Here is a 115,343-nt window from a genome sequence, read left to right as displayed (position 1 = left end):
CACATTTGTACCCAGGAGGACAACGGCCTCGGTTGACGAACGAATGTGGTAACGCAAGCAAATGAACTTTAAAGATCCATACCCCGTGCAGACGCCCGCCCGCCTGGCGGTTTTGCTCCTCTTTATGCCCTCGGAGCGAACCGACCGCGTGCAGCAGGCGTGGCTACGAACCCTGGCCGATTCACTACAACACCAATTGTCCAGCCAGGTGCAGGTTCTGAGAATGGATGAACTCGCCCACCAGGATGTTTTTCGAAGTTTCGATATCACCCAGACGCCCTCTTTCGTGCTGGTGCAACGGGGCGTTGAACTCTGGCGGCAGGTGGGAATGCCGCAGGAAGATTTGTCGGCGTTGCTGTCGGAACGCCTGGTTGCGGCAAGCGCCCAGATCTTCAAGGCCTAACAGCAACCGCTCATGTTGGCAGGAGCGCGGAATGCAGCGTCAGAAACCCGGCATACCGCAGCTTTTTTTGATTGTCTGCATGGCCGTAACACGTTGATGCAGTAGAAGAAAGGTGTAGTTTCTAGTCACCCGGCAGAGTTGTGTAGTCGATTTCCGAAATCGCCAGGGTGTACCAGGTAAAATCGCCGGTTTTTAGTTTCCAGGTTACGTCCGACTGCACAGGAATCCGGATCCCGCCCGCCCGTTCCTGATGATCCCGCAGGGCAATCGACCAGGTTTCGAGCCGGTAGGTGCCATCAAATTCCCCATAGCGCCGGGCTTCGAACTGGATGACATCGCCCGCCGGGTTGAAGGTAAACACCCCGGATGCAGTCATTCCGCCCTGGTGCATCGTCGCCCGGGCCGATGTGTCGCTCAGCCCCTCCCACTGGATATAGTTGCTCAAGGCAGCCGTTGGGAACCAGACGGTTTCGGCCAGATACCGCAGCATCGTTCCCTGATCGATTTCGGCTCCCTCCGCATCCGCAACCGGAACCAGAGCCAGTGCCTTGATCCGCATGTTTCCCCGCCCGTGCCGGTACTGATCCCGGCCCACCAGAAAGAACAAAGGTGCAGCCTCGATGCGGGCCAGCCAGACAAAACCGGGTTGAGAAACCGTAAAAACCTGCTCGGCCTCGACGGGCATCCAGCTCCCACCCGGCTTGGTCCGCATCCGCCCGATCTGCTTCAGCTGAACGGTTTGAATCCGGTTTTTTCCAACGACACCAGCCCGTTTTAACCACTTCTGAACAACAGGTGGCAGCGGAGTCAATGACTCGGCAGTGATCACCGGCGTCTTCGCGGCCCCGGATTCGGCAATCAAACCCCGGACCTCCGCCTTTCCATTCGCATTGAAATCCCAATCCGCATAGGCCACCAGACTAACGGCCAGAATAAGCACATTGAGCCCGGTTCCGGCTTTGGCATCCGGCCAGTAGAGAACAATGAGGAGTTGAGACAGCCCAATCCCCAGCAACGCAACCAGCCACCAACGGCTCTGGCTGGTTAACAAACTGATGGCTGCCGTGAGCAACACCAGACCCGTCAAAAGCCAGAGCGCACCCGCTACTTTGGCGGCTTTTTCAGACAACGGCAGGACGGTTGTCGCACGAAAGGCGTTGACGGTCATGAGGTGCCATTCTTTCACGAATCCAATCCCGTGAATCAGACCATGAAGACCCAGAATACCCGCAAAAACGAACCTGAATAGTGGACTCATGGGATTTGGAACTGTTTAGTTTTTGATCAGGTAGTTGACAGGGGCTGGCAGAGAGGGGTCAGAATGGCCGACCCGAGACGTCGGGGATTCGGAAGATCCGGTGCGCCTTTTGCCGCCACCCGGCCTTGGGGACTCGAAGTGTTCAAATCCGGTACATCTCCACAAAATAGCACTATAACGACCTGTCTTCCGATGACTTAGCTCATCCCACAGGATGATGACAGTTACTGTGGATCCTGTCAGCAGTCAATTCCTGTTAAAACCGTTTGCCCTAGTTTTGGGCTTTCTGTATCCCGGAATACCTCCTGATTGATTCCATGAAACGACTACTGGCTTATTTTCTCACCACCTGCGCGATCTCATGGCTGTGCTGGTCACCCTACTGGTTGCCTTTTTTTCCGGAAGCCTGGAAAACATCCGCGTTCCTCCATTATCTGGGTTTGCTGGGGCCCTTGCTTTCCGCCGTGATCTGGACAAAAACGGAAAATTCCAGCCGGGGTCTCCGCGCCCTTTTCACGAGCCTGCTTGTTCCGCGCAAACCGGCTTTTTATGGCTTACTCGGCGCCCTGCTGCCGTTTTTGATTCTTTTCACTGCCGTGGGTATCAGTACCCACGGAGCAATTCAAACCGTCGACTGGCGGGGGCTCTGGCATTCGCACGAACTGGCCACCATTTCACCCATTCCGTTTGTAGCATTAAACCTCTTCGTCGTGGGTTTTGGCGAAGAAACCGGGTGGCGCGGCTATGCCCTGCCGCGCCTGCAACAACGGTTTTCTGCCCTAACGTCGTCACTTCTCATCACGGCAGGATGGGCACTGTGGCACTGGCCGCTGTTTTTTTATGTCCGCTCCGGCTATCATTCGATGGATGGGGCCGGCATTGTCGGCTGGCTGATCAGCCTGTTGACGGGCTCCATTCTTTTTACCTGGCTTTTCAACAGCAGTCGGGGAAGCCTATTGGCCTGTGCCTTATTTCACGCGACGATGGACATCGCTTTCATGGCCGATTTAGGCCGCCCCGACGTGATGACTTATGTCGGAATGGCCGTAACGCTCTGGGGCGTTGGTATTCTCCTGGTATGGAAACCCACCAATTTATCCCGTCAGCCCCGCGTAAAAACCCTTGAACAGTAATTAGCGGCTGATCCATCTCAGCAGCCGTTCCACATCGTCTTTGTGGAACAACTCCGTGCCAGGGTTCATCGTGGCTGCCGTTCCGCAGGCTACCCCCAGCCGCAGCATCTCTTCGTAGGAGTAGCCTTGTGACAATGCGAAAACCATTCCGCCCACCATGCTATCCCCTGCGCCGACGGTGGTTTGCTTTTTAACTGTGGGGGCCGGAACCCGGAAGCTCCCGCGCCGGTGTTCCCGGCGGTTTTCTTTCGTCACCAGCAAAGCCCCCGCTGGTCCCAGTGAAACGGCCATAAGCTCGCACCCACCCTGTTCTATCACCGAACGGGCGGCTTCTTCCACTTCCTCCAGTTCCAGTTTGTCAACGCCGACGAGGGAGGCCAGTTCGCCCAGATTGGGTTTCAGCAAAAAAGTCCCTTCCTGAATTGCCCGTTTTAAGGGTTCGCCGGACGTATCGAGAACCAGCCGGATGTTGCGTTCCTTCGCCAGTTGGGCAATGGCGGCACAGTAGTCTGGTGGCAAACCCGGCGGCAAACTGCCACTGACCACCAGGTAGTCGATCGGTTCGGAAAAATCGCGCAAGCTGTTCAGCATCTGTTCGCCCTCGGCTGCCGACCAGGTGGGTCCCGGTAAGCTAAACCGGAACTGTTGTCCGGTCGACGTCTCCAGAACGACGAAGCTCTGCCGGGTCCAGCCCGCCATCGGCATCACCCGGTAATCGATCCCTTGTTCGGCTACCAGTTGTTCCAGCCATTGACCGGTGGCGCCACCCGCCGGAAAAACCGCCAGGGATTTTGTGCCCAGACGAAGCAGGGCTTTGGAGACGTTGATGCCACCCCCACCGGGATCGTAGCGGGCGGTTTCACAGCGCAGCTTGTGTTCGGGCACCAGACGGTCGATGGTGGTGCTGGCATCTACGGCGGGATTCAGCGTCAGTGTGAGAATCATCCTCTTATATGGAAAAGCAACCCGTTTCGGGGACTACCGGACTATCCGGTGCGCTCCGAAACGGGTTGCGTAAGGTACGATGTATGGGTGAATTACCGCGCCAGATAACCGCCGTCGACCGGATAATACGACCCCGTTACGAACGAGGCTTTGTCTGACGACAGCCAGATCACCAGTTCCGCCACTTCTTCCGACCGACCCAACCGACCGATGGGGTGCAGGTCGACCAACATCGTTTTGACTTCCGGCGGCAACACGCCCAGCAAAGGCGTATCGATGTAGGCCGGGCCAACCGAATTGATCCGGATTCCACGGGCGGCATACTCGATGGCAGCCGTTTGGGTCAGCCCCAGTACCCCGTGTTTGGCGGCTACGTAGCCCGGCGACTGCGCCGTTCCGACCTGCCCCAGAATGGACGCCATGTTGACGATGGACCCGGTTTTATTCTGCTTCAGCATCGCTTCCAGTTCGTATTTCAAACAATAGAAAACGCTGTTGAGGTTAACGTTGATGATTTTCTGCCAGCCTTCCAGCGAGTAATCCGCCGTCAGGTTCAGTTCTCCGCCGATGCCCGCATTGTTGCAGGCCATATCCAGCCCGCCAAACGCGGAGACGGTTTCCGAGACGAGTGCTTCACACTGCGCCGGATCGCCGACATCGGCCTTGAAAAACCGGGCAACGCCCCCGTCGGCGGTAATCTGGTCAACCACTTGCTGCCCCCGTGTTTCGTTGACATCCGACACCATCACACTGGCACCGTGCTGGCTATACAAAACCGCGATTGCCTGGCCAATGCCCGAAGCCGCCCCGGTTACCAGAGCCACTTTTCCATTTAAGTCTTTATCCATGTTCCCATTCAATTAAAAAAATGCCCTTAAGCGCGCATGATCAAGACCGGTATGTCGGCATGATTCAGCACATCTTCGGCCACGCTGCCCTGAATCCAGTGGCGAATGCCGGTATAGCCGTGGGTGTAGAGCACGATCAGATCGGCTTTTACGTCCGCGGCATAATCCAGAATGCCCTCCGGAATGGACCGGTACGGCCATATCTGAAATTTAAAATGATCGATGCCTTTGCTCAGCGCGTATTCGTCCATCCATTCCCGGATGCCTTCGGGTTGCCGGCCGTCGGTGGGCGTCAGCACATACACAAACTGACGAAGGCCCTGATCCGTTAGCTGAAACGGATACGGATGGCGCTCCTTCAGCTTGTCATCCACATCGATGGCACAGACAATGTTCCGGGGCTGAAAGTGTTCGATGGGATGTTTGATCACCAAAACCGGGCAGTTGGCGTGCCGGACAATCAACTCGGCGTTCGACCCTTCCAGCCACTCCGTCAAACCCGTGGCCCCTTTGGAAGCTAAAACGATCAGATCGGCCGGTTGTTCAGTAATGTTCCGAATCAGGCCATCGAGGCTGCTGCCCAGTTTTGTTTTGATGGTAACGTCCGCGTATTTCGGATTGGCCGCCAGCTTTTCCAGGGCTTCCTCGGCTTCTTTCCGGGCTTCGCCGTAGTTCTCCGTGACCATCAGCGACAGTTCCTGGGTGTAGTCCATGGCGGGCTGCGGAATCAGTTGGTAAAGAACAGTATGAAGGAGGATAATTTCGGCCCGGTAGGTTCGGGCCAGCCCCACGGCTACATCCAGTGCATAGTCGGTCATGGGGCTTAAATCCGTGGGAACCAGTATCGTTTTCATCGTGAACATCAATTAGTTTGATGGCTCAAAGCACATTGAAAACAAGCAATCTTCCCATGACGGAGCGCAGCCGGTTTGTTGAGAAAAGTCACCCGTTCAGGCCGGATTCACAGGTTGGCCGGGCAGCCACACCATCGCCTTTGTCCAGCCATCGGGGTAACAGCCGATCGACAGCGAACCGTGGTTCAGATCAACCAGTTTTTTTACAATCGCCAGCCCCAACCCGAAGCCCTGTTGCTCAAACTCCTCCCGGTCAAACTGCGTATACGGGGCAATTTGAGTCACGTGCTCCGGTTTAAACATCCGGCCTTTATTACCTACGGCGAGCCGGTATTCGTCACCTTCCAGATACCCCGTGATGGTAATACCGGCCTGATCCGAAAACTTGATGGCGTTATCGATCAGTTCGTCCAGAATAAGGGTCAGATTTTCCTCCGAAATTTGCAGTGTCGCTTCCTCCACATCGACCCGCCAAGTGACTTGTTGCTCCTGCCGGTTTTCCACCAGCCGGATTTGCTCTTTCACCCGGTCGGGCTGCAAGGTGGTCGTTCCCGTCGTAAAATACGTATAGGCGCTGTGTGACGGGTCGACGTGCTGGAGGATTCCAATCCGTTGAACATTGTCCAGCGACCTTTTCAGCCGCAGTCCGCACACGCGGATCGTCTCCAGCATCGACACCGCATCGACATCGTCGAACTCGTCCAGGTGATTTGCCAGCAGGGTCGACATGCCAATAATGCCGTTGAGGGTAGTGTTGTATTCATGTCCGGCGGCCCGCGCCATCTTGAGGTGCTGTTCGGCCAGTTGGGCCTGCAGGCTGGCTTTTCGCAGGGCCTCGCGTTGCAGGCGGTTTTCGACAGCCAGCAGCAGGCTTTCGCCCGTAAACGGTTTGGTCAGGTAATCATCTGCGCCCAGGGCCATCCCCCGGCGCACGTCTTTCAGATCGGTCTTCGCCGTCAAGAACATAAATGGAACACTGGTTAAAGATCGGTTGCTGCGGATGGTTTCCAGCACCTGATACCCGTCCATGCGTGGCATCAGAACATCGCAGAGGATCAGATCCGGTCGTTCCAGAATGGCCAGGGTTACGCCCTGTTTTATGTCGGGAGCGGTTTCCACTTCAAAGCCGTTCAGCCGCAACCATTCGGCTACATTTTCACGAATTTGCTCTTCGTCTTCAATAATCAGTATTTGTGTCGGCATAAAAATTGGTAAAATAGAGAAAGGTTTTTTACGGACAAAGGGAAATCCTTGTCTGATTTTGAGAGCAAAAAGAAGATATAAATCAACAATTTAACGACGTATAAAGGTGTATTTATTAAACAAAACTACGTCTTGCTCCGGCCTTTTTACATGACCTGATCTATGTAACGATATGACAAAAATCAGTAACATACCTTTCGTAAATCATAAAAATCCAGCCTTTTTTCAGGCAGAAAGCCCGTCGGTTTTTCACCCGGGTGTCGGGCCCGACCTTCCGCAGCATACCGGTAAGCAGCATCAGTGTACTGCCTGAGTAACGTCATAGCGGACAGGAGGCCCATCCACTAGTTTGCATCCGCATTTTATAACCCCTTAACGGATATGAACACGTGGGTACTTCCTTTTAGCCAGATCAACAACGGAATGATTGCCAAAGTGGGCGGTAAAAATGCCTCGCTCGGCGAAATGTTTAACGGACTGCGGTTTTACGGCGTCCGGATTCCCGACGGCTTTGCCCTCACCACCGATGCCTACTACGAATTTCTGCATCACAATGAATTGCGGATGCCCATTCAGGCGTTGGTCAACGAACTGGACACCCGGACGTTTTCCAACCTTCACTACATCGGCCACCAGATCCGGTGCCTGATCCGGAAAGCCGATTTTCCGCCGGTTCTTGCCGAAGCCATCAAAAAAGCGTTCATCGACCTGAAGCACCATTTTCCGAACCCGATTCAGGTGGCGGTTCGCAGCAGCGCCACCGCCGAAGATCTGGTTACGGCCAGTTTTGCCGGTCAGCACGAATCGTTCCTCAACATCCAGACCGAAGAGCAGTTGCTGCACGCCTGCCAGGCCTGTTACGCGTCCCTGTTTACGGATCGGGCCATCAAATACCGGCATGACAACGGTTTTGACCACCTGAAAGTGGCCCTTTCCGTGGGCGTTCAGAAAATGGTGCGCTCCGATCAGGCGTCGGCCGGCGTCTGTTTTACAGTAGACCCCGACACCAGCCACGAAAACCTGATGCTGATCACGGGAAGTTGGGGATTGGGCGAGAATGTGGTGCTGGGCAATGTCAACCCCGATGAATTCTATGTCTTCAAACCCTCGATTGCCAAAAGGCCCAACGCCATCGTCAGCCGGAAAGTGGGCGAAAAATCGGTCACGATGGTGTATGCCGATACGCCCGAAGCCAGTCAGCCGACGATCAACACCGATACCCCCCCGGAGCGCCGGGCTGCCTTCGTCCTGACGGATACCGAGGTGAACCAGCTCGCCAGTTGGTCGCGGATCATTGAAGAACATTACCGCAAACCGATGGACATCGAGTGGGCCAAAGACGGCATCGACCAGCAACTATACATTGTGCAGGCCCGGCCCATTACCGCCTTCGGATCATCGACGCTGCAACTCACTGAATACCGCCTGCAGGCACCGGGCAAAACCCTCACGCAGGGCAAAGGCATCGGCCACCGGATCGTTACGGGAACTGCCCGGGTGGTGGCGTCGCCCAAAGACGTGCCAGCCACCATCGGCGCGTCGGACATTCTGGTCACCGACATCACCACACCCGACTGGGACCCAATTCTCAAAAAAGTCTCCGCCATCATTACCAACCGGGGTGGCCGGACGAGCCACGCGGCCATTGTGGCCCGCGAAGTGGGCGCGCTGGCGGTGGTCGGCACCAACAACGGCACGCAGGTCATTGCGGACGGGGCTACCATCACGGTTTCCTGCGTCGACGCCCAGGACGGTTTTGTGTATGAAGGCGCGCTGCCCTTTACGCAGGAAACCATCGATCTGACGGAACTGCCCAAACCCCGCACCCAGTGTAACCTGATTTTGGGCGACCCTTCGCAGGCGCTGCGGCTGTCGCAACTCCCCAGCCAGGGCGTGGGACTCATGCGGCTGGAATTCATCATCACCAACGCGATTGGCATTCACCCGATGGCGCTGGCCCGCTTCGACCAACTGACGGACGAAACCGTGAAGCAGGAAATTACGCAGCTCACCCACCACTATACCGACAAAAAAGAATTTTTTGTGGACAAACTGGCCCAGGCCGTGGCACTGGTGGCGGCCAGTTTTTACCCCCGGCCGGTGATCGTTCGCATGAGTGATTTCAAAACCAACGAGTATGCTAACCTGCTGGGTGGTTGTGATTTCGAGCCTAAAGAAGAAAATCCGATGCTGGGCTGGCGCGGGGCGAGTCGCTACTACGATCCGCGATACCGCGACGGGTTTCGGCTGGAATGTGACGCCATGCGCCGGGTGCGCAACCAGATGGGGTTCACCAATGTGAAACTGATGATTCCGTTCTGCCGAACGGTGGAAGAAGGCAAACGGGTGCTTCAGGTAATGGATGAGTACGGTTTGGCCCGGCACGAAAATGGGCTGGAAGTGTATGTGATGGCCGAAATTCCCAGCAACATCATCCAGGCCGAAGCCTTTGCCGAACTCTTCGACGGCTTTTCGATTGGTTCCAACGACCTGACCCAACTGGCGCTGGGTGTCGACCGCGATTCGTCGACGGTGCAGGGGCTTTTTGACGAAAACAACCCCACGGTACGGACACTGATTGCCATGCTCATCCGGAAGGCCCACCATGCCGCCTGCCCCGTGGGCATCTGCGGACAAGGCCCCAGCGACAACCCTGCCTTTGCCCGTTTCCTGACCGAAGAAGGCATCGATAGCATTTCGCTCACGCCCGACGCTTTTCTGCGCGGACTCACGACCATTCACGAAGCCGAAATCCTGCTGGCGCTGGATGCATTGTAACGGGAGGAGGACTTAAAAAACGTGAATATAAAATTCCAACTGGTGCCCAACCCGTTCCTCCAAAAAAAGATTGCATCCCGGTGATTGCCTGCCATTTGAGGCTGCATGGAATGCTCTCTCCTGGCGAACCAGGTCAGGCTACGGATTAAAAAGATGAGCCCGATCCGCGTCTGGATCGGGCTCATCTTTTTAATAGGGTTTGTTTGTGCCTTGTATGAGCCACATTTTGGCATAGTGGTGATCCTTACTTTGGCCGGCAGGAATAAAGTTGGTACTGCCCAACCGGCTTACGGCTTCCGTGTAATTTGCGATGTATTTGGGATCCAGGTTGGGCGTAGGGTACATGTAACGGATCGGCAGTGCCGGGCCGAACTGTGCCACCGGCCCCGTCTTTAGTGTGGGATAGCCCGTTCGTCGCCAGTCGAACCAGGATTGGATGCTGAACCAGGACGAGATCCATTTTTGCTCCAGAATCCGTTCCTGCTTGTTGCCAGCGCTGGCGTAGCTCACTCCTGGTTGCGCATAATACGTTTCAAAGTTGAATGAGGTGGCCGCCAGCGCCCCTTCTTTGTCCATCGACGCCTGAACGGCTTTTTTATAGTGACCTTCCGCGTCAGTGACCCCAAATCCGCCCAATAAGGCTGCTTCAGCCAGAATAAACTCAACCTCGGGGTAATTCATAAAATTCATCGCCACGTAGGGGTCGGTATTTTTACGGTATCGGTCATGGATGAACGAAATGTAGGGATTCTGTTCGTTGGGATAAACCGACACGTCATTCCCCTTGTTGTAGACGATCCCCTGCGTAATGGGAAGACCAACTGGCAAACCTACGTACAGGTTGGTATCTGCACTGGAGGCCACACTCGGCACATAGACGACGGAATACGTTTCGCCAAAGAGGTTCGTGACCGTCCTGGTGGTTACCTGGGTCACATTTGCATCCCATTTTCTCCGCACCGGATTGGCCCAGCGCTGCAACCTCGGATCTTTCAGTTGAAGCAACTTGTCGACGAGTGGTTTTGCCGGTTTTGTCAGCCAGTTGAAGGTAGCCGATGCCAGCGGGCCACCGGGTTGGGCGTTGTCTGAATTGGTACCCAGAAAAGCGAGGGTTGCATCATCGGACTTACTGGTAAATGCTCCGGCGGCTGCTTCCTTAAACTCGGTTTCAAGGTTGATACCCAATGCCGCTATTTCCGCCTTTTTATCCGCCAGGCGAAGGGCGTAACGCAGACGCAACGAATTGGCAAACTTTCTCCACTTCGCGGCATCGCCCTTGTACATCACATCAGAAGTTGCGCTCACCACATCCTTGGGCGTCAGGTTTTGAAGCAGCTCGTTCGCTTGTTTCAGGTCGGTGAGAATGCCCTTGTAGACATCGGCCTGTTTGTCATATTTTGGAAAAAACGCTCCGGTGCTGGCCTTCAGTGCCTCGCTGTACGGGATGTCGCCATAGAGGTCGGTCAGCAACCCGAAGAGCATGGCTTTCATGGTCAGTCCGATGCCCTGGAACAGTTTGTTGTCATCCCGCACGCCATTGTCATAAATGATCTGCACATTTCGCAGGATATCGTAGTAGCTGCCCCAGCCTTCCTGACCCCACGCATACTGGTTCGTTTCTGCGGCTCCTTCGTTTGTTCCCGCCTGCATATACTGCATGGCAGCTGCAATTTTGGAACTGTTCTTCCCCAGACCAAAGACGAGCTTTCCGCTATTGACCAGTGAATAGGTGAGGACGTAGTTCGACGACACATTTTCAGGACTGTTGGGATTTTTGTTAACCTCGGTAAGATCCTCACAGGCGGATAGCCATAGACCCATCATCGCCAGCAGGAGAATTCTCAATGTTTTTATCGTTTTCATGTTCACTTCCAATTAAAAGTCCACGTTCAATTTAGCCCCGAACGAACCCGTGAAAGGCAATACGTTGTAGTACTCCACCCCCTGCGTCCAGCCCACACCGTTGGGTCTGAAAGCCCGTTCGGGATCAAGTCCCTTAATGCCCGCTGCCGTCCACATGAAGAGGTTGTTGGCGACGAACCCCACCGATGCATTCTGCAAATGCAGACGGTTTACAAAGCTTTTGGGAAGGCGGTAGGTTATGGAAATTTCCCGCACTTTCACGTAGGTGGCACTGTACATGTTCTTTTCGGCAAACGGACGGTTGGCGTAGCGGTAGGCACTGAAAGGATCGAGCCATTTACTACCCGGGCCTCCCAGGTTTTCGGTATAAACCGTATTCCCGTTTGCATCTTTGGTGGCCAGTACGCCGGGATTAAGGCTGGCATCCTGCACCCTTCGGCTTGCTTCCACACTTCCTTCCGGCCAGGCAAACCCGTGGTATTCGGCATTGCGGCCACCCACCCAGCTACCCAGGTATTTATCGGGATTTTCCTTGATCTGTTCGGCCAGGCTGCGGTTCGGATCGTAGCTTTCACCCGTCAGGGTTTCTTCCAACTGTCCATTGTTGCCCAGGAACATCATCGTATTGGAGTAGAATGACCCGCCCAGGCGCCAGTCGACATTGGCGAACAGCGTTATATTTTTGTACGTGATCGACGGCTGAACGCCCATCAGGAACTTGTGGTTAAAGTTTCCGATCTTTTTCAGGTTGTTCACATCGTTGTCAGTCTGGTAAAGTCCTCCATTGGTCACGATCGGGTAGCCGTAGTACGGAGAATTGGTATCTTTCACCCGCAGGATCGGTGCGGCATAGATATCACCCACCTGGCCTCCTTCATAAGTCCGCACTTCGGCACCCGAGTAGGACACAAACGAGAAGTACTTGATCCCGTCCGCCAGTCTGGTGATATAGGTGCGGTTCCGGGTCAATGTAAAATTCATATCCCAGGTAAAGTTCTCGGTTTTGACCGGCGTCGTGTACAGGGCCAGTTCGAAGCCTTTGCTTTCCACCAGTCCGGCATTGATCTGCTTGGTGTTCGCACCGGATTCGATCGGTGTCACGATCGACAGTACCTGGTTTTTATTCCCTCGCTGATAGAAGGTTGCATCCAGTCCCAGGCGGTTGTTCAGGAACTTCAGGTCTACACCGATTTCGCCGGAAGTCGCGATCTCAGGTTTCAGATCCGGGTTGGTGAGCGTTCCACCCATGTACATACTCTTGGCAGCGCCCCAGTCGAGGGCGGTCTGGTAGATACGGCTGTAAGCGTAAGGGGCCACATCGTTACCCACCTGCGCGTAGCCCGCCCGGACTTTGGCAAAGCTGACCCAACGAGGCATGGTGAACATTTCCGAAGCAATAACGCTCAGCGAAGCGGATGGATAAAAATAGGAATTGTTCCCTTTCGGCAGGGTACTGGTCCAGTCGTTACGCGCGGTCAGATCGAGGTAGACCATATCTTTGAACCCAATGGAGGCTGATCCATACACGCCGTAAAGTTTCTTCCGGTTCAGCAGGCTGTTATAGGAAACCGCTCCCGGAGCGCCATTGGAGATGTTGTAAACCCCGGGCACCACCAGGGCGGTTGCCGAGGTCGCCAGGCTCCGTCCATATTGCTCCAGCCGGTTCAATCCGGCCAGTGCGTTCAGGCTCCAGGCTTCGCCAATGTTTTTCTTGTAGCTCAGGATCAGGTCAAGGTTGGTTTCCTTGTTGTAGTTGTTTGAAACCTGGTAGGCGCCATTCACAGCCTCGAAGTTGTTGTAGGCCTTTTTCGCTTCCAGAATCTCGGTGTACGAGTCACGCGAGTACCGGCCGATGATCGAGAACTCCTTCGTGATGTCGTAGTCGAGTTGGATTTTGCTCACAACCCGGTCACGTTTAAAGCCGGTGGGATTTTCGTACACCAGGTAGAAAGGGTTATTTTGCTTGTCTTTGTACTTTCGCTGCGCAATGCCTTCCTGGCCGGGAAGCCAATAGTCGCGCAGGTCATTGATGTTTACCTGAGAACCAGTCTCGTAGACGCTCCGTACGACGTCATTGCGGCTTTGATCGATGATCGGCCGGTTGTCGGAACCCGATTCGGTGAGGTTCACATTCACCGAAGCCCGCAGCTTGTCGGTCAGGTTATAGGTGGTATTCAGGGCGATCGTCAGGCGGGACAGATCCGTGTTCGGGATGATGCCGGTATTCTTCATATTCCCGAGCGACAGCCTGAAGTTTCCTTTGTCGTAGTTACCATTGACCGAAACGTTGTTCGTGTTGGTGATGCCGGTTTGGAAAAAATCCCGGAAACGGTTGGGATAAGAAACCAGGGGTACTTTTTGTCCGTTGCTGTTCCACAACGCCCATTGCTCCCCTTTGTCAAGTGCAGCCCCCCAGCTTTCATTTTCCGGCTCTTCCAGAATGTGCGCCCCCGTCTTGCCCGATCCAAATTTGTTTTGAACCGCCACATACTGCAAAGGCACATCCGCCACCACCGAGGTGTTCAGAGACACACCAATCCCCCTTTTACCACCCGTGCCGGATTTTGTCGTGATCAGAACCACTCCGTTGCCGGCTCGTGAACCATACAGGGCAGCGGCACTGGGTCCTTTCAGGATGGACACATTGGCAATGTCATTCGGGTTGATGTCGGAAATGGGGTTACCCATGTCAGCGCCTGCAAAACCGTTGGAAAGCTTGTTGGCCACAGGAACTCCGTCGATGACAAACAGCGGCTGGTTGTCGCCATTCAGCGAGTTGGCACCGCGGATGATCATGCTCACCGAAGATCCAACGCCCCCGCCCATCTGCGAAATCTGGACACCGGCGATCTTGCCGGCCATGGCGTTCAACACGTTATTTTGAGGGGTTTGCGTAATGGACGTTCCTTCAATTGTGCCCACGGAGTAGCCAAGAGACCTTTTATCGCGCTTGATACCGAGGGCCGTCACAACAGCTTCCTGCAGGGTGTTGACACTTTCGACCATTACCACGTCAATCACGCTGCGATTACTGACCGCAACCTCCTGTGTCTGGTACCCAATATAGGAAAAGGTCAACACGGCGGCCTCGCCGGTGACGTCCAGGGAAAACCTCCCCGTAGCATCGGTGGTTGTTCCAGACTGTGACCCTTTCAGGATGACGTTCACGCCCGGTATTCCCGCCTTGTCTCCACTGGAAGTAACAACGCCTGTCACCGTTTTTGTCGGTGCCGTACGCGCTTCGAACACCGGAATGGTCACTGCCCCTGATTCATGGGGCGCGTTGCTGATCTTTTTGAAAAGCAGGATTTGTTTTCCTTTCACCTCATACCCGGTCTGCAAAGGGCTAAGCAGTTTGGTCAGCACATCACTCAACCGCTCGTGACGGGCAGAAATGTTCACTTCCAGAGACGACGGAATTTCGCCGGGGTTGTACACAAAACGGGCGTCCGACCGGGTTTCGAGCGCAGAAAGCACCTTTTTTAAGGTCATGCCCTCCATTTGAAGGCTTATTCTTTTCTCAAGGATTTCTTGTCCACGCGCATCGGCGCCTGCAAAAGAGAGGCTGGAAAAGACCAGGGCGATACAAAGCTGGAGTACCGATAGTTTCATAATAGTGCGCCATAGGGTTTTGAAACGCTGGGTTTGGTTCATATTTTTAACTGTTTTACAACACTTGCTAATGGGGCAAAGACCGCTGTTTACCCGGATCAAGGCTTGTCAACGGAAGAGGTTAAAGGGGTTTAGGAGCGAATGATGGTTGCGACATCGTTTGTTTTTTGTAGATCAGGTTTTATTCATAAGGGTAAGGCAGGGTTTCGTGAATGGATTAGGGCTTCTGAGGCAGTTATTGATCGGTTTCTATGATCACCCTGCCTTCTTCAATGTGATAGGTGCCTTTGATAATGCGGCAGATGAGATGCAATTCGTCATGCAGGCTCATTTCTGAAAATGTGGCAGTCAGCCGATATCCGTACAGCTTTTCAGGCTCGTATTCTATATCGATCCCATAAGCCTTTTCAAGGGCATTAAAAACGTCTGTTACGGGTGTTTCGTCGAACGAAAACCGGGGCGGGTGATACAGGTTAGCCAGCCCTTGAATCCTTGATTTTGTAAACCTGTCCTTATTCTGACTAAAGGTAACCTGCTCATTGGGCGATAGAACCAGTCCCCCCGGGCGGGTTGCCATCTTGTTCATTTTTTCCAGGTCTTTTTTAATAAATACGGTAACCTTGCCCGTGAGCACGCTTACCGAAGCCTGTTTTTCCCGCTCATAGGCCACTACGCGAAAAGAAGTACCTAAGACTCTGGTACTTAGATGGTTTGAATAAACAAAAAAAGGATGAGCCGGATCTTTCACGACATCAAAGAAGGCCTCGCCATCGAGATAAACGACGCGTCTGGGCTCTTTTTCCAAAGCCGAACTGAACGAGAGCCGACTGCCTGGCTGCAAAATCACGGTACTCTTGTCGCCCAGCAACACCGTCATCGGCCGGTCCGTGTGATTGGTCCGTTCCACACGAATTTCCGACGGTGATGACGTTGTGGAGATGGTTTTAAAAGAAGCACCCAACGGAAACTTGTGCAACCCCCAGCCAAGTCCGGCTACCACCAGAACGGCAGCCGCCACCCTCGCCCACACCAGATACATCCGCCTGCCAGTCGGCTGGCCCGTTTCCAGGTTACTGCTGAGCTTTCCAAGCGTGCCTTCCACGATTGTGTCGAGTTCATCGTCGGAAAGCGTTGGTCGTTTTTCATCCATCGCCAGCAAAAGCGCCCTGGCCGCCTGCACCATTTCCGACCGGTCCGGATTGCCAGCCAGCCAGTGGTGCCAGAAAGCGGTCGCCTGGGCGTCACCGTTCAGAACCCATGCCCTGAACAGAGGGTCAGTCATAAAATCTTCGACGATAAACTTGCGGTAATCGGTCATAGAAATAGGCTTCAATGAGGAGATGCAGGAGATGCGTCTCCCATACCAGATTATTGTATTATTTTTTTATTATTTATGAAGAAGAGCCTTTCCTAGCGTATAAACAGGGCTAGAAAGGCGAAGAGGCTGATAGAAACCGTCTTGATACGGTCCCGCAGATTCATGAAAGCCAATTGAATCAGGTTCGATACCGTTTGGGGAGAAATGGCCATAACCTGCGCTATTTCATCCCGGCTGAGTTCCTGATAGTATTTTAAATAGATCACCTCGCGTTGACGCTTGGGGAGGAGGTTGAGCAGGTATCCCATTTTTCGGGTACGTTCCGCCAGACTTTCTTCTTCAATGAGCCACCATTCCGGGGAAAATTCAACGTGTAACCCGCCATCTTCGGCATCCGCGCTTTCATGATGGAAAAGTGGGAGCTTGTGAGCCTCCCGGTATATTTTGCGACGAAGTGACGAAAAAAGATAGGCTTTGACGTTGTCGGGGCTCGACAGCGTTAGTTTCCGGTTCCAGATTTCGATGAACAATTCCTGGATGCAATCCTTGAGGAATTCTTCATCCCGGTTAAATTTTTGCCCGTAATTCAGCAAAGACCGATAGTGGATCCGCATGAGAGATCCCAACGCCTGCTCACTGCCCAGCACAAGATCTTTCCAGAGCTGGGAATCTCTCGATCGGTTGGTTTCAGGCAGATTGGACATGGTTTCGGGTTTAGCTGATTTTAGCGGGTCAGAAGGGAGTGGTTCCCCCGGGAAAGCATGTGGTTATTTATCGTTTCAATATTAGGAAAAGTACTAAAGAAATGGCGCTGCATCAACATCTTTGTATTAAGAAAAAGTGAACCCCTGCGATCAGAGTAGAGGCCCACTTTTTATCTTCTGGTTAGCAACCTGACAAAAAAAGGATCAAATCAATTCAAAACCCGCTTACATTCAGCGTTCATTATTTAAAAATTTACATTCACGTCCCTTTTCTTCACCAAAAAAGCAGGAGTCATCGACCCCTGCTTTTCCATCAATCCATCCTAGCTTACTTTTCTTACGCTTCGTCAAAGAAGGGTTTCTCCGCTGATTCCCGGCCAACCGGCTCCGGATCATACAGAGCCAGCAGCGGAACGGGCGGGCGGAAGGCCAGCCGACGCGTCAGGCTGCGGTTCCAGACCGCGTCCATCAGCGTTTTCCGGTGCGGAACGGTTACTAATAAATCGACGGAATGGGTGGTCAGGTAGGTGTTGATGCCGTGTTCCACTTCATCGTCCAGAATAAAATACGGTCCGGTTTCCACCGAATCGAATACCTGCGCGAGCCGCTGGTTATAGTCATCAAACGCTTCGCCGGCCAGCTTCGGCGTCTGGCTGTTCACGATGGACAAGGCCGTCAAACGCGCGCTTTTCCGCGTCACCAGTTCGTTGAGCGGTTCTAAACAGGGCACATGCTGCAGGGTGCTGGAGTCGGTAGCCAGCACCACCTCCCGAACGGGTCGGATGGCGGTCGTGTGGGGCACCACCAGCACATTGGTTTTGGCGTGCCGGACCAGCCCGGTGGCCACACTTCCCAAAACCGTCATGAATCCGGAACCACTGGCCCCCACCACCACATAGTCGAACGTTTCCTGCTCCAGAGCCGCTTCCACCGCCCCGATGGGACTTCCGGGGGCGGTTCGAATCTGGTAGGAATGAAACGGCGGGTGATAGTTGGCCATCAGTTCCGACAGCATTTCCTGCAGGCTGCGGTAGGCATTTTGTTCGGCCTCTTCCATCAGAAACGTTGTTCCGTACATGGTATCGGATTCGAGCGGATACGCGTGCAGCAGACAGAATTCGGCGGCTGTGTCGTCAAACAGGGCCTGGGCGAAGTGAATCGCCTTTTTTGATGCTTCCGAGAAGTCGGTTAGCAACAGTATCTTTTTCATAACCAGGGAATAAGGGTTTTCTTTTTTCCTGCAATTTCAATGCCGCTAACCCCCCCCTTGGTGGATTTTCGGCACAGCAGGGCCTTAAAACTACCAATTTTATACAATCGCCAAAACCGGCACGTCGGATTGCCGCGCCATCTGCTGGGTGTTGCTTTCCAGAATGGAAAACAGAAACCGGTTGTGGGATTTAGGCAACATCATGACCAGATCCGCGCGGTTCGCCTGCGTAAATTCCAGAATGGTTTGGGTCAAATCGTCTCCGCCAACAACCGTTACCGTGTGCGGACGATGCCGGAGCAGATCCCGAACGGCTTCCGCAGCCTCCTGAATGGCGGGATCGGCGGGTTTGTCGCTGACACCGAGGATGTTCAGAAACGCATCGAACCGGGTGGCAAACCGCAGAACACCATCCAGCGCCAGGGCATCGACCGGTTTTCCGAAATCAATCGCCACGACAATGTTTTTAAACGGCACAAAATGGGCCGCTGGCGGAACCAGCAGCAAAGGCACCAGCGTGTGCAGAATCATTTCCGTCGCCTGACTCCCGAAATACCGCGCACCGGGCGAGTTGGCACCGGCGGTTCCCATTACCAGCAAATCTGCTTTTTGCTCTTTTACCACTGCGTTGATGGTTTCCAGCGTCGAGCCTTCCCGGGCCGTGACCGAGATCGTCAGCCGTCCGCCCGCAGCGGCTTGCATCTTGTCCCGCAACCGGTAGAGTTTCCGCCGGGCGCTCACTTTATTTTTTTCCTCCATCGGCGTAAACACGGCCTGTAAAGCCGGAATGCGTAGCGGATGGTGGTAGACGTTCAGCAGAACCAGCCGGGCCTTGAGAAGCGTGGCAAGCTGGAGGGCAAAGTCCGACGCGGGCTTGGCACTTTTGGAAAAATCAGTCGCTAAAACAATGGTTTTCATCGGTAAAAGTAGGGTTGTAGTGGGAACACGCAGAAACTGCCTTTGCCCCGTTTAGTGGATGACAATATCTTTTTCGGCCCAGTAATGCCGTTTTCCATCCCACCAGTCCAGAATAACGTGCCAGAGTCCGCTGCTCAGTTGCTGCGTTGAAACCACCTGCCGGGGCCGTTGATTCGGCTGAACCACCAGATGAACTTCTTCGCTGTGATCAAATCGTTTCTGAAAAATCACTTCCGCTTTCCGGAAGGAGACGGGCAACACAAAGGCCAGTTGATTTTGGGCGGGTTCAAAAGTCATGGCGGTATGGGACGGTTTAGGGCTGGATAAGAACTTTCGTTCAATCTGTCGCAAAGCTAAAAGCCCCGTTTCGGTAACGCCCTGATATTCATTCGACCGAATGCTGATATAAATCACCTCGCCCGCCTATAATTATTAGGACTTCCCAGGCTGCTACGCCCTTCCTTTGGTACCGGTTACCGCAGCGATCCCGTCTCTTGATACCGCAACCGATGAATCTAAAAACACTTTGGGTTATCCTGGTTCTCCTGACCGCCCGGTTTCCGACCGTGGTGGGTCAAACCCTTCCCGAATGGCAAAATCTGCTGTATCGGTCGGGGCTGGACACCACCGGGGTTCGGATGGATAGCACCACCCTGAGTCGGCTGGCGTATGAACTGGCCTACGGAAACCGCCCCAACCGGCTGAGTTACTGGAACCTGCCGGAACAGATCGATTCGGCCCGCGTCAATCAGGTGGTTGAGCAGATTCGGCAGAAAACACCGGACTGGGTGGCCCAATGGCACTCACTGGAGCCGGTTTTCGAGCCCTACCGCCGACTGCGGGCGGGGTTAGACTCCCTGATGTTTTTCGGTGGCGATTCGATTCCGCGCTGGCACGAGATCAAAACCGCCCTGAACAATTACCGCTGGCTGAATCGGGTGGCTTCCGACCTCGTGGTGGTGGTCAACATTCCTTCCGCAACGCTCCGGGTTTTGAATCGTCAGGGAAACGAAGTGCTCCAGTCGCGGGTGATTGTCGGTGCCCCCCGCACCCCGACACCCCTTTTCGGCGCGCAACTCACCCGAATCATTACGTACCCGTACTGGAATGTGCCCCGGTCGATTGCCGTCAAGGAATTTTTACCGAAAATCAAACGCAATCCGGCGGGGTTTCTGGATGCGATGAAACTACAGGTGCTCGATGCAAAGGGCCGGATCGTTGCGCCCGAATCCGTGAACTGGACGGCGCTTTCGGCCCAAAATTTTCCGTATCGTCTGCGCCAGTCTACCGGTTGCGATAACGCGCTGGGTGTGATGAAATTCGATGTGAACAGTCCGTTTGATATTTACCTGCACGACACCAACCACCGGGAGTTGTTCAGCAACAGTCGGCGGTTTTTGAGCCACGGCTGCATCCGGGTGGCCAAACCGGTCGAACTCGCGAATCTGCTTCTGGGGTCGCCGTATTTCAAACCGGCTTTTCTGGAAAGCCCTCAGGTCAATCTTCCCTCCCGAACCGTTTCCTTACCCGGCCCGGTTCCGGTCCTTATTCAGTACCAAACCGTCGATGTAAACTCGGCCAGCACGCTGGTTTTTTATCCGGATGTGTACGGCTGGCAAACCGTAAAACGCTAAATCCGATGTTAACCGAACTTACCAACGAAGTAATCGACTCCATGCTGGTCAATCAGTACATTGGCCGCATTGGTTGTGCCGCCGACGATCGAATTCTGATCGAACCCATCATGTATTATTACGATGGCCACGCCATCCTGGGTCTCACCCGCGAAGGCACCAAAACCCAGTTGCTGCGCAAAAATCCGCACGTCGCTTTCGAAATCGACGAAATGATCAGCCCGGGTATTTGGAACAGCGTGGTAATCGAAGGCTTATTCGAAGAATTGCAGGGTGATGACCGCGATTATGCGCTGTATCTGCTCGAACACCGAAAAATTCCGGTTTTTGCCGGTGAAAAAATGGGGTATCCCGGCGAAAAAGAACCCGTTGATCAAAACGTCGTCTACCCGGTGGTCTACCGGATTCAGATCCAGAGCAAAACCGGCCGGTGTTATACCCACTCGCTAACCTGACGACGATCAGCCGGTTACCTCTCATCCGTCATTCTCTTTTTTCCGATTCCGAAAGAGTTTTATACCGGTTTACACGCTCCTTCACCTATCAAGACGATGAGACGGATTATTGCAGTAGGGATTATGCTCGGCCTGTTGCTGGTCGGCTGCGCGGGGGCCTCGGCCCAGACCGTCCGGGGTAGTATCGGCTTTTTTCAAATGGGCTACCTCAATGCCCCGCGTTCCGGTGCCGTCGCCCAAACCTTCGCTCCCGACTGGTTTCCCACGCTCCATAACCATTTTATCTACAGCGGAGGGGAAGGGTGGTTACGCCGAAACCGGTTGATGGCCGGGTTCAGTGCGTCGGCTCTGACGGCCCGCAGCGTTTCTGTTCAGCAAACCCGCGTCGAACGCGTGGCCGGTCTGGGGCAACTCAAGCTGGGCTACGTGCTGTTCGACAACCGGCGGTGTCTGCTTTATTCGTCTTTTAGCCAGGGGCTTTCGTCATCCGTCATCAGCGTCAACCAAACGGGTTCTGAGCCGGTGGTGTGGATGCTACCCAGCCATTCCACCGATCTGGCGGTTCATTTCAACCAATTGATCGCACGCAATCCGTCCGACAATCCGGATGAAGTCCGGGGCCTTTGGCTGGGGTTACGCGTCGGGTACCTGGTCAGTACCAAGTCGGCCCACTGGGTGCAGATTCCGGAAGGTGTGCAGCACCAGTTCAAGCCGGCGTATGCCCTCAACGGCCTGTATGTAACCCTGTCCATCGGCGGGGGCCGATTCCGTTATCCTCACGCTTTGTAACCGATCTCCCAAACCGCTATGTTTTTCTCCCTCACCTTTTTCTGGACGGCCTATACCGTCGCCAACCTCCTGTTCCTCTTCGCCATCTGGGGGAGTAAACACTGGCCCCGGACCACCCGGCTGTTTTTCCTGCTCCTGTTTGGCTGGGCAGCCTGGTTCAATGCGTCGATGGCCTTGATTTCCCCTTCGGTGTATCAGGATTATGCCGACACGGCCATTCCGCTGTATCGCTGGTTTATCATGGGACCGTTTGTAACCATCATCAGACCCATGATCCTGGTGATTGCCGCCGGTCAGGCCCTGATTGCCGGGTCGATGCTTCTGAAAGGAAAGCTTTTTAAACTGGGTTGCTGGGATGGGCTGGTTTTCGGGCTGGCCATTGCGCCACTGGGGCTGTATGCGGCTTTTCCGGCTACGGTTTTGATGGCCATTGCCTTTTACCGGCTGCAAAAAAACCACGACGATACGTATTTGTGGGAGACCAGAAACGAAAAACCGGGGAGCAGGACGAACAGAAAATCCTTTTCAACCCGGCATGCGGCCTCCTGATTCCGCCAGCGCTGTCAGCGGCTCCACTCTTCAAACGCCTAAACCGTCTGCGAAAACAGCCGCGTCTGGGGCTGGGCCTGGTTGAGCCGTGCATCGAACGCCATGCAGATATTCCGCAGGAACGGGCGACCTTCGGACAGCACCCGCAAGCCTTCCGCGTTGAAATCGATCAACCCGTCGAACCGGAACGACTCCAGCCGGTCGCACAACACCGCCCACTCGTCCTCCGTCCAGCTATCCCAGGTCCACCGGGTTTCGCCCTGACACATGATGTTCAGAATCTGTCGGCGCAAAAACTGGTCCTGCTGACTGAGCACATGGCCGCGCAGCAGCGGCAGTTCGCCCGCCCGGACCCGGCTGAGATACGCATCCAGATCTTTTTCATTCTGGGCAAACGCCGACCACACATCGCCGATGGAGGAGGTTCCGAGGCCGATCAGGGCGCGGGTCCGGGTGGTCGTATAGCCCATGAAATTCCGGTGCAGCGTCCCGGTTTGCAGGGCTTTGAACAAGGCATCGTGCGGCAGGGCAAAATGGTCGATGCCGATTTCGACGTACCCCGCCTGTTCCAGCAACGCCCGCCCGGTTTCGTAAAGAATCCGTTTCTGCGCACCCGACGGCAGGTCTTCGTCCCGAAAACCACGTTGCCCGTTGCCTTTGATCCAGGGAACGTGCGCGTAGGAATAAAACGCAATGCGGTCGGGCCGCAGCATCAGGGTTTTGTAGAAGGTATCGGTAATGGAATCCGGTGTCTGAAACGGCAGTCCAAACACGATGTCGTGGCTAATCGATTGGTAGCCCATCTGTCTGGCCCAGGTCGTCACCTGCTGCACATTTTCGAACGGCTGAAGCCGGTGAATGGCCTTTTGCACCACCGGGTCGTAATCCTGAACGCCAAAGCTGACCCGTCGGAAACCGAACTGATAGAGTACCCGAAGATGTTGGCAGGTCGTATTGTTCGGATGGCCTTCCCAGCCGTAATCCGGTGATTCGGTGGGTGTTGCCCGTTCGAAAATACCCGTCAGCAACCGTTCCAGTTGGTCGGGGGCAAAAAAGCTGGGCGTTCCTCCCCCCAGGTGCAGTTCGGCCAGGCGCGGACGTTCCGGCAGCAAATCGCAATAGAGATTCCATTCGGATAAAACCGCATCGATGTACGGTTCTTCGACGCCGTGGTTGCGGGTGATGCGCTTGTTGCAGCCGCAAAACGTACACAGGCTTTCACAATACGGCAGGTGAATATACAGACTCAAACCGGTCGTTTTGTTGCTGATCGAAACCGCTTGTCTGAGATTTTGCACCCAGGCGGTTTCGCTGAACGTGGTTTCGTCCCAGAACGGCACGGTCGGATAACTCGTGTAGCGCGGGCCGGGAACGTCGTATTTCTGAATAAGAGACTGCATACGATCTGGAGATTGGAGCACCAAAATTGGTGGAGATTCGCACGCCATACCCTGACCGGTATCACTCGGTTTGCTGACGCTCGTCAGGGTTTAACGACCTGTTCCGACCCAATTTGCCAAGAAAAATATGGTATGCGTACAGCAACGATTTCAGCGACTACCTGTTACCACTGCGGCAACGACTGTGCAGAGCACAACCTTGAATACGATGAAAAACCGTTCTGCTGCGAAGGCTGCCAAACGGTCTACAGCATTCTGAATCAAAACCAGTTATGTCAATACTATTCGATTGAACAGGAAGGAACCGGTGTTCGGCCCGGCAATCCCCTTAAAACGGAAAATACCCCTAAAAACCGGCTCGAATTTCTGGACCATCCCGCCATTGTTGCCCAACTGCTGGAATTTTCCAGTGCGTCGGTCGCCCGGGTTACTTTTTACGTTCCGACCATCCATTGCAGTTCCTGTCTATGGCTGCTCGAACACCTCTACCGCATCCATCCGGGCATTCAGCAGTCGCGGGTGGATTTTCTCAAAAAGCAGGTTCACCTGACCTACCGGCCCGATCAGCTCACGCTCCGGCAGGTGGTCGAGCTGCTCGCGTCGATTGGCTACGAGCCGCTGATCAGCCTGAACGATGTCGTTAAAGAACAGCAAAAACCGTCGTACCGCCCGCTGCTCTACCGGCTGGCCCTGGCGGGTTTCTGTTCGGGCAACATCATGCTGTTCAGCTTCCCCGAATACCTCGGTCTCGACGATCCATCGTTCAAACACCTCTTCGGTCTGCTCAATATTGTGCTGGCCATTCCGGTCGTCTTTTACTCGGCATCGGGCTATTTCGAATCGGTCTGGACGAGTCTGAGAAAAGGCATTATCAACATCGACTTTCCCATTTTGCTCGGGATTCTGGTCGCGTTTTTCCGGGGCACCTACGAGGTTCTGTTTCTCAACGGTGCCGGTTATTTCGATTCGCTGACGGGCCTGATTTTCTTTCTGTTGTGCGGCAAATGGTTCCAGCAGCGCACCCACGAATTTCTGTCGTTCGAACGGGATTACAAATCGTATTTTCCGCTGGCGGTAACGGTTTTAAAACCGGACGGCGAAACCGCCATTCCCGTAGCCGAACTCCGCAAAGGCGACCGCATCCGGGTGCGTAACCACGAACTGATTCCCGCCGACGGGCTGCTCTACAAAGGAGAAGCCCGGGTCGATTACAGCTTCGTGACGGGTGAATCGGAGCCGGAAGCCCAGAAACCGGGGGCGTTGCTGTATGCCGGTGGCAAGCAGATTGGCGAAGCCATTGAACTGGAAGTGGTGCGGGAGGTATCGCAAAGTTACCTGACCCAACTCTGGAACAACGACGCATTCCGCAAGGGCGACACCTCCCGAATGCGCACCTTTGCTGATGCCATCGGGAAATATTTTACCCTGACCGTCATTGCGTTAGCCACAATCGTGGGCTTATACTGGTACACGCACGACCCCGCGCGGGCCATCAATGCCTTTACGGCGGTTCTGATCATTGCCTGTCCGTGTGCGCTGTCGCTGTCGTATCCGTTCGCGCTGGGGAATGGAATCCGGAAGCTGAGCCAGCAGAAATTGTACCTCAAAAACGCGGACGTCATCGAGCACATGGCCGATTGTGACACCGTGGTTTTCGATAAAACCGGTACGCTGACGGAGACAGTGAGTGAAAGTGTGATTGAGCGAATGCGTGAAGACAAACACAGGAGCGTGGCGGAGGAGTTTTCGGTTGCTTTGACGGATTTCGAACGGGCGCTGGTGGTCTCGCTGGTGCGGCAGTCGGCTCACCCGCTCAGTCGGAAACTGGCCGCTCATCTGGCCGACGTTCAACCGCTGGTGGTGGAGGATTTTACGGAAATACCGGGTCGCGGATTACACGGGTTCGTGGATGGCTGGGAAGTCAAAATCGGCTCCGCTTCGTTTGTAAATCCGCAGTCGGTGTCGTCAATAACCGCGAAAGAAACCCCAGCCGATTCAGCCGGAGCGCGTGTCCATATGGCCATCGAGCAGCAATACCGGGGCTGTTTCCGGTTTCCGAACCAATACCGTCCCGGCCTTGATGCGATGCTCGATTCGCTGAAATCCACGCACCAACTGTATCTGCTTTCGGGCGATACGGACACGGCCCGGCCCGAACTGGCGCGCTGGTTTGCCCCGGATCACATGACGTTCAACTGCCAGCCGCAGCAAAAGCTCGACATGGTCCGGCACCTGCAAAACCAGGGCCACCGCGTGCTGATGGTGGGTGACGGCCTGAACGATGCCGGGGCGCTGAAACAGGCCGACGTCGGCATTGCCGTCACGGAAGACACCGTTCAGTTTACACCCGCCAGCGACGCCATTCTGGAAGCCACTTCCTTGCGAAAACTGCCCGAACTGCTGACGTACAGCCGCTTCGGCATGCGCCTGATCCGGTTTAGTTTTGTGGTTTCGCTGCTGTATAATTTCATTGGCCTCTCCTACGCGCTGACGGGCAATCTGTCGCCGGTTGTGGCCGCCATTCTGATGCCCGTTAGTTCCGCGACGATGTTGTTGATTGGGACGTTGGGAATGCGGTGGAAAGAGCTGTAAGGGCCATTCGGTTAATCCTATCTGAAGAGGGAAAGATGAAAATATACATTCTGCTCGCTCACCCGGACAGCGATACCTTTAACGGAAGAATTGCTGATGCCTACGAAAACGAGGCACGACGCAAAGGACACGAGGTTAGAAGGCAAAATCTGGGCGAGATGCACTTTGACCCCATTCTCTGGAAAGGCTATAAAACGATTCAGGAACTGGAACCCGATTTGAAACAGGCTCAGGAAAATATTATATGGTGTGCGAAGTGGGTTATTATTTATCCCATCTGGTGGGGTTCTGTTCCGGCTCTTTTCAAAGGATTTCTGGACCGAACCTTGTATTCTGGTTTTGCTTATAAGTATCACACGGATGATCCATTCTGGGATAAACTTTTGAAGGGCCGGTCGGCCCACGTCATCACCACCTGCGATGCTCCCTGGTGGTGGATTTGGTGGCAATACAGAAACAGCGATATCAATACGGTCCGGAGAGCAACCTTAGAATTCTGCGGCATTTCTCCGGTTAGACTCACCCGGATTGGCCGGATGAAGTATCTGAACGATCAGGACCGATTAGACTGGCTTGCCAGGATTGTAAAGGCCGTAAACTAAAAGCCTCCGCCAATTTCTGTAGAGCTTTCTAAAATAGATTCACCCCAACTCAACCCTGGTATCGGCTGAATTGGGGTGAATGTGTTAGGAGAAATTCTGTCACATATACGCTTCGTCGCGCCCGCGCCGGAGCTTCACGATGCCCAGTTTATTCATCAATAAAATCAGCGGATAAGCCGGGTCGAATTCGTGCCAGCGGAAACCGCCGAAGTTAGCCCGCCCGCCGTACCGGTGGTGGTTGTTGTGGTAGGATTCGCCCATCATCAGAAAGTCGAACGGCAACAGGTTTTTGGCCGTATCGTCCACTTTGAAGTTGATGTAGCCGTAGCGGTGGGCGCACCAGTTGATGATGGCGCCATGCACCGGTCCCATGAAAAAATGGAACGGCAGCAGCAGAAATAGCCAGGGTGAGGTCGCAAACTGGATGTAAAACAGGACGTAGAACGTTCCCCAGGCCACCCGCACCGGCCAGCGATCCCCGAACCATTCCATCCACGGCCAGTTGGGCACACCCTTTTTGAACTTCGCCGGAATGGTGTCGCGGTTGTTGAGGATGTCGTTGTAAAACTGCCGGGTTTTCCACATCATATCCATCATGTTCTTGGAATACTTCGGCGAATGCGGGTCTTCTTCCGTATCGGCGTAGGCGTGGTGAAGCCGGTGCATAATACCGTACGCGCGTGGACTCAAAAACGACGATCCCTGGCTAATGAACGTCACCACGTAAAAAAACTTCTCCCAGCCCTTGCTCATCGTAAACATCTGGTGGGCGGCATAGCGGTGGAGAAAGAGGGTCTGCATCAGGACCGACAGGTACCAATGCGCGAGAAAAAAAGCGAGAATGATCATTCGAAACAAGATTCTGGTGTAATGCGCCAAAAGTAGTTCCTGCCACGTAGCGCGGGCCTAACACGGGTCAGCCGACCGGATGAGTTTTGTCAGCCCGCCCGGTTTACCTGAATTCTATCACCCCCCTGCCTGACGAACCTCATACATTGCCCACCGGATAAGCCGCACTTTTGACCCGGCAAACGCTCACGAATATGGACATTATCTTCTTCATGATTGGCATTAGTCTGCTGCTGGCACTGGGATTTTTCGGGGCTTTTCTCTGGTCAATGAAAACCGGCCAGCAGGACGACCTGTACACCCCCTCGATGCGGATGCTGCTCGACGACAACGAACCAACTACTACCTCCTCCATAGATACCCCCGCATAACTGCTCGTTACCACTATGAATGTCTCGCAAAAACCGCCTGTTACGATTTCGCCTGAACACCCCCGACCGGGGAACGGAGCTACTCCCGCCGTGGAGCACTTCGAGTATGACAACCGCATTGTCCGGGATTTCGCCGTTGCCACCATCATCTGGGGCGTCGTCGGCATGCTGGTCGGCGTCCTGGTTGCCAGCCAGTTGTTCGCTCCGGCGGCCAACCTCGGCAACCAGTATACGACCTTCGGACGGATTCGGCCGCTGCACACCAACGCGGTTATTTTCGCCTTCGTCGGCAATGCCATCTTTATGGGTGTTTATTACTCGCTGCAACGGCTTTGCAAAGCCCGGATGTTCAGCGATTTGCTCAGTAAAATCCACTTCTGGGGCTGGCAGGCCATCATCGTAGCCGCAGCCATTACGCTGCCGCTGGGTCTGACCACGTCGCACGAATACGCCGAACTCGAATGGCCGATCGACATTGCCATTACGCTGATCTGGGTGGTTTTCGGGATCAACATGTTTGGCACGATCATCAAACGCCGGGAGCGCCACCTATACGTCGCCATCTGGTTTTACATTGCCACGTTCGTGACCGTCGCCGTTCTGCACATCGTCAACTCGTACCAGATGCCGGTCAGTCTGTTCAAAAGTTATTACGTCTACGCCGGGGTGCAGGATGCGCTCGTGCAGTGGTGGTATGGTCACAATGCGGTGGCATTTTTCCTGACCACGCCGTTTCTGGGGCTGATGTATTACTTCCTGCCCAAGATGGCAAACCGCCCGGTATATTCCTACAAGCTGTCGATTCTGCACTTCTGGGCACTGATTTTCATCTACATCTGGGCCGGTCCTCACCACTTGCTCTATTCATCGCTGCCCGACTGGGCGCAATCGCTGGGGGTGGTTTTCTCCATCATGCTCATTGCCCCGTCCTGGGGTGGGATGATCAACGGGTTGCTGACGCTGCGCGGAGCCTGGGACAAGGTTCGGGAAGATACCATCCTGAAATTCATGGTCGTCGGAATTACCGCTTACGGAATGGCCACCTTCGAAGGGCCCATGCTGTCGCTCAAGAACGTCAACGCCATTGCGCACTTTACCGACTGGATCGTAGCCCACGTACACGTCGGGGCCCTGGGCTGGAACGGTTTTCTGACCTTCGCGATCCTGTACTGGCTGATTCCGCGCATGTATAAAACGCCCCTGTATTCCAAAAAACTGCTGAGCATCCACTTCTGGATCGGTACACTGGGAATCCTGTTCTACGCCATTCCAATGTACATTTCGGGGTTCACACAGGGCATGATGTGGAAGGAGTTTACACCGGAAGGCACCCTGCGCTACCCGAACTTCCTGGAAACCACCATTCAACTGCTGCCCATGCACCAGATGCGGGCGTTGGGTGGCACCCTCTACCTGCTGGGTGCGATTCTGATGGCCTATAACCTGTTCAAAACGATGGCGGCCGGGAAACTGGTGGTCAACGAAGCCGCCGAAGCGCCTGCCCTGGAGCAAGCCTATGTGCCGACGGGAAACGATACCTACTGGCACCGCTGGCTGGAGCGCAAGCCCATACCGCTGCTGGTTGCTTCGCTGGTGGTGATTCTGATCGGTTCGATGGTAGAATTGATTCCGACGTTCATGGTGGAGTCCAATGTGCCGACGATTTCGGCCGTGCAACCGTATAGCGCCCTCGAAGTGCAGGGCCGCGACCTCTACATCCGCGAGGGCTGCGTCAACTGCCACAGCCAGATGGTTCGGCCTTTCCGCAGCGAAACCGAACGCTACGGGGAGTATTCCAAAGCGGGCGAATTTGTGTATGACCACCCGTTCCTGTGGGGTAGCAAACGCACCGGGCCAGATCTGCACCGCGAAGGCGGCAAATACCCCGATTCCTGGCATTACCACCACATGCGCGACCCAACGTCGATGTCGCCGGGGTCGATCATGCCCGCCTATCCCTGGCTGCTGGATCAGAAACTCGACATTTCGAATACGTCAGATAAGCTGAGAACGCTGGAGAAGGTGGGAGTTCCCTACGACGATGCCACGATCAGCTACGCCAATGAAGATTTGCAAAAACAGGCGCAGCAAGTCAGTGACCGCCTGGCGAAAGATGGCATCAAAGTCGACGCCGACCGCGAAATCGTCGCCCTGATTGCCTACCTACAGCGGCTCGGCACGGACATCAAGAAAATGGAAAACGCAAGCAAATGAATTAAGAGTGAAGAGTTAAGAATTATGAGTTGGCTGACGCATATGAACTCTTCACTCTTAATTCTTAACTCATAACTCTTCACTCCCAAGATCATGTTCAAGCAATTCATCTCCAAAATTCCCGGCGCGGACATCTATATGGTCGGCTCGTTTATCACCTTCCTCGCTTTTTTCATTCTCGTCGGTTTATACCTGGTTTTGGTGGATAAAACGTACATCCGCCAGATGAGCCAGATGCCCCTCGATGAATCGTCAACCGATTAACCACCTTCCTCTTTCCATGAATTCATTCATTTTACTCAATGGTGGGCTGCTGGGCCAGGAACCGGCAAAATCCATCTGGGACATTTCATCCGGTCAGGATCTGTTGCTGGTTACCGTCGCTCTTTTTCTGCTGGTGGGCATGGTAGCCGTCGGAGCCGTAGCCCTGAACCTGGTGTTCCTCCTCAAAAAAATAATAGAGCCAGACGCCCAAACCGTTGCCAAACCGGTCGACACACGCTCCTGGTGGCAACGGATGGCGGGGCTGCACGAACTGAATCAGGAAAAAAACCTGACCATGGAACACGCGTACGACGGCATTGCCGAACTCGACAATCCGACGCCCCCCTGGTTTATGGGGTTGTTCTACGGAACCATTGTGGCGGGTGTCATCTACCTGCTCGTCTACCACGTCTTTAACCCAGGCGACATCATGGTGCAGGAATATACCCAGGAAATGGCCGTTGCCGATAAACAGCGGGAGGATTACATCAAAAAAGTAGCCGGTTCCATCAACGAAAATACCGTTACGGTCTTGAAAGATGCGAAGGGAATCGACGCCGGGAAAGCACTGTTCACCCAAAACTGCGTGGCCTGCCATGGCACCAATGCCGAAGGCAAAGTGGGCCCCAATCTGACCGATGCCTACTGGCTGCACGGCGGTGACGTCAAGGCGGTTTTTCACATCATTACCGAAGGCGTTCCCGAAAAAGGGATGATGTCCTGGAAAAAACAATTGAATCCGCTCCAGGTGCAGCAAGTCGCCAGTTATATCCTGTCGCTGCAAGGCACAAACCCCGCCGGAGCGAAAGAACCGCAGGGCCAAAAAGTAGCCACCGGCGACCCCGTTGCAACCCGCTAACTCAACACACCCATGAAATCCAACGTAGCACTTCCCCCCTCCGACTTCCGCGATACGCTGCCGACCGCCGATGCCTCTGGCGGTCGGCGGTGGTTGTATCCGCGTGAAACCACGGGGCGTTTTACCCGCTGGCGGACGGCGGTGGCGGTGGTGCTGCTGATCGTGCTGTTTGCCGGGCCGTTTGTGTGGATCGACGGACATCCGCTGTTCCTGTTCAACGTCCTCGAACGCCGGTTTATCTTTTTCGGGGTGCCGTTCTGGCCGCAGGATTTTTACCTGGTTGCGTTTGGGCTGATTGCCTTCATCGTGTTTGTGGCGCTGTTTACGGTCGTTTATGGCCGGGTGTGGTGCGGCTGGGCGTGTCCGCAGACAATTTTTATGGAGATGGTTTTCCGGAAAATCGAAGGCTGGATCGAGGGTGATTTTAACGCCCGGAAACGGCTGGATGCCAGCCCCTGGACGACCGAAAAAGTAGTCAAAAAAGGACTGAAACACGGCGTTTTCTTTCTCATTTCGTTCGCCATCAGCAACACCTTTCTGGCCTACCTCATTGGCCGCGACCAGTGGCTGACCCTCATCACCGACGACCCGGCGCAGCACCTCGCCGGCCTGTCGGCCATCGTAATCTTTACGGGCGTATTTTACCTCGTTTTTGCCTGGCTGCGCGAAATCGTCTGCACAACCATCTGCCCGTACGGACGGCTGCAAGGTGTTTTACTGGACAAAAACTCCCTGATCGTTGCCTACGACTACATCCGGGGAGAACCGCGCGGGAAACGAGTGAAGAGTGAAGAAGTAAGAGTTAAGAATGATGAGTTAAGAGTTAAGAGTTTTCCTGATGGAGCCAGTTCGTCACCGACCGGCGACCCGGCCTTCACTCTTAACTCTTCACTCTTAACTCATCACTCCCAAAAGGGCGATTGCATCGACTGCAAGCTTTGTGTGCAGGTGTGTCCGATGGGTATCGACATTCGGAACGGGACGCAACTGGAATGCATCAACTGCACGCTCTGCATCGACGTCTGTGATAGCGTCATGGACAAAATCGAACTGCCCCAGGGGCTGATCCGCATGGATTCGCAGGCCAATATTGAACAGGGAAAACCGTTTCGGTTTACCGCCCGGATTAAGGCCTACAGTGGCGTATTGCTCGTTTTGTTGGGAATCATCGGTTTTCTGCTCGTCAGCCGACCGGTGATGGACGTGACGGTTTTGCGGGCACCGGGGCAGTTGTATCAGCGCGAAACGGGTGGCAAGGTATCGAATCTGTATCTGGTGGAAGTGATCAACAAGACCTACCGGACGTTGCCGGTTCAATTCCGCCTGAGCCGAACGGACGCCAAACTGCGCTTCGTACAGCCGCTGTCGTCGGTGCCGGCCGGGGAACAGACCAAAGGGATGTTCTTCATCGATTTACCGGAAAAAACCATCCGGCAAAACAGTACGCCACTTCACATCGACGTGTTGGCCGGTAACGAAGTCGTCGACCAGATCGAAACTACGTTTCTGGGACCGGTCAAGTAATTGAGTGATTGAACGAAGTAGATTCCTTGTTCACTCTGGACCGGTTTTGCTTCTCACTCAATCACTACTTCACTCAATCACTCCATAAAACCATGAACTGGGGAAAAGCCATCATACTCGTTTACATCCTGTTTGCCGGATTTATTGGCACCCTGGTGTATCTCATGTGCCGCCAACGGGTCGATCTGGTGCGCGATGATTATTACCAGACCGAAATCGCCTTTCAACAACAGATTGACCGGGTAGCCCGAACCGCCAAACTGGCGGAATCGCCGACCATTCGCTTCGATGCCACCCGGCAGGTGATCGAACTGATGCGATCTGAAGCGGGTTCAACCGGCGGTAAACTGACCTTTTACCGCCCTTCGGATCGCCGACAGGATCGGAGTGTTGCCTTGCAGCCCGGCCAAACGACGATTTCGACCGCCAAACTGGCCTCCGGTTTCTGGCGCGTGCAACTGAACTGGCTGGAAAACGGGCAGGAATATTACAGCGAACAAACCGTAACCATTCCCTAACGTGCCGAACGTCTGGATCATCGCAGCCCTGACCACGGGCTTAGTCGGAAGCCTGCACTGCGTCGGCATGTGCGGGCCGCTGGCGATGGCGTTGCCGGTCGGACGATTGCCCCGTTCACAACGCGGGCTGGCAATGGGACTGTATCATGTGGGAAGAATTACGGCGTATGCCGGACTGGGGTTGCTGGTCGGCACCATCGGCCAGGGGCTGTTGCTGGCGGGTTTGCAGCGATCGGTATCAATTGCGGCCGGTCTGTTCCTGCTGCTCTGGGTTTTGTTCCAGCACGGAAAACTGCCCGGTTTGTCACTGAATGGGGGACGAAGCTGGGTTACGAGACCGATGTCTCGGTTTTTACAAAGTCCAACTTTACAAGCGTTTACCGGACTGGGTTTTCTGAACGGCTTGTTGCCCTGCGGTTTTTTGTATGTGGCCCTGACCGGCGCCATCACAACCGGGAGCGCGGTAACCGGCGCATTCTACATGGCGTTGTTCGGCCTGGGAACGGTTCCGGCTTTGTTGCTGGTCCGGTTTGTCCCGACGTTTTTCCCGGCAAACCTGCGACGCCGGTTTTCAGTCTTGATGCCGGTCATCACGATTGCCCTGGCCTTTCTCTTATTGGTCCGGGGCTTCTATCCTTCTACCGTCATCGACCAGACGGGCCACGAAGTTCCAATTTGCCACGGGAAGGAAGCTAAAAGTGCAGAGTGAAGAGTTAAAAATTAAAAGTTGGCTGACGCATTTACTTTTAATTTTTAACTCTTCACTCTGCACTTTTAATTCTTAACTCATTAATACCGGTACAGGTCCGATTTGTAAGGGCCTTCGGTGGTGACACCGATGTATTCCGCCTGCTCCTGATCCAGTTTTTCCAGTTTTGCGCCTACGTGATCGAGGTGCAAAGCCGCTACTTTCTCATCGAGGTGTTTCGGCAGGATGTAGACCTTGTTTTCGTATTTATCCGAATTGGCCCACAGTTCAAGCTGCGCCAGCGTCTGGTTCGAGAACGAGCACGACATCACGAACGACGGGTGACCCATGGCAACGCCCAGATTCACCAGACGGCCTTCAGCCAGAACAATGATTTCTTTGCCATCGATTTCGTACAGATCGACCTGCGGTTTGATCTGGCTCTTCGAATGACCGTAGTTGGTATTCAACCACGCCATATCGATTTCGTTGTCGAAGTGGCCGATGTTACAAACCACCGCCTTGTCGCGCATCGTCTTGAAGTGGCGGTCTTTCACAATGTTGATGTTACCCGTTGCGGTTACGAAGATGTTGGCGCGGGTCGCAGCCTCATCCATCGTGACCACTTCATAACCGTCCATCGCGGCTTGCAGTGCACAGATCGGGTCGATTTCTGTCACCAGCACGCGGCAACCCGCACCCCGGAGTGATTCGGCAGAACCTTTTCCTACGTCACCATAACCGGCGACAACCGCTACTTTACCGGCCAGCATCAAATCGGTTCCCCGACGGATGGCATCGACCAGCGACTCGCGGCAGCCGTATTTGTTATCGAATTTCGATTTGGTAACCGAGTCATTCACGTTGATGGCGGGCAAATGCAGCGTCCCGTTTTTCATCCGCTCATACAACCGGTGAACGCCCGTCGTCGTTTCTTCCGACAAGCCTTTGATGTTGGTAATCAGTTCCGGATAGAGGTCGAAAACCATGTTGGTCAGGTCACCACCATCGTCCAGAATCATGTTCAGCGGTTTCCGTTCTTCGCCAAAGAACAACGTCTGCTCGATACACCAGTTAAATTCTTCTTCGTTCATACCCTTCCACGCATACACCGAAATACCGGCGGCCGCAATGGCGGCTGCGGCATGGTCCTGCGTCGAGAAGATATTACACGATGACCAGGTCACTTCGGCACCCAGTTCAACCAGTGTTTCGATCAGAACGGCGGTCTGAATCGTCATGTGCAGACAACCGGCAATGTAGGCACCAGCGAGGGGTTTCGACGGTCCGAACTCTTTGCGGAGGGACATCAAACCCGGCATTTCGGCTTCGGCCAACCGGATTTCCTTGCGGCCCCATTCGGCCAGTGCGATGTCTTTAACTTTGTACGGAACGTACGTGGATGTTTCTGTAGACATAAAAAGGGAGTAATTAATGCTTGATGATTTTTAAGAAAAAAGAAGTAAGACAAGAGAATAGAGACAAAGTGTCAATCGGTGAAGTCTGTCTTTATTCTCTTGTCTCACTTCTATCGTCTCTATTTATTTTAACGTAGCAACCGCGTCTTTAATGCGTTGCACGGCTTCGGTCAGGGCTTCGTCGGAAGCGGCCGTTGAAATCCGCAGACCATAAGGAGCACCAAAGCCTGAACCGGCCACGGTTGCCACATAAGCCGTATTGAGCAACCAGGCGGCAAAATCGTCCGAATCGTTGATGGTCGTTGTCCCGTCCGATTTGCCGTAATAATAGCTGATGTCGGGGAACGCGTAGAAAGCGCCTTCCGGCACGTTCACTTTAAAACCGGGAATTTCTTTCAGCAGTTTTACCACCAGGTCCCGGCGACGTTCGTAGGCTTTCGACATTTCACGCGTCGGTTCCATCGGGCCGTTCAGGGCGGCCAGTGTAGCCCGCTGCGAAATCGAACCGGTTCCGGAGGTGACCTGTCCCTGCAATTTTTCCACCCCGTCGGCGATCCATTTGGCGGCACCGATGTAACCAATCCGCCAGCCTGTCATCGCAAAACCTTTCGCTACGCCGTTAACGGTAACAACGCGGTCTTTGATTTCGGGAATGGAACCGATGCTGAAATGGCCTTTATCCGTAAAATTGATGTGTTCGTAGATTTCGTCGGCCAGCACAATCACGTTTTCGTGCCGGGCCACCACCTCGGCAATGGCGCGCAGTTCGTCCTCGCTATACACCGAACCGGTCGGGTTGTTGGGCGATGCGTACATCACGATTTTGGTGCGATCCGTAATGGCCGCTTCCAGTTGATCCGCCGTTACTTTGAAGTCATTATCAAAAGCTCCTTCGAGGATAATCGACTTTCCTTCAGCGAGTTTCACCATTTCGGAATAGCTTACCCAGTAGGGAGCCAGAATGATCACCTCGTCGCCGGGGTTCACCAGCACCTGAATCACGTTCGCCAGCGAGTGTTTGGCACCCGTCGAAACCACGATATTTTCCGGTTTCCAGTCAATGTTATTTTCCCGTTTAAACTTATCTGCAATGGCTTTCCGCAGATCGGCATAACCCGCTACGGGCGAATAACCGTGGTAGCCTTCGTCGATGGCTTGCTTGGCGGCTTCGCAAATGTGTTTCGGCGTCTTGAAATCAGGTTCTCCAACGCTGAGACTGATTACTTTGTGGCCCTGAGCGGCCAGTTCGCGGGCTTTTTTGGTCATCGCCAATGTTGACGATTCTTCCAGCGCGATGATGCGGTCTGCCAATAAACTGACAGTTTCTACCGATGCAGACATGAGATATGAGGTGATTGATTCAATAAACGGGCCTATTCAACCTGACTTTGCGTCCCGGACTGCGTATCCCGGGCACAAAATTACTAACTATCTAACGATAAGTGCGTAAAATTTGAATTTTTATAGTTATCGGGCTGAAAAATGGAACCCCTGCGTTTCCGGTTTTTATCCAATTATCCGAAAATCATCCGCGTCGCGGTTGGCCGGAAACCGCTCGCGATAGGCACTCAATTCGTCCAGGGAAAGGGTGGTTTGGAACACCGTTTCGGTCTGGTTTTGCCGGAAAAGCACCTCACCTTTCGGGTCGATCAGGCTCGAATCGCCCGCGTAGATGTGGCCGTTTCCGTCTTCGCCCACGCGGTTGACACCGGCCACATAGGCCAGATTTTCGATGGCGCGGGCTTGCAGCAGGGCGTTCCAGGCGGTGCTGCGGGCGGCAGGCCAGTTGGCCACATACAGTAAGAGGTCATACGCTAAACCGGCATTCCGGCTCCAGACCGGGAACCGGAGGTCATAGCAAATCAGCGGGCAGATGTTCCAGCCGCGCCAGGATTTCACCAGCCGCTTTGTGCCACCGGCGTAGATAAGCTCCTCCCCCGCCATCCGGAACAAATGCCTTTTGTCATAGACATCGAACGAACCGTCGGGCTCCATCCAGATCAGGCGGTTGTAGAATTGCCCCTGTTCCTGCACAATGTAGCTTCCGGTCACCACGGCGTCGGTCTGGGCCGCCATCTGTTTCAACCAGCGGAATGTCGTCAGGTTCATCGGTTCGGCCAGGGCTTTGGCGTTCATCGAAAAACCGGTTGTAAACATTTCCGGCAACACAATGAGGTCGGTTTTTTCGGGCAGCGCGAAGATTTTCTCTTCGAGCATCGCCCGATTGGCCGTCGGATTTTCCCAGTGGAGGCTGGTTTGCAGCAGGGTCAGGTGGAGCATTCCTGTTTATTTCGGAAACTTCATTTTATAATCCGCTTTCACGTTGCCGCGCGTAATGTCGGCCAGTTTTTTCTTCATCAACTGGCGTTTCAACGGCGGCAGGTAATCGGTAAACAGCTTGCCTTCGAGGTGGTCGTATTCGTGCTGGATGATGCGGGCGGCCATGCCGTCGTATTCTTCGATGTGCTCGTTCCAGTCGGTATCGAAATACTGAATTTTGACGAATTCGGGCCGAAAAACCTCGCCCCGGATTTGCGGAATGCTCAGACAGCCTTCTTCAAAGCCCCATTCGTCGCCGTCTTCTTCCAGAATCTGCGGATTAATAAAAACCTTCTTGAAACCCATCAGGCTGGGGTCCTTGTCTTCCTCTGGTTCGTCTTCGTTCAGGGCCGTTCCATCGACCACAAACATGCGGATGCTTTTGCCGACCTGCGGAGCGGCCAACCCGATGCCCGAAGCATTGTACATCGTCTCGAACAGGTCTTCACTGAATTTTTTAACATCGGTACTCCCTTTCTCGATGTTCTGCGCCCGTTTCCGCAAAACGGAATCACCGTAAGCTATTATTGGGTAAATCATCACCTTTTGGATTCCATGAAGGATTGTAAAATAATTACTGCACTCACTTTGTCGATGTTGCCTTTGACGCGCCGGTCTTTCTTACTGACGCCACTGGCAATCATGGATTGTAAGGCCATCGCCGACGTAAACCGCTCGTCGTGCCAATGCACCGGAATATCCGGAAAAGCGGCTTTGAGTCTACCAACGAAGCCTTTCACCCGGGGCGTATTGTCCGTATCCGATCCGTCCAGGCGTGTGGGCATTCCCACCACAAACGCTTCGACCGGCTCAGTGGTAACATACCGTTTCAGGTAGTCCAGCAACTGATGTGTCGGTACGGTTTCCAGGGCCGTTGCGATGATCTGCAACGGGTCGGTAACCGACAAACCGGTGCGCTTCGTTCCGTAATCAATAGCCAGTAATCGGGGCAAAGTAACTTTTGTTAAATGAATTGCAAATATACGGAAATCCGAACGGGGGTGTTTATATTGACCGCAAATCCTTCGTTGAACCGATGCCAAAGATGAATTTTTGTCCCCAATGCGGTAGTTCGCTTACGCCCGGTTTTGCCGGAGGACGTGAACGGCTCTTGTGTTCAGCCGCCTGTGGTTACATTTTCTGGAACAATCCGCTGCCGGTCGTGGGTGCCATTGTCGAATACGACAACGATACTGTTATCCTGATTCAAAACCGGGGTTGGCCGGCCGAATGGTTTGGTTTGGTAACGGGTTTTCTGGAACCGGGCGAAGAACCGGATCAGGCGGTTTTGCGGGAAATCAAGGAGGAAATCGGCCTGGATGCCGAAATTGTGGAGCGGCTGGGTGTCTACACGTTTTACCAGCGCAATGAAGTCATCATCACGTACCACGTCCGGGCGTGGGGCACAATTCAAATTGACGAAGAAGAACTTCAGGCCTATAAACTGGTTCCGATTAATGGGCTGAAACCCTGGCCATTCGGAACCGGCCCGGCGGTGAAAGACTGGTTGGCGAAACGAAATAAAGAGGCTCAATCCACAGATTAAGGTCTATTTACCCCACAGATTCGTCCCATACAGCACGGCAATCTCTTCCCGATCTTTTTTGAACTGCGTAAAGGTTTCAGGGTGATCGAGGTTAAGCTTCTCCCCGTCACAATAATATTGATGCTGATTTGTAGAGCTGGCGTAGCCATTCTGCACTTCAATTACCTTTCTGCCTTTGTAGCGATACAACACAATTCCGTTGATCAATGGGCCTCCCTGAAATAACTTAAACTGGTCATTCAGCCATTTCAAATTGTTGATCGGGTCACTGACGCCACATACCACCAACTGCCTACTGGCGTCTTTTTCTGGCTCAGCATCTTTATCACAGGCCGTCAGGAAGACAAGCAAGAACAGATAACCGGTATATTTTTTCATCAGTACATCAAGGGTTTGTTGTTTTGTGAGACCCTGAAAAGCATCCGTGAGTTGGAACCGTCAAACGCAAAGAAACAACAGTAGCACGAATCGACCCTCTCTTGCCCCTTTGGGGCACAACAGCGAAGCGTCGGTAGCCCAACGTAATGATTTTTTCCAGCGTACCTTACGGTACGCGGGCGGGGGTAAATCGTATTATTTCTACCGACGCTTCGCTGTTGTGCCCCGAAGGGGCAAAAGATTCGCTTAGTTAAAAAAACTATTCAGGCGGAACCGCTTGGCAGGGTTTTCAGCCGCTGTCAGGGTTCAGGGGCCGCATAGGTCACGATGTCAATTCCAATCCCATTCGGGTCGACGATGGCGAAATGGCGGTCGCCCCAGGGTTCGTCGCGGAGTTCGATTTCAATCGGCACATTCAACGATTGGATGTGTTCGTATTCGGCATCGACATCGTCCACTTCAATCGTCAGATAGACGCCTTCGCCGGTAAACGGTTTCTGGAAAACCGGTCGTTGCGAAGGGTGATTTGGCCGCAGAAAACTCAGTTCGGCCTGCTGATTGGGCGTGTGCAGCAACAGATAAAAATCATTTTCAAACGTGATGCCGAAGTTCAGAACGGTTTGGTAAAACGCCTTCGTTTCGGCCAGTTTGTCGGTAATTAGGCCTGCGTTCAGTTTCATAACGGTGTGGTTTTAATGGATTCCCAGATAGATTTGCGTCACATTGTTGGCCGGATTTTCGAAATCCATGTGGACATACACTTCCCGGTTGACGGCACTCAGTTGGTGTCCGCCCTGCAACAAACCACCGACCAAGGGTCCGTAGGTGGCGGCCAGATTGTCCCAACTGCCAAGGTGTTCGGCAAAACCGCCGTTGAAGGGTTCAAGACTTTTAAATTCCAGACTATCAGTCGGTTCACCCTCAGTAGACTGAACCGGCAGCGCAATATCCAGGCCGAAAACCGTGTCCGGTTTGCCGTCTGCGCCGGTGTATTGCCAGCAAATCGGCCCGGTGATTTCAAGATCGAGCCGGACGGCTTCGCGGTACAGTTGCCGGGCCACGGTCCGGACGAAGGGGGTCAGACCCGCCAGCGTGGTTCGGGTTGAAAAAGCCAGGGTGGTGAGCGGTTTCGCTTCTTTGAGTTGCATCGGAGTGGTGTTTGATCGAGGATGCAACAAAGTAAACGCCCGGTTGTGACAGCCGTATGTCAGCAGGCTTGCGGTACTTTCAGGAATTGACGCGTTCCGACAAATAATGCGCCTGCAACTCCTGCGCCAGTTCTTTCATGGTTTCGTGCAACGCATCGGGCGATTCTACCACCACCCACTGGCCGAACATCAGCAGCCAGCGACCCACTTCCCGCACACACTGGGTCATGAACTTCATCCGCACCCAACGCCCGCTTTCTTCCTCTTCCGAAACGTAGCCGTAGTGATACTTCATTTCCTGAATATGCCGCACCACCTTTTTGTCAAACCGCACCACTACCTCCTCCAGATGCTGCGTTTGCTGGATTTTTTCGAGGTACGCCGTCAGCGTAAGCCGGTTTTGGCTCGAATAGGTATGGCCCGTATGGTTCAGTTGCCGGATTCGGTCGACCCGAAAATCGCGGTAATCCTGCCGAAGACGGCAGAATGCAATGAGGTGCCAGCCCGCCCCGTAGTGGTACAAGCCCACAGGTTCTACCTCCCGGTCCGTCGTTTCGTCCTTATAAGCCGACCGATAATCCAGTTGCAAAACCTGCTGCTGCCCGATGGCCCGCTGAATATCAACCAGCAGGGCATCCGAAAACGGGGGCGTCGTGGGGCGTTTGGCCACCTGAACGCGCGGTTCCAGGTCTTCCAGGTGTTCCTGATCCTTGCGTTTCAGCACCGATTTGATTTTGTACAAAGCCGATTCAAACTCCGCCCGAATCGATTCGTCCGCAAATTTTTCAATCACTTTCGCCCCGAATAGCAGCGCGCTGGCTTCTTCGCGGGTGAGCATCACCGGCGGCAGGTGGTAATCCTCCAGAAAATAGCCAATTCCGGCTTCGGCACCAATCGGAACGCCTGCTTCCTCCAGCGAGCGGATGTCCCGGTAAATCGTCCGCAAACTGGTGCCGAAGCGTTTGGCCAGTTCCTGCGCTTTGACGACGCGTTTGGTCTGGAGGTGGATCAAAATGGCGGTCAGGCGGTCGATTCGGTTCATCTCAGGGGTCGGATTTTCTGCAAAGGTAACCAGCCTGCGGTTTCAGGGGCCATCCGATCGGATTGTTTCCGGTAAACATTTTTTTGAAAACCGCGTGGGGGTAGGACGCGGGATGGCGGTCATAGGAGCAGATTCGGGATAAGAGAACCTGGTTTTGTCAACTTCATATTGCACAACAGTAAACACACATAAAAAGGAACGATTGCCATGAAAAAATTACTCGTACTAGCCACTTCCCTGTTTTATTTTGCCGCACCGGCCTATTCGCAGGAGCCGGATTCCCTCCAAACGGAATTAAAAGAAGCCCGGAAGGGCCGTTATCCAATCCGCCCCGCCCAGATCGGTTTTGTGCCACCCCTGAGCACCAATGGACTCGACAACGCCCTGTTCAGCAACCGGTTTTCATTGAATTTGCTCGGCGGTTATGCTGCGGCTCTGGACGGCGTCGAATTCAGCGGTTTGTTCAGCCTGGAGAAAGATTATGCCAAGGGAGCGCAGTTTTCGGGCATCCTGAACGGAGTCAGGCATGAAGTCGATGGCGCGCAATTTGCCGGAATCGTCAACGCCGTGGGCGGCCCACTCTACGGAGCCCAGTTCGGTGGAATTGTCAACGTCGTCGGAAAAAGCGTGAAAGGGGCGCAGTTTGCCGGGATTGCCAACCTCTCCGGGGCGCAACTGACCGGCGCGCAAGTGGGCGGCATTGCCAACGTGACGAAGGGGGCCGTTAAAGGCGCGCAGATTGCCGGGATTGCCAATCTGGCTGAATCGGTCGAAGGCTTGCAGATCGCGGGCATTGCCAACGTGGCGAAACGCGTGAAAGGCACCCAGATCGGGCTGATCAACGTGGCCGAAAACGTCGACGGCGCGCAGATCGGTTTGCTGAATCTTTCCAAAAACGGCTACCACCGCTTCGAAATCTGGGCGGGCGACGCCCTGCACGCCAACATTGGCTTCAAAATGGGCGGAAACCGCAAGTTTTACAACATCTTCGCCCTCGGAGCGGCCTGGCCCGAAAACGACAACGTTCGTTGGAACACCCTCCGTTGGGGCTACGGCTACGGGATTGGCACCAACCAGTTTATCGGCAAACGCAACCAGATCAGCATCGAAGCCCTGACCTACCAGATTCAGGAAGAAGGCAACCACTGGGAAGATCTCAATTTGCTGAATCAGGCCCGGGTAAGTTTCATTTTACCGATTCATAACCGCATTGCCGTCACCGTTACGCCCACCTTCAATGTGCAGGTAACGAAATTTGAAACCGGCGAAGGAACCGGAACAGAATGGGTCAAATGGGAAGTATACGACAAGACGTTCAGCCGCCGGTGGTCGGACGAAGAAGTTCGGGTTCGGATGTGGCCGGGGCTCAATGTCGGGATTCAATTTTAACGCACACTGTTGTAGCAAACCACCCACCAGTAGGGATCAATCGAATCGGTTGGAAGCCAGGTTGCTTTCAACCGATTTTAATACAGGCCAGTCGGCACAGCAGGGTTCATCTGTCCCTTAATTCAATGCATCCAAGTCATTCATGGTCAACACCCGGGCGCCAGTCCGTTGCTGGGCGTCATTCCCTCCGTACACCAGTATCGACGTAGTTTGAGGAGCCAGTTTTTGGAAGTAGTCCAGGCCTTTAAAAAAGTCCGGCTGAATGGTTCGCCCTGATTTAATTTCAACCGCCGTCAGGCTTTTGCCCCGGTCAATGAGTAGATCAATTTCGTGATTCGATTGATCCGACCAGAAATAAAACGGCGGTCGCTGACCCCGGTTCAGCCAGTTTTTGGTCAGTTCGTTGATGATTAAATTTTCAAAAAGGGCACCGCGGGCAAAATGAACCCCCAGATCATCGACCGACCTGATGCCCAACAAATAGGCAGCCAATCCCGTATCGTAGAAATAAACCTTCGGTGTTTTCACAATACGCTTGCTGAAATTTTGATAATAAGGTGGCAAGCGATACGCAATAAACGAGGTTTCAAGCACCGTCAGCCACGCATTGACAGTTTTGTTATCAATGCCCAACTCCACCGCCAAACTCTGCTGGTTGAACAACTGCCCGATGCGTCCTGCCAGCAACTGAATGAATTTCTGAAATAGATTTAAATTCAGAATATTCTTGACCTGCCGCACGTCGCGCTCTACGTACGTTTGCAGGTAGTTATCGTAGAAGCCATCGGCGTCGATATCCTGTACGAGTTTTCGCGGATAGGACCCACTGACGACATAAGTGTCCCATGATGCGGGCTGATACATCGTACTCCGAAGTTCCTGCCACGACAAAGGCAGGAGGTTGAATACCGCCACCCGCCCCGCCAGAGATTGGGTGATCTGCTCCATCAACAGGAAATTTTGTGATCCGGTCAGAATGTATTCGCCCGTGCGTTGCCGCTCGTCGGTTGCCACTTGCAGATAAGAAAACAGGTCCGGCACATATTGTACTTCATCCAGAATCACCCCGTTTTGATAGGTTTCCAGAAACCCTTTCGGGTCTTGCCGGGCAAATTCCCGTTCGGCCAAACTTTCCAGACTCACATACCGATAATCGGGTTTTAGAAACTTTGCCATTGTGGTTTTCCCCGATTGGCGCGGCCCGGTAATGGTGATAATTGGATATTTCCGAAGCATTTCGGAAGCCCGATGGGTGAGTTGACGATCTATCATGGTATTTTTCTGACAATTTAGGAATTAAATTCCTAAATTGTCAGAAAAATACCATGAAATACAACTTTGTGGGGATAGAGTAGAATATTTGAAGAAACTTCATCAATTTTACAACATCGTGAACGGTGACGTTCAGCACTTTGTAGTATTCTCAACGACCGTATTCTGTTTAAACCGGACCTGCCATCCGGCTCAGCCAATGGATAACAAGTTTATTGAAAAAGCGTCTGGTGCCATCGCCGATAAATACCGGTTGCAAATTTTGCTGGCCCTTTCCGAAAAAGGAAGTTTGAACAATTCGGATATTCAGGAAATGACCGGACTGTCGCAACCGTGCGTTTCACACCACGTTAAAACGCTCATCGACAGCGGTTTGGTCAACTCCCACAAAGAAGGCCGCAACCAGAACCTGAGTTTAAATAAAGAGGGATTGAAAGACTTGTCGGGCTTTCTGACGAAGCTGACTTAAAAAATTTTCTCTAATACATTCAAACTTTTAAATGTATGGATGCGTTATCCCCCCGAACCAAGACATCCCTTGCTATGCGTAATTTACTTTTTTCCCCCATTCAACTCGGTATGCTGACCCTCACCAACCGAATCGCCATGGCTCCGATGACCCGCAGCCGGGCTTATAACAACATCCCCAACGAACTGATTGCCAAGTATTATGGCCAGCGGGCTTCAGCGGGTCTAATCATTTCCGAAGGCGTCTCTCCTTCCCCCAACGGTTTGGGTTACGCCCGGATTCCAGGTATTTTCAGTGCCGAACAAGTAGCGGGCTGGAAACTGACGACGCAGGCTGTTCACGAAAAAGGCGGGCATATTTTTGTGCAATTGATGCATACCGGCCGCATTGGCCACCCTCTTAATTTGCCAGCCGGAGCCGAGGTGGTTGCGCCGTCGGCGATTGCAGCCGACGGCCCGATGTGGACGGATCAGGGTGGTATGCAGACCAACGCCCAGCCCCGCGCGTTGACGACTGACGAGGTGAAGCAGACGATTCAGGAATTTGTTCAGGCGGCTAAAAACGCCGTGGAAGCCGGTTTCGACGGTATCGAGTTACACGGTGCCAATGGCTATCTGATCGAGCAGTTTTTAAATCCGAACAGCAACCAGCGCACCGATGAATACGGCGGCAGCGTCGAAAACCGCGCCCGTTTTGCCCTGGAAATTGCCGAACAATCGGCACAGGCCATCGGCAAAGATCGCGTTGGCATCCGGTTTTCGCCCTACAACGTATACAACGATATGTCGGTTTATCCGGAAATTGACGAAACGTACACTTACCTGGCCGAAAAACTGAACGATCTGGGCATCGTTTACCTCCACGTTATCAATACCGCAGCCCCGGAAGGAGCCGAAACCACCGTCCCGCTGCTCAAAACCATCCGGGAAAAATTCAGCAATACGCTGATTCTGAACAGCAAATACACCGCTGAACGCGCCGAAGAAGACTTGCAAAACGGCGTGGGCGACCTGGTTGCGTTTGGGTATCCGTTCATTGCGAACCCGGATCTGGTCGAACGGCTGAGCACCGGCGCTGAACTGGCCCAGGCCGACCCCGCAACGTTTTATGCTGGTGGCGAAAAAGGGTTTATCGATTATCCCGCGCTGGTTGAAGCGCAGGTGTGATCTAGAATAGAGAGGGTAGACAAGAGACGTGAGACTCTTTACTCTCTTGTCTACCCTCTCTTGTCTATTTTTTCACCTGCTGATCAGCGAAGTTCAGAAATTGTTCCCAGTCATATCGCTTGACGTCATGCTCGCCCGTGCGGATGTGGTAGCGAACCGTTTCCCCGACGGGGGTGTGAACGGGAGGCCAATCGTCGGTACCAATGCCTTTTTTACCGTATAGTTTGTAAACCGGATCGGTTTGGCGAGCGCTCATGAATTCACCTTTCGGATCGGCCCACTGGTCGCCCTGCGCACTCGCAACGTAAAGTGGGCGGGGCGCGATCAAGGCCAGGAGTTGGTGCTGATCGAATGGCAGGGCTTCGGGCCGGTTGTTATAAGTCCGGTATTGCGGACAAAACCAGTGCGGAAAACTCGTGTTAAGCCGCAGAATGGTTTCTCCAAAAACGCGCTTCGATAAAGCCGCTCCGCCTTCGCCGGATTCGTTGGCAATAACGGCCGCAAACCGTGTATCCTGCGCACCCGCCCACAAAGCGGCTTTTCCCTGGCGCGAATGCCCCAGCGCAATCGCCCGTCTGGCATCCACCAGTCCGTCGGTTTCCAGGTAATCGAGCATCCGGCTCATGCCCCACGCCCAGACCCCAATCGCCTGCCAGCCGTCGCTTTTCGGCTCCGTCGGTGGCCCCAATACGGAACGAATACCGGTTTTCCAGCCCTCCGGATGATCGGGTTCCAGATCGCCGTAATAGGCCGTTGCCACGCTATACCCCTTTGAAATGATGAGTTCCAGGGGCCAACGGGAAAGTTGTACACCCCGCGCGGCTTCCGTCGCCCGGTTGTTGACAACTTTTCCGTCGGGCCGGTTGGGTAACCAGCGCGTGGAGAGGGCAATACCGGGTTCGGTGCTGATGCTGTGGTTTCCCATGTAATTGAACCCGACAAAAACCGGCGGGCGTTTCACACTTTTGGGGATATACAGCAGAATATCCAGCGACGGCAGATTGGGATATTCCGTCCAGATGATAGAAATCTGTTTGCGAATCGCCGTTCCGCCGAGCGCGGAGGAGTCCACCGATTTTACCTCATACCGGGTTGCCAGCCGTCGTTCGGGCGTTACGCCGTAGACCTGCGTGGCAAATTGTTTCAACAAGACCGGTCGTTGCTGGCTTTCCCACTGGCGAATGGTCGTGATGCGCTTCCCGGTCGGTGTGACGAGGGGATCGGGCAAGGTGTAAGGCGGTATTTTGGTTTCGTCGTAGTTGGGTTCAGGTGCCTGCGCATACAGAGTGACCTGAAGGAATAGAAGTCCTGAAAGCAGGAGGAATCTGACAAACAAAGTCTGCATCGTGTTCGATACCGTTGAAACCGGTCATTTCCTAAAGGCTTTTCCGTCTCTGTTTTACTTTGCTGATCATGACCAACTGCGGGCACTTTCCCGCTCGTTATTTACCCCAATCTACTTGTTGCCGACTCCGGCTAGCTGACCAAACACCGGCGATCTACCTTTGTTGCACCAACATAGCCAAACAACAAAGAACTAATGAACCTCACCAAAATCAGCGCTTTGGCGCTCTGTAGTCTCCTGATTAGTTTGTCATCGTGCGAAAACCAGCAGCTTGAACCTTCGGCACCCCGCCAGTCGAACACGGGCCAGCCAGTTGAATCCAACGCCTTGGGAATGGATGACATCATCGTGTCGGTAGCGAAAAAACACACCCTTGTAAAACAAGGCAACGCTACCTTGTCGTATGATGCAAACGGAAAGCTGGTGAAAGTTACTGAAGGCAACCGTACGACCACCTATGCCTACAGCCCTGGGAAGGTTACGACGCTAACGCTGGTAGGCGGTACGAAAACGCAGGATGGCACCTATTTTCTGGATGCGAACGGCCGCTGCACGCACTCTGAAGTGCCGGATTATTCTGTCGTGGATGGCATCCCACACATTACCATGAACTCGTTTAAGTACGATTACGACGCCAAGGGCCGATTGATCAACCGCTACCATTCCATTTACCCCAACATGCGGGTGGAATTTGCCTACAACGCCGACGGCGATCTGGTTGAAGTAAAGCGGTTTAATAACCCCAATGATGTAATTCAGAAAAACATTTATGAATACCAGTTTGCAGGCTCAGCCATCCTGAACGATAATAACCGTCTCAATGCGGTCGGTGTGTTCAATCTAGATCCGTACCTGCGCATTTTCGGCAAAACCAGCAAACACCTGATGCAGCGGCTAAAAACGATTCAAACCGTGTATGGTGGCACAACGACCGATTACCGATTCGCTTACACCCTCAATGCCGACGGGTATGTAACGATCAGCAAAAAATACAACGTATCGAACGGGGCCCTGCTCCAGATTTCGCCCTACGAATACGTGGTGTCAGACCTGACCGTATCGCTATAATTCAATCACCGCCCAAAGCCATTACTAACCCATCCTCTTGAACGAAAAAACCTCCCGGACCGGGAGGTTTTTCATTTTAATACCGAACGGTATCCACTTTCATGGCGCCACCCCGCCGAAGCGAATCGGTGCGGAGTTGCTTCGGATTCGGATCGCCCGTTGGCCGCCGGTCCTCAATTTGTCCCCGGCGCATCCGGTCGCCCTGCCGAAGCCGGTTTGTGTCTTTTTTGATCGTATCCTGCGTGGCGGTTTGCCCGGCAATAGGATCCCAGAGACGGACCATCCCCGTAGTTTGGGCAGAAACCCCAAAAAGGGAGACGCCGATCAGACTGGCAATCAGTAGCTTTTTCATGGTTGTAAGGAAAAAAAGCAGACACCGAGTGATGACTGCTTTTCTTGGATTACCTAACTGATTCTCTACTATTTATTTTGTAGCGTATCACGCTTCATCGTCGAATCATTCCGGTTTCTATTTCTCCGGTTTTTGCGGTCGTTCGAATTGTTGGTCGTCCCCTTGGTGTTCAATTCTGAGTTCGTCGGGCTGGTCGTCGTCGAAGGATTGGTCGTCGTTGAACCCTGAACCGGATCGGTCTGGGTAGACGTTGGATCGGTCGTACGACGCTCGCGGTTCATCTGACCCTGTTGGTTCATTTGTCCCTGCTGGCCTTGTTGCGTTTGCGGAAATGTAGTGGTTCCGGTCGTTGGTGGCTGCGTTTGCATTTGCGGATTAGCCGTTGAACCGGTAGGCGATTGCGACCCTAAAGTCGTCTGGCCCTGCGGATACGTTGTCGTATTCGTATTTCCCGTTGTACCCGTCGACTGGCCGTTCATCCCCTGGGTTTGCGGATTGGTCGTCTGCGTTTGCGGGTTTACGGTCGTACCGGTCGTCGTGCCGGTGCCTGTCGACCCGGTCGTGTTCTGCGCTTTGGCGTTGAGGGCAACCGCCATGAACATAGCCCCCATCATCACTAGCTTTTTCATCGTTGAGTTTTGTTTTATGATGGTTGTTTGAACCAAATCAATTATAAAACAAACTCTGATCATACTAAAGTTGTTCGGAAAAATTTCAAATTCCTGAGCCAACGGGACGACGGTTCGTTCATGTTTAAGGCTGCCAGTGTAGTCCGACTACCAGACCATAGCTATAGGGACGGACGCTGAAACACCGCGAATTATCGCTGATGGCGTTGAGGTTATAGACGATTCCGGGTTCAACCTGCAACCGCAATTTCTCCGTCAATTGGCGCTCAATTCCGTAGGAAGCCTGCAAAAAGGGCTGCCAGCGTTGGCTGGAGCGGCCACTGACCAGATAACCCAGACTCCCTCCGATCGCCATCGAATGCCGCAGCCCCGTCATCTGACCCGGATTCAATTGCCACCGGCCTTCTGCACTCAGCGCAACATACTGCCAGGTGGTTTTCACCCGATGTTCCACCGATTTATACAAGGGCGTTAATTTGATGGTTTGCTGATCGACCCACTCCACTTTGGTCGAATCTGAGCGGAGTGCCCGGGCGGAGTAGGTCATTTCCTGCTGCAATTTCTGATAAACCGCCCCAACCCGTAAACTGAGCCTCCGGCTCAGCGGCCATTCGGCCCCGGCCTGCACCCGCAAACCCGTTCGGGCGGACAAGGAGGTGGACGGGCGAATTTTTTCCATTACGATCTCATCCTGCCGCACCGGCGTTACCTCCCGGAACGTGTACAGGGGCATGACACTGGCAAAAAAGGAAGGACGGGCGGCCATTTTACCCGGTTCGATGTCGGGAGCCTGCTGCCGGGCCGGTGGATGAACGGCGGGTAAGGTGGCAACGGGAAACACAAGCCGGGTCGCTTTTCCGGTTACAAATGCGTAGCGCAGAGCCGATTCGGTTTCCGTCTCCATGCTCGTTTGGGGACTGGATGAGGGGATCGTAGAGTTTACATCATAAGCTTCGTCTGGTACTTCTTTCGGTATACTGCTCAGTTGACTGACTAACTTTTCGCTCGTATTCTGTTCATTCCTTCGCAATGGCTCCAAACCTGAGCCAACCGGTTTTCGCCGTTTTTTTTCAGCCGCCCGGGCAAAAACCGATGATTCACCAATCCGCCCCCCGTCTCTGACGGAGCGGGATTCTACCGCTTTGGCTGGTCTTCCGTTTTGGGATACATGACTGACTTCCCCGGTCGTTGGATGGTTTTCAGCAAACGTCCCGGCCTGCTCCGTTTCCAGTTTCGGGTCAGCCTTCACCACCGCCGGTGCTTGCGCAACGGTGCCTGTCGACGAGGCTGTATACTCCCGGATGCCAACGGTTAGCAGGACCAGAATACCCAGAAAGGCCAGACTCAAACCGATTCGCCGACCCACATGACGCCCCGGTTTTTCGACCGATGGCGGTTTTGATCCCCTTAAAATACGTTCCAGAGCGTCTTCCGCCGGTTCAGACTCGTAGTTTTCAAGTCTTTGCCGGAAAATCCGTTCCCACTCATCTTCAGTAGCTGCCATAGCTGACAATGCCTATTTTCTTCAATTTTTGTTTTAAAACTTCTTTCGCCCGCGCCAGTTGCGACTTTGACGTTCCCTCCGAAATCCCCAGCATCCGGGCAATTTCCTGGTGGCTGTAACCATCCACTACATACAGGTTGAACACCATGCGGTAGCCATCGGCCAGGTCCTGCACCAATGTGAGCAGTTCCTCCGTTGAGATGCGGGCCAGAATATCGTTGTGTTCGGTGTTGCTGGTTTCCCAGGCTTCTTCGTAATCGGTTTCGGATTGCTCGTGGTGGTGCTTGTGATACCAGTTAATGGCCGTGTTGACCATCACCCGTTTCATCCAGTTCAGCAACCGCTCGGGTTGTTCGATGGTATGAATTTGCTGGAAGATGCGGATAAACCCTTCCTGAAACATGTCTTCTGCTTCCGGACGCGAATGGGCATAGCGACGGCAAAGACCCATCATCCGGCCTTTGTGACGTTCGTACAAAGCCGTTTGCGCCCGCGCATCGTGACGCTGGCATGCCCGCAACAATTCTATTTCAGACAAAGAGTTTCTTCAGGACGACGGTGTACGTTCGAATTACAACTTTTCCTTAAACCGACCCAATTTACCATTCCTAATTTATTGAATGGCAAGATTTACCGTCGCCGACGACTTGTTGTTTTTCACGTCTGTTAATTCATAGGTAAACTGAAAACTTCCTCTGAAATCCAGGGAAGGCCGGTACACAATAGCCCCGTTTGGCAGGACTTCTAATGCGGCACCCGATGGATTATCCGTAATGGTCATGCTTCGCAAGGGTGAACAAACGCGGTCATTTCCCAGCGCGTAAATGTAAACAACCCGCTTTTTGGGATCAGTAGGCAAAATAGCGGCCGAGATCTGCCCGTTGTCATTGCGGGCCGTCAACGCACAGTCGACGTCTGGGCCGGTGACCGAAATGCGGGCCGTGGCTTCCTGACAGTCGCCGGCATCGCAACGCCGGTATGTCAATTCATCCTCTCCCGTGTAGCCGTTTGTCGGAAAATACAAAACCGTATTGTTCTTCAACACCCGTGCCGTACCCTTGCCGGGGGCCTTGACGATCGTAACCGGCAGATCATACCGGGATTTACAAAGCTGATCGTTGGCCAGAACCGGAATGCGCAACGAATCGGTAATGAACCATTGTTTCCAGTAGACCTGCTCATCTTTCAGCAGAATTTTACAATCTTTATACGGATCGCCGACGCTAATCCGAACCGGACATAAAAACGTGCGGTTTTTTTGCGGAAAAACCGCCTTCACTTTGTAAAAGAAAAAATCAAAGCCGTTGAAACCGACCGTGGGCGTGTACCGAATTTCCCCATTTTCGACGGTTACTTTGCCGTGCTCCGGTTGCTGCTGCACGGCCAGACTGGACAGATCGACCGTAGCATCGCAAAACCGGTCATTTTTCAAAACATCTACCGTAATGGGCTGGCTTTCGGCCGTCCGGTACCCATCCGGAATCGGGCCGGCATTACACGGAATTCGGCTGCTGTCGGCCGCCATGCTGATCCGGAACGACCGGGCAAGCCGGGTTTCTTTGCCTGTGCTGACCGAAAACTGGTCTTCACCCACCACAAAGGTGGAATAAGGCGTATAAACCAGCAAACCGCTGCCGCTGAATCGGGCATTACCGAGTCGCGGTGTTTGGGTAATGTATAGGGTTGTGACCGAATTGAGGCCGGAAATGGACGTCAAATCAATCGCCACCTGCTGGTCGGGCAGGGTATAGTATTCAATTTCTTCCGTATCCACGCCATTCGGGCCAGGTGCAGCGTCCTGCGCGATTCGATCGCAAGCCACTGTGCCCAGCAATAACACCGTCAATACCGTACTATAAAATCTGGATGTAAACATATCACCGTCGAGACAACGCTCTGAACGATATGACAAGGCTGATACCGAAAGGGTTGCAAAAAATAGTGAAGAGTGAAGAGTTAAAAAATAAGAGTTGAAAGTGAATCCCGTCGGCCAAACAGGCCGTGGCGTATTTCAACTCTTAATTTTTAACTCTTCACTCTTCACTCCCTAAAGGTTTTGCCGCTTCAGCTCCTGCACGGCGTAGTTGGCCGCGCGGGCGGTCATGGCCATGTAGGTGAGCGACGGGTTGACACACGAAGCCGAAACCATGAACGCGCCGTCCGTGCAAAAGACGTTTTTCACGGAATGCACCTGGTTGAATTTGTTCAGCACCGATTGCTTCGGATCATTCCCCATCCGGGCGGTTCCCATTTCGTGAATGCCCAGACCCGGCCACGAACCGTTGTCGTTGATGGTCACGTTTTTCAAACCCGCCGTTTCGAGCATTTCGGCGGCATCGTTGCCCATGTCCTTGCGCATCTTCATTTCGTTTTCCTTGAACTCGGCATCGAAGCGCAGTACCGGCAGACCATACTTATCGGTTTTCGACTTGTCAATCACGACTTTGTTTTCGAAATACGGCAGACATTCGCCAAAACCGCCGAGGTTCATCGCCCAGGGTCCCGGTTTGGTCATTTCGTCTTTGAAGGCTGCTCCGAAACCTTCCGAAGCTGTACCCCGGCCCCAGTTCATGCGGGATGCACCACCCTGGTAGCCGAATCCGCGCAGGTAATCGCGTTTTGCCTGGCCGGGCAGGTTGCGGAAACGGGGCACATAAATGCCGTTCGCCCGACGACCGTAGTAGTATTTATCGCCAAACCCTTCGTAGACACCGCTGGCACCCACCCGGAAATGGTGGTCCATCACGTAGTGACCCAGCACCCCGCTTTCGTTGCCCAAACCATTTGGAAACCGGTTGGAAACCGAAGCCATCAGGATTTGCGTCGACGCCATGGACGAGGCACAGAGGAAAATAATTTTGGCGTTGAACGTCAGTTCTTCTTTCGTCAACTGATCGACCACCCGAACGCCCGTTGCTTTTTTCTTCGCTTCGTCGTAGATCACCGACGTTACGATGGAATGCGGCCGGAGCGTCAGGTTTTTGGTTTTCATGGCCGCCGGCAGCGTGGCCGACTGCGTGCTGAAATAGGCACCGAACGGACACCCCCGGCTACACAGGTTCCGGTATTGGCACTGCGCCCGGCCCAAAGCACTTTGTTGTGCCGTAGGCTTGGTGATGTGTGCCACCCGGCCGATGGTGATTGTCCGCTCCTTGAATTTTTTCTCTACCTCGCCTTTGACGTGTTTTTCAAGGCAATACATGTCCATCGGCGGCTGAAACTGCCCGTCGGGCAACTGCGGCAAGCCATCGCGTGAACCACTGACGCCGATGAATTTTTCGACGTAATCGTACCAGGGCGAAATGTCTTTGTAGCGAATCGGCCAGTCGGCACCGACGCCTTCCTTGATGTTGGCTTCAAAATCGAGATCGCCCAGGCGGTAGCTCTGACGGCCCCACATCAGCGAACGGCCGCCCGTGTGGTAGCCGCGCATCCAGTCGAACCGCTTGTCTTCCAGATACGGATTTTCTTTATCGTTGACAAACAGGTAGGCGGTAGCTTCCGAAACCGTATAGCCTGTCCGGGCCTGAACGGCCTGTTCCTCGGCGATCTCCGACGTCACCCGCCCCCGGTGCGGAAACTGCCAGGGGTCGGTCATGGCGGTTTTATACCCTTCGATGTGTTTGATGTCTTCGCCCCGTTCGAGCATCAGCACTTTCAAGCCCTTCTCTGTCAGCTCTTTCGCTGCCCATCCCCCGCTGATCCCCGACCCAACTACAATGGCGTCGTAGGTAGTGGCTTTGATACTATCTATGTTAAGGTTCATGTTTTTTAATGACGAATAAAATGGATAATGAACAATTTCCGGAACCGCTCAGGCAGTTCCAAATGACGAACGAACCGGAAATCCTTTCATTCGTCCTTGTTCATCGACACTAGGTAGCCCAGGCTTTCTGGCCGGGTTTCAGATCAACACACCCCTGGAAACGGCCCGGAACGGCAATGTAGGCCAGGGCCTGGGTGGCCCCAATTTCCGACGTAAAATACCCGTTCAGCGTCAAGGATTTCAGGGTATTGAAGAAGGGCGTATACCGTTTTTCGGCGGGCATGGAAGCCATGGCCTTGCGTTGTTCGGCGGCTTCGGCCTGCAGTTTCGTCATGATCTCCGTTCGTTGCGTGGCATCGAGCGCCACGAAATTCTTGCTGTAGGCAGCCTGACTCAGCTCATTCGTATGGGCCAGTCCGTCTAAAAACTGCTTCTGGTCTTTTTGCGGATAACAGTCTTTCAAGATAATGTCAATGATTTCATTGACTTTGGCGGCTTTCGCACCGGGGGTGCTGGTCGTGGGGATAATGACTTCAGTCATTTCAGCGACCATCGTGTCCTGGTCGGCCGTAAACAACAGAGGCTTTCCGCTCAGGGCCCGTCTGGTAGCCGACGCTTCGAGCGTATCCGCGAGTGCAGGCAGCGTCAGGGTGGTTCCCATCAAAGCCGCAACCCGCATCAAGGCATCTCTTCTGTTCATAATATATTGAGTAAAAGATTAGTGAGATTCAAAAAACTAACGGAATAATCCATGACAAATATAGGCAATCGATCGGCTATTTGTACGGCGTTAGGCAGGTTTCATCCGAAAAAGGAAGGCCAACAGGGCGTATATTCTTACCGGTTATGTCCCGATACGTCATCCCTAATTCGGGTCATGAATCTGCCAAAAAACCGGTAGAAATGAAATGGATGGGGCATTTTTCTTTTTTTCGTTCGCGACCAAAGTGCTGAGACAGGTGACAGGAGACTCAAAAAAACGTCCTTTCAGCCTCTTGTTACTCGTCTAACTTCTTTACGCCCAATCCTTAAACGACCTTTCGTCGGGTCAATTGCGCCACTTATCCATTTTTAGGGACTTCAGGCACTGGTGATACAATATCCGCTGTTTTCATCCGACTTCCCTGGTGTATGAGAAACGTAGCGCTGTCTGTCCCCATCAACCCGAAAGGATCGGATCATCATTCCGGTTCCGATTCCCGGCCACCCGACGGGGCGGCCCGGGCGGTTCAGCGCGAACGCCCCCGCCTGCTGGATTTTATCCGTCGACGGCTCCCGACGCGCGAGGATGCCGAAGATCTGTTGCAGGATGTGTTGATGGACTGGGCCGAAATCGACCGGCGAACGCAACTGCCCTCGCCCACGGAACCGCTGACGCAGCCCATTGAGCATCTGGCCGGGTGGTTGTTTGCGGTAGCCCGGCGGAAAATCATCGACTGGTACCGGAAAAAGCGGACGGTTTCGCTGGAAGAGCAATCCAGGGGCTATGCCGACGACGATGGCGAACCGCTGCTGATGGCCAGTTTGCTGCCCGCCAACGACTTGACCGCCGACGAGATGCTGATGCGGGAAGCGATGATGGAAGCGGTCATGGAAGCGGTTTCGGAGCTCCCCGCCGAACAACGTGAGGTATTTATCCGGCACGAGATCGACGGACAGAGTTTTCGGGACATGGCCGACGAGATCGGTATTCCGATCAACACGCTCCTGTCGCGCAAACGCTACGCGATTCTGTACCTGCGGGAGCGCCTGCGGGGCTTATACGAAGAATGGATCACAAACTAAACACAACGACAATGGAACCTCTGTTGATTTTAAAAGGACTCGGCTTTTTAGCCCTCGGAATTGCCCTCTTCATGCTGGTCACGCTGGTGGTCATGCGGCTGTGGAACTGGCTGGTGCCCTCGGTTTTTAACGGCCCGAAAATCCGGTTCGTCCAGGCGCTGGGCCTGCTGTTTCTGACGAGGCTGCTGGTGGGCGGTTTTGGCTTCGGCGGTGGACACGGTGGACACTGGCGCGGGCATTCCGGTTTCGACCGCCACCCTGCCACTGTTTGCCAACCGTATGAGCATCACTCAAAAACCGGGAAATCGCTCCAACAATAATGCGGTTGAAACAAACCTTCAACCACAAACCATTACAACCATTTATTACCATGAAACTATTTTGGATTAAACGCGTAGTCGGCGGCCTGTTATTCGCTGTCATTTTTGTAACGGCGGCCGGCTGGGCCGTATCAAGTCTCTGGAACTGGCTGGTGCCGGTGCTGTTCGCCGGCCCGACGATCACCTTCGTTCAGGCGCTGGGCCTGCTCCTGCTGAGCCGGATTCTGGTCGGTTTTCGCGGGGGTTGGGGTGGCCGACGGTGGGGCGGTGGCGGCTGGGGCGGAGGGCCCTATGGTCACCCGAGACACGCTTACTGGCGCGAGAAAATGTCGAACCGGTGGCAAAACATGACGCCCGAAGAACGTCAGCAGTTCAAGCAGCAAATGAAGGAACAATGGAAAGGCGGCTGCGGCCCGCGCGGATTCGGACGACAACACTGGGGGCCGCAACCGCAGGAAACGGAATCCGGCCATCCGGCGGAGCCTACGGCGACGAAGAGTTAATTTTTCGTGATACAGGGGAAATGAAGCACTCGTTCAGGATTTCATTTCTCTTCAAGGAACAGAGAATGATGAATATCAAATGAAAAATGATGAATGTTAAATGTAAAAGTACTGAATTGGAAGCTACTTTTACATTTAGCATTCATCATTTTTCATTTGATATTCGTTTTAGGCAATCCTAAAGAGCTTCGAAATCGTTTCTACACCGAATCCTCTTTCTCTTTTAATTTTTTCTTCACATAATCAGCCGGATATTGCAGGGCGATTTCGCGGATTTTGTAACTGAATTCCGTAAACGTTTCCTCCCAAAGCCGGGCCTCTTCCGGCGTGTAGTCATAAAAACCGTGTGCATTGGCAACGCCCCGCCCCCCGCTTTTTACGATGTCGTCGATCAGTTTCGGTACTTCCGTGCTGTTGTTGAGGGTGGGCAACAGGTCTTTCATGACGGTATGGTAGGCCGGAACACCCGTCAGGTCCATCCAGCGGAAAACCCCTACCAGTGTCATGAAATAGCCCGCATTGTTCCGGCAGGAACGGTCCACATCCTCCACCGTCGCGTAGCCGTTTTCGACCAGGCTGATGGCTTCCCGGTACATGGCATACATCAGGCGATTGGTGATAAAACCGGCAATATCCTTTCGAACCAGGATGGGTTCCTTGCCCCAGAAGTGGGCCAGTTCATAGAGGTATTCACCCTGGGAAACCGCACTGTCGTCTCCGCAAATAATTTCCAGAAACCGGGTTGTGTGCGCCGGTTCGGCCCAATGCAATCCGAAAAACCGCTCCGGGTGCCGGGTTAGTTTCTGAAGCACACTGATCGGAATGGCCGAGGTGTTGCTCGCCAGCAGCGCATCGGAAGCGATCACCCGTTCCACTTTCTGATACACTGATTCCTTAATCCCCCGGTCTTCGATGGTACATTCAATGACCAGCCTGGCGGGCCGGAGTTCTTCGTAGTCCTCCGTCAGAATCAGGTTTTCCAGGTACGATTCAGGCTGATTCGTAATCAGTCCTTTCTGATACGACCGTTCGAGGTGTTCTTTGATCCGGGGCAGGGCGGTGACCATGTCAATGGGAATCGGTGCGACCGCAACGACGGGATGACCGGCAATCAGTAAACAGGTGGTAATGCTGCATCCCATCAGCCCAAGGCCAACGATGCCGACCGGGATTTCTTGCGGAATTGGGGTCATTAGCTAAAATCTAGTGGTTCAACCGAATACCGGAACGCAAAAGCGCGGCACAAACGGCCTAAAGGTATTCCGGTTTCAGTCAACAGACTACTTTTTTCCTTCTTAATTCTGGTACGAAATTTAACCCCCACACCCGGAAGCCGGGGCTTTACAGAATGACAACCTGGCCGGTCCGTACGGACTCATCGCAGGCAAAGGCGATCCGAAGGCTGTTGACGGCATCCTGCATGTGGTCGGTCAGGTCGATATCTTCCCGGATGGCTTTCAGAAAATACCGCTGCTCCCGGTTACAAAGCTCCTGATGGTCGGGTTCGTCCTCCAGATTAATCCACTCATCCGGTTTTGCAAACCGCTCGCTGGCGTCCAGTTCCGAATGGTGAAACCGGATGGATTCCGTTTTGGTATGGGCTTCGATGGACGATGATTTGCCTGCCCCCCCGGCTTCTTTGGCCACAATGGAAACACTGCCCTTCGGCCCAAAAACATCTTTGACGAAAAACGCCGTTTCGCTGACCATCGGCCCCCAACCCGCTTCGTACCAGCCCACTGACCCGTCTGCAAACCGGATCTGGAGCTGGCCGTAATTGTAGTTATCGACCGGTATTTCGTCCGTCAGCCGGGCACCGATGGCGTAGACCTGAACCGGTTTGGAACGCGTCATCTGGCACATCACATCGATGTAATGCACTCCGCAGTCGACGATCGGGCTCAGGCTTTTCATCAGGTTGCGGTGCAGGGTCCACATGCTGGTTTCGCTTTGCTGGTTCAGGTTCATCCGCATCACCAGCGGTTTTCCCAGTTCATGCGACAGTCCAACGAATTTCTCCCACGACGGGTGATGGCGTAAAATGTAGCCGACTACCAGTTTCTTGCCCGCTTTCACGGCGGCTTCCACCACCCGCTCGGCCCCGGCAACGGAGTCGGCCACCGGTTTTTCGATAAAAACGTGGCACCCGGCCTCGAACGACTTGACAGCAAATGCCTCGTGGGTGTCCGGGTAGGTCGAGATACACACGGCATCCGGTTTGGTCTGCTCCAGCGCTTCTTCAAAATCACTGAAAAGGGCAAAACCGCCCCCCAGTTTTTCATTTAAGATTTCCTTGCTTTTTCCAGTGGAGACAATGCCACAGATTTCGAAGCCCTCCAGCCGGTGATAGGCCTGGGCGTGGGATGACCCCATGTTTCCGCATCCCACCACCAGGACACGCAAAGGGGTTGACTGATCAGACATGACGGTTTCGGTTAATCGGTTTTCGGTGTTATTTCCTTCGTAAAGGAGCAAGTTCTACTTTTCTAACGAACATCTCGGCACCCTCGGATTGAATCTGGATGCGGCCTTTCGCGGGTTTCACCTGGGTAGCCTGATTGACCAGCGTCCCATTCAGATAAATGGAAACCGTGTCACCCTCGGCCACGCAAACCATCGTATTCCACTCACCCAGCGGTTTTTCGAGGTCTTTGGCCCCCCGAAACCCCTTGACATCCTTCCAGGCCGGGTCCCGGTCGAACCAGTCGATCCGGCCGCTGTGGATGGTCAGGGGCGTACCCGATGGGGAGTATACATTTCCCCGGCCTTCCTGTTTGGGCGCTACGGTGGCCGTCAGTGCGTAGTTCTCACTGCCATCGCCCACCACCAGAAAATCACCCGATCCGCCCTCGATGAGCTGGCATTCGATGGAACGCATCCAGATCCCGCGATACCCACCATCCGGCCCCGTGGAATGCAATAGAATGCCATTGTCCCGCGCGCGGTCTTCCCGGGGGGCATAGGTTCTGTCCCCCCATTTGAACTCCACCGTCAGCGTATAATTCCCGTACTCTTCGTTGGTAATCATGCTGCCATATTCTTCGCCCGAGACGTGAATCAGCCCATCGTGTACCGTAAAAACCTTTTTAACATCATTCTCCCGTCCCCGTTTTTCAATAAAGACGTACCACCCCTTCAGGTTTTTTCCGTTGAACAGTTTGACGGTTTTCGACCGCACCGATTGAGCGGTGACCATGCCTGTAGTAACCAACAGGCCGACGATCACGGCAAGGCTCAAGTTCCTCATTTGCAGGGTATATTTTTTCAGGAACAGATTCCGGTTTTATTTTTTCTGACTGGCCTGAATCATCCGGTCCAGTCGGTAGGGCAGCGCGTTGAGAAAAGCGATCAGATGGGCCATTTCGGTCGGATTCAGTTGCTGATCCAGGCCCGGCGGCATCATCGACAACGTCTGCGGTTCGATGGCGGTGATCTCCGAACGGGCAATTCGTACACCGGGGGCAGGCCCCAGTTCAATCACGACCGACTCCGGAAGCTGTTCCTTGAGAATACCCGTATACGACGTGTTTTTCGTGACCACCCGGAACGTTTCATACTCCCGGGCAAAACTGGCACTCGGGTACACGATGGCTTCCAGAATGTCGTGCTGGGAACGGATTTCACCGATGTTGGTCAGGTCGGGGCCAAAACGCCCGCCTTCGGCTCCGACGGCATGGCAGGTAGAACACGAGGCCTTGCCGTAAAACAGCTTCCGGCCTTCGCCCACATCGCCCCCTGTCAACCGGGCTTCCAGGTTTTGCAAGTGCGCCAACCGTCCCGCATGCAACGACTTTAGCCTGACGAGCAGCGGGGCTGCCTGGGTTTGCACCGAAGCGGGAAACGGCTTCAACAGGTTTTGAAAATCCTGCTCCGGTACATTATCCAGCCGTTCCGAAACCGCTTGCAGGGCCGTGATGAGTTCCTGGCCGACCCGCTCATCCCGGTTTCCTTCAAAGGCGCTCAACAGGGGCGGCAACAGGAAGGCATCCGCCTTCCCGATTTGGGTGCGGGCAATCACCAGCAGCTGGTCATTGGTCAGTTCAGCGTGGTTCAGGAGCCGCACCGCCTGCTGGCGCACCGGCGAGTCAAACGATGGGCCGAGGTACGTCAGCAAACGTTGAAATTCATTGTCCGACAAACCGGGCGACGACATGATCCGCGCGCTCAGGGCTTTCAGCCGGAAGCCAACGGGCGTCTTTTCAGCCTGAACAATCCGGTCCAGTTGCGGATTCAGCACCTTGATCCGGCGGGATTCAATCAATCCCAATACCTGGGAAAGCACCAGCTCATCGTCGCTCCGAAGTTGATTCCCCAGCTCTTCCACCCACGCGTCCGGCAGTTTCTTCAACGTACATTTCGCCATGACCTCCAGCAGCAAACCCTTTCGGGCGGAGGTTGTGGCCGCACTTCCGAGTTGCGCGGCTAAAAAGTTCTGCAGCGCGGGTTCCTTGCTAAAGGTCAGCATCAGTTCCCGCACCGAACCGGCGTCGGCATCCGAAAGCGTCCCGTCCTTCAGTTTTTTTTCCAGAAAACCGATGACGATGTCCGACCATTCCGGGTGATGAGACGCCACCCAGATACCGGTTTTCTGAAAATCCGTCTCCCGGGCGGCCAGGGCTGCGGCCAGATGCGTTTTTTGGAGCGGGGCACCGTCCATCTGATCCAACGCAATCAGGGCCGCCATTCGGATCTTCGAAGACGGATTTTCCAGCGCCCTGACCAGCAGTTCCGTATTCCTGAGCGTAATGAGTGAATGAATGATGGCGTGTCCGACAAACCGGTCGGTGTTGCTCGCGGCTGCATTCAGCAAGGCCGGGACGGCTTTCTGATCGCCGATCTGCCCCAGGGCCGTGGCCGCCTGGCGACGAACCGGCAGCACATCCTTCTGCATCAAAGCGATGAGTTTGTCCACGGCCATCCTGTCTTTATGCAATCCCAACGCCCGAACGGCTGCCGTACGAACGACGCTACTCCGATCCATCAATGCTTTATGAACGCCATTCCAGGCCGCAGGCGTATTGATTCGGGACAAAGCAAACACCACCGATGCCCGTACCTCTTCATCTTTTAAGGCAGGCAAAACCGTGAGAAGGGGGTTGACAGCCGCATTTCCGCGTTGGATCAGTTGCTCCACCGCGTTGTCGCGGACGGCCAGCCGGGTATCCGTGAGGTAGTTGAGCAGGGTTTGGGGCGTCTGTTTGGCCAGCGCGAGTTTTTTGCCCCACGCATCGTTCGGTTTGGGCGCACCGGTTTTGCGGATGCGGTAAATACCGCCCTGAACATCCGGTTTGGCGACGCGGGACAGCGGGCATCCTTCGATGAACCAGCCGCCCGTAACCACCATCAGCATACTGCCGTCGGCATCCTGAAGCACATCCGTCGGGTGCGAATCCGCGCTGAACGACTTCAAAAAGACGTCATCCACCGTTTTGAACGTGGCTCCGTCGGGCGACAGGCTATGCCGCATGATTCGTCCGGTATTGAATTCGGCATTGAACAAATTGTTCTGATAGTCCGCCCCAAACCCGGCACCCCGGTAGCGCATGATGCCGGAGGGGGCCACGCGGGGCATTTTGGTCATCGTCGGCATCAGATCGCCGGTCAGTTTCAGGCCATCTTCAGCGATGACGGGGTTCGGTTTGGGGTACGTGCCGCCTTCCACCCAGTGCATGAGGGCGTCGCGCTGCCCATCCTGCGGATCGACAAAATAGGTCATCGTTCCGATGGTTTCGCCCGACGGCAGAAAGGCAATTTCAATCGAATTATCAAAACCGCCCCCCGCCAGCGACTCCAGGCCGGTTCCGTCGGGGCGGCAGCGCCAGATCCGGGCACTTTTTCCTTTCAGAACCTTGCCCTCTTTGGTGGTAATCGAAAAGCCCCGGCGGGCGTCGGTCAGGTAAAGCCAGCCATCCGGGCCGAAAAAAGGACCACCCAGCGTGGCTCCGTTGGCGTGCAGGGTCCAGCCCGTCAGGATCACGTCTTTCTGGTCCGAAACGCCATCGTTGTTCGTATCCGTATACTTCACCAGATTGGGCGATTCGGCCACATACAGGCTACCCTGGTAAAATACCCCACCTTTGGGAAACGGGATATTTTTGGCAAAAATACGGCTTTTTTCAAACTGGCCGTCTTCGTCGGCATCTTCCAGCAGACGAATGTGATACGACGGTTCGGCCAGCATTTTTTCGGTTCCCATGGCATTGGGGCCGGTTGACTCAAACACAAAAAGACGGCCAGCGCCATCGAAGCTGGCGAACATGGGATAGGAAAGCAAATCCGGCGCTACGGCCCGTTCGATGGTAAAACCGTCCGGCACCTGAAAGCCCGGCGTTTCGCTGGGTTTTCGACCCGTTGATCCGATCAGGAACAGGCCCGCCAGAAAGACCCCACCGGTCTGGCTCATTCGACGGCCCCACCGGTACGTACTGGTAATAAGAGACATAGGTATAGCAAAGAAGACTTTTACATACGGCAATCTTATTGCATTTCCTGCGTAGACGCAAGCAAGCCAACCCAATCCCGAAATAAAGTATTATTAATCAGCAAAAATGTAGAATCGGCTCCTCCCGGTGGCAGGCTACCGATTCGGGTAGGGCGTTGGGGAGAGATTCTGGAAGGATGAAGAGGGACGGTTTTTTCGCACAACGTGGACGAAGAAAAAGAGGAAAGCCCCATTCCGCGCCGTCAGCAGCAAAACGCCAAAAACGGTAGGCTCAATCAATTGGGAGTAAAAAACCGGGTAGACCAACGTGGTCAGTAAGAAAATAAAGCCCATCCATGCAATCGGTTTAACGGGTAGAAAGAGCACAAACGGAAGTAACCAGATCAGGTATTGGGGCGAAAACACCTTGTTGGTACTGATAAAAACCAGCAAAGCGCCCAGCAAAAACCGAAGCAGACTGTCCGCCGAAACCGTTCCGGTCTGCCCATATTCGCGCCGGAACCGGAACCAGCCAAGCGCCAGGAGCCCGCTAAAACCCGCCAGAAAGATGCCCGGTAAAGCTTTCAAAACCGACCCGACCCCACTGGCTTCCAGGTGAAAGGCCCCGTAGTTAAAGGCGGTGCTGACCCGCGATAAATCCGCCACATTTCCCAGCAAGACCAAGCCGCCGGCCACACTTTCGATTTGCAGTCCCCGCAACTGGTGGTACGTCAGAAAGGAAAACACCTGACTACCCGACAGAAACACAACCGGCAGCAGTACCAGCGAAACGGCAAGGGCTGTTCCGGCCACCAGCCGCACCGACGCCCGGTATTGCTGCCTGGCCAGGTAATACACCAGCAGAATAGGAACCAGCATAACCGGATATAATTTAGCCATGATGGCCAGACCAATCCACAACCCGGCCAGCAGGGGTTGCTTCTTCAAAACCGCGAGCAGCGCCAGTAAGGTCAGCCAGGCCGGAAAGAGATCATACCGCCAGAATACAAAATCTTTGCTGAGGATGATCAGCAGCAAATAAACCGCCAGGAGCCGCCAGGGGGATAACGATTCGGGCCAAAACCGGGCCACTCGTTGTACAGTGAAGGCAATCAGCAGCAGCAATAAAAAGGTTTCCAGTAAATATAGCAAGGAATACGCCCGGTAATCGAGCGTCATGCCAGCCGTAAGCAGGTGCGGAACCACCAACGGCAACAGGGCCAATGGCGGGTATTCGACGGTAAAATCACGGTACGGTATTTTCCCTTCAGACAGTTGTGTAGAAACCGAATAATACAATTTCATGTCGGCTGGCGGAGCCGTTGCTTTTCGGTGCCACAGCAAAAAGCCGTAGCTGAGCAGCAGCATTCCCATCGCCCCGGCGACCCACTTGAAGAATTTTTCTTTCACATGAACAATCCGTTAGCACCGGACGCAATATACCGGATAAGAATTGCTCAAACAATCGTGGACGGTTTTTCACCCGGCGGTGCAAAGATTTGGCTCATATTTGCTTTTTGGTAACCAGCTTGCTGATCGCCGTGCCGTTGATCGAAATGACTTCTTTTGCCTCCATCGCCGGCTCGATGTCGATGGCTCTGAAGTTGACGCTAATCCCTCCTTTCGGCCGGACCAGCACCACCAACCGTTTATCAGCGCCCGTTCCAACCTCCCGAAACTCTCGGATGGTCGCGTATTTGTAGGCGTAGCCCTCTTCCAGCGCAGCCGCTTTTTGTCCAAATTTGTCAAACGAAAGATAGGCATGCTGATAAGCCCCCGAAGGCAATCCGCCCTTCCCAAACCGCACCGAATCCCCCGCTTTCAGGACGATGCCGCGCTTCGTGGTAACGGGGCCGTCGATGCGTTTGCCCGCAGCCGGTAATTGCGCCAGACCGTTCAGGGAAACGACGGCAAGAACAAAAAACAGGATCCATTTCATACGACTCAGGAAGGGGTTTAGGGTGTACGGTTTTTGGTTTACGGTATTCGTACGGTAGCTGACGCCTGCTTGCCTGGATGCGCCAGCTACCGTACCGTTGCGACGGCCCAGCGTAAACCGATTTTATAGCTGCGCGGCCAGAACCGCAATGCCTTCTTCAAAACTTTTGGGTTCGTATCCCAACACCCGACGCGGTTTGTCCAGTACAAAACCGGTGCGCGGGGGGCGTTTGGCCGGTTGCGAAAACGTCGACGAATCGGCCTGGGTGATGAGCGACTTATCGAGATTGAAATACTCAGCGGTTTTGATGGCCATTTCGTAGGGATTCAAAAAGTCTTTCCCGGAAATGTTATAAATACCTTCCGCTTTCTGATCGGCAATGAGCCAGCAGCCGAGGGCCAGATCTTCGGCCAGCGTTGGCGTGCGCCACTGATCGGTCACCACTTTGATGGTCTTGCCGTCTTCCAGCGATTTCTTCACCCACAGAATAATGTTACTCCGGCTCATGTCGTGGGCAATGCCGTAGACCAGAACCGTCCGGGCGATGGCCCAGCGAATACCTGAATGAATAACGGCTTTTTCAGCGGCATATTTGCTCCAGCCGTAGAAACTGATCGGGTTGGCTTCGGCTTCTTCGGTATACGGACCAGCAGCACCGTCGAAGATAAAATCCGTCGAAACGTGCAACAGGAAGCTGTCGTTGCTGCGGCAGGCTTCCACCAGATACTCGACGGCTTTCACGTTCTGCGCCCAGCAGGCGTCTTTCTCCGACTCACACTGATCCACGTTGGTCATGGCCGCCGTGTGAATCACCACATCCGGTTTGGTTTCGCCAATTACGTCAAGCACCTGCTGGCGGTCGGTAATGTCCATGGACTGGTAGGAATACCGATCTGACTCCGGCAGCCGGTTGGCCCCACGCGCCGTGGCAATGAGTTCCACCTCTGGTTGCTGGGTCAACAAATCGACTAACTTCTGTCCCAGAAGGCCGTTGGAACCGGTAATAAGAATTCGCTTTTTCATAACATGCAGTCAATCACTTCCGATAGGTATACCCAAACTGTTTCGTAATTTTTTTCTTCTTCATCCATTCGCCCGAAACCGTCATGCGAAGGTCTTTCAGGGGGCGGTTGAGTGGATTGGCGGGTTGTTTGGCCACGCTGTCCACTACGGCTAAACCGTCAATCACCTCGCCAAAAACCGTGTAGTTACCGTCCAGGTGCGGGGTTCCGCCCAGGGTTTGGTAAACCTGTTTCTGCGCGTCGGTTGGCTGTCGTCCTTTCAACTGGGTGATTCGCTCGGTTTGTTTCTGAAAGTTTTCATCATCCCAAACCCGGCCCTGCACCACGTAAAACTGGCATCCGCTCGATGCTTTTTCGGGATTGTTATCGCGGGCTGCGGCCAATGCCCCTTTCTTGTGAAACAATTCCGGCACAAATTCAGCCGGTACGGTATAACCCACGTCACCATTGCCCAACATCTGTTCGGCCTGGGCCGTCCGGGAGTTCGGGTCGCCCCCCTGAATCATAAAATTCTGGATGATCCGGTGAAACAGCAACCCGTTGTAGAATTTTTCCTGGGTGAGCTTGATAAAATTTGCCTTGTGTTTCGGCGTCTGGTCGTAAAGAATCAACCGCATGACGCCAAAATCCGTCTGGATCGTCACCAGATAATCCTTGCGTTTGGAAGGTTTCTTGCCCAGAACCGACCCGGTTACCAGGAGGCAAATAAGGAAAACAAATAGCCGCATACGTGGTGTGTTGGATTTCTCTTTATTCTTTGGTCTATCCTCTTTTGTCTCCACTACAATTTCAACGCAAAGTGGTGACTGACAATATTAAACCGCTTGTTCAGATACAGCCGGTGGGCATCATACCGTTCGGGCTTATGGCCCGAATCGAGCGTGACGGCCACACAGCCAGCCTTCCGGGCTTCTTCAATCACGAAGTCGAGCAACTGGCTGGCATAGCCTTTCCCACGCTGGTCGGGCAGGGTCGACAAGTCATCGATGTAAAGGGTTTTCCCGCTGAAAAGCAGGTTCATGTAGCGGTAGCCAATGGCCGCCGGGGCTACGGTTTCGGCCAAATTCTGATCCGACTGATCGACAAAAGCGACCACGTAGCGGTCTTCTTCCTGCAACAAAAAAATCTGTCGGAGGGCCTGTTCTTCGGTCAAATGCGGCCGCAGGGTCACCAGAGCGGGCAGACAACGGCGAAGATCGGCTTCGGTTTGGGCAATTTTAATCATGGGAAACGGTGGCAGATGGCTTGAGCCGACAAGTTACAAGTTTTGGCGAACTGCCCGCAAAATTTCGTCCCCGCCTTTCGCTAATAAACTTTCCGCCAGATCATGCCCAATCTGCTCGGCATCTGCCAGCGGACCGCTGAATTGCTCCCGCAACAGCTCCTGGCCGTCCAGACTCACGACGCCACCGGTCAGCGTCAGTTCGTCGTTCTGCAAGGTGGCCAGCCCAAAAACCGGGATGCTGCAACCGCCTTCGAGTCTCCGCAAAAAGGCCCGCTCGGCTTTCAGACAGGCTTCGGTGGGCGCGTGGTTGGTGAGTTGCCGTACGGTATTGAGCTTGTCGATGGGCAGGCTGGTAGCCGCTTCGATGGCCACGCTGCCCTGCCCCACGGCGGGCGTAAAGTCCTCCGTTGGCAGGTATTCGGCAATCAAATCATCATATTCCATGCGGTGAACACCGGCATAGGCCAGCAGCAACGCGTCGCAGTGTCCCTCTTCCAGTTTTCGCAGGCGGGTCTGGAGGTTGCCGCGCATGTCGACGGTGGTAATGTGGGGGCAAAAATGCTTCAGCATGGCCACCCGGCGCGTCGAGGAGGTGCCGACAACAAACTCCCGGCCACCGGTCAGCGACAGGCTTTTGTCGTGACTCACCAGCACGTCGTTGACCCGTTCGCGCTCCGTGAAGGCAATAATCGCCAGATCGTTTGGCAGGGACGATTGCAGGTCTTTGGCACTATGAACGGCAATGTCGATGGTTCCGGCCCGGAGCTGATCTTCCAGTTCCTGCGTAAAAACGCCCTTGCTGCCGATTTTCGAGAGGGACCGATCCAGAATCTGATCGCCTTTGGTTTCAATCAGCACCAGTTCCGACTCGACCTCAGCCGCTTTCAGCAGATCCTGAATGTAATAGGCCTGCCAAAGTGCCAGCCGACTGCCGCGCGTTCCAATTTTTATTTTCATGGGTAAAAACCGTATCTGAAATGAAGGCGGCAAGTTATTCAAGAATTGGTTGCCGACCAACGAAAACGCCGGGCCGCGATTAGTCAATTGTTTTACATTTGCCATTCAGAAAAATTACCCATCCCCATAAATACGAGTGCCCACAATAAATTAGTCTCTTTTACCGGGTCTATTGCTGACGACTGCCGACCCGATCTCTACGTGCAGGGTAAAATCCTGCCGGTGGTTGTGCTGCGATGATTGGATGCTCTGCCCGAATTGGATGATAATGGCTTGCGGGCGGCATCGGGCTACGTATTTTACAATACCGGCTATAAATTTACTCCACATGAAAAGCTGGGCCATGAAGGCCGTAAACTCCCGGCCCTGTCGAACCTGGGTATGGGCTCAGAAACAAGTCTAATAGTTTCCTGCAATGGCAAAATTAAAATTCATCTGGAGTGTAACCAATGCTGCAGGCCTGAGTTTACGCGTATATTTTAAACAAATTATTACACTAGATCCTGCCGCTATGCTTCGTCATTCTATCCTTATCACTTACCGTAACTTTTTGCGCTATAAAAGTTCGTTCCTCATTAATCTGCTGGGGCTTTCCACCGGTCTGGCCTGCACCTTGCTGATTTATCTGTGGGTAGCTGATGAATTGTCGGTAGACGGATTTCATCAAAAAGGTGATCAGCTTTATCAGGTATTGGGAAATGTCCAACGTCCCAACGGCATTAAAACCAGGGAATCGATGCCAGCCCGATTGGGCGAGTCACTAGTGGAAGAAATGCCCGAGGTTGAGTACGCGGTATCTGTCAATGCATCTGGTGAGTATAGCGGAGAAGCCATTATCGCTTACGAGGATAAACAGATTAAGGCAAAGGGGATATTCGCAAGCGAAGATTATTTCAACGTATTTTCTTATGATCTTATCCAGGGAAATAAAGATCAGGTGCTGGCCGATAAGAATGGTGTTGTTATTTCCGAAAGGCTGGCAAAAAAAGTGTTTCATACCACGGACAATATTATTGGCAAAACGCTAGTCTGCAACCACCGGGTGCGTTTTGAAGGGCCGTTTCATGTATCGGGCATTTTTCAGGATACGCCCGTCAATTCTACTTGCCAGTTTGATATTGTTTTCAACTTCAAAAAATTGCTTGAGGGTGACCGATCTGCGGATCAATGGAATGCGGGGCCTGCGGAAACTTATTTGGTTCTGAAAAAAGGGACTTCTATTGACCAATTCAACAAAAAGATCTCGCAGTACCTCTTTTCAAAGGAGCCAGAAAGTAAGGCAACTTTGTTTGTCAGCCGCTATGCAAACAAATACCTGCACGGAATCTTTGAAAACGGTGTGCAATCCGGTGGTCGAATAGAGTATGTGTGGTTGTTTTCGATTATCGCCGTGTTCATCCTGGCGATTGCGTGTATCAATTTCGTGAACCTGTCTACCGCTCAGGCTTCCAGAAAGATGAAAGAGGTCGGGATTAAGAAGGCTATGGGAGTGAACCGGAACGCATTGATCTTCCAGTTTCTTGGCGAATCAACGCTGATGGCTTTTTTATCGCTGGCCGTTGCTACTCTGCTGGTTGTTTTGCTCCTTCCTCGATTTAATGAGCTTACCAATAAGCATCTGCATTTTATTCTTGCCCTAAATCCGATCCTGTCGATTGCGGGCATTGTGTTGCTAACCGGAATTGTTTCCGGTTCCTATCCTGCGTTTTACTTGTCGGGGTTTGATCCGGCAAGGGTTTTGAAAGGAAAGCTCAGTACCACTTTTGGCGAAGTCTGGATACGAAAAGGGTTGGTCATTACTCAATTTGCACTTTCTGTTGTTTTCATTGTTGCCTTTCTAATTGTCAACAAACAGATTGAATTTACGCAAACGAAAAATCTGGGCTACGAAAAGGATAATGTCCTGATATTCCAGCGGCAGGGCAGAATCAACTGGGATAACCACGATGCTTTCATGTCCGCGCTCAAGAGTATACCCGGAGTGGTGAATACCTCATATATGTTTGGAAGTATCCTGAATAGAGACCGTGCGCTGCACGGTGGTTTTTCATGGGAGGGCCAGCCACCGGGTGTAAAGGAAATGCAATTTCCGAGCCCGGAAATTAGTCATGATTTTATCGAGACATTGACTATTGAGATTAAGGAGGGGCGTACATTTTCAAACGCGTATGCAGATGAAGAATCGAAGATCGTCGTCAATGAAGCTGCTGTTAAGATGATGGGTTTTTCGGATCCCGTAGGCAGAATAGTCCGGGATGGGCAGCAGGAAAAACAGATCATTGGTGTGGTCGAAGATTTTCAGTATGGATCGCTTCATCATCAGATCAGCCCAGTATTTTTCCGATATTCTTCAAGGGGTAGCGATGTGATGGTAAAGGTCCAGTCGGGATCGGAAAAGGTTACCATCGAAAGACTAGGGGAAGTCTACGAGAAATTTCATCCGGGATACCCTTTTGAGTTCACATTTCTGGATACTGATTACCAGCAACTCTATGATTCAGAAAACAAAGTTGCCGTTTTATCAAAATACTTTGCTGTCATTGCGATCATCATTTCATGCCTGGGTTTATTTGGACTTGCTGCGTTTACTGCCCAAAGAAGGCAGAGGGAAATTGGTATCCGAAAGATCTTAGGGGCAACCGAAGCAGGTATTGTGTATCTTTTATCAAAAGATTTCACGAAAATGATTTTGATCGGGATTGCCATCGCCCTTCCTGTCAGCTATTTCACGGCGCTGAAGTGGCTGGAAAGTTTTGCTTACCGCATTGAACCGGAGTGGTGGGTTTTTGGCGGAGCTGGTGTTACAGCGCTATTGATCGCGTGGATCACGATAGGAATACAGACGGTAAAAACGGCACGCATTAACCCGACTGAATGCATTCTTAATGAATGAGCGGATAACTCATCAATACGAACGATCAGCCGGGAGGGGTGACCGAATCGGTCATCCCTCCCGGCTTTCTGGAATCATTTCGTCCCTTCGGGATTTTGGTAATGGAAGGGTGCGGTTTACGTTCTAGGCCGAATATCTCTGCCCCGATTCGGGATGCGGATCTTGGATATATGACTCCCTTTACACCCCCACCGTATCATTTTCGTCCGTCGGAATCTTTTCCTCGATGAAGTCCACAATCTGACCGGCGATGTCGATCCCCGTTGTTTTTTCGATGCCTTCCAGCCCCGGCGACGAGTTGACTTCCAGCACCAGCGGCCCCCGCTGCGATTGCAGCATATCGACCCCGGCGACCCGCAAGCCCAGGGCTTTGGCGGCATTGACCGCCGTCCATTCCTCGTCGGGCGTCAGCAAAACCGCCTGACCGGAACCGCCCCGGTGCAGGTTGGACCGAAATTCGCCTTCCTTGCCCTGGCGTTTCATGGCCCCCACCACGCGCCCGCCCACGACGAACGCCCGGATATCGGCCCCTTTGGCTTCGGCGATGTACTCCTGAATCAACACATTTGCTTTCAGACCGTAAAACGCTTCGATCGTCGACTTGGCGGTTTTGGCGGTTTCGGCCAGCACCACGCCCAGCCCCTGCGTGCCTTCGAGCAGTTTGATCACCACCGGCGGACCGCCCACCAACGCAATCAGTTGATCGACGTCTTTGGGGTGTTTGGCAAACACGGTTTTGGGCAGCCCTACGCCCGCTTTCGACAACACCTGCAAGCTCCGCAGCTTGTTCCGGGAGCGGGTAATGGCCTGGGAACGGGCCGTTGTGAACACTTTCATCATCTCAAACTGGCGAACCACCGCGCAGCCATAATCGGTAACGGAAGCCCCGATACGCGGCACAATGGCGTCAATTTGCTCCAGCGGCTGGCCTTTGTAAAGAACTTCGGGTTTTCCGCCTTCGATCATCACCTGGCACCGCAGGTGGTCGATCACAACGGGTTCGTGTCCGTGCTGCTCGGCAGCTTTGACCAATCGCCGGGTGGAATACAGGTCGGGATTGGTAGACAGGATGGCAATACGCATATCCGTAAAAAAGGAAAGTCAGTTGGTGTAGAGTCAGGGAAGCACAGACCCGGTTTTCGCGACAGAAATCAGGATTTCGGCGTCTGTTGTTTGAGTTGATATGAAACGTTTTGCAGTGATACGTCAACAACAAATTTGTTACGCAATAGTTTGCGGCCCAGCAAGACCGGGAAGCGCATCGTACCGCGGTTGGCCAGCGAGAATTCGGCCCGGATGAGCCGACCCATCACCAGAACGCGGGTTTGGATGACAAATCGCTTTTCGGATTGACCGAACGAGTTTTTAACGGTTTTGTATTGAAAAAGGTCGGTTACAAACTGCTTTTTTTTCCGGCCCCGCGCGCCCGCCAGCGTGAAATGCAACCGGGATTGGTCGCCGTTAGACACCAGTTTTACGTCGGTACAATGCAGGGCGGAAGTATAGGCCCCGGTGTCGATTTTGGCTTCGATGTCGGTCCAGCCCAGATCCGGAAAATCCACCCGGTCCGAAAAACCGATGATTTGTTTGGGGCGCTCGGCCGAAGCCTTCTGCGTCGGCTGTTTCATTTTCCGTTGCGAATCAGACTGCTGAACGTGAGCGACAAATCCATCATTACCATTTTGGCGCGGACGTTCCGTTCGATGTGAAAAACCGCTTCGTTCAGGTTGCCGACCATGTGTTCCAGGTGTTCCGGTTCGAGGACTTTGCCGAAGTTCTCCACAAACGTACGTTCTTCGGCGGGGAGTCGCAACAGTTCATTGACGCCGTGTTTCCACAAAAACAGGTCACGGCAGAGGTTCAGGCTGTAGTCGAGCAAACCGCGTTGTTTTTCTTTCCCGAGCGCATCGAACCCATCCGCCTGTTTAACCAGCGCGATCAGGTCCTGCCGGTAGCAAAACCGCATCCACTCGGCAAACCACGCGTGCCGGTCCGACCCCGGTTCACCGTCTTTCTGCTCCGGTTCTTCTTCCGACAACCGAATGGCTTCCGACAGATTTCCGTCGGCCAGATAGGCCATTTCCCGGGCTCGTTTTTCGGGCAGATTCAGGTGCTGGCGCAGGTGCGTGGCCACTTCGTCGTCCGAAAATGCCTGCACGGCCACGCGCTGGGTTCGCGACAGAATCGTGATCAGCAGTTTGTCGGACTGATTGGTGACCAGCAGAAAAAGCGTTCGGGCGGGCGGTTCTTCCAGCAATTTCAGCAGGGCGTTGGCCGTTGCCGTATGCAGATTTTCGGCACACCAGATCAGCACGATTTTATACTCGCCTTCGTACGCTTTCAGCGACAGTTTGCCCATCAGCTCGCGCGCTTCCTCGACCGGAATATTACCCTGTTTGATGCTGATCGCAGCCAGCCACTCCTCCAGCACGCGGTAGGGATGTTGGGCAACAAACTTGCGCCAGTCGGCCATGAACGATTCGCTGGTGACCTTGCTGCCCGCCACCGGAAAAATGATGGAAAGGTCCGGATGAATGAGTTTATTCATTTTCGTACAGGACGGACACCGCCCGCAGGAGTCGGCCAGGCCATCCGGAAGTTCCTGCCGGTTTTCGCAGTTGATGAACGTCGCAAAGGCCAGCGCCAGCGCGAGATTCGCACTGCCCGGTGGCCCGTCGAAAAGCTGGGCGTGGGCCAGGTGGTTGGTCTGAACCGCCCGCGTCAACGCCCGCTTCGTGTCGTCGTGTCCGATGATTTCGCTGAATTGCATGGTATCAAAAAAGCCGGAAAATCCTGCCGTTTAGCCTGTCGTCTTTCTGTTCAAATCCCCTCTCCCGCTTCTTCCTGACGCCGGTTGGCCGTCTGCCGATGCACTTCCCGCAAAATAGTTTCTTCGACCTCGTCAAAATCCAGCCCCCGGCGGCCGATGGTTTCGCGGGCAACCTGCAAGGCTTTGTCGAGCCGGTATTCCGTAAACCCCTCAGCCCCACCGCCCCACGAAAACGAGGGAATGTGTTTGGGCTGGAAACCGGCTCCGAACACGTTGGCATTCACGCCCACGACGGTGCCGGTGTTGAACATCGTGCTGATGCCCACCTTCGTATAATCGCCCATCATCAACCCGCAGAACAGCCGACCGGTATTTTCGAGCCGGTTGGTCGCGTAGCTGTACAGGTTCACGTTGGTATAATCGTTTTTCAGGTTGGAATTGTTGGTATTGGCTCCCAGATTACACCACGCGCCAATGACCGAATTGCCCAGAAAACCGTCGTGGCCCTTGTTGCTGTAGCCCAGAAAAACCGAGTTTCCGACTTCTCCGCCCACCTTGCTATACGGCCCGATGGTGGTGTTGCTGCGCATTTTGCCGCCCCAGTTCACCGTGGCGTTGTCGCAGAGTGCAAAAGGGCCAAGCATGACCGTCCCTTCCTGAATCAGCGCATTTCTGCCGATGTAAATCGGCCCATTTTCGGCATTCAGAATAGCTGCCCGAATCACCGCCCCTTCCTCCACAAAAATGTTTTCGGGCGCATAACAACGGGTGTGCGGGTCGGTAATCGGTTGCGAAGTTCGACCCGCCGTCAGCAGTTCAAAGTCGGTTCGGATCTGCTCACCGTTGTGAACAAAGATCGACGGCAGGTCTTTCAGAATCGTCAATGGCTCTTCGAATACTTTCCAGGTACCGGCATCGTCGGTCGAAGGAGCGGTTTCCAGCATTTTTTCGGTGCGGAGTGCCAGCAGCAACCCCTCAGCCGTTACCAGCCCCGACTCCGGTTTTAACCCATTCAACGCATTAATCAGGGCGTTGGTAGGGCAAACAGCACCATTTACGAAAAAATTATCGTGAATTGTCCGACGGGGATACTTTATTTGCAGATACAAGTCCGTCAAAAACGAAGGCGTTGTCTGGAGCCGGATGGCCCATTTTTCAGTGATGGTGCAGATGCCAATCCGGATTTCGCTTACGGGCCGGGTGAACGTAAAAGGCAGAAGGGCCGTGCGAATCGTTGGATCGTCAAAGAGAATCAGGTTGTGCATACACTACTCAACAGTCAGGTTGCAAATATCCGAGTTTAATCGGGAAAGTGACTGCCTGAATTTTATCAAATAAATTAATTTTTTTGATGTGCCTTTTAAACCATTGCCCCGTCTAAATGGTCACTGTACATAACATTGCCTTTTCCCGCCTATATCCACATGAAGAATATCCTTTTACTGGCTCTGATTGGTTCCATGCTGAATTGCGACAACAAAAAAATAGGGGTTCCTCAGATCCCGAATTGTGGCAATTTCATGGCGTTGAAGAATTCGCAGGAATGGTCGGCCGCTTCAACGGCGACCTTTGCGAACCGCGACAGCATCAATGTCATGGTGGAAGAATGCGGCACGTTTCGCACCGCTGGCGAAGTCGACTGGCTCAGTATTAATCAGTTACCCACGAAACCCGGCACCTATTCGCTGCGGCCCATCCGCTGGGACGACCTCAATGGCACCCCGCTTTCTGCCTGGGTGTATACCCGCATTGGTGACAACACGACCGGCGACCGCTACAACCTCTACGCGTCGAAGACCGAGACCAATGAGGTCATCGTCGACGCCTACAACCCCGCCAGCCGCCAGCTCGAAGGCCATCTGAACGCAACGTTCGTGATCGACCCCGACAGTGATTCGCCCGGCCGGTCGCGGCCCGACACGATCCGGATTCGGGATGCTATTTTTTCGGTGGTGGTCAACGGGGCAATTTAGTCGGGTTTTTGTCGGGTTTACCGGTTTTGGTCGTAGCTTTGGGCAACCGATTTATCCTTTGCTATGCGCCGTTACGGACTGATTGGGTATCCGCTCACCCACTCGTTTTCCCAGAAATATTTTACTGAAAAGTTTGAAAAGGAAGGCATTCCGGACAGTCGCTACGACCTGTTCGAGTTGCCCGACCCGACGGCTTTTCCGAACCTGATCGCTTCGATTCCCGATCTGGTTGGCCTGAACGTCACCATACCGCACAAACAGGCCATTCTGCCGTTTCTGGACGAACTCGATCCGGCTTCGGCCGGGCGGATTGGGGCCGTCAATACCATCCGGATCTTGCCCGACGGTCGAAAAATCGGCTACAACACGGATTATTACGGGTTTCGGTCGTCGCTGGAAGTCTGGCTGAAGTCGCTCGACATTACGCCCGAAACGCTCCAGGCGATGGTGCTCGGCAATGGCGGAGCGGCCAAAGCGGTCACCACCGCCCTGACTGATTTGCAGATCCGCTATCGGCTGGTTTCCCGCCAGCAAACCGCCGAAGCCCTGGCCTACGAAAACATCAGCCCGACGATTCTGGACGAATACCGCCTGATTATCAACACCTCACCCGTCGGCACGTACCCAAACGTCGAAGCCAGCCCGGCCATTCCGTACGGTCTGCTGACGAGTCGGCATTTGCTGTATGACCTGGTCTACAATCCGGCGGAAACCCGGTTTTTGCAGCAGGGTCGCGAACACGGAGCCGCGACGCACAACGGACTGCCGATGCTCCACCTGCAGGCCGAAAAAGCCTGGGAAATCTGGAATTTATAGCCCATCTCGAAAGGCCGCTGACCGGGTCATCGACCACATCGGTGGCCCGGCACTGTCAGGGCCACGCAACCATGCACGAACTAACACTGACCAACGCCACGGTTTTTACCGGAACCGCCATTGTGCCAAATGCCTCGGTGCGGATTTCGAACGGATTGATCCAGGAGGTTCTCGCCGGAACAGTGGACGACCCGGGCGCTATCGACTTGCAGGGCCGCTGGCTGGTTCCCGGTTTTGTCGATCTGCAATTGTACGGCGGCTCCGACTTTTTCCTCAACGCATCGCCCACCGCCGAAACCGTCGCGCACATTTACGAAACGCACCTGAAAACCGGCACGACCTCCGTGGTGCCGACGCTGTATTCAACCTCGCTGGAAACCATTCTGCAAGCCGTTGAAGCCGTGCGGCAGGTGCGGCAAACGAATCCGAACGGCGTGTTGGGGCTGCACGTGGAAGGGCCGTATATCAACGCCGTGAAGCGGGGGGCGCACAGTGCGAATTACGTGCGCCTGCCTACGGATACCGAGTTGACCGAGCTGTTCGAGAAGGGCCGTGACGTCATCCGGCTGCTAACCATCGCCCCCGAAATTTTCAGTCCGGAGCAGCTTTCCAGGCTGATTGAACAAGCCGGCCAGGCTTCTACCCTGCTGTCGCTGGGTCACAGCAATGCCACCTATGCGGAAGCCACCGGGGCTTTTCACCACGGAATTACCCTTTCGACGCACCTGTATAACGCCATGCGCCCGTTTGAAAGCCGCGAACCGGGCGTTGTCGGGGCGGTTTTCGACCATCCGGGCGTTCGGGCCAGCATCATTGCCGACGGTTTTCACTGCGACTGGGCCACGATTCGGATTGCAAAACGACTGCTCGGCGAGCGGCTCTTTCTGATTTCGGATGCGACCTTTGCCAATCCGACCCAGCCCACCTACGCCTTTGAAGATTTTATTCTTCACTACGAAAACGGGCGATATACCAATCCGGAAGGCAAACTGGCCGGTTCGTCGATTACGTTGCTCAAAGCGGTTCAGAATTGCCTTCAGCACGTGGGGCTGGAACCCGCCGAGGTGTTCCGGATGGCGGCCACCGTTCCGGCCGAAATCATTGGATTGGGAGATTCACTGGGCAAGATTCAGACCGGTTTTGTCGCCAATCTGGCGGTTTTAACGGAAGATTTTCGGTTTGCTGACGTGCTGGTGGAGGGACGATTCCAGAAGCGGTAAATTAGTCAGACCTTGCCGGGTGGCGGCAAAACAACAAAGGGTACGAACTTAGGCGGCTTATTAGGTCTCAGATTGATGAAATCGTAGCGTTTGCTTCTTCGCAATCACCCGGATCGTTGCGGCCAGAGCGACCAGCACCAGCGCCAGAATCACCAGATACAGATAGCCCCGCGATGCGTCCGGATTCACGACGGTTTTCTGATTGCTGAGCATTTCATACGTCGGTATGACCCACTGGAAGACGTAAGCCTGCGCCAGCGTGATGAAGCAAATGACTGTCAGCATGATAAAGCTGTGCTTGACCGTAAAGCGAAACAACTCCGATTCTTTCCCGACCAAACTGCCGGCCGCAGCGGCCACCGCAATGGACTGCGGAGAAATCATCTTCCCCACCACGCCCCCCGACACGTTGGCGGCTACCGTCACCACCGGATCGACGCCAATCGACTGAGCCGTAGCGTATTGAAGTTTACTGAATAAGGCATTGGCCGACGTATCGGAGCCGGTAATGAACACCCCCAGCCAACCCAGAATCGGCGCGAAAAAGGGGAAGAAAAAACCGGTATTGGCCAGCACGGCGGCCAGGGTCAGCGTGATGCCCGAATCGTTGACGATGTAGGCAAAACCCAAAACCGCAGCAATGGTCAGCACGGGAAATTTTAGCTGGTTGAGTGTACTGATGAAAATGCGGGCAGCCTCCCGGTAAGTCAGCCCAATCAGGGGAATGACCACCAGATTGGCGATGAGAATGGCGGTTCCGGCCGCCGACAAATAGTTGAATTTGAATACTTTTGGCAAAACCGCTCCGTTTTCGCCCACGATGGCGTTGTGCAGGCCGGGCACTTCAAACTGGATCATGCCCACGGCGTTGAGTACGTCCTTGATCGGTTGCACACCCCAGGCAATCACCATGATCGTCAGCACCAGAAACGGTGACCAGGCCCGCAGCATCTGCCCACTGCGATACGAAACGTCGGTGTTGAATGTGGGAGCCGGTTCGTTGGCAAACCGCCAGACGGTTTCGGGTTTCCAGAACCGCAGGAAAACCATGAGGCAAATGATGGAGCCCAGTCCCGCGATCACGTCGGGCAGCGACGGCCCCAGGTAATTGGACGAAAACCATTGCAGGAACGCAAACGAAATACCGCATACCATGACCGCCGGCAGCACCTCCTTCGCTTTTTTGAAACCGGCGATGATCGTTACGAGGTAAAAAGGCAAAATAATCGACAAAATCGGCAGCGTGCGGCCCACCATTTGAGAAATCGGCAACTCCGGAATCCCGGAAACCTGCGAGGCCACGGTGATGGGAATGCCGATGGAGCCAAACGCCACCGGGGCGGTATTGGCAATCAGGCAAATCCCCGAAGCATACAGCGGATTGAACCCCAACCCCACCAGCATGGCCGCCGTGATGGCCACCGGTGCCCCGAAACCCGCCGTTCCTTCCAGAAAAGAGCCGAACGAGAACGCAATGAGCAGCGCCTGCAACCGCCGGTCGGACGTGATGGACGCCATAAAGTGTTTGATGATCTCGAACTGCCCGCTTTTGACCGTCAAATTGAACAGAAAAACCGCCATGATCACCAGCCAGCAAATGGGAAACAACCCGTACAACGCGCCGTGGGCAAACGACAAAACCGCCAGTTTAACCGGCATACCATACACCAGAATGGCCAGCAGGGCGGCAATGACCGTGGCGAGTAAACTGGCCTGATAGCCTTTCATTTTTCGGATGATCAACGCCCAGAAAATGAAGAGAATGGGGAGGGCCGCGACGAGGACGGACAACGTGAGGTTCTGCAGGGGATCAATAACCTGGGTCCATTTCATAAACTATCCGTGCGTTAAGGGTTCAGGGTAAAGGTAGATCAATCAGATAAAGCAAATTTTACCGCTTTTTACTATACGATTTTGCCCGTTCGGAATCTGCGTCTCTTTTCTGATTCGTTTTTACCGCCTTGTCAATCCGCCAACCGTTATCTTTGTGGCCTGTATTGATGTTACTTTCTGGTTTATAGGATGTTAAAAATTGCCATCATCAGCGATATTCACGCCAATCTGCCCGCTCTGGAAGCGGTTTTACAGGACATTGAAAACCGTCAGGTCGATCAGCTTTTCTGCCTCGGTGATCTGGTCGATTTTGCACCCTGGCCCAACGAAGTCATCGACCTGATCCGGCGAAACCGCATCCCGACGATCATGGGAAACCACGACGAACGCATTGCCTTCGACCTGCCGGTTATTCCGTTGGCAAAACACCGCGATTCCGAAACCCAGGCCCGGATGGCCGCCATCGACTACACCCGCCAGCACATTACGCCGGAAAACAAGTCATTCCTGGCCAGCCTGCCGCGCCAGCTTCGGGTAGAATTCACGTTTGCGGGTGCATCACTTTCCGTTCTCCTGACCCACGCCAGCACGCGGTCGATTGACGAGTACATTTACGAAGACCACGATTCCGATGAGCTGGCAACGATGATGGACGAGCAAAACGCTGAGGTATTGATCATGGGCCACACGCACCAGTCGTACGTCCGAACGGTTCAAAACCACCCCGGTTTTCCGGCCAGAACCGCCATCAATTGCGGCTCGGTGGGGCGATCCAAAGAAGCATTACCGCTGGCCACGTACCTGCTCATCATTACATCCGGCGTTCAGAAGCGGTTTGATGCCGACTCGATTAGGTATGAACTGATTCAGGTGGACTACCCCATCGCACAGACCGCCGACGGAATCCGGCGCAGTGAAATCCCGGATTTTTACGCCGACTTTTTAGAGCGAGCTTTGCCGGTCGACTAAGCCATGACCCGTCGCCAGAAAGGGAAAGGAAGCTGATTTGCAGTTGCTTAGTAAATTGATCCGCTTCGGTGCTTTAGGAAGAATAGAGTAATCCTAAACCCTACCCCATGACTGTCGGACTTTTTATTCCCTGCTACGTCAACCAGTTTTACCCCCAGGCCGCGATTGCAACCCTGCAACTGCTGCAAAAACTGGGGGTCGAGGTGGTGTATCCGCCCCGGCAAACCTGTTGCGGACAACCGATGGCCAATTCCGGCTTCGAACACCTCACGCAGGACTGCAACCGTCTTTTTCTGGAAAATTTTTCCGACTTTGATTACATCGTGGCGCCCTCGGCCAGTTGTGTGTTACACGTCAAGCAACACCTCCATGCGCCAACGAATCCGGCACTGGCGGAACGCACCCGATCAAGAGTCTACGAACTGGTGGAGTTTCTGACCGATGTGCTGAAAGTGGAGAATCTGGCGGCCCGGTTTCCCCACAAAGTCGGCATTCACCAGAGTTGCCACGGGTTGCGGGGGCTGTATCTGGCGCAGATGAGCGAACTCAACGCGTCGCCCTTTTCCAAACCGGTGCAGTTGCTGAACATGGTGGACGGCCTGGAACTGGTTGATCTGGATCGCCCGGACGAATGCTGCGGTTTTGGCGGGACCTTCTGCGTGGCCGAAGAGGCCGTTTCCGTCAAGATGGGCAAAGACCGCGTGACCGACCACATGAAAAATGGGGCCGAATACATTACCTCCGTGGATCTTTCCTGTCTGATGCATTTGGAAGGCATCCTGCACCGGAACAAAAGTGCCGTCAAAGCCGTACACATTGCCGAAATTCTAAACGCCACCGTGTGATGGAAAAAGCAACGAAAGATCATGCCGCCCTGGCCGAAGCCTTCAATCGGGACGAAGAGCACGTCAACTGGCACGACGGTGCGCTCTGGTGGATTCGGCAGAAACGGGACATAGCCGCCAAAAATATCCCCGAATGGGAACAATTGCGCGAAACCGCTTCCCGAATCAAAAGCAACGTGCTGGCCAATCTGCACGATTACCTGCTGGAGTTTGAAGCCAATCTTACCAAAAATGGCGTAACCGTCCACTGGGCGGCTGATGCGGAAGAACACAACCGGATTGTCTATTCCATCCTGAAAGCGAAGGAAATCACGCAGATGATCAAAAGCAAATCCATGCTCACGGAAGAATGTCACCTGAACGAATACCTGATCGAACGCGGCATCGATGTCATCAACTCGGATCTGGGCGAATACATCCAGCAACTGGACAACGAACCGCCGAGCCACATTGTGCTGCCCTGTATTCACAAACGAAAAGAAGAAATCGGCGAAATTTTTCACGAACACCTGGGCACCGAAAAAGGCGTTTCGGACCCCACCACCTTAACCCGGTTTGCCCGCTGGCACCTGCGCGATGCTTTCATCAGCCGCCGGGCCGCCCTGACCGGCGTTAATTTCGCCGTGGCCGAAACCGGTGAATACGTCGTCTGTACCAACGAGGGAAATGCCGATATGGGCGCTCATTTGTCAGACATTCAGATTGCGTCGATGGGCATTGAAAAGATCATTCCCAAAAAGGAACACCTCGGCGTTTTTTTACGGTTGCTGGCCCGGAGTGCCACCGGTCAGCCGATCACGATTTACTCCAGTCATTTTAAAAAACCGCGCCCGGGTCAGGAGATGCATCTGGTTCTGGTCGATCTGGGTAGAAGCCGTCAGTTGGGCCGTCCGGATTTCCGGGATTCGCTGAAATGCATCAAATGTGGTGCTTGCATGAACACCTGCCCGGTGTATCGAAAAAGTGGCGGTTTGAGCTACCACAACACCATTTCCGGCCCGATTGGCGCAATTCTGGCCCCGAATCTGGACATGAAAAGGCACGCGGATTTACCTTTTGCCTCGACGCTCTGCGGTTCGTGTTCCAACGTCTGCCCCGTAAAAATCAATATCCACGACCAGTTGTATCAGTGGCGGCAAGTGATTGTTCAGGAGGGATACGCGGCCAATACCAAGGTTTTGGGCATGAAAGCGATGGCCTGGACCTTATCCTCGCCCGGTTCCTATTCAACCATCGGGCGGGCCGGTCGGTGGGTGTTGAACAACATCCCGTTTGCCGTGAACAACAAGTTCAATCCGTGGTACAAACAGCGGGAAATGCCGGACGGCCCGAAGGAGTCGTTCGGGGAATGGTACGCCAAAAACCAGGGCGACAACGGTTCCGAAAAAGTTTAAAATGCCTTTTCCATCCTGAACCTGAAAACCGGCATGAGCACCCGAGAAAGCATACTGGCTGCGGTTTTGAAAAACCAGCCTCCCGCCAGTCCGTTGCCCGATCTGTCTTTTTTAAAGGGCAACCGACAGAACCTCGTTTCAACCTATCAGGCGGTTTTTACCAGCATCGGCGGCAACGTCTTTGTCGTTGACGACCTGGCCGCCGTGAACGCCCGGCTTCTGGAGAACTTCGACCCCACAAAGCGGCTGGTAACCACCCTGCCGGATCTGGGCGAACCGTTTGAAGTTCTCTCCAAAATGGCCAATCCGCGCACCTTCAACGATGTCGAACTGGCCGTGATCGAAGCCCAACTGGCCGTGGCCGAAAACGGGGCGGTTTGGCTCCCGGAACACCGGATGGGGCAACGCATCATTCCGTATATCTGCCAGCATCTGGCGGTGGTCGTCCGGGCTGAAACCATCGTTCCGACCCTGCACGAAGCCTATGCGCAAATCGGGCCGGGCGACTACGGTTTTGGTGCATTTATCGGCGGCCCCTCCAAAACGGCAGACATCGAGCAGGCGCTGGTGATGGGTGCCCACGGGCCGATTACGATGACGGTATTTATTCTACAATAAACCCTTTTGCATTTATCATTCTTTTTAAAAGAATCGAAAATCACCTCTCGCGTTGCTGTGTGGGATTTGCAATCGGCATTTTCAGTTTTTTCAACAACTCTTCAAACCCCAAACATGACCCTAACCATTCGCGACAACCTGCAGGAAACCTATAAAGACGTCTATACCGACGAAGCCCTCACGGCCCTTTCGGCCCTGGCTCCGTTCAACCAACGCATCAAAACCGTTATGGCCGACCGGCTGAAACGGCGGGCTGATCGGCAGCAAAATAAAACCCGCATCACCTTCCTCGACCCGGAAAGTTTAATTCCCGGTACAACGATCAACGTACAGGACGCCCGCGACGGCCGTTTTGAAGGCTCGGTTATTCCGGCCGATCTGCAACGCCAGTGGATTCAGGGAACCGGGCCAGCCGCCAAACCCAATGCGCCCGTCGAAAACAGCATCCGAAACGTGGCCTACGCGCTGTTGTCGGGTGCCGACGGCTGGATGTTCGACGGCGAAGATGCACTGGGACAGATTACCACCATGTCGCTCGACAACCAACGCAACCTCAAACTCGCCATTCACAAAGACCCGGTTTTCCTGAAAGTCGCCGAACAGATCGCGCAGGAAATGAACCGCTGGTCGAACTCATTTCTGGGCCGGAAAATGATCACCGATTGGAAAAACCAACTGGATTTCACCACCAAAATCTTCCGGGCGCGGGGTCTTCACCTCGACGACCGACACATCCGCGATGCCGATGGAACGGCTATGGCCGCTTCGATTGTCGATGCGACCCTCTACGTCGTCAACAATTATCAGGCACTGCAAAAAGCCGGGTCGTCCATCGTGCTGTATCTGCCCAAAATCCAGACTGCCGGAGAAGCCGCTGTCTGGAACGACCTGCTCAACGCCCTGGAGAGTCAAATTGGACTCCCTGCCGGAACGATCAAAGTCTACGTGCTGGTCGAACAACTCGAAGCGACGCACCAGTTGATGGAAATCCGGGCGGCTTTGGGCAAGCACTTCGTGGGCTACAATACCGGTCGCTGGGATTATATCAACAGCGTTTCGGATGCGATGGCGTGGGACAAAACGTTCATCAACCCGAATATTGAAGCCATCACGATGACCTACGGGTATATGCGGAATTACGAAGACCGCGTGCGCCGGGCCGTCAACACGCCGGATTTGCACGGTAATTTTGCCTTGTGGCAGGGCGGTATGGAACCCAACATTCCGGTGGGTTCCGAAGCCGGAGTCGCAGCCAGCATGGAAAAGGCCGTGGCGGGTGCCGGTCGCGAACAGCGCGAGGGAGCCAGCGGCAAATGGGTGGCGCACTGGAAAATGGTACACATCGTCCGACCGGTTTGGGAGAAAGTGGGCGAAGCCAATCAGTTGGGCCGTGAATTCCCCCGGCTGACCTACACGCAAGCTGATGCCGACGGATTGATTCTGATCGAACCGGCACCGACCGACATTCGGGGCGCGCGGAATCTGGTGAGTGTGGCGCTGCAATACGGCAATGCGTTCGGGCAGGGCATGCAGGCTGCGGCCCTGAAACCGGCGGATTTTTTCGGCAACGACGATATTCTGTACCTGATGGAAGACATGGCAACGGGCGAAATCCGGCTGAGTATTTTGTGGGAATGGGTTCACAAAGGGGCGGTTTTGACGGACGATGATCCGGAAACCGGAGCCAAAGCGGGGACGGTTTTTTCGGAAGAACTGTACCAAAAACTGGTGGCCGAAGAATACGAAAAGCTGTTGAAAGCCGCCAGTAAGGATGTGTACGAATCCTCGAAAACGACGACCCTGCCAATTGCGCTGGCGATTGCGAACGTCTACACGCTGAGCGCAGTAAAACCGCCCTGGTTCATCGACCTGCTGAACATCAACCTCAACAATCTGGATCTGGACGTGGCGAAAAAACGGATCCAACTGTATATGAACGCGCTGGTGCAGGACGGGAAACGAATCACCGAAAATTTAGACTTTGTAGCAACGAGTCCGTATGTTTAGGGGCGGTTTTTGGCAGCAGTGGGCTGTCGCAACAATCGCCATCAGCAAACTACGATTCCATGAGTTCGCAAAAATTACGGGAAGATGCCTTGCATTATCACGCCAAAGGACGTCCGGGAAAAATTGAGGTTGTTCCGACCAAAGAAACGCTAAATCAACGGGATCTGTCGCTGGCCTATTCCCCCGGCGTGGCCGAACCGTGTCTGGAAATTGCCAGTTTCCCCGAGAAAATTTACGATTACACGACCAAGGGTAATCTGGTGGCAGTGATCACCAACGGCACGGCGGTGTTGGGTCTGGGCGATATTGGCCCCGGCGCTTCCAAACCGGTGATGGAAGGCAAATGCCTCCTGTTTAAAATCTATGCCGACATCGACGCCTTCGATATTGAGCTGAATACCACCAACATCGACGAGTTTGTACGCACCGTCAAGATTCTGGAGCCTACGTTTGGCGGGGTCAATCTGGAAGATATTGCGGCTCCGGCCTGCTTCGAAATTGAAGAGCGGCTCCGGAAAGAACTCACGATTCCGGTCATGCACGACGACCAGCACGGCACCGCCATCACCAGCGCAGCGGCTTTGCTGAATGCGCTGACTATTTCTGGTAAAGAAATCAGTGAGATCAAACTGGCCGTCAACGGTGCGGGCGCAGCCGCCATCGCCTGCCTGGATTTATACGTCGCGCTGGGTGTCAAAAAAGAGCATATTACGGTTTTTGATAAGGACGGACTGCTGCACCCCGCCCGGACCAATCTGGTTCCGAACCAATACAAGTACGTCCGGGATCAGCTTCCGGACGGCTGGACGCTGGCCGATGCCATGCAGGGCGCGGATGTGTTTCTGGGATTGTCGATCGGAAAAGTGGTCAGTCAGGATATGGTCAAATCCATGGCGAAAGATTGCATCGTGTTTGCGATGGCCAATCCCACGCCCGAAATTTCCTACGAAGAAGCGGTTTCCGTCCGACCCGACATCATCATGGCCACGGGGCGGTCCGACTATCCCAATCAGGTCAACAATGTACTGGGCTTCCCCTATATTTTCCGGGGTGCACTGGATGTGCGGGCCACCGCGATCAACGAAGCCATGAAACTGGCGGCTGTTCGGGCGCTGGCCGATCTGGCGAAAAAAACCGTGCCGGAGATTGTCAACATGACCTACGGCCAACAGAATCTGTCGTTTGGCCGACAATACATTCTACCTAAACCGACGGACCCCCGTTTACTGACCACCGTAGCACCCGCCGTAGCCAAAGCCGCGATGGAATCCGGGGTTGCCGGCAAGTTGATTACCGATTGGGAAGAATATAATTCGCAGTTATCCCACCGCATCGGATTAGACAATTCGCTGATTCGGGGCATAATCAACCAGGCGAAACGGTCGCCGAAACGGGTAGTTTTCACCGATGGGGAAAATCTAACGGTGCTGCGGGCGGTTCAGGAAGTGCTTGAACAGAAGATCGCCGTGCCGATCCTGCTGGGAAATGCGACGAAGATCAACCGGATTATCCGGGAAAATAAACTGGCGATCGAACGGGTTACCATCATCGATCCCCGTTCCCGGAAACAGGAAAAAACCGTACTGGATTACGCCGAAGTGCTGTATGAAAAACGGAAACGGAAAGGGCTGACCTTCGTCGATGCGAAAGGATTGATGCTGCACCGCAATTATTACGGCGCGGTGATGGTCGAAGTTGGTGCCGCCGATGTGCTGATTTCGGGCTTGACGCGCAATTACCCCCAAACGCTGCGACCGGCCTTGCAGGTCATTGGACCGCAGGACGGCATCAACAAGATTCTGGGGATGTATATCTTGATGAGCCGCTTCGGCCCGATTTTTCTGGCCGACACCACCGTCAACATCAGTCCGACCGCCGAAGAGCTGGTGGAAATTGCCGAGATCACGGCCAACGAAGTCAAACGGTTGAATGTGGAACCCCGGATCGCGTTTCTGTCCTATTCGACCTTCGGCAGTGCCGGTGGCGAAGACGCCCTGAAAATGCAGAAAGCCGTCAAAATTCTTCACGCCAAACGCCCGGATCTGATCGTCGACGGTGAAATGCAGGCTCACTTGCCTTTCAATCTGAACTTATTGAAGGAAACCTATCCGTTCTCGCCCCTGGCAAAATCGGGCGCGAATACGCTGATTTTCCCCAATCTGTCATCGTCCAATATTGCATATAATCTTTTGAAAGAAATTGCGCAGATTGAAAAAATCGGCCCGGTGCTGATGGGGCTGAAAAAACCGATCCACGTTTTGCAACTCGGCAGTACGGTGCGGGAAATTTTCAACATGGTTGCGGTCGCAGTTGTCGATCGGTAATTCGGTTCAGGAAGGCCGGTACGTCATCAGCGAGTCGTCGCCGATCCGCTCGGTAGCGACCAGCCTTCCCCGAGCCACGGGAGCCGCCAGCCCTTCGCCCATCACTTTCAGACTTTTAAAAACCCGCACCTCATCCCAAAGCCCCATCTTCAGAAAGCTTTCCAGCAAAGCCGCCCCACCTTCCACAATTACCGACTGAATTTTTTGCTGGTGTAAATCGGCGATGAGTTGCGGAAGGAAAGGGGCTTGGGGGTCTAACTGGGTGTATTTTGTAACGCCAACTGTTTCTTTTGCTGGCAAAACCGTATACACCAGCGTCGGCTGCGAACCGTCGAAAAGATGCAGGGCGGACGGTAATTGCAACGGTTTGTCGATGACGATCCGAACGGGATTTCGGCCGGTCCAGAGCCGGACGTTCAACTGCGGGTTGTCATACCGGGCGGTGTTGGTGCCCACCATGATCGCATCTTCCTCCGTCCGCCATTTGTGCACCAACTGCCGCGACAAGGGGCTGCTGATCGGAATGGGGCGGAAATCCGCGGGAGCCATAAAACCGTCGGCGGTTTCGGCCCATTTCAGAATCAGATACGGTCGTTGTTGCTCGATAAAGGTAAAAAACCGCCGGTTCAGTTCACGGCCCCGCTCAGCCAGCAAGCCGGTTTCTACTTCAATACCGGCCGCTCGTAGTTTGGCTAAACCTTTGCCGGCCACCAGCGGATTCGGGTCGTCGTTGCAAACGATCACCTTTTTTACGCCTTTGGCGATCAATAAATCGGCGCAGGGAGGTGTTTTTCCAAAATGCGAACACGGTTCCAGCGTGACGTAAACCGTCGATTCGGGCAGCAGCGATTCATCGGCCACCGAGCGAACGGCGTTCACTTCGGCGTGTGGGCCGCCATACTGCCGGTGCCAGCCTTCGCCAATGATGCGCTGGTTATGGACAATGACGCAGCCCACCATCGGGTTTGGGCTGACGTGCCCCCGGCCCAGTTTGGCCAGTTCCAAGGCGCGGGACATGAATAGGAAGTCGTCGATCAACGGTTTTCAGGATCAGTTGTATACGTTAACGTAAAGAAATCAGTAAAATCCGTGAAATCTGTTTCGCGAAGGTTTAGATTTACGCAAATTTTACGTCCGCATGATTACAGCCAAGTCGTTATTTGATTCGCTGGTGGGGCAACTGGTAGGTTACCGCCCGGAAGAAGCCCGCGCCATCGTGTTTTTGTTGCTGGAACATTACCTGTTGCTTCGCCGAACCGACGTGGTAGCCGGTAAGCCCATTCCCACCAATCCTCCCCAACCCGACTGGGCCGAACTCATCCGGCGGCTCAACAGCCACGAACCCGTTCAGCACCTCATTGGCACAACGGAGTTTTGTGGTCTGGAGTTTCAGGTGTCACCGGCGGTGCTGATTCCCCGCCCCGAAACCGAAGAACTGATCCGGCTCATCGTCCGGGATTATGCCGAAACCACCGGGCAACTGAACCTGATCGACATCGGCACCGGCAGTGGCTGTATTGCGGTAACCCTGGCCCGGTTTCTGCCGCAGGCATCGGTAGTGGCCTGGGATTTGTCGCCCGAAGCCCTGGAAGTGGCACAATTAAATGCCCGAACACTCCTGGCGGACGTGGAGTTTGAACAACGCGACATTCTCAATGTGGGCGAGGAAAACCGCCGGTTTGAGTGCGTGGTGAGCAATCCGCCGTACGTAACCTTGTCGGAAGCGGAACAGATGGAAACGAATGTTTTACGATATGAGCCTCATTTGGCGTTATTTGTAGAAGACCAGGATCCGTTGCTATTTTATAAAGCCGTCGCCGATTTTGGGCAGCAACACCTGAACACGGAGGGTGCCTGTTACGTCGAAATCAACGAGCGGTTTGGACCCCAAACCCAGCAGGTATTCGAAGAACGCGGCTATCGGAATGTGCAGATTTTCAAGGATATTCATGGCAAAGAGCGATTTGTTAAGGCGGTTAAATAAATGATTTCAAAATGATAAATGTAAAATGATGAACGCTAAATGTAAAAGTATTTCAAGAGCGCGTCCCCAACTTTTACATTCGATATTTATCATTTTACATTTATCATTTCTTCTTAAAAAATGACATCAGCAGATATCACCTATCATACCAAAATCCGTCAGGTATTCGACGAGATGAGCAAGGTCGTTGTGGGGCAGCAGGCCCTGCTCAACCGGCTGCTGATCGGCCTGTTTACGGGCGGACATATTTTACTGGAAGGCGTTCCCGGCTTGGCCAAAACGCTGACAATCAACACCCTGGCAAAGGCTTTGCAGCTTGACTTTCAACGGATTCAGTTTACCCCCGATCTGCTCCCGGCCGATTTGGTCGGGACGATGATTTTTAATCAGAAATCCGGCGAGTTCGAAGTGAAGCAGGGACCGGTTTTTGCCAACCTGATTCTGGCCGATGAAGTCAACCGCTCTCCCGCCAAAGTGCAATCGGCCCTGCTCGAAGCCATGCAGGAAAAGCAGGTGACGATTGGCGAAGAAACGTTTATTCTCGATAAGCCTTTTCTGGTGCTGGCCACGCAGAATCCGGTCGAGCAGGAAGGGACCTATCCCCTGCCGGAAGCCCAGATTGACCGGTTTATGATGAAAGTTTTCGTGGGCTACCTGTCGAAAGACGAAGAGCTGGAGGTCATGCGCCGGATGTCGAACCTGAATTTCGATTACGAGGTACAGCCGGTTCTGGACAAGGAAGACATTTTCGCGATCAAGAACGAAATCAACAAAATTACCATTTCGGAAACGCTCGAACGCTACATCATCGAGCTGGTTTTTGCCACCCGCCGACCGCTCGACTACAACCTCCGCGACGAAGCCCGGTACATTCAGTACGGGGTCTCGCCCCGCGCCAGCATCAACCTCAACCGGGCCGCCAAAGCCCTCGCCTACTTCGACCAGCGCGATTACGTGTTGCCCGAAGACATCAAGGAAGTGGCCCCCGACGTGTTCAACCACCGGATTCTGCTCAACTACGAAGCCGAAGCGGATGGCGTGACGACTTTGCAGATTATCGATTCGATCCTGCGGAAAGTGGCCATTGGGCGGTAGAATTCCAGTAAATCCACATCGTTCCATACGGCCATTTCAGGTCGTCGGTTAGTCCTGCTCTCTTTGTCTGTCAATCAGGCACCACCACAACCAGATCAATCTCCGCCAAAAGTTGAGCGAGCTTCCGAAGCCCCCATTCCTCACTGCGTCGATGGCCAATGGCAATGACGCCCATGCCCGTTTCTTCGACGGCTTTTTGGGCAGATTTCCGGTACTGCCCCGTCAGGTATAAACCCGCGCCCCGCTCCGAGGCTTCCTGGATCAGGGCCGGATTCATGGCACCAACGACCGCAATCTGGCCTGGTACGGTTTTCTGCCCTGGAATGGCGTCTTCATACCCGCCAAACACGTGGGCAATCCGCTGGCACCAGCCCCGGAAGTCCAGTTGTGACTCCGAACCCACCATCCCAATCGGCCGATCCGGATAGCCCGGCATCGCTTTGTAGCCGATCACCTCCAGGAGCGGTTTCGGCGTTCCGGAAAACCCCAGGGATTCCGCCAGCCAACGGTTATATCCGATCGTCAGGTGTTCATCGAACGGAAGATGATGATACAAAACCGCCACGTTCGCGGGCAGGGAAGACCGGTCGAGCAGCCAGGGGCGGTGCAGCCAGAGCGTATCGATGCGGTGGTCAACCAGCCATTCCGGAAGCGCCGGCCAGGGTTCAAGAGCCAGCCCCACCCGTTGAACCGGGTGGTCTGACGGATCGGAGCTGGAACCGTGGAATAGACCGCCTTGTTCCCCGGGAGGATAGACGGAAGTATTAAAAATCTCCGCCAGAAGCGGTAGTAATTCCGTTAATATCACCGTCCTCAAAGCTATGTGTTCATGGTGCCAGAAGCCAGGCATTCGATACCCGCTAAAACCGGTCGTATTGAGAATCTCTGCTGGTCACTTCCTACCATTGTTGAATAACGATACCGAGTTGCGTATCGGTTAAAGCGAACTCCTTTGCTCCCCAGGGTCGTAGGGTGATTTTATTGAGATTGGGATGCAGGAACTCAGGATGGGTGGATGCGATTTGTTGGTAAACCGCTTCGATCTCATCGGTTACCAGTCTGAATTCGGGGTTATGTTCCTGAGCGAGCTCCGCATTTTGAAAAAGGTTGATGCGCAAACCGTCTTTTTCAATGACGCAAAAGGGTTGCTTGGCCCCCAGTTCATTGTGCTCAATCGTGAATTCAAGACAATCGACAAATAACTTTAAAGCATCTGTTATGTCGGTGTAATATACATTCGGCACGAGTCTGGTAAATTTCATAACCGCAATTTCAGGTTTAGTTTTTGTTTCCTTATTTCACAACTCCCTATTGAACGATGGCGGGTGTGGCCGGGTCGGCGGGCCGGGTCCGGATCAGCAGCACCCCACCCCCTGCCAACCAGCCCGCAAGCGCGAACACGAACAGGCGAAAACCGCCTACCCCGTGAAAATCGTAGCCAAGCACGACCCCCAGTAGTCCCAATCCAACCAATCCGACCCCTCCGTAGCCTAACCACCTGGGCAGGTCGTTTCGACGCAGCAACAGTGCCGACCAAATTCCAACGGAAACCGTCACGCAAGTCATCAGGATATAGCTCATGGGCTTATTGATCAGAAAACCGTAGCGGATGATCAGCTTCACCTGCGATTGTTCTGCAATCGTATCAGGCTGGTTAGCCACGAACAGGGGTAGCGTAAGGCCATTGATGGTGGCAGCGATGAGACCGGCCAACAGCCCGAAAAAGAGCGTGATCAAGGCCAGCGTGGCTAACCGGCTTGGGCTTGCCAGACGAATGGCGAGTCCGTAGCAGCCGAAACCCAGCAAAGGCAAACTGCCGATCGCCAGGGCGTGTGACCCCATCAGCAGAGGAGTGATGCGCCGGATATGATCCGGTGAGCCGCCCGCCGGGTGCAGCACCATCGTACCCACCAACAGCAGCGTACCGACCAGCAGGCAATAACCCGATACGACAAAGAAGCGATGATTCATGGTGGAAGGTTACTTTGTTGGGTTTACGTTAACACGCTGCCCGAAGGTAAGGAGGTTATTGTCGGGGTCTAAAACCGAAAATTCCTTTTGTCCCCAGGGCTTTTCCTGTAAAGGCCCTGCCGGATGGATGCTCACGTTATGATCCAGCAGCGACTGGTATACATGATCAATGGCATCCGTCCTGATATAAACCTGTCCGTAGTTTTCGGCGGGATCAAGGCCGCTGAATGCAAAAAAATGAATCTCGATCGCGTCTTTCTGCACCATCAGGTAGTCCGCAAAATCGGTCTGCCCGACTTCCTGAAAACCCAACTGGTTCACGTAAAAGTCTTTGGTGACGCGCTTGTTTCGCATCGGCAATTTGGGATGTATGGCCGTCAGCATAGGGTTGCTAAGGTATCGATGAGGTAAATTGGTGCTGCCGGGCAAAACCAGGTATCGTTAGTCGTCCTTCAGCGTACTGTTCGGTAAACATAAGAAACCGGGTTTGATTTGGCACTTGATTCAAATCAAGAAAGGCCCCGCGCCAGACGCTCCCTGACCCGACTCAGCGTTTCGGGCGTTATTTTCAAGTAAGCCGCAATCATTTTCAGGGGAAACAGATGCAGCAATTGAGGCTGGTAATCAAGCACATATTGGTATTTCTGAGCGGGTGTCAGATTTTGGTCGAAAAAGCGAATCCGATCCGTGGCCTGGTTGAGCAGGCTGCCCAGTTGCAGGAATACCGGAGAAATCGCAATCAGTTCGTGAATCACCTGAATCGTCAGTTCGAGCACAACGCCGTTTGAATACGCCTGAATGGTGTAGACCGAGGGCTTCTGGGTGACAAAACTCTGGTGATTGAAAAACCACTGCCCGGGGAGGTGCAGATCGATGATGACCGGCTCCTGCCCGTCGTTGTAACTGACCTGGTAGAAAGCGCCTTCGAGGCTGCAATAAACCGTCTGGCAAATGGCTCCTGCCGCCAGCAGAATGGTATCTTTTTCTACAGACCGGCGACGCACGCGATGGGCAACCAGCCGAACCTGCTCCTCACTGAACGTGCCGATTGGAGTGAGCATTTGTGCGACGGTTGAGATCCAGGCTTCGGTCATTAGCTTATTTTCATGACGAGAACTGGCTGAGGTGTAAAACCGGACGGTTTTACACCTCAGCCAGTTGTTTCTTTACGGTCGCCAAACCGAGGGCGACTTCGTTGTCAAAATCGGTCCAGTTGCATTCCAGCGACAGGCCGCCCTCGTATTTGATTTGTTTCAAAGCCCGAAAATACGGCTTGAAATCATCGCCCATCACACCGGGCGCAGTTCGCTTCTGTTTTTCCGCGATGTGGCAATGCGTGATGTATTGGCGGTATTTGATGATTTCCTCCGGTTTTTCGTCTTCTTTCAGCATGTGGTAAATGTCACACTGCAACTTAAACCACGGGTTGTTAACGGCCTGAATAATTTCCACGCCTTCGGCCAGGCTGTTGATAAAATTGGTCTCGCCCCGATTCAGCGGCTCAACTGCCAGCGTAACGCCATGTTTTTCGGCCAGGGGAGCCATTTTTTTGCATAGTTCGATGTGCTGCGCTTTCGCGGTCGCCCGGTCAAAGCCATCGGGAATCGCCCGCGAACCGCCACTGCCAAACACGATATTCTTCGAACCGCATTCTTTCGCCCGCTTCAGTGCCAGATCGGCCCGCTGCAAAATAGCTTCGTGGTGGAGGGTGGGGCCCACCGACTTCAGGGTGCCCGGGAAAAAATAAATGTACGATCGAACGGGCAGGCCTTCCGTCTTCAGCGTCACCCGGTTTTTCTCGTATTGCGAATCTCCCGCGTCGGGAATCAAAAACCGGCCGACACTCTCCTCGATGAAGGAAAAGCCCAGCGTTTTTAATAACCCGACCTTTTCATAACCGGCACAAACGCCCAAAGGCAGGGACAAACCAGCCCTGGTTTCTTCCCCCATTCCGGCTTTAGCCAGCGCACTCGCTGCGGTTATTCCGGCCAGCATTCCGGTGGCACCCTTTAAAAAGGCTCTTCTTGACGGTTGGTTTCCGGTTGGATTCATGGAAAAAAGGATCTATTGTCAAAACCTAAACACCAGGTTGGACTCCTGAGCGGAAGGAGAACACTAAATGTAGAATGATGAATGCTAAATGTAAAAGTATTTTCCAATTCAGCACTTTTACATTTAGCATTCATCATTCTTTTTTAAAAAAGCCTTACAAACTGTTTGAATTAACCGGGGAGAGCCCTGGAAGGGCGGTCTGTCAATAGGCAATAGCAAACATCAACTCGTGGTAGCTATTGCCTATTGACAGGACAGGCCTCCGGCCTTCATTCAAACAACTTCTTGACCGGTTATTCCAACACGGCTTTGCGAATGGCTTCCCCCCAGAAAAGCCCCAGCGTAGCGGCTCCTTTGGCGTTTGGGTGCAGAAAAAACGTCCCCTGCTGGCCATTTTCGTGTTGAAAATCGGTCAGGTAATGGGTTTTGAAATAATTGAACCCCTGCGTATCGCCCACACGGACCTGTCCTGGATGGGTTTTGACATAATCAGCGACGAGTCCATCGATTTCGGGGAAGTACGTTTGTAGCCGATCCAGTCCTTCCTGAAGGTATTTCGAACGGTTGTAGGTGGTCGGGCTGTACCAAATCGGGTGGTGAATCACCAGCTTGCAACCCGGATTGGCTTTCAGTAAGGTGTCGGCGATGGTTTTCAGATTGGCGCGGTAGGATTCCGGCGAAACCGGAGCGCCGTTGGGTCCCTGCATGGCGCTGTCATTCGTGCCGAGAACAATGGAAAACACGAGCTGACCGGTTTCTTTCCGGAAGGTTTCCGCAGCCTGCGCCACTTTGGGAAACGATTTGTGGGTTGCGGGCAGAAAATCGACGGTGGTAAAACCGCCCACACCCTGATTGGAAAACGTAACCTCCTGGATGCCAGCCTGCTGTTTCAAATACGCTGTTGCCAAAACCGGTGGTGCCTCCGTCTGGCGGTCTTTCAAGCCGGCGCCGGCCGTAATGCTGTTGCCGATGAAAACAATGTTCAGTTTCTGTTCTGGAAAGCTGGTCTGATCCGACTTCGAAAAAATCCCGGCAGCAACCCGTTTCGGGAACAGATCGGCGGGCTTTAGCTTCATTCGCAACCGATCCCGTTCTTTCAGCGCGGTCGTAATGACCGGTATCCAGAGCTGCTGACCTTCCCGGTTGAGGTGCAGACCATCGGCCAGAAACAACTCACTGCGGCCTTTACCGTCCTTGCCATCTGTCAGCGGAACAACGTCAATATAGTATAACCCGTCCAGCTTTCCCGCCAGCTTTTTGATTTCCTGATTAAACCGATCGCCCTGCTTTCTAAATTTTTGCCGGGCCGGCGAATGCCGGTTCGACACGAAATACACTTCCGTCAACGGGTTCGATTGCCAAAGTCGGGCCAGAAACGTTTTGAAATTTTTGACAACGGTTTCGGGGTCATCACCACCCGCCAGATCATTCCCCCCGCAGGAAAAAACAATGCGGGCGGGGCGGTGTGGCAAAATAATCCGGTCCATGACGCGCACCACATCGGGAATGGTGGCTCCGCCAAAACCCCGGTTGACGGGACTAAACAGGCTGAAATCTTCTTCCAGCGCTGACCCCCAAAGCCGCCAGGTCGAACTGCCGACGAAGAACGTCGAACCCGGAACTGGCGGATCATCGACCGCCTTCGCTTCGTAGGCTTTAATTTCGGACTCAAAACGGGGTTCCTGAGCCAGTAACCGGGTTCCGGCCGCAACCCAGATCAGAAGAATTGGTAGAATAAACCGCGTCGTAATGCCTTCAAAAGCTCTTTTATTCATTTTAAAAAGCGAGATCGCACGAGTGTTTTAGATCGGATTCGCGCTGCGTATAGAAGCTAAAAAGGAACGGTTTTTACTTGATAAGGCGTGAATTATGGAATGTCCATTCCCAAATCGATTCTCTTGACCAGCCAACCCATCCCTCTATCCCGCAGGAATTCAACAGCGCAGCTTCGGTAGAAAAAGGACAACCCAACCACCCATCCAATCCTGCGGGGATTCAACAGCGCAGCGTCGGTAGAAAAGGATGCTCCGTTCTTCCCGCGTGCCGTGAGGCACGCGACCGTCGGATTTTTGTAGATAGTTGCGTACCTCACGGCACGCAGGGAAAACCGTTCCTCTTTTGTCTACCGACGCCATGCTGTGCAGCCCCCTAGCGGGGAAAGAAACGGCTCGACCAAGCTGGTCTTTCCATAAATACTCACCAACCCGCCTGCTTTATAATCTAATTGCCGAACGGGCCTGAGGCTAAACCGATGAACGATTTAAAACTGAAAATAGATAAACTGATTCGAGGTAAAGACGCCGAAGAGGTACGACAGAAAGCAGATCAGCGGAAACAGCACGAAAAATAGAGTGGTATTGCGCGTTGGAATCGTCAGGTACAACTTCTCTTTTACGAATAAAACCGCCACCAGCAACACGCAAAACCACAATTCGGTCGAATTGAAAGGTGTGCTGAGGGGCCCGTCGAAGGGAGAAAAGACGATTTTGCCGAGAATGTGAAAGGCGTTGCCGACCGGCGCTTTGTGATTCCGGAAAAACACCCACGTCAGCATCACCAGCATGAAGGTTAGCACGGTTTGCAGCAGTTGATAAGCCTTATTCTCTTCCGGCAGTTTGATGCCGAACTGATTAAATGCCTTGTCGCGCCAGCCCGCCATGAGTTGGTAGGCACCGTGCAAACCGCCCCAAATGACGTAGTTCCAGCTCGCACCATGCCATAATCCACTGACTAAGAAGACGATAAACACGTTCAAATACCGCCTTGATGGACTGACCCGGTTTCCGCCCAGCGGAATGTAGAGGTAATCGCGGAACCAGGTGGAAAGCGAAATGTGCCAGCGTCGCCAGAATTCGGTGATGGAACGCGAGAAATACGGTGCCTTGAAGTTGTCCATCAGCGTAAACCCCATCGTCCGGGCGGCCCCGATGGCAATGTCGGAATAGCCCGAAAAATCGCAGTAAATCTGGATCGTGAAAGCCAGCGTTCCCACCAGCAGCGTCAGGCCGTTTTGTTCCGTGGGGAGATTGTAGGCATGGCTGACAATCTCCGCCATGCGGTCGGCAATGACCACTTTTTTGAAAAAACCGAAGGCCATTTGCATCAACCCGGCTTTCAGATTCTCGAAACTGAAATGAAAATGGGTATGAAACTGGTGTAAAACGTTCTGCGGACGCTCGATGGGACCGGCTACCAGTTGCGGATAAAACATCACATAGAGCGCGTAAATCCCGAAATGACGCTCGGCTTTCTGATTGCCGCGATAGACCTCAATCGTGTAGCTCATCGCCTGAAAGGTGTGAAACGACAGACCAATGGGCAGTATCGAATCGACAATGCTAAACGAGGTGGTGTTGGGCTGGCCAAACAGCGTCAGCACTTTGTTGAGCAGACCGATGGCTTTCTGGTTGACAAGCTGGGCCGGGCCGTCGAACTTCGCCTGTTCGAGCAGCCAGACGAGGCTGTCGGTGAAAAATCCAAAATACTTGAAGAACGCCAGAATGCCGATGTTCGAAATCAGGCTGACGATCAGCAGCCATTTTCGGCCCGAACCGGGTTTGGTGCGCTCCAGCCAGATCCCGGCGTAATAGTCGATTACAATGGTCAGAAACAGGATCAGGATGTAAGCCGGCTTGAAGACCATGTAAAAGTAACAACTGGCCAACAACAGCAACACCCACCGCCCGCGCCACGGCAGACTGTAATACGCCAGGGTTACGACGATAAAAAACAATAAAAACTGGAGCGAATTAAATAGCATTCCTACTGATTAGTTAAGAGTTCAGAGTGATGAGTTAAGAATTGGCGGACGCATTTAATTCTTAACTCATCACTCTGAACTCTTCATTCTGAACTAGTTCTGGCGTTCTTTTTTCCGGATGGTTTCCCGGACGATGTACAGCGGGCGGCCTTTGCTTTGGAAGAAAATCCGCAGCACGTACTCGCCGATCAGTCCCATCCCGATGAGCTGAATTCCCCCGAAGAGGATGATGGTAAACAGCAACGCCGTAAAGCCTTCCGGCACCCCTCCGAAAAAATATTTCTTGATGAGAGTCTGAATAAAATACAAAAAAGCAATCCCGATGGAGAACATGCCCAGATTGGTCAGGAACTTGATCGGGAACTCACTGAAGTTAAAAATACCGTTGTAAGCCAGTTTCCGGAGCATTTTGAACGTGTACTTCGCATCACCGGCCACCCGGGCATCGCGCTCGTATTCGACGCCGATTTGTTTGAAGCCGATCCAACTGCGCATCCCGCGGATGAAGCGGCTTTCTTCGGGCATCTGATTCAGGACGTTGGCAACCCGGCGGCTAATGAGCGAGAAGTCGCCACTATCGAGCGGAATGTCCACGTAGGAAATGGATTTCATAAACCGGTAAAACAGAAAATAGGCGGTTTTCTTGAAAGCGCCCTCTTTCCGTTTCTTCCGAACGGCATAAACGACATCGTAGCCTTCCTGAAATTTGGCGTAGAATTCGTCCAGCAACTCAGGCGGGTCCTGGAGGTCGCCGTCGATGATGAACAGGGCTTCGGAGCCTTTGGCGGCTGCCATTCCGGCCGTCAGCGCAATCTGGTGGCCATAGTTGCGGGCCAGAAAAACGCAATGATACCGGTCGTCGGTCAGGGCCAGTTGCTGCATCAACACGGCCGTATTGTCGCGGCTGCCGTCGTCAATCAGGACGACTTCGATGGCCAGTGGCGAACGATCCATCAAGGCATTTAGCCGGGTAACGAGGTGTGGAAACGATTCCCGTTCGTTGTAGAGTGGAGCGACTATGGAAATCTGTGGATCAGACAAAGTGTATAGCAGTTAATTGGAACGCACAAAATTACATTATTGTCAGTACTTACCGAACGTTTATGAATTGATTCGAAAAACGGATGTCGGCCCCCGCACCCGAAACAATCAGAATGCCAAGCTGATAGGAACCCGGATGCAGGAATGTTTTAAACACCTGCGCACTGACATTGGGCATTCGGCGTCGCAGGTAATATTGCAGGGGGAAAAACAGGTTTTCGGCCGGAAAAAGATAAGTATGGCGATCGGATTTGACCACGATACAGGCCTCGCTGATCCCCGCAGGCAGCGGCCAGTTCTGGGTAACCACCCGAATCTCACCCGCCGATTCTTCCGCCAGCAGGTGCAGGGCGGAGTCGGCGGGAGGTGCCGGTTTCAGCAGCGTCGCTTCATACGGCGCGTAGAACGTGTTTTCGGGATAGGTATAAAATCCTTTTTCAACGGCGGTGTGCATCCATTTTTCACTGGCAGCCGCATAGGGCGAACCTATCATAGCCCCGAAACCGAGATCATTGTGTTTCTGGTTGAAGGCCGACGTCTGCCGCATCAGCGTTTGGGCACCCAGAAACGGCAGATGGTTGAAGTACATCACGCCCCAGACTACCCACCCCAGAACCAGACCACCCACCATCCATCGCTTCCGGTGCTCCGGGTTCCGAAGTTCACTCAACCGGTTCAGGTAGAGGATGCTCACAAACAGGGCCGGGTACAGCATATAATTGCTCACGAGCATGACACTGTAGCCAAACCGGGGTCTCAAAATCGCAACCACCACCGCATTGACCAGCAAAAAACCGTATACGCCCACGAAAAAATACCGCCGGTGATTGAGCTCGGCATCGGCCGGTTTTTGGTTGGGTTGCCAGAGGCTGGGAAGGAGCGTCGTTTTGAACAGCCGGAAAAGGAGGCCAATGAGCAGCATACCGCCCAGCGTGGGCAGCAGGCTGCGGATCAAAATATCGGTTCGCGGGAAAAAGTCGAACAAACCGCCCAGGAACGTAAAAAACCCGAAGAAGACAAGGTGGGGATGTTGCAGGAAAAACGACAGACTGCTTTCATTCCCCTGCAAACTGGCAAAATCGTGGAAATACAGGATGATGACCACCACCGCAATCGCGATCCAAATCGCCAGCCGCACCAGGTAGTGACGCCCTTCCAGACGCCATTGCACCAGCAAAACACCCGCTCCGGCCACCCAGCCGAACAGGCCGTTGCTCATGGAAAACGAAGCCAGAATCTGTAAAAAAAGAGCCCCGGCAAACCGGATCGAAACCGTGGCGGACCGACCGGGAAAAGCGAGCCAGTACAAGGCCCAGAGAATCATCATGCCCACGGCCAGGTGCTGCAAAGCCGTGATGGCCCAGAAACTGGTCAGGCGGTGTTGGGGTTGCAGCAGCACCAGCGCGATCGGCAGAAACGCCAGCAGGGGCAACCGCAGCGTCCGGAAAACCCGGTAAAAAACCAGTAGAATGGCCAGCAAACAGCCAAAAGCCAGCAGAATCAGCCACCGGAAGTTGAGCGTGCCGGTCAGGTTGTAGAAGACCAGCGTGGTTAGTTTGGCAAACAGGATGCGGTGTTCGTTGTTCGGAGCCAGCAACCAGTGGAATTTTTCGGAGAAAGAATCGGCTTCGGTATAATTGACCAGAAACCCCACGAACGATTCGAGGTCGTCCATCCAGGGAACGTTGTCGGTAAAGAGGAGCACCAATGCGAGAAAACTGGCAATCGGGAAAGCGACCAGGAACGGAGAAATTTTCCGAAGCGGTTCTGAAATCTGAATCATAGCGAGCGGGCGGCCTGATACGGCAACGGTTGGCATTCAACGTCTATACATACTTCCCCGGAGTGGCATCAGGCCTGTAAAATGCGGTTTTTCAGGTCAATAGACCTTTTCGATTTGCTCTACAAAATCCCCGTATTGTTTGGCCGGAATGAAGTGCGACTGCGTTCGGTAGGTCAGCACGATAAACACCAGCAACAGGGAGATCAGGAAAGCCTGTAGAATAACAATGAACAACGAAAAAACAATGTAAATGGCCCCCTGCGAGATGATCAACTGATCCGTCACCCGCAACAGGATAACCACCGTGATGACCACCGTTGAAACTGCCGCCGTGATGACGCAGAAGAGCAGAATTCGCACGGCTGTGGCTTCCATCAGCACCGAAATGGCACTCAGACCGTGTAGAATCAGCGATACAAAATTCATCTTCGACGTGCCGGCCAGCCGCGCCCCCCGTTCGGCCGGAACCGACTGGTAGGGCAATCGCGAGCGAATTACACCACCGGGGTAGTTGTTCCAGATGTCGGAAACGTGCGCCAGTTTTCGCAGCAGGTTGGGCGGAATCACACTGAAATTACCAAAGGTAATGGCTTTCCCCGTCAGCAGCTTGAATACGGATTTATAAATTAAATAAAAGGTTCGGAACAGACGGCTTTCCCGGCGTTTGGTGCGATGGGCGAAAATGATCTGTCCGGGTTTTTGGACTGAAGCCTCCAGCAGCCGGGCAATGTCTTCGGGTTGATCCTCCCCGTCTGAATCCATCACGATGGTGGTATGGGTTTCCGGCTGATCGGCCAGGTACGAAAGACCGAGCGCAATTGCTTTCTGGTGACCCACATTCCGCCAGAGCCGCATGATCGACAGGCTGTAGCCCGTATCGGTCGGCAACGATGCGTAGTTGGTAACGGAACAATCGTCCACAATCAGAAAATGAAACCGTTTCCGGAGAGCGGGGGCGACGGTTTTCGTCATTTTCTCCAGGAGCAGGCTTAACGCTTCCCAGTCGTTAAACAAAGGAATAACAATATATACTCTGTCGGTGGGGGCAGTGGGTATGTCGGTCAACGTACGATCGATTTATATAAAGAACGGTGCCACAAAAATAGAACATATCCCAGACTTGTGATAGCCCGGGCTTTACACTCTTATTCAATGGTTGCTGGCCCCAGTTTCACCCCTTTTTTGTGGTAATACCCCGCCCAGCAGCGGTTCCACAGATGGTAGGGGTCGGAACTGAAATCACCCAGCACCAGCGAAACCGGGCTAACCGGCAACGGACTCAACTGAACGGTATCGCTCTTGCTGCGCGCCATCAGCGCATACCGCTGCTCCACAGCATCGTGGTACTGCTTGGCCCGGCCTGAGCGCAAGTCACTGACAGTCAGCCGAAAATTAACATTCTGATACGTTAAAAAAAGCATCGAAATGGCCACCACCACCACGACCGTCCAGCGGTAACTGGTCAGAAACGACAGAACACCGACATTCTGCCGGAAAACCCGTACCCAAATCGTCAGGTTATAAAACCACCCCAGCGTCAGAATCAGGTTCACGGCGTTGAGCAAACGGGGCACCGGTTGGACACCAACAGCCCAGAAATGCAGCAACGTCAGGATAAACAACAGCCCGACATACGGCAGAATGGCCAGGCCCGGATGCACCTCAAAATAACGACGGGTGGGATTCCGGGTGTCGGTCAACTGGTAGGCAACGGGCAGAAAAAGCAACGACAGGGGCAGTAATGGCGTTTTCGTAAATTGTTTCGGAAAATACTGCACGCAGTATTTCAGCGTCTCGGTAACGGAAAACAGCACATCCTGGCTGCGCTCATTGCCGCCCATCCGTACGGCATTGCCGGGTGCCTGAATCAGGAAATAACAGCAAATGGCGGCAATGCCAAACAAAATGAGCTGGGAAACCGGGAGTTTTTTCCGATAAATCAGCAGGCCCATCAGAACGGTTCCCAGCAACGCCATGGCCATAATCATGCTGGTTTCGCTGGATCCGATGATCACCGCGACCAGCAACGCTTCCAGAAATAGAAAGCGGCCGTTCATGCGGAATTGAATCCGGTCGTGGGCAATCAAAACCGCTATTAAGAACAGGAACCCGACACAGGCGACGGAATAACAGGCCAGGCCGGGATACCAGTAAAAAAATTCCGGGATCGATACGAGCTGGGAAATGAACAGAAAACAACCTGCCGAGGCTGCGACGATCTGCTCCGTCAACGTCAGCAACGGGCGGGCCAGTTGATGGATAACCGCATAAAAACCCAGCCACAGCAAGATCAGGAGCAGAATCGGAAACACGGCATAGGCCCCATACCACTCCCAAACCAGCGGCCCGGTGTGCACCATCAGGTTGTGAAAATACCGCCCCGTCCAGCCATCGTAGTAAAACTTCTGCGCCTGCCAAACCCCGAATTTCCGGGCCGTATCGGCAAAACAGTAGTCGTCCACCAGCGAGGGTTGGTTGTAAAAAGACAGGGCAATGAGTGGAATGACAACCAGGGACAGGCAGCCGAGAATCAGAAAGAAAACGAACTTCTTGGGTGTAATGAATGGATTCATTAGTGACAGATTAATCACACGAAACACGTGTAATAGCTCGCAACATTTTGTTAGTTAATAGATTACCGTTCGCTTTACCCCTCCTCAGCACCATTGCCGAACTATTCGCGGTCGTCAAAACGAATAGCCCGCGCACCAGCATCAGCCGGGCACAGCAAACGTATTAAAAAGGGCACATTCCTTTTTAATACGCTGAAATTGACAAAAGTAAAGAAAGTAAAGATAAGGAACGCACCCCATCCTACCCAATCTTTCCACCGGGCTTCTGAAACGATTCAGGAAGGGGTCTTACGGTTTGCGGGCAATCTGGGGCAGAACGGGTTTGGGAGCGTCTGCCGGAACCGGCAGTTTTTGGAGCTTCGCCCCTTTGCGGTAAAAATAGCCAGCCCAGCAATCGTTAAACATATGGGCAGATCGGTAACTCAGGTCATCCAAAGCCAATGAAACCGGCAGGACGGGTAAAGGTGGTAAGGTAACCGTATCTCCTTTGGTGGTGCCCATCAACTGATAGCGGCCCATCATCGCCCGATGGTATTTCTGAGCCCGTCCAGAGCGGAGGTCTTCGTACATAAGACGAACATTGGCATTCCGGTACCCCTGCCATCCAAGCACCACCGTGACAACCAGCACCATCGGCCACCGATAGCGCAACAGCAATGACCACTGGCCGATGGTTCTCCGGAAAATCCGGACGAAAACCGTCAGCGTATAGAACCAGCCCAAGACCCACACGAAATTGACGACATTCAGCAGACGAGCCACTGGCGGAACACCTACGGCCCAGAAATGCAGGAAGGTCAGAATAAACAGCAGACCCAGGTAGAAACCCAGCGCCAGCCACCCGGAAATCGCGAAATAAGCCCGTGCCGGACTCCGGCTGTCGGTTAGCCGGTAGGCGATGGGTAAAAAAAGCAGCGACAGCGGTAGAATGGCCGACTGGAAAACCAGATCCCGGAAATAGATCCACCCAAACTGGGCGGTTTCCAGCGCCGAAAAAACCACATCCTGGCTCAAGCGATTGCCTCCCATCCGAATGGCATTGCCCGGCGCCTGCACCACCATGTAACTACAGAGACCAGCCCAAAAGAGCAGGATCAGCAGGGAAACCGGAAGGGTTCGGTGATCGATCAGACTGAGTAAAGCCAGAAATCCCAGGCACGCCAGCATCACCACCATCCAGGTTTCGCTGGAGCCGATAATGACCAGAATTAAAAGGGCTTCCAGCCACAGAAGCGGACTTTTCCAGCCGGTTTGCTGCCGGTGGTGGGCGATGAAAATACCGATCAGAAACAGCAGAAACACACAGGCGAGGGAATAGCCCGCCAAACCCGTATACCAGTAGAAAAATTCGGCGATGGAACGCAGGTGCGTAAGGTATAAAAAACAGACGCCCGACGCGATCGCAATTTGCTCGGAAGTGGTCAGAACGGCCCGGCCCAGTTGGCGGATCAGCGCGAAAAAACCCGTCCAGAGCGCCAGCAGCAACAGGATGGGAAAAACCGTGTAGGCACCAAACCACCGCCAGATCAGGGGACTGGTGTGGACGACAAAGTTGTGAAAATACCGGCCTGTCCAGCCATCGTAATACATCATCTGGGATTTCCATACGCCAAATCGCATCACGGTATACGCGAAACAATAATCATCGACAATTGACGGATGGTTGTAAAATGCCAGCCAGACCAGGGGAATACAAACCAGCAGCAGGCACCCGGTCAAAAGAAAAAAAATGTATTTGTTTGGCGAAATAATTATATTCATCGATTTTAGTATTAGCTACAAGAACCGAAGCCGGCGTTTGTAAACTGATGTTATTGGACAGAATAGTTTTTGTTTTTATCCATTCTCCGGTTTAAAGCCGGATACACCAGCACGGCCAGCAGAATAATCAGCGTACCGGCGTAAAAACCCGTCGTCATCCGCTCCCGGTCACCAAAAAACAACCAGGCCAGCATGATTCCGTAGACGGGTTCCAGATTAACGGTCAGATTTACCGCAAAGGCCGAAAATTTCCGCATGAGCCACACGGAAGCCGAATAGGCGTAGACGGTGCAGACAAATGCGAGGATCGAAATCCAGAGCCAATCGGCGGGTTGCGGCCACAAAGCCGTCGGTTTTTCCGAACCCGATGCCAAATATAGCCCCAGAAACAGCAGGGAACTACCAAACGCACCCGACATTTCGTAAAAGGTGATGACCATCGGTGGATATCGCCGGGTAAACTGGCTGTTGATGATGGTGAAAATGGACGCCAGCATAGCCGAAAAAACCGCCATGACCAGACCGGCAGCCCGGTCAATTTCGAAGCGAAAGATCAGATACAACCCCGCCATCACGACCACGCCGAGGATCACTTCCACAGCCCGCAGGCGTCGGCGAAAAAAAAGCGGTTCCAGCAAACTTGTCCACAAGGAACCGGTGGCCATGCCGGCCAGACAAACCGAAACGTTGGCCGTTCGGGCGGCTTCAAAAAACAACGCCCAGTGCAGCGCAATCACCAGCCCCGTGGCCAGGAGTTTCAGGCGGTCGGACCCGGAAACCGGCACCATTTTTTTCTGCACAAAGAGCAAAACCCCCAGTCCGATGGCCGCCAGCAGGGTACGATACACCACGAGGGTGAGGGCCGACACCGAAATCAGAACGCCCAGAATGGCCGTAAAACCCCAGATCAGGACTAAAAAATGCAGGTGAAGGTAATCGGTGGTGGTGGGGCGATTCATACGTTATCGCGGAATCGTATGGTATAAAATCACCCCAATGGCCGCAAAAATGATGTTTGGCAACCAAACCGCCACAATCGGATTGAGATTGCCCGACTCGGCAATGCCTTTGGCCAGCATAAAAAACAGCAGGTAGACAAACGCCAGCACAAACCCCAGCGCCACCTGCCAGCCCACCCCCCGGCGACTTTTCCGGGCCGACATAATCACGCCGATGGCTGCCAGAATGATGATGGCAAAGGGACGTGTTTGCCGGGAATATTTCTCCAGCAAATACGTTTCAACGCCGTCGGCCCCCCGGCTGCTGAGCAGGCTGATGTAATTGTCGAGTTCGGGAAAGGTAAAGGTTTCGTACAGACTGAAATCGCTGTCGAAATCCGACGGATACAGATTCAGCAGCGTATCGACTTTGGTGCCGTGGGTGAGTTTTTCCTGCAAACCGTCGATTTTCCGAACGCTGTAATCATACACCGTCCACTTTTTCTTTTCCGGGCTCCATTCGATGCGGTCGCTCGCCATTTTTTGCAGAAGTTTGTTGCCCTGGACCTGTTCCAGCGTGAATTTATAGCCCGTATTGCTCTGGTTATTATAGCTTTCCAGGTAGGCATACACATTGGGAGCCACCTTGATGTGGATGTTCCGGCCCGAATAGGTGTACGGATCTTTGGTGTATTTCAGCTCAAAGGCAATCCGGGTCTGGTTGGCTTTCGGAACCACCCAGCCCACCAGAAAATAGGTCGCTATGCTCAGGATCAGGGCACCGATGCCGTAGGGAACCAGCAGCCGGACAAAGCTCATGCCGCTGCTCAGCATGGCGATGATCTCCGATTTGGCCGCCAGCCGGGAGGTCATAAAAACCGTGGCAATGAAAACCATCAGCGGACTGATGTAGTTAGCCCAATACGGAATGAAGTTGAGGTAATAATCGAAGATGATTTTGTCACCGGGGGCCTTGTGCTTGTAAAAATCGTCCACTTTCTCGGTGTAATCGACCACACAGACCACCAGCACGATGACCATTACGACAAAGAAGTACGTCAGCAAAAACCGTTTTAAAATATACCAGTCGAGGAGTTTCATGCAAGTGGGTTAGAGTCAGCCAGACAGTCGTCTAATTGACTAATAGATTCCGGGCTACTTCATTACTGACAAACAACGTTTTTTCGTGGTTAATCTGTACAGAAACGGATTTATCAAACGCGTTGACATCCTGCACCAGCACCCGGCAGCCCAGATTCAACCCGGTTTTATCGAGGTGCTGCAAAAATTCCGGCGAATGTTCGAGTACACCCATGACCTGAACTTCTTCCCCAATGGTCACTTCCGATAATTTGGTGTATTCCACAGTCGGCATCTGCCCCGCCGGGCTGGGAATCGGGTCGCCGTGGGGGTCGAATTGCGGATAGCCCAGAAAGGCATCCAGTTTCTGCACCAGATCTTCCGAGCGGATGTGTTCCAGTTCTTCGGCCATTTCATGCACTTCGTCCCAGCCAAAACCCAGTTTTTCGGCCAGAAACACTTCCCAGATCCGGTGCCGCCGAATTACTTTCAACGCCAGCCGTTCGCCTTCTTCGGTGAGCCGCACGCCCTGGTATTTTCGGTAATGGATGAGTTGCTTCTCCGCCAGTTTCCGCAGCATATCCGATACCGAAGCCGCCTTTGTCGCCGTCATTTCGGCCAGCGAATTGGTCGTAACCTCCCCTTCCTGCCGGGCAGCCAGGTAATAAATGGTCTTTAAATAATTTTCTTCCGTGAATGAATGCATAGGCACAGGACGGATTTGCCATCCACCCAATCTCTCCAGAATCGACTAAAACCGGAAAACGACCGATGGAATCACAACCTGATATTTTCCGGCTACAAATTTAGATTTTTATTACCGTTCAAAAAATTTTTAGACGAGTCTAAATTTTTATTTAGAAACATTAGATATATTTGTTGCGTTAAATAGAAGAATATGCATGTAGCAGTCTAACGCTATGGTAACCAACGAATCTACCTCAAAGATGGCCCAGGGATGGAAGTCCGAAAATAAATCGAAATCACTGCCTGAAGTTCACGCCAGCATACCGGTCTCGGAAACGGGTTCTTTTTACAAACGCTTACTGGCCTTTTCGGGGCCGGGTTTGATGGTGGCCGTCGGCTATATGGACCCTGGTAACTGGGCCACCGACATCGCCGGGGGGTCCCGTTTCGGCTACACCCTGCTGTCTGTCATCCTGATTTCCAACCTCTTTGCGATGCTGCTGCAACACCTGTCGTTGAAACTGGGCATTGCAACGGGCCGCGACCTGGCCCAGGCCTGCCGTGATCACTACAGCCGTCCGGTGTCGGCGGTTCTGTGGTTTCTGTGTGAAATTGCCATTGCGGCCTGCGATCTGGCGGAAGTAATCGGGTCGGCCATTGCCCTGAACCTGCTGTTCGGAATTCCGCTGTCGGTGGGCGTTTGCATTACGGCGCTGGATGTTTTGCTGCTGCTCTATCTGCAACATAAAGGCTTCCGCTGGCTGGAAAGCATCGTCGGTGCGCTGATTTTTGTCATTCTGCTGTGTTTTGCCTACGAAATTTTGCTGGCCCGGCCCGAAATAGCCGCCGTATTGGGAGGACTGATTCCACAAAAAGAAGTCATCACCAATCCGGACATGCTGTACATTGCCATCGGAATTCTGGGGGCCACCGTGATGCCCCACAATTTATACCTGCATTCGAGCATCGTTCAAACCCGTGATTTTGCCCACACCGACAGCGGTCGCCGGAATGCCATCAAGTTTGCCACCATCGATTCCACGCTATCGCTATTTCTGGCTTTTTTTATCAACGCAGCCATTCTGATTCTGTCGGCAGCGGCTTTTCACACCTCCGGCAACCACCAGGTCGCCGACATCACCGATGCCCACCGCCTGCTTGATCCGCTCTTAGGGGCCACGCTGGCGAGCGTTGTCTTTGCCGTTGCGCTGCTGGCGTCGGGGCAAAACTCGACGCTCACTGGCACGCTGGCGGGTCAGATCGTGATGGAAGGGTTTCTGAACATCCGGCTTAAACCGTGGCTTCGCCGGCTCATCACCCGCCTGATTGCCATTGTCCCGGCCCTGATCGTCACCATCCTGTATGGCGAACGCGGCACCTCGGAGTTGCTGGTTTTCAGTCAGGTAATCCTCTCGGTCCAACTCAGTTTTGCCGTTGTGCCGCTGGTTCTGTTCACCAGTGACAAACTGAAAATGGGAGCGTTCGTCAATCCCCGCTGGCTGACGATTCTGAGCTGGGCGGTTGCCGGCCTGATTATTGTTTTGAATGTTGTCTTGCTGGTTGGCACTCTTTAATGGAGAAAACCGGGATTTAACGTTATCTTTACCCGGATTTCACCAGCCGGGTTCGTTTAGCCCGGCGTTTATTCTCTATGGACGATAAAAGGCACCTGGATAAGGTATCGGCAGCGGGTCTGCTGGTTGCACTGGGTATCATCTACGGCGATATTGGCACCTCGCCCCTCTACGTGCTCCGTGCTGTTGTTGGCACCGATCAACCCATTCAGGAAGATATTGTCAGGGGAGCCCTTTCCTGCATTTTCTGGACCATTACCCTGCAGACCACCATCAAGTACGTTATTTTGGTGCTGCGGGCCGATAACCGGGGTGAAGGAGGAACGTTTGCGCTCTATGCGCTCGTCCGCCGACATGCTCGCTGGCTGACCATCCCGGCGATTATTGGTGGCAGTGCCTTGTTAGCCGATAGCATCATCACCCCTCCCATCTCGGTATCCTCCGCCATCGAGGGGCTTCGCATTCTGTACCCGGACATCCCGACCGTACCGATCGTGCTCGGAATTCTGGCGTTTCTGTTTCTGATTCAGACGTTTGGTACCAGCGTTGTCGGCACGGCTTTCGGGCCGATCATGTTGTTGTGGTTTACGATGCTCGGCACCCTGGGTGTGCTGGCCATCGCCGACGATTTATCCATTCTCCAGTCCGTCAATCCGTATTACGTTTATCACTTTTTGATTGATTACCCCGGTGCTTTCTGGCTACTGGGTGCGGTTTTTCTATCGACAACCGGGGCTGAAGCGCTTTACGCCGACATGGGCCACACGGGTCGGGGAAACATTCGGATCAGTTGGGTTTTTGTGAAGGCCTGTCTCCTGCTCAACTATTTTGGACAAGGCGCCTTCGTGGAAAGTCTGGCCGGTCAGCCCCTCGGTGAGCGCAACCCGTTTTACGGTTTGATGCCCGAATGGTTTCTTTTTGCCGGTATTGTCATTGCCACCATGGCCACCGTCATTGCGAGCCAGGCCATGATTACCGGCGCTTTTACCCTCATCAGTGAAGCCATCCGGCTGAATTTCTGGCCGAAGGTCCGGCTCCGTTACCCGACCAATAAAAAAGGACAATTGTACGTTCCCAGCATCAACTGGCTGCTTTTCGCGGGTTGCGTCGGCGTCGTTCTCTACTTTCAGGAATCGTCCCGCATGGAGGCTGCCTACGGTCTGGCCATCACGCTCACCATGCTGATGACGACCATTCTGTTTAGCTATTACATGTACTCCCACAAGTACAATGCGTGGTTTGTTATGCTCTTCCTGGTATTTTACCTGATCGTTGAGACCAGTTTCCTGATCGCCAACCTGGCCAAATTCACCCACGGCGGGTGGGTGTCGGTGTTGATTGCGGGCATCATGGCCGGTATCATGATCATCTGGCTGAATGCCAACAAGATCAAACTACGCTTGACGGAATACGTTAAAATCGACCAGTATATTCAACCGTTCAAGGAACTCAGCCGGGACATCAGTATTCCGAAATACGCGACGCACCTGGTTTTTATGAGCAACGCAGCCCGGGCTGCCGAAATCGAGTCCAAGGTCATTTACTCCATTTTTCAGAAACGACCCAAACGGGCTGATATTTACTGGTTTATCCACGTCGACACCACCGATGATCCGTATACGATGGAATACAAGGTGAACACCATCGCACCCGATGATGTTTACAAGGTTACGTTCCGGCTGGGTTTCCGAATCGAGCAGCGGATCAACCTCTTCTTCCGGCGGGTTATCGAAGACATGGTGAAAAACAAGGAAGTGGACATCACCAGCCGCTACGAATCCCTCAGCCGCCAGAACGTGATCGGTGATTTCCGGTTTGTGGTGCTGGAAAAATTTCTTTCCTTTGAAAACGACCTGCCGCTGCGCGAACGGATTGTGATGGATGTTTATTTCTTCGTTAAAAACTTCACCACCCCCGAAGACCGCTGGTTCGGACTCGACAGCAGTGCCGTGAAAATCGAAAAAGTGCCGCTGGTAATCCGTCCGGTCGAGAATGTCAAATTGAAACGAATCGATACCTAATTTCTCCCATAAATGAAAATACTGATCACTGGCGGAGCCGGTTTTGTTGGCTCTTCACTGGCTTTGTCTCTCAAAACCGACTACCCACAGTACGAAATTTTTGTTCTTGACAACCTCAAACGGAAAGGCTCCGAACTGAACGTAGCCCGGTTGACCAAAGCCGGTATTCAATTTGTTCACGGCGACATCCGGAACAAGGAAGATTTCGATCCCATTCCGCCCGTCGACACGCTGATCGAGGCATCCGCCGAGCCATCGGTGCTGGCCGGTCTGACCGGAACGCCCGACTACCTCATCAACACCAACCTGTTTGGTACGGTGAACTGCCTCAACTTTGCGCTGAAATCCAAAGCCAACGTCATTTTCCTTTCCACCAGCCGGGTGTATCCCATCAAAACCATCGAAACCTTGAATTTCGATGAACACGATACCCGATTTGTACTGTCCGACGAACAACCGGTGCCGGGTGTTTCGTCCAAAGGCATTGCCGAAAATTTTCCGCTCGACGGCGCCCGCTCGCTCTACGGCACCACGAAACTGGCTTCGGAGCTGATTATTCAGGAGTATCAGGAGTTTTTCGGCCTGAAAACCGTCATCAACCGCTGCGGGGTCATCACCGGTCCGTGGCAGATGGGCAAGGTCGACCAGGGTGTGATGGTTCTCTGGATTGCCAAACATTATTTTGAGCAAAAACTGGCGTATATTGGTTACGGCGGCACCGGGAAACAAACCCGCGACATGCTCCACATCGCCGATCTGTACCGACTGATCGACTGGGAGTTACACAACATCGACCAGGTCAACGGCGAAATTCTGAATGCCGGAGGGGGCAACGAAAGCAGTGCATCCTTGCAGGAACTGACCAAAATCTGTCAGGAAGTCACCGGCAAGACCATACCCATCAGCAGCGTGGCCGAAAACCGGGCAGCCGACATCCGGTTGTACATCACCGACAATACGAAAGTAACGAAACTGACTGGCTGGAAACCGCCGCTGAATGCAAAAGAAATTGTCACCGACATCACGCAGTGGCTCGACGAAAACCGGGCAGCCGACATCCGGTTGTACATCACCGACAATGCGAAAGTAACGAAACTGACTGGCTGGAAACCCGAGTTGGGCATCAAAGAAATTGTCACCGACATCACGCAGTGGCTCGACGAAAACCGGGAAGCACTCGAACCGATTTTGAAATAACCCAGATTTCTCTTCATGCAAAAAGCCACCCCGAAGGTGGCTTTTTGCATGATAAAGAAAATGGTACGAAAATCAGGCGGCTGTCACCTCAATCTCTTCGCCCTGTTTGTTATAAAACTTGAATTCGTTGATCCCAAACGAACTGTCCTTGATCAACTTAACCCACGTTTTGTGTTTCATGAACCATTGCATCTGTTTGGAATACCAGCCTGCGGTATAATAGGCGTAGAGGTACGGATGCATCATGATCTGGACACCACGCTCGTTCTGGCGGGTCAGAATGTATTCCAGGTTCTGTTCGATGGCGTCTGTAATCAGGATACTGGCCTGAATCGTTCCGGTGCCACCACAGGTCGGGCAAACTTCTTTGGTAACGATGTTGATTTCCGGACGAACACGCTGCCGCGTAATTTGCATCAGACCGAACTTCGTCAGCGGCAGAATCGTGAATTTGGAGCGATCGGTTTTCATTTCCTCCCGCATCACGTCGAAAATCATTTTCTTGTTGTCGGGCTTCTTCATATCGATAAAATCGATAACGATGATTCCACCCATGTCGCGCAGCCGGAGCTGGCGGGCAATTTCTTTTGCGGCTTCTTTGTTGACACTGACCGCCGTGGCCTCCTGATCCTCCTCGGAATTCGATTTGTTCCCGCTGTTCACGTCGATCACGTGCAGCGCTTCCGTGTGCTCAATGATCAGGTAACCGCCCGCAGGCAGGCTGACCGATCGTCCGAACAGCGACTTGATCTGTTTTTCAAGCCCGAACTGTTCGAAAACCTTCATCTTGTTGTTCGTATAGAACTTGACGATTTTCTCTTTTTCA

General features: G+C 53.6%; 104 protein-coding genes. 39 read left to right on the top strand and 65 right to left on the bottom strand.

Going from position 1 to position 115,343, the window contains the following annotated elements:
- Positions 1-61: 61 nt before the first annotated feature.
- On the top strand, positions 62-403 hold the full coding sequence (locus FH871_RS08845; protein WP_138991092.1) for a thioredoxin family protein: 342 nt from the start codon (positions 62-64) through the stop codon (positions 401-403).
- A 121-nt stretch (positions 404-524) separates the two neighbouring features.
- Here FH871_RS08845 and FH871_RS08840 read toward each other — a convergent pair whose 3' ends face one another.
- The gene (locus FH871_RS08840) at positions 525-1,661 is read right to left on the bottom strand and encodes a DUF6544 family protein (RefSeq protein ID WP_212768207.1); all 1,137 of its coding nucleotides are present in this window, start codon (positions 1,659-1,661) and stop codon (positions 525-527) included.
- Between the two features lie 317 nt (positions 1,662-1,978).
- Here FH871_RS08840 and FH871_RS08835 point away from each other — a divergent pair, with 317 nt between their 5' ends.
- Complete coding sequence (locus FH871_RS08835) at positions 1,979-2,794, top strand: CPBP family intramembrane glutamic endopeptidase (RefSeq protein WP_138991091.1); 816 nt, start codon at positions 1,979-1,981, stop codon at positions 2,792-2,794.
- On the opposite strand, the gene FH871_RS08830 is transcribed toward FH871_RS08835, so the two are convergent.
- From FH871_RS08830 to FH871_RS08815, 4 genes are all read right to left on the bottom strand, one after another.
- Positions 2,795-3,739 carry a 1-phosphofructokinase family hexose kinase gene (locus tag FH871_RS08830; protein ID WP_138991090.1) on the bottom strand — a complete coding sequence of 315 codons (945 nt, stop codon included), beginning with the start codon at positions 3,737-3,739 and terminating at the stop codon, positions 2,795-2,797.
- Positions 3,740-3,831: 92 nt separating this feature from the next.
- A complete protein-coding gene (locus FH871_RS08825) occupies positions 3,832-4,587 on the bottom strand; it encodes an SDR family NAD(P)-dependent oxidoreductase (protein WP_138991089.1) in 756 nt (251 codons plus the stop codon).
- A gap of 26 nt (positions 4,588-4,613) precedes the next feature.
- Positions 4,614-5,441 (bottom strand): universal stress protein, encoded by an 828-nt coding sequence (locus FH871_RS08820; RefSeq protein WP_138991088.1) that lies wholly within the window; start codon positions 5,439-5,441, stop codon positions 4,614-4,616.
- 96 nt (positions 5,442-5,537) lie between these two features.
- On the bottom strand, positions 5,538-6,644 hold the full coding sequence (locus FH871_RS08815; protein WP_138991087.1) for a response regulator: 1,107 nt from the start codon (positions 6,642-6,644) through the stop codon (positions 5,538-5,540).
- Between the two features lie 381 nt (positions 6,645-7,025).
- On the opposite strand from FH871_RS08815, the gene ppsA reads away from it, so the two are divergent.
- Complete coding sequence (ppsA, locus tag FH871_RS08810; protein ID WP_138991086.1) at positions 7,026-9,422, top strand: phosphoenolpyruvate synthase; 2,397 nt, start codon at positions 7,026-7,028, stop codon at positions 9,420-9,422.
- A 189-nt stretch (positions 9,423-9,611) separates the two neighbouring features.
- Here ppsA and FH871_RS08805 read toward each other — a convergent pair whose 3' ends face one another.
- The 7 genes from FH871_RS08805 to FH871_RS08775 all read right to left on the bottom strand — a co-directional run bounded on the left by FH871_RS08805 (position 9,612) and on the right by FH871_RS08775 (position 19,344).
- Positions 9,612-11,285, bottom strand: coding sequence for a SusD/RagB family nutrient-binding outer membrane lipoprotein (locus tag FH871_RS08805; RefSeq protein WP_138991085.1), 1,674 nt, complete (start codon positions 11,283-11,285; stop codon positions 9,612-9,614).
- Positions 11,286-11,297: 12 nt separating this feature from the next.
- Positions 11,298-14,897 (bottom strand): SusC/RagA family TonB-linked outer membrane protein, encoded by a 3,600-nt coding sequence (locus FH871_RS08800; RefSeq protein ID WP_171062801.1) that lies wholly within the window; start codon positions 14,895-14,897, stop codon positions 11,298-11,300.
- Positions 14,898-15,132: 235 nt separating this feature from the next.
- Positions 15,133-16,215: a FecR family protein gene (locus FH871_RS08795; RefSeq protein WP_138991083.1), complete on the bottom strand. Its 1,083-nt coding sequence runs from the start codon at positions 16,213-16,215 to the stop codon at positions 15,133-15,135.
- A 92-nt stretch (positions 16,216-16,307) separates the two neighbouring features.
- Positions 16,308-16,919, bottom strand: coding sequence for an RNA polymerase sigma factor (locus tag FH871_RS08790; protein WP_138991082.1), 612 nt, complete (start codon positions 16,917-16,919; stop codon positions 16,308-16,310).
- Between the two features lie 337 nt (positions 16,920-17,256).
- Entirely contained in the window at positions 17,257-18,129 is an 873-nt protein-coding gene (locus FH871_RS08785) for a universal stress protein (RefSeq protein ID WP_138991081.1), read from the bottom strand.
- A gap of 99 nt (positions 18,130-18,228) precedes the next feature.
- Positions 18,229-19,047: a universal stress protein gene (locus FH871_RS08780; protein ID WP_138991080.1), complete on the bottom strand. Its 819-nt coding sequence runs from the start codon at positions 19,045-19,047 to the stop codon at positions 18,229-18,231.
- Between the two features lie 51 nt (positions 19,048-19,098).
- The gene (locus tag FH871_RS08775) at positions 19,099-19,344 is read right to left on the bottom strand and encodes a hypothetical protein (protein ID WP_138991079.1); all 246 of its coding nucleotides are present in this window, start codon (positions 19,342-19,344) and stop codon (positions 19,099-19,101) included.
- A 212-nt stretch (positions 19,345-19,556) separates the two neighbouring features.
- On the opposite strand from FH871_RS08775, the gene FH871_RS08770 reads away from it, so the two are divergent.
- From FH871_RS08770 to FH871_RS08755, 4 genes are all read left to right on the top strand, one after another.
- Positions 19,557-20,681, top strand: a complete 1,125-nt coding sequence (locus tag FH871_RS08770; protein ID WP_138991078.1) for a L,D-transpeptidase family protein — start codon at positions 19,557-19,559, stop codon at positions 20,679-20,681.
- 5 nt (positions 20,682-20,686) lie between these two features.
- Complete coding sequence (locus FH871_RS08765; protein ID WP_138991077.1) at positions 20,687-21,136, top strand: pyridoxamine 5'-phosphate oxidase family protein; 450 nt, start codon at positions 20,687-20,689, stop codon at positions 21,134-21,136.
- 96 nt (positions 21,137-21,232) lie between these two features.
- Positions 21,233-21,925: a hypothetical protein gene (locus tag FH871_RS08760; RefSeq protein ID WP_138991076.1), complete on the top strand. Its 693-nt coding sequence runs from the start codon at positions 21,233-21,235 to the stop codon at positions 21,923-21,925.
- Positions 21,926-21,943: 18 nt separating this feature from the next.
- Positions 21,944-22,474 (top strand): hypothetical protein, encoded by a 531-nt coding sequence (locus tag FH871_RS08755; RefSeq protein WP_138991075.1) that lies wholly within the window; start codon positions 21,944-21,946, stop codon positions 22,472-22,474.
- Positions 22,475-22,512: 38 nt separating this feature from the next.
- Here FH871_RS08755 and hemN read toward each other — a convergent pair whose 3' ends face one another.
- Positions 22,513-23,874: an oxygen-independent coproporphyrinogen III oxidase gene (gene hemN / locus FH871_RS08750; RefSeq protein ID WP_138991074.1), complete on the bottom strand. Its 1,362-nt coding sequence runs from the start codon at positions 23,872-23,874 to the stop codon at positions 22,513-22,515.
- A 132-nt stretch (positions 23,875-24,006) separates the two neighbouring features.
- On the opposite strand from hemN, the gene FH871_RS08745 reads away from it, so the two are divergent.
- The gene (locus tag FH871_RS08745) at positions 24,007-26,466 is read left to right on the top strand and encodes a heavy metal translocating P-type ATPase metal-binding domain-containing protein (protein WP_138991073.1); all 2,460 of its coding nucleotides are present in this window, start codon (positions 24,007-24,009) and stop codon (positions 26,464-26,466) included.
- Positions 26,467-26,501: 35 nt separating this feature from the next.
- On the top strand, positions 26,502-27,068 hold the full coding sequence (locus FH871_RS08740; RefSeq protein WP_138991072.1) for an NAD(P)H-dependent oxidoreductase: 567 nt from the start codon (positions 26,502-26,504) through the stop codon (positions 27,066-27,068).
- A 99-nt stretch (positions 27,069-27,167) separates the two neighbouring features.
- On the opposite strand, the gene FH871_RS08735 is transcribed toward FH871_RS08740, so the two are convergent.
- Positions 27,168-27,917, bottom strand: coding sequence for an acyl-CoA desaturase (locus FH871_RS08735; protein ID WP_138991071.1), 750 nt, complete (start codon positions 27,915-27,917; stop codon positions 27,168-27,170).
- Positions 27,918-28,111: 194 nt separating this feature from the next.
- On the opposite strand from FH871_RS08735, the gene ccoS reads away from it, so the two are divergent.
- The 7 genes from ccoS to FH871_RS08705 all read left to right on the top strand — a co-directional run bounded on the left by ccoS (position 28,112) and on the right by FH871_RS08705 (position 34,376).
- A complete protein-coding gene (gene ccoS / locus FH871_RS08730) occupies positions 28,112-28,288 on the top strand; it encodes a cbb3-type cytochrome oxidase assembly protein CcoS (protein WP_138991070.1) in 177 nt (58 codons plus the stop codon).
- Between the two features lie 15 nt (positions 28,289-28,303).
- A complete protein-coding gene (ccoN, locus tag FH871_RS08725; RefSeq protein ID WP_138991069.1) occupies positions 28,304-30,502 on the top strand; it encodes a cytochrome-c oxidase, cbb3-type subunit I in 2,199 nt (732 codons plus the stop codon).
- 93 nt (positions 30,503-30,595) lie between these two features.
- Positions 30,596-30,766 (top strand): hypothetical protein, encoded by a 171-nt coding sequence (locus FH871_RS33090; RefSeq protein ID WP_171062800.1) that lies wholly within the window; start codon positions 30,596-30,598, stop codon positions 30,764-30,766.
- A 16-nt stretch (positions 30,767-30,782) separates the two neighbouring features.
- Complete coding sequence (locus FH871_RS08720; protein ID WP_138991068.1) at positions 30,783-31,625, top strand: cbb3-type cytochrome c oxidase N-terminal domain-containing protein; 843 nt, start codon at positions 30,783-30,785, stop codon at positions 31,623-31,625.
- 12 nt (positions 31,626-31,637) lie between these two features.
- Positions 31,638-33,149: a 4Fe-4S dicluster domain-containing protein gene (locus FH871_RS08715; RefSeq protein ID WP_138991067.1), complete on the top strand. Its 1,512-nt coding sequence runs from the start codon at positions 31,638-31,640 to the stop codon at positions 33,147-33,149.
- Positions 33,150-33,241: 92 nt separating this feature from the next.
- Entirely contained in the window at positions 33,242-33,667 is a 426-nt protein-coding gene (locus FH871_RS08710; protein ID WP_138991066.1) for a FixH family protein, read from the top strand.
- Between the two features lies 1 nt (position 33,668).
- Positions 33,669-34,376, top strand: coding sequence for a sulfite exporter TauE/SafE family protein (locus FH871_RS08705; RefSeq protein WP_138991065.1), 708 nt, complete (start codon positions 33,669-33,671; stop codon positions 34,374-34,376).
- An 80-nt stretch (positions 34,377-34,456) separates the two neighbouring features.
- On the opposite strand, the gene ahcY is transcribed toward FH871_RS08705, so the two are convergent.
- The 5 genes from ahcY to ruvX all read right to left on the bottom strand — a co-directional run bounded on the left by ahcY (position 34,457) and on the right by ruvX (position 39,045).
- Positions 34,457-35,773 (bottom strand): adenosylhomocysteinase, encoded by a 1,317-nt coding sequence (ahcY, locus tag FH871_RS08700; protein WP_138991064.1) that lies wholly within the window; start codon positions 35,771-35,773, stop codon positions 34,457-34,459.
- Between the two features lie 123 nt (positions 35,774-35,896).
- Positions 35,897-37,114, bottom strand: a complete 1,218-nt coding sequence (locus FH871_RS08695; protein WP_138991063.1) for a pyridoxal phosphate-dependent aminotransferase — start codon at positions 37,112-37,114, stop codon at positions 35,897-35,899.
- A gap of 165 nt (positions 37,115-37,279) precedes the next feature.
- Positions 37,280-38,053, bottom strand: a complete 774-nt coding sequence (locus FH871_RS08690; protein WP_138991062.1) for an amidohydrolase — start codon at positions 38,051-38,053, stop codon at positions 37,280-37,282.
- A 6-nt stretch (positions 38,054-38,059) separates the two neighbouring features.
- Positions 38,060-38,632 (bottom strand): peptide deformylase, encoded by a 573-nt coding sequence (gene def, locus FH871_RS08685; protein ID WP_138991061.1) that lies wholly within the window; start codon positions 38,630-38,632, stop codon positions 38,060-38,062.
- Positions 38,632-39,045, bottom strand: a complete 414-nt coding sequence (ruvX, locus tag FH871_RS08680; RefSeq protein WP_114408747.1) for a Holliday junction resolvase RuvX — start codon at positions 39,043-39,045, stop codon at positions 38,632-38,634. Before ruvX ends, def begins: the two co-directional genes overlap by 1 nt.
- Before the next feature lie 92 nt (positions 39,046-39,137).
- Here ruvX and FH871_RS08675 point away from each other — a divergent pair, with 92 nt between their 5' ends.
- On the top strand, positions 39,138-39,638 hold the full coding sequence (locus FH871_RS08675; protein ID WP_229317143.1) for an NUDIX domain-containing protein: 501 nt from the start codon (positions 39,138-39,140) through the stop codon (positions 39,636-39,638).
- A gap of 3 nt (positions 39,639-39,641) precedes the next feature.
- Here FH871_RS08675 and FH871_RS08670 read toward each other — a convergent pair whose 3' ends face one another.
- From FH871_RS08670 to FH871_RS08655, 4 genes are all read right to left on the bottom strand, one after another.
- Positions 39,642-40,016: a hypothetical protein gene (locus FH871_RS08670; RefSeq protein ID WP_138991059.1), complete on the bottom strand. Its 375-nt coding sequence runs from the start codon at positions 40,014-40,016 to the stop codon at positions 39,642-39,644.
- 299 nt (positions 40,017-40,315) lie between these two features.
- Entirely contained in the window at positions 40,316-40,696 is a 381-nt protein-coding gene (locus FH871_RS08665; protein ID WP_138991058.1) for a VOC family protein, read from the bottom strand.
- A 12-nt stretch (positions 40,697-40,708) separates the two neighbouring features.
- Positions 40,709-41,164 carry a GyrI-like domain-containing protein gene (locus tag FH871_RS08660; protein WP_138991057.1) on the bottom strand — a complete coding sequence of 152 codons (456 nt, stop codon included), beginning with the start codon at positions 41,162-41,164 and terminating at the stop codon, positions 40,709-40,711.
- Positions 41,165-41,243: 79 nt separating this feature from the next.
- Positions 41,244-42,206: a YafY family protein gene (locus FH871_RS08655; RefSeq protein ID WP_138991056.1), complete on the bottom strand. Its 963-nt coding sequence runs from the start codon at positions 42,204-42,206 to the stop codon at positions 41,244-41,246.
- A 207-nt stretch (positions 42,207-42,413) separates the two neighbouring features.
- Between FH871_RS08655 and FH871_RS08650 the strand changes: the two genes are divergently transcribed.
- A complete protein-coding gene (locus FH871_RS08650) occupies positions 42,414-43,595 on the top strand; it encodes a hypothetical protein (RefSeq protein WP_138991055.1) in 1,182 nt (393 codons plus the stop codon).
- A gap of 117 nt (positions 43,596-43,712) precedes the next feature.
- On the opposite strand, the gene FH871_RS08645 is transcribed toward FH871_RS08650, so the two are convergent.
- Positions 43,713-44,831: an ATP-binding protein gene (locus FH871_RS08645; protein ID WP_255516901.1), complete on the bottom strand. Its 1,119-nt coding sequence runs from the start codon at positions 44,829-44,831 to the stop codon at positions 43,713-43,715.
- A gap of 235 nt (positions 44,832-45,066) precedes the next feature.
- Here FH871_RS08645 and FH871_RS08640 point away from each other — a divergent pair, with 235 nt between their 5' ends.
- Together FH871_RS08640 and FH871_RS08635 are read left to right on the top strand one after the other, a co-directional pair.
- Complete coding sequence (locus FH871_RS08640; protein WP_114408859.1) at positions 45,067-45,336, top strand: helix-turn-helix transcriptional regulator; 270 nt, start codon at positions 45,067-45,069, stop codon at positions 45,334-45,336.
- Positions 45,337-45,410: 74 nt separating this feature from the next.
- A complete protein-coding gene (locus tag FH871_RS08635; RefSeq protein WP_138991053.1) occupies positions 45,411-46,502 on the top strand; it encodes an alkene reductase in 1,092 nt (363 codons plus the stop codon).
- Between the two features lie 64 nt (positions 46,503-46,566).
- Here FH871_RS08635 and FH871_RS08630 read toward each other — a convergent pair whose 3' ends face one another.
- A complete protein-coding gene (locus tag FH871_RS08630) occupies positions 46,567-47,847 on the bottom strand; it encodes a S9 family peptidase (protein ID WP_138991052.1) in 1,281 nt (426 codons plus the stop codon).
- Positions 47,848-48,042: 195 nt separating this feature from the next.
- On the opposite strand from FH871_RS08630, the gene FH871_RS08625 reads away from it, so the two are divergent.
- The gene (locus FH871_RS08625; RefSeq protein ID WP_138991051.1) at positions 48,043-48,915 is read left to right on the top strand and encodes a DUF4595 domain-containing protein; all 873 of its coding nucleotides are present in this window, start codon (positions 48,043-48,045) and stop codon (positions 48,913-48,915) included.
- Between the two features lie 76 nt (positions 48,916-48,991).
- Here FH871_RS08625 and FH871_RS08620 read toward each other — a convergent pair whose 3' ends face one another.
- The 7 genes from FH871_RS08620 to FH871_RS08590 form a co-directional block, all read right to left on the bottom strand.
- Positions 48,992-49,267, bottom strand: coding sequence for a hypothetical protein (locus FH871_RS08620; RefSeq protein ID WP_138991050.1), 276 nt, complete (start codon positions 49,265-49,267; stop codon positions 48,992-48,994).
- A gap of 68 nt (positions 49,268-49,335) precedes the next feature.
- Positions 49,336-49,896 carry a hypothetical protein gene (locus tag FH871_RS08615; protein ID WP_138991049.1) on the bottom strand — a complete coding sequence of 187 codons (561 nt, stop codon included), beginning with the start codon at positions 49,894-49,896 and terminating at the stop codon, positions 49,336-49,338.
- Between the two features lie 124 nt (positions 49,897-50,020).
- On the bottom strand, positions 50,021-51,400 hold the full coding sequence (locus FH871_RS08610; RefSeq protein ID WP_138991048.1) for a hypothetical protein: 1,380 nt from the start codon (positions 51,398-51,400) through the stop codon (positions 50,021-50,023).
- Positions 51,387-51,938, bottom strand: coding sequence for an RNA polymerase sigma factor (locus FH871_RS08605; RefSeq protein ID WP_138991047.1), 552 nt, complete (start codon positions 51,936-51,938; stop codon positions 51,387-51,389). Before FH871_RS08605 ends, FH871_RS08610 begins: the two co-directional genes overlap by 14 nt.
- Before the next feature lie 75 nt (positions 51,939-52,013).
- A complete protein-coding gene (locus FH871_RS08600; protein WP_138991046.1) occupies positions 52,014-53,222 on the bottom strand; it encodes an Ig-like domain-containing protein in 1,209 nt (402 codons plus the stop codon).
- Positions 53,223-53,447: 225 nt separating this feature from the next.
- Entirely contained in the window at positions 53,448-55,166 is a 1,719-nt protein-coding gene (locus tag FH871_RS08595) for a GMC oxidoreductase (RefSeq protein ID WP_138991045.1), read from the bottom strand.
- Between the two features lie 109 nt (positions 55,167-55,275).
- On the bottom strand, positions 55,276-55,866 hold the full coding sequence (locus tag FH871_RS08590; RefSeq protein ID WP_229312255.1) for a gluconate 2-dehydrogenase subunit 3 family protein: 591 nt from the start codon (positions 55,864-55,866) through the stop codon (positions 55,276-55,278).
- 431 nt (positions 55,867-56,297) lie between these two features.
- Here FH871_RS08590 and FH871_RS08585 point away from each other — a divergent pair, with 431 nt between their 5' ends.
- From FH871_RS08585 to FH871_RS08575, 3 genes are read left to right on the top strand one after another with little or no spacing between them, the layout of a single operon-like run.
- Positions 56,298-56,951: an RNA polymerase sigma factor gene (locus FH871_RS08585; RefSeq protein WP_138991044.1), complete on the top strand. Its 654-nt coding sequence runs from the start codon at positions 56,298-56,300 to the stop codon at positions 56,949-56,951.
- An 11-nt stretch (positions 56,952-56,962) separates the two neighbouring features.
- Positions 56,963-57,271, top strand: a complete 309-nt coding sequence (locus FH871_RS08580) for a hypothetical protein (protein WP_138991043.1) — start codon at positions 56,963-56,965, stop codon at positions 57,269-57,271.
- 50 nt (positions 57,272-57,321) lie between these two features.
- Positions 57,322-57,774 carry a hypothetical protein gene (locus tag FH871_RS08575; protein ID WP_212768206.1) on the top strand — a complete coding sequence of 151 codons (453 nt, stop codon included), beginning with the start codon at positions 57,322-57,324 and terminating at the stop codon, positions 57,772-57,774.
- A gap of 200 nt (positions 57,775-57,974) precedes the next feature.
- Here the strand turns inward: FH871_RS08575 and FH871_RS08570 are convergent, their stop codons facing one another.
- The 10 genes from FH871_RS08570 to hemC all read right to left on the bottom strand — a co-directional run bounded on the left by FH871_RS08570 (position 57,975) and on the right by hemC (position 69,338).
- The gene (locus tag FH871_RS08570) at positions 57,975-58,967 is read right to left on the bottom strand and encodes a 3-hydroxyacyl-CoA dehydrogenase family protein (RefSeq protein WP_138991042.1); all 993 of its coding nucleotides are present in this window, start codon (positions 58,965-58,967) and stop codon (positions 57,975-57,977) included.
- A 148-nt stretch (positions 58,968-59,115) separates the two neighbouring features.
- Complete coding sequence (locus FH871_RS08565) at positions 59,116-60,198, bottom strand: Gfo/Idh/MocA family protein (protein WP_138991041.1); 1,083 nt, start codon at positions 60,196-60,198, stop codon at positions 59,116-59,118.
- 28 nt (positions 60,199-60,226) lie between these two features.
- Entirely contained in the window at positions 60,227-61,021 is a 795-nt protein-coding gene (locus FH871_RS08560; protein ID WP_138991040.1) for a DUF1080 domain-containing protein, read from the bottom strand.
- Positions 61,022-61,057: 36 nt separating this feature from the next.
- On the bottom strand, positions 61,058-64,216 hold the full coding sequence (locus tag FH871_RS08555; protein WP_138991039.1) for a PVC-type heme-binding CxxCH protein: 3,159 nt from the start codon (positions 64,214-64,216) through the stop codon (positions 61,058-61,060).
- A 135-nt stretch (positions 64,217-64,351) separates the two neighbouring features.
- Complete coding sequence (locus tag FH871_RS08550) at positions 64,352-65,605, bottom strand: glycosyltransferase 87 family protein (RefSeq protein ID WP_138991038.1); 1,254 nt, start codon at positions 65,603-65,605, stop codon at positions 64,352-64,354.
- A gap of 94 nt (positions 65,606-65,699) precedes the next feature.
- Positions 65,700-66,134, bottom strand: coding sequence for a hypothetical protein (locus tag FH871_RS08545; protein WP_138991037.1), 435 nt, complete (start codon positions 66,132-66,134; stop codon positions 65,700-65,702).
- 123 nt (positions 66,135-66,257) lie between these two features.
- Positions 66,258-67,157: an NAD(P)-dependent oxidoreductase gene (locus FH871_RS08540; RefSeq protein WP_138991036.1), complete on the bottom strand. Its 900-nt coding sequence runs from the start codon at positions 67,155-67,157 to the stop codon at positions 66,258-66,260.
- Positions 67,158-67,170: 13 nt separating this feature from the next.
- Complete coding sequence (locus FH871_RS08535; RefSeq protein ID WP_138991035.1) at positions 67,171-67,884, bottom strand: peptidylprolyl isomerase; 714 nt, start codon at positions 67,882-67,884, stop codon at positions 67,171-67,173.
- 53 nt (positions 67,885-67,937) lie between these two features.
- On the bottom strand, positions 67,938-68,381 hold the full coding sequence (locus tag FH871_RS08530) for an N-acetyltransferase (protein ID WP_138991034.1): 444 nt from the start codon (positions 68,379-68,381) through the stop codon (positions 67,938-67,940).
- 33 nt (positions 68,382-68,414) lie between these two features.
- On the bottom strand, positions 68,415-69,338 hold the full coding sequence (hemC, locus tag FH871_RS08525; protein ID WP_138991033.1) for a hydroxymethylbilane synthase: 924 nt from the start codon (positions 69,336-69,338) through the stop codon (positions 68,415-68,417).
- 415 nt (positions 69,339-69,753) lie between these two features.
- Here hemC and FH871_RS08515 point away from each other — a divergent pair, with 415 nt between their 5' ends.
- Positions 69,754-72,231, top strand: coding sequence for an ABC transporter permease (locus tag FH871_RS08515; RefSeq protein WP_229317139.1), 2,478 nt, complete (start codon positions 69,754-69,756; stop codon positions 72,229-72,231).
- A 180-nt stretch (positions 72,232-72,411) separates the two neighbouring features.
- Here FH871_RS08515 and rimK read toward each other — a convergent pair whose 3' ends face one another.
- The 4 genes from rimK to FH871_RS08495 all read right to left on the bottom strand — a co-directional run bounded on the left by rimK (position 72,412) and on the right by FH871_RS08495 (position 76,266).
- Positions 72,412-73,314 carry a 30S ribosomal protein S6--L-glutamate ligase gene (gene rimK / locus FH871_RS08510; protein ID WP_138991031.1) on the bottom strand — a complete coding sequence of 301 codons (903 nt, stop codon included), beginning with the start codon at positions 73,312-73,314 and terminating at the stop codon, positions 72,412-72,414.
- A 68-nt stretch (positions 73,315-73,382) separates the two neighbouring features.
- On the bottom strand, positions 73,383-73,859 hold the full coding sequence (locus tag FH871_RS08505; protein WP_138991030.1) for a RimK/LysX family protein: 477 nt from the start codon (positions 73,857-73,859) through the stop codon (positions 73,383-73,385).
- Positions 73,856-75,001 carry a DNA polymerase III subunit delta gene (locus tag FH871_RS08500; RefSeq protein WP_138991029.1) on the bottom strand — a complete coding sequence of 382 codons (1,146 nt, stop codon included), beginning with the start codon at positions 74,999-75,001 and terminating at the stop codon, positions 73,856-73,858. The genes FH871_RS08505 and FH871_RS08500 overlap by 4 nt, the downstream gene beginning before the upstream one ends.
- 50 nt (positions 75,002-75,051) lie before the next feature.
- Complete coding sequence (locus tag FH871_RS08495; RefSeq protein WP_138991028.1) at positions 75,052-76,266, bottom strand: GlmU family protein; 1,215 nt, start codon at positions 76,264-76,266, stop codon at positions 75,052-75,054.
- 159 nt (positions 76,267-76,425) lie between these two features.
- On the opposite strand from FH871_RS08495, the gene FH871_RS08490 reads away from it, so the two are divergent.
- From FH871_RS08490 to nagA, 3 genes are all read left to right on the top strand, one after another.
- Positions 76,426-76,974: a hypothetical protein gene (locus tag FH871_RS08490; RefSeq protein ID WP_138991027.1), complete on the top strand. Its 549-nt coding sequence runs from the start codon at positions 76,426-76,428 to the stop codon at positions 76,972-76,974.
- Between the two features lie 63 nt (positions 76,975-77,037).
- Positions 77,038-77,790, top strand: a complete 753-nt coding sequence (locus FH871_RS08485; RefSeq protein WP_138991026.1) for a shikimate dehydrogenase — start codon at positions 77,038-77,040, stop codon at positions 77,788-77,790.
- Positions 77,791-77,861: 71 nt separating this feature from the next.
- Positions 77,862-79,010, top strand: coding sequence for an N-acetylglucosamine-6-phosphate deacetylase (nagA, locus tag FH871_RS08480; RefSeq protein WP_138991025.1), 1,149 nt, complete (start codon positions 77,862-77,864; stop codon positions 79,008-79,010).
- A gap of 60 nt (positions 79,011-79,070) precedes the next feature.
- Here nagA and FH871_RS08475 read toward each other — a convergent pair whose 3' ends face one another.
- Entirely contained in the window at positions 79,071-80,843 is a 1,773-nt protein-coding gene (locus FH871_RS08475) for an L-lactate permease (protein WP_138991024.1), read from the bottom strand.
- A gap of 189 nt (positions 80,844-81,032) precedes the next feature.
- Here FH871_RS08475 and FH871_RS08470 point away from each other — a divergent pair, with 189 nt between their 5' ends.
- From FH871_RS08470 to FH871_RS08445, 6 genes are all read left to right on the top strand, one after another.
- Positions 81,033-81,812, top strand: a complete 780-nt coding sequence (locus FH871_RS08470) for a metallophosphoesterase (RefSeq protein ID WP_138991023.1) — start codon at positions 81,033-81,035, stop codon at positions 81,810-81,812.
- 107 nt (positions 81,813-81,919) lie between these two features.
- On the top strand, positions 81,920-82,657 hold the full coding sequence (locus FH871_RS08465; protein ID WP_138991022.1) for a (Fe-S)-binding protein: 738 nt from the start codon (positions 81,920-81,922) through the stop codon (positions 82,655-82,657).
- A complete protein-coding gene (locus FH871_RS08460; RefSeq protein ID WP_138991021.1) occupies positions 82,657-84,051 on the top strand; it encodes a lactate utilization protein B in 1,395 nt (464 codons plus the stop codon). Before FH871_RS08465 ends, FH871_RS08460 begins: the two co-directional genes overlap by 1 nt.
- A gap of 33 nt (positions 84,052-84,084) precedes the next feature.
- Positions 84,085-84,669 (top strand): LUD domain-containing protein, encoded by a 585-nt coding sequence (locus FH871_RS08455; RefSeq protein ID WP_138991020.1) that lies wholly within the window; start codon positions 84,085-84,087, stop codon positions 84,667-84,669.
- 114 nt (positions 84,670-84,783) lie between these two features.
- Positions 84,784-86,676, top strand: coding sequence for a malate synthase (locus tag FH871_RS08450; RefSeq protein WP_138991019.1), 1,893 nt, complete (start codon positions 84,784-84,786; stop codon positions 86,674-86,676).
- Between the two features lie 59 nt (positions 86,677-86,735).
- Positions 86,736-89,000 carry an NADP-dependent malic enzyme gene (locus FH871_RS08445; protein WP_138991018.1) on the top strand — a complete coding sequence of 755 codons (2,265 nt, stop codon included), beginning with the start codon at positions 86,736-86,738 and terminating at the stop codon, positions 88,998-89,000.
- 6 nt (positions 89,001-89,006) lie between these two features.
- On the opposite strand, the gene ribD is transcribed toward FH871_RS08445, so the two are convergent.
- On the bottom strand, positions 89,007-90,017 hold the full coding sequence (gene ribD / locus FH871_RS08440) for a bifunctional diaminohydroxyphosphoribosylaminopyrimidine deaminase/5-amino-6-(5-phosphoribosylamino)uracil reductase RibD (protein WP_138991017.1): 1,011 nt from the start codon (positions 90,015-90,017) through the stop codon (positions 89,007-89,009).
- A gap of 121 nt (positions 90,018-90,138) precedes the next feature.
- Here ribD and prmC point away from each other — a divergent pair, with 121 nt between their 5' ends.
- Positions 90,139-90,984, top strand: a complete 846-nt coding sequence (gene prmC, locus FH871_RS08435) for a peptide chain release factor N(5)-glutamine methyltransferase (protein ID WP_138991016.1) — start codon at positions 90,139-90,141, stop codon at positions 90,982-90,984.
- Positions 90,985-91,104: 120 nt separating this feature from the next.
- Positions 91,105-92,079, top strand: coding sequence for a MoxR family ATPase (locus FH871_RS08430; protein WP_114408135.1), 975 nt, complete (start codon positions 91,105-91,107; stop codon positions 92,077-92,079).
- A gap of 70 nt (positions 92,080-92,149) precedes the next feature.
- Here the strand turns inward: FH871_RS08430 and FH871_RS08425 are convergent, their stop codons facing one another.
- The 16 genes from FH871_RS08425 to FH871_RS08350 form a co-directional block, all read right to left on the bottom strand.
- Entirely contained in the window at positions 92,150-92,887 is a 738-nt protein-coding gene (locus FH871_RS08425) for a Nif3-like dinuclear metal center hexameric protein (protein WP_229317197.1), read from the bottom strand.
- Between the two features lie 91 nt (positions 92,888-92,978).
- Positions 92,979-93,341, bottom strand: coding sequence for a hypothetical protein (locus FH871_RS08420; protein ID WP_138991014.1), 363 nt, complete (start codon positions 93,339-93,341; stop codon positions 92,979-92,981).
- Between the two features lie 46 nt (positions 93,342-93,387).
- Positions 93,388-94,050 (bottom strand): hypothetical protein, encoded by a 663-nt coding sequence (locus FH871_RS08415; protein WP_138991013.1) that lies wholly within the window; start codon positions 94,048-94,050, stop codon positions 93,388-93,390.
- A gap of 9 nt (positions 94,051-94,059) precedes the next feature.
- Positions 94,060-94,434, bottom strand: coding sequence for a VOC family protein (locus tag FH871_RS08410; protein WP_138991012.1), 375 nt, complete (start codon positions 94,432-94,434; stop codon positions 94,060-94,062).
- 125 nt (positions 94,435-94,559) lie between these two features.
- Positions 94,560-95,111 (bottom strand): Crp/Fnr family transcriptional regulator, encoded by a 552-nt coding sequence (locus tag FH871_RS08405; protein ID WP_171062798.1) that lies wholly within the window; start codon positions 95,109-95,111, stop codon positions 94,560-94,562.
- 82 nt (positions 95,112-95,193) lie between these two features.
- Complete coding sequence (locus tag FH871_RS08400) at positions 95,194-96,102, bottom strand: sugar phosphate isomerase/epimerase (RefSeq protein WP_138991010.1); 909 nt, start codon at positions 96,100-96,102, stop codon at positions 95,194-95,196.
- Positions 96,103-96,395: 293 nt separating this feature from the next.
- Entirely contained in the window at positions 96,396-97,877 is a 1,482-nt protein-coding gene (locus tag FH871_RS08395; RefSeq protein WP_138991009.1) for a GDSL-type esterase/lipase family protein, read from the bottom strand.
- Between the two features lie 485 nt (positions 97,878-98,362).
- Positions 98,363-99,862 (bottom strand): MBOAT family protein, encoded by a 1,500-nt coding sequence (locus FH871_RS08390; RefSeq protein WP_138991008.1) that lies wholly within the window; start codon positions 99,860-99,862, stop codon positions 98,363-98,365.
- A 93-nt stretch (positions 99,863-99,955) separates the two neighbouring features.
- Positions 99,956-100,903 (bottom strand): glycosyltransferase family 2 protein, encoded by a 948-nt coding sequence (locus FH871_RS08385; protein WP_138991007.1) that lies wholly within the window; start codon positions 100,901-100,903, stop codon positions 99,956-99,958.
- Positions 100,904-100,952: 49 nt separating this feature from the next.
- A complete protein-coding gene (locus FH871_RS08380) occupies positions 100,953-102,686 on the bottom strand; it encodes a hypothetical protein (protein WP_138991006.1) in 1,734 nt (577 codons plus the stop codon).
- Between the two features lie 96 nt (positions 102,687-102,782).
- Positions 102,783-103,751 (bottom strand): glycosyltransferase, encoded by a 969-nt coding sequence (locus FH871_RS08375; protein ID WP_229317137.1) that lies wholly within the window; start codon positions 103,749-103,751, stop codon positions 102,783-102,785.
- Positions 103,752-103,831: 80 nt separating this feature from the next.
- Positions 103,832-105,259: a DUF6056 family protein gene (locus FH871_RS08370; protein ID WP_138991004.1), complete on the bottom strand. Its 1,428-nt coding sequence runs from the start codon at positions 105,257-105,259 to the stop codon at positions 103,832-103,834.
- Positions 105,260-105,547: 288 nt separating this feature from the next.
- Positions 105,548-107,020, bottom strand: coding sequence for a hypothetical protein (locus tag FH871_RS08365; protein WP_138991003.1), 1,473 nt, complete (start codon positions 107,018-107,020; stop codon positions 105,548-105,550).
- A 50-nt stretch (positions 107,021-107,070) separates the two neighbouring features.
- Complete coding sequence (locus tag FH871_RS08360) at positions 107,071-107,979, bottom strand: DMT family transporter (RefSeq protein WP_138991002.1); 909 nt, start codon at positions 107,977-107,979, stop codon at positions 107,071-107,073.
- A gap of 3 nt (positions 107,980-107,982) precedes the next feature.
- On the bottom strand, positions 107,983-109,059 hold the full coding sequence (locus FH871_RS08355) for an LptF/LptG family permease (RefSeq protein WP_138991001.1): 1,077 nt from the start codon (positions 109,057-109,059) through the stop codon (positions 107,983-107,985).
- Positions 109,060-109,090: 31 nt separating this feature from the next.
- Positions 109,091-109,744, bottom strand: coding sequence for a metal-dependent transcriptional regulator (locus tag FH871_RS08350; RefSeq protein WP_138991000.1), 654 nt, complete (start codon positions 109,742-109,744; stop codon positions 109,091-109,093).
- 214 nt (positions 109,745-109,958) lie between these two features.
- Here FH871_RS08350 and FH871_RS08345 point away from each other — a divergent pair, with 214 nt between their 5' ends.
- The 3 genes from FH871_RS08345 to FH871_RS08335 all read left to right on the top strand — a co-directional run bounded on the left by FH871_RS08345 (position 109,959) and on the right by FH871_RS08335 (position 114,517).
- Positions 109,959-111,299, top strand: a complete 1,341-nt coding sequence (locus FH871_RS08345; protein WP_138990999.1) for an Nramp family divalent metal transporter — start codon at positions 109,959-109,961, stop codon at positions 111,297-111,299.
- A 77-nt stretch (positions 111,300-111,376) separates the two neighbouring features.
- Positions 111,377-113,320, top strand: a complete 1,944-nt coding sequence (locus FH871_RS08340) for a KUP/HAK/KT family potassium transporter (RefSeq protein ID WP_138990998.1) — start codon at positions 111,377-111,379, stop codon at positions 113,318-113,320.
- A 12-nt stretch (positions 113,321-113,332) separates the two neighbouring features.
- Positions 113,333-114,517: an NAD-dependent epimerase/dehydratase family protein gene (locus FH871_RS08335; protein ID WP_138990997.1), complete on the top strand. Its 1,185-nt coding sequence runs from the start codon at positions 113,333-113,335 to the stop codon at positions 114,515-114,517.
- A 72-nt stretch (positions 114,518-114,589) separates the two neighbouring features.
- Here the strand turns inward: FH871_RS08335 and FH871_RS08330 are convergent.
- On the bottom strand, positions 114,590-115,343 hold a 754-nt coding region (locus FH871_RS08330), incomplete at its 5' end, for a ribonuclease E/G (protein WP_171062797.1).

The sequence above is a fragment of the Larkinella sp. C7 genome, from assembly GCF_006149005.1.
Taxonomy (GTDB): domain Bacteria; phylum Bacteroidota; class Bacteroidia; order Cytophagales; family Spirosomataceae; genus Larkinella.
Note: the sequence above shows the minus strand (reverse complement) of the source record. Positions and strands in the feature narration are given on the sequence as shown.

Excerpts from the sequence above, each read along its gene's own strand:
- FH871_RS08845 (WP_138991092.1), top strand. The coding sequence starts at position 62 with ATGAACTTTAAAGATCCATACCCCGTGCAGACGCCCGCCCGCCTGGCG.
- FH871_RS08840 (WP_212768207.1), bottom strand. The coding sequence starts at position 1,661 with ATGAGTCCACTATTCAGGTTCGTTTTTGCGGGTATTCTGGGTCTTCAT.
- FH871_RS08835 (WP_138991091.1), top strand. The coding sequence starts at position 1,979 with ATGAAACGACTACTGGCTTATTTTCTCACCACCTGCGCGATCTCATGG.
- FH871_RS08830 (WP_138991090.1), bottom strand. The coding sequence starts at position 3,739 with ATGATTCTCACACTGACGCTGAATCCCGCCGTAGATGCCAGCACCACC.
- FH871_RS08825 (WP_138991089.1), bottom strand. The coding sequence starts at position 4,587 with ATGGATAAAGACTTAAATGGAAAAGTGGCTCTGGTAACCGGGGCGGCT.
- FH871_RS08820 (WP_138991088.1), bottom strand. The coding sequence starts at position 5,441 with ATGAAAACGATACTGGTTCCCACGGATTTAAGCCCCATGACCGACTAT.
- FH871_RS08815 (WP_138991087.1), bottom strand. The coding sequence starts at position 6,644 with ATGCCGACACAAATACTGATTATTGAAGACGAAGAGCAAATTCGTGAA.
- ppsA (WP_138991086.1), top strand. The coding sequence starts at position 7,026 with ATGAACACGTGGGTACTTCCTTTTAGCCAGATCAACAACGGAATGATT.
- FH871_RS08805 (WP_138991085.1), bottom strand. The coding sequence starts at position 11,285 with ATGAAAACGATAAAAACATTGAGAATTCTCCTGCTGGCGATGATGGGT.
- FH871_RS08800 (WP_171062801.1), bottom strand. The coding sequence starts at position 14,897 with ATGAAACTATCGGTACTCCAGCTTTGTATCGCCCTGGTCTTTTCCAGC.
- FH871_RS08795 (WP_138991083.1), bottom strand. The coding sequence starts at position 16,215 with ATGACCGATTACCGCAAGTTTATCGTCGAAGATTTTATGACTGACCCT.
- FH871_RS08790 (WP_138991082.1), bottom strand. The coding sequence starts at position 16,919 with ATGTCCAATCTGCCTGAAACCAACCGATCGAGAGATTCCCAGCTCTGG.
- FH871_RS08785 (WP_138991081.1), bottom strand. The coding sequence starts at position 18,129 with ATGAAAAAGATACTGTTGCTAACCGACTTCTCGGAAGCATCAAAAAAG.
- FH871_RS08780 (WP_138991080.1), bottom strand. The coding sequence starts at position 19,047 with ATGAAAACCATTGTTTTAGCGACTGATTTTTCCAAAAGTGCCAAGCCC.
- FH871_RS08775 (WP_138991079.1), bottom strand. The coding sequence starts at position 19,344 with ATGACTTTTGAACCCGCCCAAAATCAACTGGCCTTTGTGTTGCCCGTC.
- FH871_RS08770 (WP_138991078.1), top strand. The coding sequence starts at position 19,557 with ATGAATCTAAAAACACTTTGGGTTATCCTGGTTCTCCTGACCGCCCGG.
- FH871_RS08765 (WP_138991077.1), top strand. The coding sequence starts at position 20,687 with ATGTTAACCGAACTTACCAACGAAGTAATCGACTCCATGCTGGTCAAT.
- FH871_RS08760 (WP_138991076.1), top strand. The coding sequence starts at position 21,233 with ATGAGACGGATTATTGCAGTAGGGATTATGCTCGGCCTGTTGCTGGTC.
- FH871_RS08755 (WP_138991075.1), top strand. The coding sequence starts at position 21,944 with ATGTTTTTCTCCCTCACCTTTTTCTGGACGGCCTATACCGTCGCCAAC.
- hemN (WP_138991074.1), bottom strand. The coding sequence starts at position 23,874 with ATGCAGTCTCTTATTCAGAAATACGACGTTCCCGGCCCGCGCTACACG.
- FH871_RS08745 (WP_138991073.1), top strand. The coding sequence starts at position 24,007 with ATGCGTACAGCAACGATTTCAGCGACTACCTGTTACCACTGCGGCAAC.
- FH871_RS08740 (WP_138991072.1), top strand. The coding sequence starts at position 26,502 with ATGAAAATATACATTCTGCTCGCTCACCCGGACAGCGATACCTTTAAC.
- FH871_RS08735 (WP_138991071.1), bottom strand. The coding sequence starts at position 27,917 with ATGATCATTCTCGCTTTTTTTCTCGCGCATTGGTACCTGTCGGTCCTG.
- ccoS (WP_138991070.1), top strand. The coding sequence starts at position 28,112 with ATGGACATTATCTTCTTCATGATTGGCATTAGTCTGCTGCTGGCACTG.
- ccoN (WP_138991069.1), top strand. The coding sequence starts at position 28,304 with ATGAATGTCTCGCAAAAACCGCCTGTTACGATTTCGCCTGAACACCCC.
- FH871_RS33090 (WP_171062800.1), top strand. The coding sequence starts at position 30,596 with ATGTTCAAGCAATTCATCTCCAAAATTCCCGGCGCGGACATCTATATG.
- FH871_RS08720 (WP_138991068.1), top strand. The coding sequence starts at position 30,783 with ATGAATTCATTCATTTTACTCAATGGTGGGCTGCTGGGCCAGGAACCG.
- FH871_RS08715 (WP_138991067.1), top strand. The coding sequence starts at position 31,638 with ATGAAATCCAACGTAGCACTTCCCCCCTCCGACTTCCGCGATACGCTG.
- FH871_RS08710 (WP_138991066.1), top strand. The coding sequence starts at position 33,242 with ATGAACTGGGGAAAAGCCATCATACTCGTTTACATCCTGTTTGCCGGA.
- ahcY (WP_138991064.1), bottom strand. The coding sequence starts at position 35,773 with ATGTCTACAGAAACATCCACGTACGTTCCGTACAAAGTTAAAGACATC.
- FH871_RS08695 (WP_138991063.1), bottom strand. The coding sequence starts at position 37,114 with ATGTCTGCATCGGTAGAAACTGTCAGTTTATTGGCAGACCGCATCATC.
- FH871_RS08690 (WP_138991062.1), bottom strand. The coding sequence starts at position 38,053 with ATGCTCCACCTGACCCTGCTGCAAACCAGCCTCCACTGGGAAAATCCG.
- def (WP_138991061.1), bottom strand. The coding sequence starts at position 38,632 with ATGATTTACCCAATAATAGCTTACGGTGATTCCGTTTTGCGGAAACGG.
- FH871_RS08675 (WP_229317143.1), top strand. The coding sequence starts at position 39,138 with ATGAATTTTTGTCCCCAATGCGGTAGTTCGCTTACGCCCGGTTTTGCC.
- FH871_RS08670 (WP_138991059.1), bottom strand. The coding sequence starts at position 40,016 with ATGAAAAAATATACCGGTTATCTGTTCTTGCTTGTCTTCCTGACGGCC.
- FH871_RS08665 (WP_138991058.1), bottom strand. The coding sequence starts at position 40,696 with ATGAAACTGAACGCAGGCCTAATTACCGACAAACTGGCCGAAACGAAG.
- FH871_RS08660 (WP_138991057.1), bottom strand. The coding sequence starts at position 41,164 with ATGCAACTCAAAGAAGCGAAACCGCTCACCACCCTGGCTTTTTCAACC.
- FH871_RS08655 (WP_138991056.1), bottom strand. The coding sequence starts at position 42,206 with ATGAACCGAATCGACCGCCTGACCGCCATTTTGATCCACCTCCAGACC.
- FH871_RS08650 (WP_138991055.1), top strand. The coding sequence starts at position 42,414 with ATGAAAAAATTACTCGTACTAGCCACTTCCCTGTTTTATTTTGCCGCA.
- FH871_RS08645 (WP_255516901.1), bottom strand. The coding sequence starts at position 44,831 with ATGCTTCGGAAATATCCAATTATCACCATTACCGGGCCGCGCCAATCG.
- FH871_RS08640 (WP_114408859.1), top strand. The coding sequence starts at position 45,067 with ATGGATAACAAGTTTATTGAAAAAGCGTCTGGTGCCATCGCCGATAAA.
- FH871_RS08635 (WP_138991053.1), top strand. The coding sequence starts at position 45,411 with ATGCGTAATTTACTTTTTTCCCCCATTCAACTCGGTATGCTGACCCTC.
- FH871_RS08630 (WP_138991052.1), bottom strand. The coding sequence starts at position 47,847 with ATGCAGACTTTGTTTGTCAGATTCCTCCTGCTTTCAGGACTTCTATTC.
- FH871_RS08625 (WP_138991051.1), top strand. The coding sequence starts at position 48,043 with ATGAACCTCACCAAAATCAGCGCTTTGGCGCTCTGTAGTCTCCTGATT.
- FH871_RS08620 (WP_138991050.1), bottom strand. The coding sequence starts at position 49,267 with ATGAAAAAGCTACTGATTGCCAGTCTGATCGGCGTCTCCCTTTTTGGG.
- FH871_RS08615 (WP_138991049.1), bottom strand. The coding sequence starts at position 49,896 with ATGAAAAAGCTAGTGATGATGGGGGCTATGTTCATGGCGGTTGCCCTC.
- FH871_RS08610 (WP_138991048.1), bottom strand. The coding sequence starts at position 51,400 with ATGGCAGCTACTGAAGATGAGTGGGAACGGATTTTCCGGCAAAGACTT.
- FH871_RS08595 (WP_138991045.1), bottom strand. The coding sequence starts at position 55,166 with ATGAACCTTAACATAGATAGTATCAAAGCCACTACCTACGACGCCATT.
- FH871_RS08590 (WP_229312255.1), bottom strand. The coding sequence starts at position 55,866 with ATGAACAGAAGAGATGCCTTGATGCGGGTTGCGGCTTTGATGGGAACC.
- FH871_RS08585 (WP_138991044.1), top strand. The coding sequence starts at position 56,298 with ATGAGAAACGTAGCGCTGTCTGTCCCCATCAACCCGAAAGGATCGGAT.
- FH871_RS08580 (WP_138991043.1), top strand. The coding sequence starts at position 56,963 with ATGGAACCTCTGTTGATTTTAAAAGGACTCGGCTTTTTAGCCCTCGGA.
- FH871_RS08575 (WP_212768206.1), top strand. The coding sequence starts at position 57,322 with ATGAAACTATTTTGGATTAAACGCGTAGTCGGCGGCCTGTTATTCGCT.
- FH871_RS08570 (WP_138991042.1), bottom strand. The coding sequence starts at position 58,967 with ATGACCCCAATTCCGCAAGAAATCCCGGTCGGCATCGTTGGCCTTGGG.
- FH871_RS08565 (WP_138991041.1), bottom strand. The coding sequence starts at position 60,198 with ATGTCTGATCAGTCAACCCCTTTGCGTGTCCTGGTGGTGGGATGCGGA.
- FH871_RS08560 (WP_138991040.1), bottom strand. The coding sequence starts at position 61,021 with ATGAGGAACTTGAGCCTTGCCGTGATCGTCGGCCTGTTGGTTACTACA.
- FH871_RS08555 (WP_138991039.1), bottom strand. The coding sequence starts at position 64,216 with ATGTCTCTTATTACCAGTACGTACCGGTGGGGCCGTCGAATGAGCCAG.
- FH871_RS08545 (WP_138991037.1), bottom strand. The coding sequence starts at position 66,134 with ATGAAATGGATCCTGTTTTTTGTTCTTGCCGTCGTTTCCCTGAACGGT.
- FH871_RS08540 (WP_138991036.1), bottom strand. The coding sequence starts at position 67,157 with ATGAAAAAGCGAATTCTTATTACCGGTTCCAACGGCCTTCTGGGACAG.
- FH871_RS08535 (WP_138991035.1), bottom strand. The coding sequence starts at position 67,884 with ATGCGGCTATTTGTTTTCCTTATTTGCCTCCTGGTAACCGGGTCGGTT.
- FH871_RS08530 (WP_138991034.1), bottom strand. The coding sequence starts at position 68,381 with ATGATTAAAATTGCCCAAACCGAAGCCGATCTTCGCCGTTGTCTGCCC.
- hemC (WP_138991033.1), bottom strand. The coding sequence starts at position 69,338 with ATGAAAATAAAAATTGGAACGCGCGGCAGTCGGCTGGCACTTTGGCAG.
- FH871_RS08515 (WP_229317139.1), top strand. The coding sequence starts at position 69,754 with ATGGCAAAATTAAAATTCATCTGGAGTGTAACCAATGCTGCAGGCCTG.
- rimK (WP_138991031.1), bottom strand. The coding sequence starts at position 73,314 with ATGCGTATTGCCATCCTGTCTACCAATCCCGACCTGTATTCCACCCGG.
- FH871_RS08505 (WP_138991030.1), bottom strand. The coding sequence starts at position 73,859 with ATGAAACAGCCGACGCAGAAGGCTTCGGCCGAGCGCCCCAAACAAATC.
- FH871_RS08500 (WP_138991029.1), bottom strand. The coding sequence starts at position 75,001 with ATGCAATTCAGCGAAATCATCGGACACGACGACACGAAGCGGGCGTTG.
- FH871_RS08495 (WP_138991028.1), bottom strand. The coding sequence starts at position 76,266 with ATGCACAACCTGATTCTCTTTGACGATCCAACGATTCGCACGGCCCTT.
- FH871_RS08490 (WP_138991027.1), top strand. The coding sequence starts at position 76,426 with ATGAAGAATATCCTTTTACTGGCTCTGATTGGTTCCATGCTGAATTGC.
- FH871_RS08485 (WP_138991026.1), top strand. The coding sequence starts at position 77,038 with ATGCGCCGTTACGGACTGATTGGGTATCCGCTCACCCACTCGTTTTCC.
- nagA (WP_138991025.1), top strand. The coding sequence starts at position 77,862 with ATGCACGAACTAACACTGACCAACGCCACGGTTTTTACCGGAACCGCC.
- FH871_RS08475 (WP_138991024.1), bottom strand. The coding sequence starts at position 80,843 with ATGAAATGGACCCAGGTTATTGATCCCCTGCAGAACCTCACGTTGTCC.
- FH871_RS08470 (WP_138991023.1), top strand. The coding sequence starts at position 81,033 with ATGTTAAAAATTGCCATCATCAGCGATATTCACGCCAATCTGCCCGCT.
- FH871_RS08465 (WP_138991022.1), top strand. The coding sequence starts at position 81,920 with ATGACTGTCGGACTTTTTATTCCCTGCTACGTCAACCAGTTTTACCCC.
- FH871_RS08460 (WP_138991021.1), top strand. The coding sequence starts at position 82,657 with ATGGAAAAAGCAACGAAAGATCATGCCGCCCTGGCCGAAGCCTTCAAT.
- FH871_RS08455 (WP_138991020.1), top strand. The coding sequence starts at position 84,085 with ATGAGCACCCGAGAAAGCATACTGGCTGCGGTTTTGAAAAACCAGCCT.
- FH871_RS08450 (WP_138991019.1), top strand. The coding sequence starts at position 84,784 with ATGACCCTAACCATTCGCGACAACCTGCAGGAAACCTATAAAGACGTC.
- FH871_RS08445 (WP_138991018.1), top strand. The coding sequence starts at position 86,736 with ATGAGTTCGCAAAAATTACGGGAAGATGCCTTGCATTATCACGCCAAA.
- ribD (WP_138991017.1), bottom strand. The coding sequence starts at position 90,017 with ATGTCCCGCGCCTTGGAACTGGCCAAACTGGGCCGGGGGCACGTCAGC.
- prmC (WP_138991016.1), top strand. The coding sequence starts at position 90,139 with ATGATTACAGCCAAGTCGTTATTTGATTCGCTGGTGGGGCAACTGGTA.
- FH871_RS08430 (WP_114408135.1), top strand. The coding sequence starts at position 91,105 with ATGACATCAGCAGATATCACCTATCATACCAAAATCCGTCAGGTATTC.
- FH871_RS08420 (WP_138991014.1), bottom strand. The coding sequence starts at position 93,341 with ATGAAATTTACCAGACTCGTGCCGAATGTATATTACACCGACATAACA.
- FH871_RS08415 (WP_138991013.1), bottom strand. The coding sequence starts at position 94,050 with ATGAATCATCGCTTCTTTGTCGTATCGGGTTATTGCCTGCTGGTCGGT.
- FH871_RS08410 (WP_138991012.1), bottom strand. The coding sequence starts at position 94,434 with ATGCTGACGGCCATACATCCCAAATTGCCGATGCGAAACAAGCGCGTC.
- FH871_RS08405 (WP_171062798.1), bottom strand. The coding sequence starts at position 95,111 with ATGCTCACTCCAATCGGCACGTTCAGTGAGGAGCAGGTTCGGCTGGTT.
- FH871_RS08400 (WP_138991010.1), bottom strand. The coding sequence starts at position 96,102 with ATGAATCCAACCGGAAACCAACCGTCAAGAAGAGCCTTTTTAAAGGGT.
- FH871_RS08395 (WP_138991009.1), bottom strand. The coding sequence starts at position 97,877 with ATGAATAAAAGAGCTTTTGAAGGCATTACGACGCGGTTTATTCTACCA.
- FH871_RS08390 (WP_138991008.1), bottom strand. The coding sequence starts at position 99,862 with ATGCTATTTAATTCGCTCCAGTTTTTATTGTTTTTTATCGTCGTAACC.
- FH871_RS08380 (WP_138991006.1), bottom strand. The coding sequence starts at position 102,686 with ATGATTCAGATTTCAGAACCGCTTCGGAAAATTTCTCCGTTCCTGGTC.
- FH871_RS08370 (WP_138991004.1), bottom strand. The coding sequence starts at position 105,259 with ATGAATCCATTCATTACACCCAAGAAGTTCGTTTTCTTTCTGATTCTC.
- FH871_RS08365 (WP_138991003.1), bottom strand. The coding sequence starts at position 107,020 with ATGAATATAATTATTTCGCCAAACAAATACATTTTTTTTCTTTTGACC.
- FH871_RS08360 (WP_138991002.1), bottom strand. The coding sequence starts at position 107,979 with ATGAATCGCCCCACCACCACCGATTACCTTCACCTGCATTTTTTAGTC.
- FH871_RS08355 (WP_138991001.1), bottom strand. The coding sequence starts at position 109,059 with ATGAAACTCCTCGACTGGTATATTTTAAAACGGTTTTTGCTGACGTAC.
- FH871_RS08350 (WP_138991000.1), bottom strand. The coding sequence starts at position 109,744 with ATGCATTCATTCACGGAAGAAAATTATTTAAAGACCATTTATTACCTG.
- FH871_RS08345 (WP_138990999.1), top strand. The coding sequence starts at position 109,959 with ATGGTAACCAACGAATCTACCTCAAAGATGGCCCAGGGATGGAAGTCC.
- FH871_RS08340 (WP_138990998.1), top strand. The coding sequence starts at position 111,377 with ATGGACGATAAAAGGCACCTGGATAAGGTATCGGCAGCGGGTCTGCTG.
- FH871_RS08335 (WP_138990997.1), top strand. The coding sequence starts at position 113,333 with ATGAAAATACTGATCACTGGCGGAGCCGGTTTTGTTGGCTCTTCACTG.